We start from the raw sequence: 115343 nt of genomic DNA, 5'->3' as shown, positions 1-115343 counted from the left end.
GCAGCAGCCGATCACCACCGGCTGCTGCTGAGGCAGCAGCCCCCTCGCACCGCTCCTCCACGGTCACGGCCAAGGCAGAGCTGGCCCGGTTAGTGCACTTGGCATTGGAGGGCGGAGCGCGCAATGACCGTCAGCTCATGAGGGCGCGCAGGGCGCCCAGGAAATCTCGGTGGAACCCAAGACCTCTCTGCAGCGCGCCCCCGGCGCTCCGGTGCTCCCAAACACGCCCTTCCGGTTCATCATTCACTTCGTCGGTCGTTACCGCGCCTGGTATCTGGCGATGTTCGTGTTCGAGTCCGCCCACGCCTCGTGCGGGATCATGATCCCGTACGCCATCGGGCAGGTCATCCAGGGGGTGACGCAGGCGTCGGGCGCTGGCCGCGCCGCGCTGAGCGGACAGCTGCGCGACGCGCTGGCGCTGTTCGTCGCGCTCATCGCCGGCGAGTTCCTGTTCAGCCGGATCGCCGGCCTCTGCCAGATCCTCGTCGGGCCGTGGCAGCGCCAGAACGTGACCCGCAATCTGTACGCGTACCTCCAGCACCACTCCCATCGTTACTTCAGCAACAACTTCGCCGGGGCGCTCGCCCACCGGATCAGCGAGACGTCGATGGGGGTCTCGCAGACCCTGTGGGCCATCCTCTTCGACTTCTGGCCCATCGCCATCGTCTTCTCGGTCTCGATCGGGCTGCTCTACCGCGCTCACCCGGCGCTCGCCGCGGTCGTCTCGGCCTGGGCGGCGCTGTTCGTCGGCATCTCCTACTGGCTCGCGACCCGGTGTCAGCCCCACGCGGTGCGCGCCGCGTCCGCGCGGAGCGAGACCACGGGCAAGCTCGTCGACTCGGTCACGAACCTCACGAGCGCGCGACTCTTCGCCCGGTTCGGCTTCGAGCGCGAGTACCTGGACGAGCAGCTCAAACACGAGCTCCGCGCGGTGCGCAGATCGAACTGGTACTCCGAGCGCGTGCGCTGGTTCCAGTTCGCGTCCGCCGCGCTGCTCAAGGTGGCGACGCTCTACCAGTCGCTCAGGCTCTGGGAGCGCGGCGACATCGGCGTCGCCGAGTTCGTCATGGCGACGAGCCTGTCGCTCCTCATCATCAACGAGGCGCGCAACCTCAGCCGCCGCTTCCTCGAGTTCTTCGAGTTCGTCGGCAACGTCGCGAACGGGGTGAACACCATCGTCCGCTCCCACGAGCTCGTCGACCGCCCCGAGGCCGTCGCCCCGACGCTCGAGCGCGGCCGGATCGAGCTCCGGAACGTGACCTTCGGGTACACGCCCGATCAGCCGATCTTCGAGCGCCTCGACGTGACGATCCCGCGCGGCCAGCGCGTCGGGCTCGTCGGCTTCTCCGGCTCCGGCAAATCCACCTTCGTCAGCCTCATCCTGCGTCTCTACGACATCGACTCCGGTCACATCTTGATCGACGGCGTGGACATCCGAGACATGACGCAGGACGCGCTCCACGCGCAGCTCAGCCTGATCCCGCAGGACCCGAGCCTCTTCCACCGGACGCTCCTCGAGAACATCCGCTATGGCCGGCTGAACGCGACCGACGCAGAGGTGGTCGAGGCCGCGCGGAAGGCGCACGCGCACGATTTCATCGTGCAGATGAAGGACCAGTATCACTCCATGGTCGGCGAGCGCGGCGTCAAGCTCTCGGGCGGCCAGCGGCAGCGCATCGCCATCGCGCGGGTCATCCTGAAGGACGCGCCGATCCTCCTCCTCGACGAGGCGACATCGAGCCTCGACTCGATCACCGAGCAGGCCATCCAGGACACGCTGGACGACGTCATGAAGGGGAAGACGGTGCTCGTCGTCGCCCATCGCCTCTCGACGGTGGTCCACCTCGACCGCATCCTGGTGTTCGAGAACGGCCGGATCATCGAGGACGGCACGCACGCCGAGCTGCTCGCGCGAAACGGGGCCTACAAGCGGCTCTGGAGCAAACAGTCGGACGGATTTCTGCCGGAGAGCGCCGCCGAGGAGCCTCCGGCGATCGAGTCGCCACCGGTGCGCGTCCACGAAGCACCGCGGCTCCAGCCGGCGGCTGACCGCGCCGACGAGCTCCCGCGGGGTGCTCCGCTGAAAGCGTGGGAGGCACCGCTCGCCTGAGCGGCCGCCAGATCGAGCAGGCCGCGGGCACTCGTGCTCACCGAGCTCAGGCCGAGGCCGGCTCCTTGAGACCAGCTTCCCCCGACGCGAAGGCGCTCGGGACTGGAGCGCGCCAGCGCCGGAGAGGCGCGCTTACCGGAAGCTCCACGGCTGCGGCTGACCCATGCGGGCGCGGAGGCCCTCCTCCCAGCGGACGAGCCGCGGCGTGAGCCACGCCGTGCCCACGGCCAGGACCGCGCCGGCGACGACGTCGACCGCGTAGTGCCAGCGGAGGAGCATGGTGGAGACGATGATGTTCATGGAGAAGAACGCGGCCACCACGGCGAGCCAGAAGAGGCGCCGGTCGGTGCGGGCGCGGTGGAACGTGTACAGGGCGAACCAGAGCGGCGCGGCCGTGTGCAGGGAGGGAAAGACGTCCTTCATCGCGCCGCCGGCCTGCACGACGCTGCTCACGCAGCCCCAGAAGAAGCCGCCGTCCAGCGGCCCCTGATAGAGGTGGCTCAGCGCCTGGATGGGGCCGTACGCAGGGACCGCCATGTAACCGAGCTGGCCAACACAGTAGACGATCGTGGAGCCGACCGCGTACTCCGTCGTCCCCCGGCCTGGGCGGGCGACCCATACCGCCAGCACCATCGAGAGGAAACAGATCAAGAAGTAGCTGAAATAGAAGAAGGAGAACCACTCCACGATCGGGCGCGTGTTGAAGCGCTCCATCCAGAGCGCTGGCTCGACGCGGAAGAGGAGGAGATCGAGGTGGAGGAGCTCTGCGTCGACGCTGTCGCTCCGGACCGTCGGCAAGAGGGTCCGGAGCGACAGGTAGTTGAGGAGGAAGGCGCCGACGAGCGAGAGTCGGTAAAGGACGCTCCGCAGCGAGGGCGCCAGGAACGTGGCGCGGCGCACGAGCACGCAGACGGACACCAGGGCGGCGATGCCCGCCAGATTGCGGTTCATGCACTGCGCTCGCAGCTCCGTCGGCGGCGCGCCAAGCAGGAAGATCGTCGTCAAGGCGAGATAGCCGATGAGGATCGCGTCGTGGAGAGCGAACACGCCGACCAGGCCGCGCAGAGCGTCCTTCAACAGCGCGCCTTCGGGCTCGACGTCGACCAGCCCGCCGGAGCCGGCGACCTCATCGCAGTCCGTTGTGAGCCGCTCTTGCATTCGGGGACGTTCCAGGGATGGCATGGTGCGCATGGATTGATGACGCCGGGCCGCTCTGTATCACGTGTTCGCGCGTGGCGTCACCGTGACATCGGTGACGCTCCAGCGACCGGGAGGCAACAGGCGGAGCAACTCGGGGGCCACACGGATGTCGAGTTTTTGACGGGCCGCTTCGCGCCGCTTGACAGCGGTAGGGGCCTCCACGCCCCCGGTATGGCGCTCGTGCGACAGCCCAACCGCCGCCTCGGCGGACCGCTCGCATGCGAACGCGGCGACGCAGCGGCGCAGGGCCTACGCGTCACCACGACGCTGTCGCGTCCCAGGTTGAGCTGCCGGGCTCCCGGACGCGCAGAATCTGCGCGACTGCGGCGCCCTGGATCTGCCGGATGGCTGCGCCCGACAACGCCGGTCGGGGGATCGGCGATGGCGATCGAGAACGCGCGCCGTCAAGCACGCTGGGCACCGGAGCTCATCCTCGCGGCGGCCCGGCGGCCGTGACGTCGGCGACGTCGCGAGCGCTGGAGTCGTCCACACGAGAGGGCGCCGTGGGATTTCGACCGCGCGGCGCGGACGAGGCGCGATGGCCCGCGCGCTCACGACCGGTGGGGCAGTCTGCCGCGCGGCGGGGCGTCCGCTGGAACGCCGGTCTCGGCCGGGCTGAGCGGCGCTGGACGCAACGCGATCGGCGCTGCGCACTCGGCGCAGAAACCGCGTCTTCCCCGGGCGCGCGCGGAGGATCGCGGTCACCTCACCCTGCTGGAGCGCACCCTGGACGCTCCCGGGCGCTCACGAGAATCCGCGGAAGCCCCGTTGGATCCGCGCCGGTCACGTCGCGTGGCCATGGATCCCTCTTCATGGCACTCACGTTGCAGTCCCCCGGAGGAGCCGACATCGTTCAGCGACGATCCCACAGGGCACCACGCCTGGGTCGCCCCGTGAGGGCGCTGAAGCGATGCGCCCAGACACCAAGGAGACGACTCATGGCACAGCAACACGGTCAGAGCAGCAGTCGTGGGTTCGCGGCGATGGACCAGAAGCAGCAACGCGCGATCGCGAGCATGGGCGGCAAGGCCGCGCACGAGAAGGGCACGGCCCACGAGTTCAGCTCCGAGGAGGCCCGCGCGGCCGGCCGCAAGGGCGGCGCGAGCGTGAGCCAGAATCGCGAGCACATGGCCGCGATCGGCCGCAAGGGCGGCGCGGCCGTGAGCCAGAACCGCGGACACATGGCGCAGATCGGCCGCAAGGGCGGCGAGTCGCGCGGCGACGGACAGAGCGGCGCGCCGGAGGAGAGCGGGCGCGAGGGCGAGCAGGGCAGCAGCGCCGCACGGCACGCCGACGCCGTCGGGCCGCGCCACGAGACGAACTGAGCAGCGCTGCGGCACATCGCCGCCGGTGGTCGGGCGTGCGGGGGCGCCTGCGCGCCCGATCGTCCGTCACGGCGACAGGGTGACGAGGAAGACGTCGCCGTTGCTGCGATCGCCCACAGGCGCGCTGTGCTCGATGGCGGGGAGGCCGCCGCCGAGCTCGATCCGCTCGCCGTGGAAGAGGCCAGCCGCAACGGTGTTCCCGCTGCCGGTGACGGCCTGGGCCGTCGAGAAGCAGAAGACCCCATCGCGGTAGACGTCGGACCAGAGCTCCTCGGAGAAGTCCGGGCTGAGCTTCGCGACGAACGCATCGCCCGACTCGGGCGGCTCGATCTCCACGGGCGCCCCGCCGAGCTCGAGCGCCTCGGTGAAGTAACCGCTCAGCACGTGGTTGCCCCAGGGGTCCTGCGAGAAGCCCCAGACGAACTCGTCGCCCGCGGACGGGAGCCCACGGGCGGCGAGCGGCTCACCGGTCTCTGCGTCGAGCCGGGCCAGGTAGAGGTCGTAGTCCCCGACGGCGGCGCGCTCGATGTCCGTGGGCCCGACGCGGAACGGAGCGCTGTAGTTGCCGAGGACGACCGGATGGCCGCCGAGGCCGAGGCCGATGAACTTGGCAAACTGCTCGCCAGGGGCGCCCAGCGACCGACCCCAGACGAGGCTGCCCGATGCGAGATCGAACCGCAGGACGAGCCCATCGATGCCGTAGATCGGCTCGTCGTCGCGCGAGCCGTCGACGGCGCTCTCCACGACGTGGCCGTCGATCTCGAGCCTTCCGCCGAAGGCGCCGGCCGCGTAGAGGGCCGACTCGCCGACCGCGATGCTGCGGAAGCGCTGCCAGCTCTCCGCGGACCCGAACCGCCGGCTCCAGAGGTGGCCGCCGCCGGCGTCGAGCTTCGCCACGACGACGTTGGGACCGCCGCTCCCCTCGAGCGCGGTCCCGGGCGCCTCGCTGAAATTGATGCTGCCGTCGACCATGCCGAGGACGACGATCTCGCCCGCCTCGGTGATGGCCACGGCCGTGGCGCCCTGGTCGAGCTCGCCGCCAAAGCGCTTGCTGAAGAGGTGGTTGCCGTCGGCGTCGAGCTTGGCGACGAAGAGGTCCTTCCCACCGGCGCTCACGAGCTCCGTGCTCGCGTCCGCGCCGAAGTTGAGGGTTCCCTCGAACTCCCCGGCGACGACGACGTTGCCGATCGAATCCGTGGCCACCGCGAACGCGACCTGATCGGACTTGCCCCCGAAACGCCTGCTCCAGACGTGGCCTCCCGCCGCGTCGAGCTTCACGACGAAGAGGTCGAGACCACCGTCGCTCACGAGGGCGTCCGCCTCGCCACCGAAGTTGATCGCCGTCTCGAAGCCGCCGACCAGGACGACGTCGTCGTGCGGATCCGCCGCGATCGCCTCGATTCGCTCGTTCTTCGCCTCGCCGGCGCCGAGCCCCCACAGGGCATCTCCGAGGAACGCCGGAGGCTCGCCGCCGCCACTGCCGCCCGCGCCTCCGTCGCCGCCTGCGCCCCCCACCCCACCTGATGCACCGGCGCCCGTTTCGCCACCTTGCCCCCCCGCGCCGCCGACTCCACCGCTGCCGCCGGCGCCGCCGACTCCACCGCTGCCGCCGACTCCACCGCTGCCGCCGGCGCCGCCGACTCCACCGCTGCCACCGGCGCCGCCAACGCCACCGCTGCCGCCGGCGCCTCCGACCCCGCCTTGTCCCCCGGCACCCCCTTCACCGCCTTGCCCGCCGCCGCCTCCGGCCCCGCCCTGCCCGGCGACGCCGCCTTCGCCGCCTTGCCCGCCGGCGCCTCCGACGCCGCTCGCCGACGAGGTGACGCCGTCCTCAGGCTCCGAGTCGCAGCCGTTGCAGCCCAGGGGAAGTCCCATGCTCGTCAGAAGAGCAATCCGAGCCACGTTCGTCACGAAGTGCGCTTTCATCCATCCTCCATGTCTCGACGAAGAGCCCGAGCCGCGGGCGCTCGGTGGAGCCAAGGCCGGTTCGGCACCCCCTCGCTGTGGGCTGTCGAACGTCCTCAATCTGCTGTGTCGTGGACGTCAAGTACGCGTGCGCGCGGATCGAATCAAGCAGCTGTCGCGGCGAATTCGTGGCAACGATCGGCTACCCCTAAATCCGCCGGAACGACGCGTCCCGCCTGGACGGCGCGCCTCGCCTGGACGGGGCTCCCCGCTGACCAACCGTTCTCTTGCACGCGGCCCGCGATGGGCTCGGACGCGCGCCGCGCGTCGCAGGGTTGCCTCATCGTGGCAGAATGCCCCACCGCGAGCCCCGCGGCACGTCCAACATACAAGCCGCGCCGGGCGGCGGTGGGCGCGGTACGCGATCTGCATCGTTCCGCGAGTGATGTGGGTGGCTTGGCTCAGGAGCGCCACGGCTCTCTTTCCGCTCACGCTCTTCGCGTGCAGCGGCGACAGGGGCCGCGCGGGCGAGCGTCGGCACGGCGCTCGGCCGCTCACCCGCCTGTCGCCCGCTCGCTTCAACCACCTCTCCGCCGACCCGCGGGAGGGTACTGACGAGCTCACCCGAGCGCGCATTCGCGCGCGAACGAAGAACGCCGCCGGCGCGCGTCCCCCCGCGCGCGCCGGCGGCGCGGCGGCCATCGAGGCCGCATCCAGGGCATCTGGCGCGGCGGATCATCACGCCTCCCGGAGGGCGGACCCCACGACCGATCACCGAGACGAAGCGCCGGGCCAAAGCGCTCGGCGTCCAGACGCGGAGCGCCTATGACGGAGCGAGCCTACGATAAGAACACCGCCTGGACCCACGCCGTCATCCCTCCGATGACCCCCCTCGCGACCGACCACGAGGCGGACGTGTGCGTCGTCGGCGCGGGGATCGCCGGGCTGACGACGGCGTATCTCCTCGCGAAGGCCGGCAAACGCGTCGTCGTCCTCGACAACGGCGCCATCGGCGGGGGCGAGTCAGGGCTCACCACCGCGCACATCACGCACGCGCTCGACCGGCGTTGGGCCTCGCTCGCGAAGCTGCACAGCAAGAGCCGCCTGCGCCTCGCCGCACGGAGCCACACGGCGGCCATCGAGACGATCGAGCGGATCGTCGCGGAAGAGCAGATCGACTGCGACTTCCGGCGCGTCCACGGCTATCTCTTCACAGCCCCGGGATCGCCACCGGCCACCCTCCGGGACGAGATCGAGGCCGCGCACCGCGCCGGGCTCGGCTCGACCCATTACGTCGACCGCGCGCCGCTGCTCGATTTCGATACGGGGCCCGCGGTCCGCTTCCCCGATCAGGCGCAGTTTCATATTCGCAGGTACCTCGCGGGGCTCGCGCGGGCGATCGAGCGCGACGGCGGCAAGCTCTACACGCTCGCGCACGTGGTCGACGTCGACGAGGACACCGTGCCTCACGGGGTGGTCGTCAAGACGGCGCGCGGGCACCGGGTGATCGCCAGAGAGGCCGTGCTCGCCACGAACTCCCCGTTCCTTCCGCGCATCGCCGTGCACCTGAAGCAAGCCGGCTACCGGAGCTACGTCGTCGGCCTGCGCATCCCGCGGGGCGCCGTCCCACCGGGGCTCTACTGGGACACGGCCGAACCGTTCCATTACGTCCGCCTCGCCAACATCAACGGCGCGAACGACCCTGACGAGGTGCTCCTCGTGGGAGGAGAGGACCACAAGACCGGACAGGCCAGCGACGCGGACCAGCGCCACGCGCGGCTCGAAGCGTGGGCGAGAGAGCGCTTCACGCAGGCCGGCGAGGTGCTGCACCGCTGGTCCGGCGAGGTGATGGAGACGGCCGACGGCCTCGCGTACATCGGTCGCATCAAGAAGGGATCGAGGATCCTCATCTCCACGGGCGACTGTGGCAACGGCATGACGCACGGGACGATCGCGGGCCTCGTGATCTCCGACCTCGTGCAGGGCCGCGACAGCCGGATGGCGTCGCTCTTCGATCCCACCCGCGTCAACCTGAGCCTGGCCGCCGTCGCCGAGGTCGCGAAGGAGAACCTCAATGTCGCGTGCCAGTACGCCTCATGGCTCGGCAAGGGCGATGTCCCTGACGTGGCGCAGATCGCGCCCGGCGCCGGCGCCGTCGTGCGCAGGGGCCTGAAGAAGCTCGCCGTCTACCGCGATCCGCAAGGGCAGATCCACGAGATGTCGGCCATGTGTACCCACCTCGGCGGCGTGGTCTCGTGGAACTCCGCGGAGCGCAGCTGGGACTGCCGCTGTCACGGCGCCCGCTTCGACGCCATGGGCCGCGTCCTCCGAGGCCCGGCGACGGCCGATCTCACGCCGATCGCGCCGAGCGAGGCGCCTCTCAGCGCCGGAGGATCGGTTTCGCCGCCGAGGGAGCGGGAGGGGGTTGCCGGCCAGCCGGCGGCCGTGCCCCTGCCCCAGAGTCGCCCGGCCACGTGAACGGAGCGAGTCGCGAACGCCAACGTGCGGTGAGCGCAATGGGCGTGGCTCGACGTGATCGACGTGATCGACGTGATCAACACGATCGACGCCAAACGCGCTGCGCGCGCCATGGCCCGATGAGCACGATGCGCGCGCGCTGGCGTAGTTGACCCCCGCGCGAGCGGCGTGCGATCATGATCGAGTAGTCCGGGGCTGTCCCGGGCGGCTTGGTGATGAGATGAAATTGTTGCGCCCCCGTGCCTCCCGCGCCGCAGGCATAGCCCTGGCTGTCCTCTCGGTCGCCGGGGCGCTTCCGGCGCGGGCCGAGCCCTCGGCGGCCGATCGGCAAACCGCGCGGACGCTCCTCATCGAGGGGCGCAAGAAGCGCGACGCGGGGGACGTCGCCGGCGCCCGCGAGGATTTCCAGGCGGCCCATGCGCTCGTGCGCGCCCCCACGACGGGGCTCGATCTGGCGCGTGCCGACGAGGCGCTCGGTCGCCTGATCGAGGCCCGGGAGACGGCCTACGAGGTCGTCCACCTGCCCCTCGGGAGCGACGAGCCGCCGGTGTTCACGCAGGCGCGGGCGGCCGCCGCGGCGATGGTCGAGCAGCTCGAGGCGCGCATCCCGTCGCTCCAGCTGCGGGTCGAGGGTCCGGCGCTGGACCAGATCGAGGCGCGCGTGGACGGCCAGCCGATCCCCCGCGCGGCGCTCCCCTACCCGCGCAAGCTCAACCCCGGTCGCCACGAGGTGGTGGTGGCGGCGCCAGGCTTCCAGACGGCGCGGCGCGAGGTCACGCTGAAGCAGGCGGAGCGCGCGCCGGTGGAGGTCCGCATCCGCCTCGTACCGGGGCAGTCGACCGAGCCGAAGGCAGGTGCAGCCGCGGGTGGGAGTATGGGCGCAAACGTGGGCGGAGGGCAGCTGCCGCCCGTGGACGCGCCGACGGAGCCCCGCGCGCCGGTGCCGCTGTGGGCATGGACGGCGGGCGGCGTGGGGCTCGCGGCGCTCGCGGGGGGCGCGGTGTTCGCTGCCGACCACATGGCCGCGCGGGCTCGGGTCGAGGACGAGTGCCCCGGGTCCGTGTGTGATCGGGGCGTCCACGACTTCGAGAGCATGGAGGCGCTCCGGGCGCGGTGGAACCGCAGCCTGGGGCTGTCGGTGACGCTCGGCGCGGTCGGCCTCGCCGGCGTGGGCGCGGCGCTGGGCGGCATCCTCCTGCGGCCCGGGGCGGGCGGCGAGCGGGCCTCGTCGCTCGTGCCGATCGCGACGCCCACGGCGCAGGGTGTGGTGTGGCAGGGGGTGTTCTGATGAGGGTACGGCGGTTCTACCCGGCGACAGCCGGCGCGGCGCTTGGCGTCGTGATGGTGGGCGCTGCGGCGCTCGGCGCTGCGGTGCTCGGCTGCGCGCCCGAGCTCAGCCTGTCGACCCCTGCGGGGGCCGGCGGCGAAGGCGGCGGCGGCGCGCGGCCGTCGGGCGGTGAGGTGCAGTGGGCGCGCGCGCTCGGGGGCGACGGGGAGCGTGCAGGGGCGAGCGTGGCCGTCGCCGACGACCGCACCGCGGCGCTCCTTGGCAGGCTCACGAAGGCGGAGGACGTGGCCCTCGACGACGAGAGCGTGACCCCGATCGGCGAGGAGAACGTCTTCTGGGCGCGGCTCTCGGCGAGCGACGGGTCGGGGCTCGGGCTGAAGCGCTTCGGTGCGTTCGATCCGCAGACGGTGAACGCGCTCGTGCCGGACGGGAACGAGGGCCTCCTGGTCGCGGGGGAGTTCTCCGGCACGCTGGAGTTCGGCGGCGAGCCGCGGACGAGCGCCGGCGGGCGAGACGGTTACGTCGCGAGGCTCGACGCGGAGGGGCAGGAGCTGTGGCTGCAGCCGCTCGGGGGCATCGGCTTCCAGGCGGCGACGAGCGTCGCGGCGACGGCGATGGGGCGCCTCGTCGTGGCCGGCCGCTTCTCGGGCGCGCTGCACGTCGGCGAGGACCGGCTCGAGAGCGCCGGTGGCAGCGACGTGTTCCTGGCGAGCTTCGATGACAACGGCGCGCCGCTCTGGAGCGAGCGGTTCGGCGACGGCTTCGATCAGCAGGCCCGCGCCGTGGCGATGGACGAGCGCGGCAACGCGATCGTGATCGGAGATTTCGCCGGCACGCTCGATCTGGGCGGCGATCCGCTGGAGAGCGCCGGGGATTTCGATGTGTTCGTGGCGAGCTTCGACGCGCTCGGCGAGCACCGCTGGAGCAAGCGCTTCGGCGACGCGGGGCCGCAGCGGGCCAAGGCGGTCGCGGTGGACGGGGCGGGCAACGTGATCGTGGGCGGGGAGTTCGGCGCGACGATCGATCTCGGCGGGGGCCCTCGGGCGGCCGGAGAGCACCAGGCGGTGTTCGTGGCCAAGCTCGATTCGACGGGAGAGCACATCTATAGCCGGGTGATCGGCGAGGACGGCGCGTCGCTGGGGCAGCTCCTCGTCGACGGCGCGGGGGACGTGGTCGTCGCGGGGGGGTTCCGCGGAGACACGACGCTGGCGGACGGGTCGGTGACGAGCGCGGGGGACGACGACGTGTTCGTGGCCAAGCTCGATCCGGAGGGCGTCTACCGGTGGAGCCACCGCTTCGGCGGCGCCGGCGCGGACCGGGCGACGGGCGTGGCCATCGACCGCGACAGGCAGGTCTACGTGACCGGCGCGTTCACCGGGAAGGTGACGTTCGGGGAAAAGCGGATCGAGGGAGGCGAGGGCACGGACGTGTTCGTGACCAAGCTGTCGCCATGAAGGCCATGACGAATGGAGGCGCGATGAAACGTGCGGGGACGAGGGGCGTGCGGTCGCGCGGGCGACGGTTCTCGGTGGGGCTCGTGGCGGGCCTGTTCGGGCTGATCCTGCCAGCAACCGGCTGGGCGGAGGACCCTGATACCGATCTGGATGGGGTCGTGGATCCCCTGGACAACTGCGTGCAGACCCAGAATCCGGACCAGGCAGATGCCGACGGCGATGTTCTCGGCGATGCGTGCGACAACTGCCCGTCCGCTATCAATCGGGATCAGCGGGATTCGGATTCCGACGGCGTCGGCGACGCGTGCGACAACTGTCCTGTCGCGATGAACCCGGACCAGTCGGATGCGGAGGCGGACGGCACCGGCGACGCCTGCGACGACGATGACGACAACGACGGTGTCCTGGATGCCGATGACAACTGTCCTGGCACAGCGAACGCCGATCAGGTGGACTCCGATGGAGACGGCACCGGCGACGTTTGTGAGGCCGGTGACGACGACGGCGACGGCATCGACAACGACGTCGACAACTGTCGCGACGTCCCGAACTCGCTCCAGCAGGACAGAGACGACGACAAGATCGGCGATCTCTGCGACAACTGCCCTGCCACGCGCAATCCGAACCAGGAGGACAGCGACGGCAACGGCGTCGGCGACTTCTGCGAGCCCGACATCGACACCGACGGCGACGGGCTGCGCAACGCAGAGGACAACTGCCCTGTGGATCAGAACCCTGGCCAGGAGAACGCGGACGGGGACAGCCTCGGGGACGCCTGCGATCCCGACAGCGACGACGATGGCGTGGTCGACGTGGAGGACAACTGCGCCGTCGTGCCCAATCTGTTCCAGGAAGATACGGACGGCGACGGCACCGGCGATGCCTGCGAGGACGACGACGACAACGACGGCGTCGTGGACGCAGAGGACAATTGCCCGCACGTGCCCAACCAGGATCAGACCGACGGCGACGGCGACGGCCGCGGCGACGCCTGCGACCTCGGGGCCGACGTCGACGGCGACCGCGACGGCATACCGGACGAGACGGACAACTGCCCGCACGTGCCGAACCCCGATCAGACGGACGCCGACGACAACGGCGTGGGCAACGCTTGCGAGGACGTGGACGGAGATGGCCTGAGCGACGCGGCGGACAACTGCGACGAGGAGTACAACCCCGATCAGGCCGACAGCGACGGCGACGGCCAGGGCGACGCCTGCGAGGACGACGACGACAACGACGGCGTCCCGGACGAGCAGGACAACTGCACCTCCGTCCCCAACGCGGATCAGGCCGACAACGACGAGGACTATCAGGGCGACGCCTGCGACGTCGATGACGCGGACGACGACAACGACGGCGTCCCGGACGGCGACGACAACTGCCCGCTCGCGGCCAACGCGGATCAGGGGGATGGCGACGCCGACGGGGTCGGCGACGCCTGCGACGACAGCGGCGGTGCGGGCAGCAGCGGCGGCGGGTCCACGGAGCCGGAGGTCTCGTCCGGGCTGGTCTGCGCGATGCAGCGAGGCGAGCGCGGCGGCGCGCTCGTCGGCCTCGTGGCGCTCCTCGCGGGCGCGCTGGGCCTGGGCGCCCGAAGGCGGCGCGACCACGCGGCGTGACCGCCGCTGCGCGCGGCCCTGGCGCGCAGCGGGCACGCGACCCCATGAGAGCGACGAGCGTGCCCGCTCGGTTGCCACCTGGAAGACGAAGAGACAACTGCGAGCACAACGTGGGTTATCACCCCACGACCACACGCCGGTTTCGCGATGGCTCCGCGTTTTTTTCGCGATCGGTCATTTTTCTGAGCCGTGACCTGACCGCGGCGGAACTGCTCCGGATGAACGCGCCGGTAGTCCCGCTCCGCAGCTCGCGCTGCGGACGGGAGCGCCTGAGCCACCTCTGGAGACACCATGCGCCTAGCTCTCTCTCTCTCGTTGGTGACCGCCCTGTTTGGACTCACCCTCAGCGCCGGCTGTAGCGACAGCACCGTTGACGGCGCCGCCCCATCCGGCGGCGCGGGAGGAGGCGACACCGCGAGCGGCGGCGGCACCGCGAGCGGCGGCGGTAGCGCGAGCGGCGGCGGCATCGCGAGCGGCGGCGGCACCGCGAGCGGCGGAGGGGCCGGCACCGGCGCTGCGGGCGGAGGCATGGCGACCCCGACGAGCATCGTCGAGTGCCAGGGCAAGACGTACGCGTGCGGGGATCTCGTCGACAACGACGACGATGGGCTCGTCGACGCGCAGGATCCGGACTGCCTCGGCCCGTGCGACAACACCGAGGGCAGCTACTACGGCGGGATCCCCGGCCAGGCGGGGCCGGCGTGCACCGTCGACTGTTATTTCGACCAGGACTCCGGCTCCGGCAACGACGATTGCCACTGGAACCACAAGTGCGATGAGCACGAGGTCGCGCCCGGGTTTCACCCGGAGTCCATCAACGGGACGATGTGCGCCTATGACAGCGGGACCTCGACGCCGGGCGCCGATGGCAAGAGCTGCAGCGATCTCAACGACGAGCAGTCCGATATGTGCCATACGATCTGCGGTCCGCTCACGCCGAACGGCTGCGACTGCTTCGGCTGCTGCGAGCTGCCGGCGGGCGGCGGCAAGTACGTCTGGCTCGGCTCCGACGCCGATGGCACCGGTGAAGGCTCCTGCTCGCGCGGCCACGAGTCCGACCCGACCCGCTGCGAGCCCTGCACGCCCGTGGATGCTTGCCTGAACGAGTGCGGCCGCTGCGAGCTGTGCCTTGGCAAGGACACGCTGCCAGACGACTGCTTCGAGTCCGGCACCGGCGCCGGGGGCGGCGGAGCTGGAGGCGGAGCCGCGACAGGCGGCGGCGGAGACGCGACCGGCAGCGGCGGCGGGCCCACCGGCGAGCCCCAAGGCCAGTGCGCGGCGGAGGTCCAGCCGTGCGGGCTCTCCGGCCAGGAGCCTTGTGCCGCAGGCTACTACTGCATCACCGGCTGCTGCCAGGTCATCTTGAACTAGCCCTACGCTTGCCCGGGTTCTCCCTGGATTCGAGGACAGGGATTGAACCATGAAAGACACAGAAGAACCGGAGGGATGTGTTCCCCCTGCTCGGTGCCCGCCGCGCCTGCGTGATTCACTGTCCCTGCTCGGAGCGGCGACAGGATCGCAGGCCGCGGCGCTGGCCGCTCACGAGCTGAAAAGCTGAGCTTGCAGCGACAAGACGTGGTTTGAAAGGAGACGAGTCGATGGTGATGCGCTCGATGTCTGTTGGGATGCTGTGCGCCTTGATGGGGATGGGGTGCGGCGGCGACGACGAGGGTCAGCCGCAGAGCTGCTCGGTGGCCGCGCAGACGGGGTGCGCCGCCCCGCAGGTGTGCGAGGAGGTGGAGGGCGCCGAGCCCGCTTGCTTCGAGCCGGTGACGCTGAGGGGGCGCGTCTACGACTCGCTCGACGACAAGGCCATCGCGGGCGCGCGCGTGCTCGCCCGGGACCCGAGCGACGCGGTGATCTCCCGGGTGGCCGTCACCGGGGCCGACGGGACGTATGAGCTCGTCGTGCCCGCGCGGCGCGACGCGAGCGGCGCTCCGATCGAGGTCAACATCACGCTGCGCGCCGACGCGCAGACGTACGAGACGTTCCCGAAGGCGCCGCGGGTCGCGCTGCCCATCGACCTATCCACGGCGGCGGGCAAACCGCTCGCGATCGAGTCGGCGGCGACGGAGATCTCGCTGTTGCCGCTCTCGGACAGCGAGGAGCTCGGTTCCATCTCCGGGGTCGTCCACGCCGACCAGCCTGGCGGGACGCTGCTGGTCGCAGGCGGCGCCACCGGCGCGGCCGATCTCGACGGCAGCTACACCATCTACAACGTGGCTGCGGGCGACGTCACGGTGAAAGGTTATGCCGCCGACCTCGCGCTCGACACGGCGAGCGCGACGGTCAGCGCCGGCAAGGAGACGACGGGCGTGGATCTCCACGCGACCGGAGACGCGACGGCGGTGGTGAGCGGCAAGGTCGAGATCGTGAATGCTCCAGGGGGGAGCGAGACCTCGGTCATCCTCGTCGTGGCCGATACCTTTGACGAGGCGACCGCGCGCGGCGAGGCCCCGCGAGGGCTCCGGCAAGGCAACGTCACCGGCGACTTCTCGATCGCCGGGGTGCCCGATGGCGATTACGTGGTCCTCGCCGCGTTCGAGGACGACGCGCTCGTGCGGGATCCTGACACGTCGATTGGCGGGACCGAGATCGTGCGCATCACCGTCGCCGGCCAGGACCTGCCCGTCCAGGAGTCGTTCAAGGTGACGGGCGCGCTCGGCGTGGTCTCGCCCGGCGCGAGCACGCTGGAGGAGGTGAGCGGGACACCGACGTTCGTCTTCGCGGACGACTCCAGCGAAGATCTGTACGAGGTGAGATTGTTCGACGCGCTCGGCGCGAAGATCTGGGAGAACCTGGAGGTGCCCGGTGTGTCGGGGAGCAAGAACGTCTCTGTCGACTACGACGGTCCCGCGCTGATCCCGGGGATGATCTACCAGTTCAGGACCACCTCGAAGAAGGACGGCACGCCCATCTCACAGACCGAGGATCTGAAGGGGGTCTTCGTCTACAGGTGATCGCAGGGCGCGCAGGCGCCGCCGTCAGCAGCGACGGCGGCGGGCGCGGCGCGCGCTGCCGAGCGCCACGAAGACGCCGCACAGCGCGAGCGCGCGAGCCGCTCCTGACGCGTGCCCGGTCTCACCGCCGATGACGGCATACGCGCAGCTGACGCCCAAACAGCAGCAGTGGCCCGGGGGCGCTCCTCCCTCGGATTGGCCCCCTCCCCCTTCCCCACCCCCACCCGCCGCATCTCGGCCACCGCCGACCCCTGTGCCGCCCGCCCCGCCGGCATCGGTGGAGCAATCGCCGCCGGCGCCGTCGCCCCTGCCTCCGGCGCCCTGGGCCGGTCCTCCGGCGTCGCCGCCGCCGCCTGCGCCGCCGCCGCTTGCGCCGCTGCCGCCTGCGCCGCCGCCGCCCACTGCGCCGCCGCCGCTTGCGCCGCTGCCGCCCACTGCGCCGCCGCCGCCCACGCCTGCTGCAGTCCCTCCGTCGTCGCCGCCACCGCCCCCTCCCGCGGTGGCGCTGTTCGGCGTGTTCCGGCAGCCAAAGAAGGGATGGCATTCGTCCGTGGTCGTCGGATCCCCGTCGTCGCAGTAGAGCGGGATGTCGCTCAGACAGAGTCCCTGGAAGCAGACCTCGCTGCCATTGCAGACATCGAAATCATCGCAGCTGGCGCCGTCCGGCAGGCTCACGTCCGAGGGACAGCTCCCTGCGCCGTCGCAATACTCCCCGGGATCGCACAGCGAGGTCGCGATGCGACAGATCGTGGTCGGCGGCTCGGCGGTGCACAGAGCCGAGCAGCAATCCCCGTTGCGCAGGTTGCCGTCGTCGCACTGCTCGCCGAGCCCGAGCTCGCCATCGCCGCAGACGGCGGGCCTCACCGTGAGCACCGTCGGATCGGCCGCGCCGGCGAACAGGGGCTCGTCGGTCATCGCGCTCGACTCGTTGACGCCGTCGGAGTCCGCGTCGAAGAAGAGCGTGCCCTGGTTCGTGACGACGAGTCCATCGGTCAGGGGACGCAGGATCGCTTCCATCGTGAGCACCACCCACTCCCCCGGCTCGACCTCGCCATTCCAGCCCACCGTGTTGGTGGCGGGATCGGCCGAGACCGCGCCCTTGTCCGCGAACGCGCCTTCCAGCAGGAGCTCGGGCGGGAGCACGTCCACGAACTCGAACCCTGCATTGTCGGGCTGCACGCGCCCACCCGTGTTGCTGATGAGCGCCGTATAGGCGAGATCCTCGCCGGCGATGCGCTCGCCGAGGACCGTGAGATAGCCGATCAGGCGCGCTGGCACGGAGACGTCGATGCGCACGCCGCTCTCGTTGTTTTCCGGCGCCGGATCGTGCTCGCTCGAGCTCACCTTCGCCGTGCTCTCGATCTCCTCGTCGACCGTGGGCGGCGGGAGCGTGGGCGCGACCATGGTGACCGCGATGGACGAGCTCTCCCGTGCGGCGAGCGAGGCGCGCCGGCACACGAGCTCTCCGCCGGCCAGGTCGCACGTCCAGCCGGTCCCCGAGGCGCTGACGAGGCTCGCCCCGGCGGGCAGCACGGACGACACGACGACGTCGCTCGCATCGCCCGGCCCCTCGTTGGCGACGTCGATCGTCATCGTGAGCTGCGCGCCCGGCGATACAGGATCCGGCGCGGCCGTCTGGGTGATGGCCAGATCCGCCCCGCAGGCCCCGGACACGACCGGCACCGCCGCGAACACGATGTTGTCGACCGCGACGCCGCACGGCCCGGGGCGCCCGATATCCGTGCAGACCCGGCTGTCGTCCTGCGTGTAGTCGAAGCGGAGCCTCACGGTCCGCCCCCGCATCCCCGCGCCAGGGAAGCGGATCGACACGCGCTTGCTCCCGCTGGAGCTGCCGGACCATACCGCGTTATCCTCCAGGTAGTCCGGGTCGTCGCGGGCTGGAAGGTGCTTTGGGAAGTGGTGGCTCCCGCCGGTGACGATCCGCTCGGCGAACGCCTCCGCGAGCACCGCCCGGGGCACGGCGCCGGCCGTGAGATCCTCCACGCGCAGCGTCAGACCGTCGAACGCCTGGATGAGCTTTTGCGGATCGTCCTCCAGCTCGTAGGTGAGATCGAAGTCGAGCGTGACGTGGGAGTTCCCGGAGCTCTCCGGGATCGTCACGGCGGGCGACACCAGCGCGACGAGCGACGTCGCCGCCTCCTCGTCGTGAAATGCCACGTTGTTTCCGGGCGTCAGCGTCTGCGCGACGGTCCACGGCGAGGCGGAGGCCGTCCCGCCGGCGCGCACCGACTGCCAGCCGGAGGGCAGCGCTGGCGCGCTCGCTGCGTCGAAGTCCTCGCGGAGGAGGACCTCCGCGGCGCCCGGCGAGCCCGTCTCGAGCTGGATCGGCAGCTCGACCGTGCCCTGAGCCGAGCTCACCGTGAGCGTCAGATCGATCGGCGCGCCAGGAACGAAGTCCCGGCCCGTCCTGAGGACGAATGGCGCGTCGCTCGCGACCGTGCGGAGCGGCTCGATATCCGGGTAGAGCGCGCTCGCCCTCACGATGGTCACGGAGGGCGTCTCCGTGGACAGCGCGGCGGTGATCCGGGAGACGGTCGTCCTGCCGGAGATCGGGTTGGCGAGGTGGTTCTCGAGGTAGACGCCGACGTCGACGAGCTCCCCCGGATCGACGCGCTCGTTCGCGAGGGCGCCGCACGCGGTGTCCGCGATCCGGGCGCCGGCCGCGCGCAGCGGCGGGACGCTGGCGAGCTCGTCGAGGACGTCGAGGTGGACGTTGGGCGCGATCAGGGAGGTCGACGACGGCTGCCCCTCGTCGAACCGCGGCGGGGTGGCCGTCATGCTGAAGACGCTGTAGAGCTCACCGGCGAGCGCGACGCCGCCGATGCGGTCGCCGAGGTTCTGCCGGGAGGCGTCGTTACCGTGGCCCGCGTGAAAGGGGTGGTCCGAGATCGGCGCAGGCGGGCTGAAGGAGGCGCCTTGATCGCTCGACGCGGTGTGGACGATCTCGGTCAGGTCGCCCGAGCTGTCGACATCCTGGTCGTAGTAGACGACGTGCGCGGTGCCGGTCGTCCGGTCGACGGCCACGAAGGGGAAGAACTGGGCCCGATCGCGCCCTGGATTGCTGTTGAGGAGGACGGCGGGGCCTGCGGTGCACTGCTCTGTGAAGGAGCGCAGGGCGATGTCCCCTGTGCCGTGGGCGCCGCTCCGCTGGTAGACGACGTAGACCTGCCGCGTGGCCTGGTCGACGTCGATCGACGGGGCGCTCCTTCCGTCGTCGACGCCGAGGATCTGGTCTTCCGTGGGGTAGCTGGCCTCGTCGAGGAGGGTGAGCGGCTCCCAGGTGACGCCTCCGTCGATCGACCGGCGGCAACCGACGTTGCGCAGCGAGGTCCCCGGCTCGATGGCGCGAAAGACAGCATAGACGACCGAGTCCCTGTCGGTCGCCCCCGGGAGGATGCGCGCGCTCGGCCCGTCGAGATCGCCACCGGCGGGCGCCTGCGCGATCGTGGCCGCGGGCGACCAGGTCTGGCCGAGATCGTCGGAGTGGCTGTAGAGGATCCTCGGAGACGCTCCGCCGCGCTGAACCCAGGCAACGGAGAGGCGCCCGGTCGCCGCGTTGACGTCGATGGAGGCCTGCTCGGCGCTCTCCCCCGCGACGAAGGCGGGGGTCACCTCGACCGGTGCGGACCATGAGGAGCCGGCCGTGCTGCTGCCGGGGTTCGAGGCATGGAGGCAGAGGCCCTGGAGGCCATCGGCGGGGCGAACGTAGGTGGAGGAGCTGACGAACACGTCGCGGGTCGGATCGTGGACGACGCGCGGGGCGCCGAGCACCTGGCCGCCGGCGACCGAGAGCAGCGCCCCCGCGCCGCTTGGGCCGAGGACCTCGGCGAAGGATCTCCCGCCGTCGGCGGAGCGCGCAACGCCGGACAGGCTGATCGGATTCGCGCGGGCGCCGCGCGGATCGGTGTAGGTCGCGACGAGGATGCTCGCGTCGGCGTTGGCGGCGATCGCGGCCTGGTGCTGAGCGCCGAGCGCATCGACCGCGTGCACGGTGCGGTCGGCGCTCGCGACGGCCGCGAGCCGAGCTGCGCCGAGCGCCTCCGGTTCGTCGCTGCCACAACCGGCGCCGGCGGTGAGGAGCCCCCCGCTGAGCAACCAAGCGACCGTGCGTCGCGCGCGCATAACACCTCCGAAAGGAGATAGATGCCGCGAGTTCGCAGGACGTGCCGATTTCCCCGACATTGCGAGGCCTGTCCGGCGAACGGGCGCGATGTGCTGGGGTCGGTCTGGCACAACGCCAGCGCAAGCCCCGCGCCGCGCGAGGGATGCGCCCGGCGCGAAGGCGCGCGTCGACGCGCTTTCCCTTTCTTCGTGGCCGGCGAGCCGTGTGCCAGGAGCCGGTGCGTCGCGCGCGGAGCGTCCAGCGAGCGCCCTGGCACCGGCAGGCGCCTGGGCGGACGGCTCAGGCGCGGCGCCCGGGGCCGCCGCGGTCGCGGCTCGCCTGGGAGGCGGGCGGCTCGGGTGGACGGGCGGGGAGCACCAGGTCCGCCAGACGGCGTGCCGCGGCGAAGGCCACCTCCGCATCTCCGACGGGGCCCTCACCCAGGTTGGGATCCTCACCCGGGTTGAGTGGGGTACCTGGTGGGGTACCAGCCGGGGCTCCACCCAAGATAGAAAAAGCCAGGACGGAAGGAATTCTCCTGGACGAAACCTCACCCAGGTTGGCGCGCCCGCTCAGCGCGAGCATCGCGATGCCATGGAGGCCCGCGAAGAGCACGTACGTATCTTCCTCCGGCCGCCTGCTACCGTGATGACGCAAGAGCTCGACGAATGAGCTCCAAAGAGGGCGCGCGAGCCGCAGGCGCCCCTGTTCGCGCAGGCGGGCGCGGTCGAAGCGGCGCTCAGCCATCAGCCAGTACAGGTCCGGATGGCACAGCGCAAACTCGACGTAACCGACGGCAAGCGACCGCGCATCGGCGCCAGCGCGCGCCCGCGCGTCGAGGCGCTCCGCGAGCCGCCGCCACCCGAGGCCATCGACGCGAATGAGGAATCCGTCGAGCGAGCCGAAGTGGTGATACAGCACCATCGTCGTCTGGCCCAGGAATGCGGCGATCTTGCGGGCCGTCAGATCGTCCCGCGTCAGTCGTCCCTCGCAGAGCGCCATGAACACGCGTTCCACCGGCTCATCCGCATCCATCACACCCATGCCCACCATCCTGCCACGTCCGCGCCTCGCCCGTTGACGCCACCAGGATAACATTGTTATCCTTGGTCATGGGATGGCTGCTTCGCAACGCAACGTCGGTCTTCGGGGCGCAGCGCGGGGGCCGCTGGCTGGTAGGGTTGGCGCTTGCGGGGGCGTGCACGTCGCGACCGCCGACGGCGGACGACGCGCCTGCAGGGCCGTACGCGGTCGTGGACGGGTGGCCGCGTGTCCCTGACGGGATGGTGTTCGGCCCAGCGCTTGATGTGGCGGTTGACGCGCGAGGGCGCGTGCTGGTGAGCCATGCGGCCGGGCGCACGTCAGGGAACGACGCGCCGATCCGCGAACCCACGATCTTGGTGTTCGATCCAGAGACGGGCGAGCTGCTCGACGCGTGGGGAGAGGGGCTGTTCTTCTATCCACACGGGATCGAGGTGGATCGCAACGACTTCGTCTGGGTGACGGACTCCGAGCAGAACCGGGTGTTCAAGTTGACGGCGGAAGGGGATGTGGTCATGACCCTCGGCGAGGCGCCATGAAGGGCATCGGTGTGTGGATCCTCGTACTCCTCGCGGATATCGGGTGCGCGACGAGCCCCGAGCAGCTCGACCGGCCCACCAACGTGGCCTTCGGCCTGGACGGCGATATCTACGTGGCGGACGGCTACAACCATGCGCGGATCGCGCGCTTCTCCGAGGACGGCGGGTTCGTCATGGAGTGGGGCGAGAAGGGCTTCGGGCCGGGACAACTCGACACGCCTCACGGCATCGTCACCGACGACGAGGGGCGCGTCTACGTGGCGGACCGGGAGAACGCGCGTGTTCAGGTCTTCAGCGCGAACGGCCACTACCTGGCGCAGTGGAAGAGCGCCGCGTTGGGGCGACCGTGGGCGATCGCCTTCGGACCCGACCGGCACATCTACGTTGTAGACGGAGGCGATCAGGATCCAGAGCGGCCTCGGGGGCATGTGCTGCGGATGAGCCTCGACGGGAAGATCGTGGACCGGTGGAGCACATCGGGGGACGGTCCCGGGGAGATCGACTGGGGGCACGGGATCGCCGTTGGGCACGACGGCAGCGTCTACGTCACCAGCCTGAGGGGTCGCGGCGTGCAGAAGTTCCGGAGGACGAAGTGAGGAGGAGAGCGCGCGGGCTCGCGCTTACGATTACCGTGGTTGCCTCGGTCGAGGCGGCGCCGAGCTGGGCACAGACGACGGGGGACATTCCGTCGCGACCTGGCGGCCGCGGTCATATTGCGCTGTACGGCATTTTCACAGCCTCGCCGCAGAACCCGACGGTGGCTACGATTCATGTCGCGCCGCAGGTGGCGGCGGGCGTTCGCCTGAACAGCTGCCTGCACGCAACCACGGACGTCACCTCGGCCTGGACTACGTTTCGGATCGAGGGCGAGGCGCGGCGCTCGTCGTTTCGCTTCGGGAATCCGTTCGTGACCGTGCAGGCGGCGCTTCTCGAGGAGCGAAACCGCTCGATCTATGCCGGGGTCGGGGTTGCACCGCCGGTGACGACGTTCCCTGGCACCATCCCGAAGAATACGGAGGCCGAGTACAACTACGCGGTAGCTACAGCCGCGCGCGGGTTCGCGGATTACTGGATGTGGGCACCGAACGCGATCCCGATCGCGCTGTTGCTCCGCAGCCGGGCGGAGCTGTCCATGCCGGTGATCGTTGGCGCTGAGCTGGATCCAGCCGTGCTCGTTTCCGTGAACTCCAATCCGTCTCGGCTGGCGGTCGTGGCCGCCGCTCACGCGGGCTTGCGGATGGGTTTGCTGACACCCGGAGTGCGAGTGCAGATGCTCGCGCAGTCGGCACCGCTCGCAGGGCGAGATTTCTCACAATGGGCAGCAATCTTGTATGCGAATGTCGAATTCGAGCCGGTGTTCGTACGCTCCCAGGTTGCCGTCAACCTGGATGCGCCGTCCGGGCTGACCGGGCAGCGAGGGGCGACTACGTGGGGGGTATCGTTGGGAGGCGGGGTCCACCTTTAGAACTGTTGAGCGCTTTCTTTGGTTTTGTTGCCGGCCCGCGATGCATCGCCAGCATCCCCTCCATGGCCTTCGCAGCAGCCGCCGTTTACCGAGCCACATTGTGACGTCGCGGCGACGTCGCGCTCGACTGACGTTGCGCTCCGCACACGCCCTGCTCTGCCCCCCGACCTGACCATTGGGTGGCGCAGGTGGCGAAGAGGATGACGGCCGCCACCTCCTCGAACACCCAAATCCTCAAAAATCGGCCGATTTCGAGTCTGGCACGGCGTTTGATATACCCGTCAGGCATGAGTCAGCCTCGTGCGATCGTCCCCGGCGCTACGTATCTTCTCACCCGCCGTGTACTGCGAAGGCATTTTCTTTTCCGCCCCGATTCCGCGATCACACGGCTCGTGATCTATACCCTGGCCGTCTCGGCCCACCGCTATGGTATCCTCGTACACGCCCTCTGCGTGATGTCCACGCACATTCATATCGTTGTCACAGACACACGCGGCGAGCTCCCACGATTTTTGCAGAGATTCCATCGGCTTGTCGCTCTCGGGACCAAGATCTTGCGCGCGTGGGAGGGGCCGGTGTGGGACGATCGAGCAACGAGCGTGGTACGGCTAGCAACACGGGACGCTCTGGTGGAGAAGATCGCTTACACCCTCGCAAATCCAGTCGCTGCTGGTCTCGTACCGCATGCACATGAGTGGCCAGGAGCCAAGGTGCTCGTCGGCGACATCGGCTGCGGCGTGCTGCGCGCCCAACGCCCTGAAATATACTTCAATCCACAGAGCCCCGAATGGCCAACCGACGTAGCACTTGCGATCACGCTTCCACCATCGATCAGCGATTCCAATGCCGACAAATTTCGCCGGGAGATCACGGGAAGGATCGATCTGCACGAGAGACAGGCTCACGCTACCCTGAAGCGACAAAGGCTTGGCTTCCTCGGGGCTGCGCGCGCGAGGAATATTTCTCCTTACAAGCGAGCAACGAGCATCGACCCACTTCGCGATCTCAATCCAACGTTCGCAGTCGGCCGCCGGCAGGCAGACGCAAAGAACGCCGCCATCGCGGCCGTACAAGCATTTCGCATCGCATACCGACATTCGATCAATCAATGGCGTGCAGGTGTACGCAGCGTAACTTTCCCAGCGGGTACGTGGTGGATGCGCGTGTTCCACGGGGTCACCGTCAACGAGGGCGAGCCTGCGGCCGCATAGACGCAGGACCCGCACACGTTGACAAAATTATATTAAGACTGGAAACCAGGAGTCTCTGTTCACCCGTCGCACAACACGACCGACGCCTGGATGCGGCGTTGTTGCAAGCAAAGGACGGGACCAAGCATTCGATCTCCTTCAAGGCTCGATTCATGCGCAACAACGGACGATTCGGCTGGCCGGCAGGCGTACTGGCTCGCCAGCTCGGGTTCGCTCGGGGCTGCCAGGCTCGGCGTGAACAGAGTCCGAGCGGTCGAAAAGTCTGCGCGGAGTGGAGTCGAGAGTCGACATTACCATCGTGACGAGAGGCGATTCGGGGCCGGGACCGAGCTGGCGTGCGCGTCACGTAGCGCCCTGCACGGTGGGGTTGCGTTCCCGGCCGCAGCACGGTGGGGTTGTGCCCCGCGCGCGGCGCCAACCACGGTCGGGTCGAGACCGCGGGTCGAATCGCGCCGCCTATGCTAGACCGCGCTGCGCCGATGCCCCCCGAGCGCTCCCTCACTTCCACCTCGAGCTCCCCGCTCAGCGCCACGATCGCCGAGCTCTCAGGCCACGTCGACGACAGCGCCTCGAACGATACCGCTACCAGCGGCCCGCCGGCCGACTTCGAGCCGCTCCCGTCGTTCGATCTCCCGGCAGACCGCCGGGTCGTCACGCCCCGTGAGCTCGCCGCAGAGCTCGCCGCGGCGCCGCCTGGCACCCGTCATGTCACAGGCTCGGCGGGCTCGGCCGGCGCCCTCGTCATCCGTCGCCTCGTCGCGGCCGCCGCCGGGCGCCGGATCATCGCCCTGACTCCCGACGTCGACAGCGCCCGCGCTCTGGCGGCCGATACCTCGTTCCTGCTCGTCGATCGGGACGCCGATGACGCCGAGGCCGCCGGCTCGACCACGTTCGGCCGCGTCCTTCTCTACCTGCCGAACGAGGCCAGCCCTTACGCGGATGTCAACCCGGACCGCCGGGGCGCCCAGACCCGCCTCGCCACGCTCTTCCACCTCGGCATGGACCTTCCCTGGTCGGTCCTCGTCTGCCCCATCACCGCGCTCGCCCGCAGGGTCGTACCCAGGGACGAGATCACCGAACACGCCGAGCTCGTCATCGCCGAGCAGGAGATGGATCGCGACGCGCTCTCGGCCCGCCTCGGTGCATCGGGCTACGTCCGCAGCCCCCTCGTAGAAGACCCCGGCACCTTCGCCGTCCGCGGCGCCCTCCTCGATGTCTGGGCGCCTTCCGCCGAGCTGCCGGTGCGCATCGACTTTTACGGAGACATCGTCGCATCGATCAAGACCTTCAACCCCGACGACCAGCGCACGGTCACCGAGGTGAAGGAGGTCTGGATCCCGCCGGCGCGCGAGGCGATCCTCACGCCTGCCAATGTCGAGCGCGCCCGCCAGCGGGTACGCGCCGCGTGTGACGTCATCGACTTCCCCTCAACCAAGGCGCGCGCGCTGGTCGACGACGTCGCGAGCGGCCGCGCCTTCTTCGGGGCCGAAGGCTACTTGCCTGCCTTCATCGACCTCGCGTCGTTCACGTCGTACCTGCCCGACGACGCGCTCATCCTCCTTGAGGACCCGGCCTCCGTCACCGCCGCCGTGCGCAACGAGCTCGGTCGCGCTGCGGCCGACCGGAGCAACAAGGACCGTGAGCCGCACTTCCCGCTGGCCTCCTTCTACGAGGACGAGGCACACGTTGCCTCGTGGCTCGGCGCGCGTACCGTGCTTGCCCTGCACCGCACCGGGGTTGAGGGTGCTGCGGAAAACCGGAACTCGCTGGAGCGCTTCGAGGTCGTCCCTGAGGACGCCCCGTCGCTCGCGACGCGCGACCAGTCGGACCTCGAGCGCGCCATCAAGACGGCTCGCGCGTCACGCGGCAAGCACGGCGCTCTCGACCCGCTCGTTCGTCGCGTGGTCGCATGGCAAGAAGCAGGCCTACGAGTGCTTGTCGCTGCGCGCGCACAGACCCAGGTTGAGCGCCTCGTCGCCCTTCTCCGCCATCGCGACGTGCGGGTGAAGGCCAACCTCGGTCCGTTCGACCCCGCTTTCTTCGATGGCAGCAGCTCCGCCTCTCCGCGCGACACGGCCCTCGTCGTCACGGGCTCTCTTGCGCGCGGCGTCATCGCTCCTGCCGAGGGGCTCGCGCTGGTCACGGAGGAGGAAATCTTCGGTGCCCGCGCTCACCGCCGCGCCGCGCGCGCCGCCGCCTCCTCCACGAAGCCGTCGCAGGCCTTCCTCGAGGACCTCCGCAACCTCGGCGTCGGCGACTACGTCGTCCACGTAGAGCACGGCATCGGGCGGTACCTTGGCCTCGTCCACAAGCAGGTCGGCTCAACCACGGTCGATCTCATCGCCGTCGAGTACGCCGGCGGCGACAAGCTCTACCTCCCGGTCTACCGCCTGAACCAGATCCAGAAATTCAGCGGCGGCGAAGGCGCCCCCAAGCTCGACCGGCTCGGCGGGCAGACGTTCGCCAAGACAAAGGCGCGGGTCGAGAAGAGCGTCCGCAAGATGGCCGACGAGCTCCTCCGCCTCTACGCCGAGCGCCGCGCCGCCACGGCGGAGCCCGTTCCACCTCCGGACGACGATTACCGCGCCTTCGAAGCGACCTTCCCCTTCGACGAGACACCCGACCAGGCCCGGGCGATCACCGAGGTTACGGCCGACCTCGAGTCCGGCCGTCCGATGGACCGCCTCGTCTGCGGCGATGTCGGGTTCGGAAAGACCGAGGTTGCCATCCGCGCCGCCTTCCGCGCCGCGAACGCCGGCAGGCAGGTCGCCGTCCTCTGCCCAACCACGGTGCTCGCGCAGCAGCACTACCTCAGCTTCCGATCCCGGATGGCCTCCTACCCCATCGAGGTCCGCGTCATGTCCCGCTTCCAGACCAAGCAGGAGCAGGACGAGGTCTCCCGCGGCCTCCGCGACGGCAGCGTCGACGTCGTGATCGGCACCCACCGCCTCCTCTCCAAGGACGTCCACTTCAAGCGGCTCGGCCTCCTCGTCGTCGACGAGGAGCAGCGCTTCGGCGTCACCCACAAGGAGCGCATCAAGGCGCTCAAGACCAACGTCGACGTCCTCACGCTCTCGGCCACCCCCATCCCCCGCACCCTCCAGATGGCGGTCTCCGGCCTCCGCGACATGTCGATCATCACGACCCCCCCGGTCGATCGCCGCGCCATCCGCACCGTGGTGACCCGCCACGACGAGGCCGTCCTCCGCGACGCCGTCCTCCGCGAGCTCGGCCGCGGCGGCCAGGTGTTCTACGTCTACAACCGCGTCGAGGGCCTCTACGAGCGCGCCGCCCGCCTCGCCGAGCTCGTCCCGAGCGCCCGCGTCTGCGTCGCCCACGGCCAGATGAGCGAGCACAACCTCGAGCAGACGATGCTCGACTTCGTCGAGGGGCGCTACGACGTCCTCTGCGCCACCGCCATCATCGAGAGCGGCCTCGACATCCCCCGCGCCAACACGATCCTCATCGACCGCGCCGACATGTTCGGCCTCTCGCAGCTCTACCAGCTGCGCGGCCGTGTCGGCCGCTCCAAGGAGCGCGCTTACTGCTACCTCATCGTCCCGCCCCCGAACGCCATGACCGACGAGGCCCGTGCCCGCATCGAGGCCCTCGAGCGCCACACCGAGCTCGGCTCCGGTTTCCAGATCGCCTCGCTCGACCTGGAGCTTCGCGGCTCCGGTGACCTCCTCGGCGCCGAGCAGAGCGGCACCGTCGCCCAGGTTGGCTTCGAGCTCTTCTGCCAGATGCTCGACGAGGCCGTCCACGAGCTGCGCGGCGAACCCGTGGTCCACGACGTCGACACCGAGCTCTCCTTCGACGCCGACGCGCTTCTGCCAGAAGAGTATATTTCCGATGTAGGCGTACGCCTCTCCCTCTACAAGCGGCTCGCTGGTGCCGCCTCGACCGAGGACGTGCAGGACCTCGCGGTCGAGATGGAGGATCGCTTCGGCCCGCCTCCGCTCGAGGCGCGCCGGTTCGTGCACCTCATGCGGCTCAAGACCGAGCTGCGCCGGCTGAAGGCGCTCGCATGCGAGGCGAGCGCCAAGGGCGTCACGCTGCACTTGCGCGAGGACACCCCGCTCGATCATGCCAAGGTGCTCAAGCTGGTCCAGCCGAAGGCCTCACCCTACCGACTCTCGCCCGACATGCGCCTCACCCGCCGAGCCAAGGAGGGCGAAGCCTTCACGAGCGGTCTGGAGGCGACCGACAAGCTCCTCAGCGAGCTCGCCGGCTGTCTCAAGGATGGCAGTGATCTCGCGTAGCGTGAGTGCCCACGACGTCGTCGCGCCCCGCTGAAGCGCGCGGCCGAGGCGACGCGGCGCTCCGGCGGTGATAATCTCCCTTGAGCGGAGGGACGGATGATCGATCGCCCGGATCGCGAGCGGCTCGCGGCGCTCCAGCAGAGCGTCATGACGTGCTGGTACAGCCCCTTCCAGCTGGCCCGCTCCGCGCTCGACATGACCGTCTCCCGCCTGATGGGCGCGCGCGGCGATTTCCGCCTCATCGAGGCGATCGCGGGGCCGCAGCCGCCCTTCGACTATGCCGTCCGAAACGGCGTCATGCGCGACGAGCTCTGGATCGATTACGTGGCGGACACAGGCGATGGCTTCAACCCCACCTATGCGATCGCCAGCCTGCTCGCACGGCCGGTCCTCTCGCTGGGCGACCGGGAGACGAGGCGCGGAGAGGTGCTCATCATGGGCGGCGACCAGGTCTACCCCTCGGCCACGCGTCAGGCGTACTGGACGCGGCTCGTCGAGCCCTACGCGGCCGCGCTCCCGAAGGCCGATGTGACGGATCCGCCGCACCTGTTCGCCATCCCTGGCAACCACGACTGGTACGACGGGCTGATGAGCTTCATGCGCCTCTTCGGCCAGAAACGCACGCTCGGCGCCTGGAAGACGTTCCAGTCGCGGAGCTACTTCGCGCTGAAGCTGCCCCACGGCTTCTGGCTGCTCGGCGTCGACATCCAGCTCGAGTCCGACATCGACCAGCCGCAGATCGAGTATTTCTGCAAGCTGGCGACGCACGACATGCGCGACGGCGATCGCGTGATCCTCTGCACCGCCGAGCCCGACTGGGTGAAGGGCGCCATCTACAACCCAGAGCTCCAGAGCAACCTCGCCTTCTTCGAGAAGCAGCTCGCCGACGCGCGGCCCGGGGTCGAGATCGTCGCGCGCATCGCCGGAGATCTGCACCACTATCGCCGCCACGAGTCCGCGGACGGCCGGCAAAACGTCATCGCCGGCGGCGGCGGCGCGTTCCTCCACCCGACCCACGGCGAGCCGGTCACCGTGGTCCGCTCCGGCGCGGGCGCCGACCAGCGCCCTTATATGTTGCGTGCCTCGTTTCCGTCAGAGTCGGAGTCGCGCCGGCTCGCCTGGCGCAACCTCTCGTTCGCTCGGCACAACCTCGGCTTCTGGCCTGCCGCCGCCTTCGTCTACATGCTCTCCTCCCTGACGCTGCCCCGTCCCGGGCCGGGGGCCGTGGGGTGGGTCCTCGTCGTCGTGCTCGTGTTCATCGTCTTCACGGACACCTACAAGACCTGGTATCGCCGGTTCGCGGGCTCGCTCCACGCGCTCGCGCACCTCGGGGCGGCGCTGGGGCTCGCGCACCTCGGCGGCGCGTTGCTCGGCGTCGACGTCCGGGACCTCCCGTCCATGTGGAGCCTCCTCGGCGTGACGCTCTTCGTCGGCGCCACCGGCGCCGTGGTCGGGTCGACGATCATGGGCGTCTATCTCCTGATCTCGCTCAACGTCGCGCGGCGGCACGGCAACGAAGCGTTCTCGGCGCTCCGGATCCAGGACTACAAGAACTTCTTGCGGATTCACGTCCACCGCGACGGCCTCACCCTCTATCCCGTCGGGCTGAGGAGGGTGCCGCGCGCGTGGAAGGTGGCCGACGATCGCAAGCCCGGCGAGCCGCGCTTCATCCCCGCCCAGGGCGCCCTGGCGCCGGAGCTCATCGAGGAGCCCATCACCATCCCGACCGCGCGGCAGCCACGCCGGCCCGGCCAACTCAAGGTCGACGCGGCAAGCGCCGGGCACCGCGAGTGCCCCGCGGGCGAGCGGCGGAGTCGCCCCCCCGCAGCGGGCGCCGCGGCGGGAGCTGGCGCGCCCGAGCCGTAGAGGCAGACCGGAGCCCTGGCGATCGTTCCCTCCATGAGGCAGTTCGCCTCAGCCGGGACATTCTGCCTTCGCTCTAGCAGGCACAACCACATCCGGGCGGTCGAATCGTGGAAGCGGTCGACCGTAGAAGGACTCTTGCGTGCCGAGCTCGCCGCGCGCTCCTGCGCGCGCGAACGTGAGATCAGTGGGCGCAGCGAGGTTTCTGGCGCGAGCCGGCTGCGCTCAGGGCGACGCGGCGGCGTTGGGCAGCCTCGGCGGAGCGGCCTTGGGACAGATCTCGCGCAGCTCGCCGGGGGGCGAGAGCGGATCGGGGCCTTCCCTGGGGCAGGAGCCCGGGCCATTCGCGATGGCGTCCTGACCGCGGTCCTCCGGGGTCCATTCGCGGTTGATGCCGGGCGCGTTCGCGAGCCCCTCGGCGCAAGCCGCGGAGGCGGCGAGGAGCAGCGCGAGCGCGGCGCGCATCGAGGAGCGGCCAAGAGAGCGTTTCATAGGCACATTCCATCTCCCCGCGGCGCCGGCGCTGGCGGCGCCGGTCCACGGAAGCTGTCAGGGTTTCCCGTCACCCGTCTCCCGACTGACCTTCACGGTCCGTGCCAGGTCGAGGTTGCCGGACCGATCGGGATGCCGGGCCGCCCGCCGCGGCCGCCAGCGGCGGCCGAGCCGAGCGCGGCCACGGCGACCCCAATTTCCGGCTACGACGTGCGCATGGCTTGCGCCCCAACGCAAATGCCCCAGGTGGTGGGCGCGGGGGTCCGTGCGGGACGCGATCCCGGAAGGAGTGTCGATCATGGCGAGAGACGTCATCGAGGTGCTCAACGACCTCATCCAGCTCGATCGCGACGCGATCGCCGCTTATGACCAGGCCATCGAGGCGTGCGGGCACGCTCATACCAGGGAGAGGCTCGCGAGCTTCAGGGACGATCACGCGCGCCACGTCGTGGATCTGAGCGCGCATGTGACGTCGCTCGGCGGCATCGCGGCGCAGACCCGCGACCTCAAGGGCAAGTTCATCGAAGCGTTCACGGCCATCACGAGCAGGGGAGACCAGAGCGCGCTCCTCGCCATGCGCGGTAACGAGGAGCTCACGAACCGGCAATACCAGGCGGCGCTGGACGAGTCGCTCACGGCCGAGGCGCGCGCGATCGTCGAGCGCAACTACACTGATGAGCAGCGGCACCTCGCGTGGATCAAGGACGCGCTGTCAAGGAAGGTCTGGGAACAAGCCGCCTAGTGGGCGGTCGGCCCGCGGCGGTGGTGAGTACGATCGGAAGCAGATTCTACGGTTGGGGGTAATATGAAATCGAATCGGTCCATCCAACTCGCGCTCGCCATGGGAGCGCTCGCGGTCGTGCCGGCGCTCGCGGCAGCACAGACGGGCGGCACGGGCTCGCCGCAGCAACGCGAATCGGGCTCGCCGGGAGCGGCGCAGGGCGGCGCGCAGCATCAGGGCGACAAGCCCAGCCCGAGCGGCGCACAGCGCACGCAGCAGCAACAGGGGCAGAGTCAGAAGAAACAGGCGATGAATCTCAAGGAGCAGATCTCGTTCCCGGTCGAGGAAGGGTGCACCTACACGGCCTCCGTCAACGGTCGGATCGATCCCGTCGCGGCGGGCAAGTCGCAGCAGCCGTCGGGCGGCCAGACCGGCAGCGGCAACCTGGGACGGAGCGGCGGCTCGGGTGTGCAGGGCCAGACCGAGGGCAGCCAGGCCCATGCCGGCGGCGCTCAAGGCGGCAGCCAGCCCCACGAAGGCGCCCAGGCCGGCAGGGCTCAAGGGGGCGGTCAGGCCGGGCCAGGTGCCGACTACCGCGAAGGTCAGGAGAAGGTGAAGCCCAACCTCACCGTCGCCGCCAGCGTCAGCTGCCCGAACGCGGTCGATCTCAAGGTCTCGGACACGCTGAAGACGGACAAGGCCATCAGCCGCTCGGAGCTCGAGGAGATGATCTCGCGTCGAACGAGCATCGCGACCGAGAAGGGCGGCCGCTTCTGCATGTACGTGCCGCAGTTCGAGCTGACCCGCGAGAAGCTGAGCGGAAAGGGCATCGCCCAGCTCTGCCGCGTGCCCGCGGGGGCCGAGAAGGGCGGAACGCCGTAAACGCCGGAGGGGGGAGAGGGCGATCCTGAGAGCGCGCGCCCTCAGGATCGCCCGGCGAACACGCCGCTGCGCCGCGGGCGCGCCGGTTCAGGGGGTCAGGGCAGCGGGCAAGAGTTCAGCCTGCCGATGACGAAGGGCCGCTGCGCGACGGTCGTGCTCGTGATCGGGAAATAGGTGCCGCCCGAGGTGACGCTCCAGGTGTGACCCACGGGGACTCCCGAGGAATCGGTATAGATGCGCATGTAGCCCGTCCCCGGCCCTGCGACGAAGTCGCTGCACGTGTTCGTCCACCGGCTGTCACGCCAGATGGCGTCGCATCCGTGGACCGAACTGGTGGAGTCGGCGATCGGCAGCGCCCACTGGATCGTGTTCGTGTACTTCGGGTTGAGGGCCGTCGTGAGCTGCTGCGCCGGGCCCGTGATGATCACGGTGTGCCCGCCGTATGCGGTCTGTGGGCCGCCTGGCACCGCCACCGTCTTGTTGATGACGAGCACGTCACCCGCAGCGACGTTGGAGATGTTCGAAATCAGCGAGACGATGGCCAGGGGCTTGGTGAACTCGGTATAGTACTTCTCCGAGGTCGGGCTCGTCGAACCCCAGTAGGAGGACATCTTGGCCGAGTCGTTCACCGCGTCCACGATCGGGTCCGGGTCGAACCAGAACTCTTCTTTCTGAACGCCCGTGAGGAAGACGGCCCCGGCCCCGGACGGCGTACCGGCAGCGATAAAATCGAGCGCTCCGCTGGACAGCAGGGAGCACGCATCGGCCGGGGCAGCGCCGAGCGCGACGAAAGACGCAGCAGCAGACACCATCAGAAAGCGAACCGCATTGCTGAGCATGAAGTACCTCGGTTGACGGTTACCACGTTGCCGTTCCGCAGGCCGAGCAGATTCGGTTGAGGAGGTCGATCGTGTACAGCAAGAGAATCGCACCTGGTCGCGTCGAGCCTAGCATCCACTGTTTACTTCCAAAGCACGGCATTCGTCAACACACTTCGAGCACGTTATCCATCGATTCAATCACTTTTCTGTGTTCATGTAGGACACGAGAGTTCTTCAGACGGCACTGCCGGATACTGTCCACCGCGTGATGGTGACCTGTAGTCATCGAATCAGTCATCTCGCGGCTGACGCTGCGCGCCAGCGTCCGCGAAGGGCTACCTCGTAACACATCGCCCTGGAAACTGGCCTGAGTGGAATCCAGCAACACGCCAAGCGCTGAGCGCCGGGGGGCTCGATGGGGCCGCGACGGCGACCGCAGGAGGGGAATGTCGCCGACCGGGTGAGGCGAGGCATGCTGGGGACGCCGCGAGGCGGCTCGAGACAAGCCGCCTCGCCGCCCCCGCGCTCGTCCGGACGGACCGCCTCAGTACGGCATCTCATCCAGCGCAGGCACCTCCGGGGGCCGCCCCCGCGCGCCGTTCTTCCCGAGCCGCGCCGTGGTCGGCACGCCCGCCCCGGGCTGCGTCGGCTCGCCGTCGTCGTCCGGACCCGGCACGGGCTCCGTCAACGCGGCCCGCCGCCCCGCGAAGCGGAGATCCCGCGCGATCACCTCGGTGCGGTAGCGCTTGATCCCGTCCTTCTCGTAGCTCGACGTGCGCAGCCCGCCCTCGATGAGCACGCCGTCCCCCTTCGTCAGCACCTTGGCCAGCGCCTCGGCGCGCGGCCCCCAGAACACGATGCTGTGCCACTCGGTGCGCTCCTTGGGCTCCTTGTTCCTGTCCACGAACGACTCGTTCGTCGCCATGCGCAGGTGAAGCACCGGGGTGCCGTTGCCCGTGTAGCGCAGCTCCGGATCCGCGCCGAGATTGCCCATGAGGATCACCTTGTTCAGTCCTTCGTTCATGACATGCTCCAGTTCGCTTCTGTGTTGTCGTCTGCTGTCGTTCTCTTGTCCGTGTCGTCTCTGCCGTCGCTCACCATCCGCCGGCGCCCACCGCCCTGCGCCTCTCGCGAGGCGCGGCGTCGTCGCGCAGCGAGAGCGGCCGCGCCGGCGGCGGCGAGCCGCCGGGCGCGCCGACCGCCCCGAGATCAGGAATCCATCGCCGCGCTGCCGTTGCTACCGTTAGCTCGCGCCGGCGCCGCCGCGTCGACGGCGGCGCGGAGCGACGAGGCGAGCGTCGGCTTGCCGAGCAGCGCCTCGCGGGCGCGCTCCCTCCCCTGCCCGATGTGCTCACCCGCGAACGACAGGTGCGCGCCGCTCTTCTCCACGACCCCGAGCTGGCAGGCGAAGTCGATGAGATCCGCCGCGCCGTCGATGCCCGCTCCCCACCGGATGTCGAACTCGGCTTCTCTGAATGGAGGAGCCATCTTGTTCTTGACCACCTTGACGCGCGTCCTGCTTCCAATGGCCTCGTCGCTCACCTTCACCGGCCCCACCCGGCGCACGTCGAGCCGCACGCTCGCGTAGAACTTGAGCGCATTGCCGCCGGTCGTCACCTCGGGATTGCCGAAGACGACGCCGATCTTCTGCCGGAGCTGGTTGATGAAGATGAGCGTGGTGTCGGTGCGGTGGCATATGCCCGTGAGCTTCCGCAGCGCCTGGCTCATCAGCCGCGCCTGGAGGCCCATGTGCGAATCGCCCATGTCCCCCTCGATCTCGGCCTTGGGCGTGAGCGCAGCCACCGAGTCGACGACGATCACGTCAACGGCGCTCGAGCGCGCGAGCATCTCGACGATCTCGAGCGCCTGCTCGCCGTTGTCCGGCTGCGAGACGAGCAGCCTGTCGATGTCGACGCCGAGCGAGCGCGCGTACGTGACGTCGAACGCGTGCTCGGCGTCGATGAACGCGGCGACGCCGCCCGCGCGCTGCGCCTCCCGCATCGCGTGCAACGTGAGCGTGGTCTTCCCCGACGACTCCGGGCCATAGATCTCCACGATGCGCCCGCGCGGGTATCCCCCGATCCCCAGCGCCGCGTCGAGCGACAGGGATCCGGTCCGGATCAGGCCGATGTCCCGGGTCTCGCTCTCGTCGTTCAATGACATGATCGCCCCCTTCCCGAACTGCTTCTCGATGGTGCCTACGACGGTCTTCACGGTACGGAGCTTCTCAGCGATCTCGGTCATCATCTCGGTCTCTCCTTTTCGACGTGCGTTCGTTGCTTGTTGCGGTTCAATTGTTGCGTGTTGAACGTGCGCGCCCCCGAGCGCGCAGACAGACGATCCAGCGCGGCCGTCGGGGCGGCCGCGATCGCGCCCGCATCTCTGCGGGCGCGGTGGTCCTTGGCCTTGCGGCGAGCTCAGGCGCCCGCGGCGGTGGTGGCGGGCGCCGGCCCGCTGGCGGCCTCGCGATCGAACAGCCGCGCGCCGATCGCCTCGGCCACGTGCGCTGCCCGCACGGCAGAGCTCCTGTCCATGTCGGCGAGCGTGCGGGCGACCCGCAGCACCTTGGTATACGCCCGCGCCGAGAGGCCGAGCCGCTCCACGGCCGACGCGAGCACGCGCGCGCCGGTCGCGTCCGGCATGGCGACGCGCGCGAGATCGCGCGGGCCGAGCTCGGCGTTGTGCGTCGCCGCCACCTCCCCCGCCTCGAAGCGCGCGCGCTGCGCGGCCCGGGCCTCGACCACGCGCGCCCGCACCGCCGCGGAGCTCTCGGGCGCGTCGAGCGACGACCGGCCGTCGGCGAGCGGCGCGCACAGGTGAGCGACGTCGACGGGCGGCAAGGAGATGTGAAGATCGATGCGATCGAGCATCGGCCCGCTCAGCCGCGCGCGGTAGGCGCGGACACGATCGAGGGAGCAGGCGCAGCGATTGCCGCGGTCGCCATGGAAGCCGCACGGACAGGGGTTGATGGCGGCCACCAGGATCGGACGCGCCGGGAACACGACGCGGGCGCGGGCGCGGCAAAGGGCGACCGTGCCCTCTTCGAGCGGCTCGCGGAGCGCCTCGAGGACGCCGCGGCGGAACTCGAGCAGCTCGTCGAGGAACAGGCACCCGTGGTGGGCCAGGGAGACCTCGCCGGGGCGGATGGGATCCCCGCCGCCGACGAGGCCCGCGGCGCTCACGGTATGATGCGGGGCGCGGAACGGGCGAACCGCGACGAGGCCCCTGTCCGGGGAGAGCAGCCCGGCGACAGAATGGATCGCGGTGATATCGAGCGCCTCGTCGTAGGACATCGGCGGCAAGACCGTTGGCAGGCGCCGAGCAAGCATGGTCTTTCCGCTGCCTGGCGGGCCGACCATGATCAGGTTGTGTCCCCCGGAAGCGGCAATCTCGAGGGCGCGGCGCGCCCCGTGCTGGCCGCGGACCTCCGCGAGATCTGCCGCTGCAGCGCTCGGCTCCGCGTCGATCGCGGCCATTGTCCCCGCGCCCGGGAGGGGCTTGTTGCCGCGGAGGTGCGCGACGACCTGGCCGAGGTGCTCCGCGATGAGGACGTCGATACCAGCCACGCTCGCCGCTTCGCGCGCGTTTCCCTGGGGCACGATCGCGCGCGTGACCCCCTGCGCCGCCGCGCCGCGCAGCGCCGGCAGGACGCCGCGCACGGGGCGCACCGCGCCGCTCAACGACAGCTCGCCCAGCAGGCCAATCCGGTCGAGCCCCTCGGCGGGCACCTTGCCGAGCGCCGCGAGCGCGGCGATCGCGATGGCGAGGTCGTACGCGCCACCGCTCTTCTTGAGGTCTGCCGGGGCGAGGTTCACAGTGATCACATATTCGTCAAGCTCGATGCCCAGTTGCTGGAGCGCGGCGCGGACGCGCACGCGGCTCTCGCGGACGCTCGCCTCGGCGAGGCCCACCATCTGGAAGAACGACGGACCGCGGCCCGAGTCGACCTCCACCCGGATGGGGTGCGCGTCGAGCCCGAGCAGAGAGAACGTGAGCGCCGTGGCCTGCATGCCGGAGCCCTTTCGCGAAAGGCGTGCCAGACAGAGAGGGCGGCGAACTCAGGGAATTTCGCGGCGGGAGGGGTGGCGAACGCGGCGGACGGGGTGGCGGCCGCCAGAGGGAGCCGCCGGAATCGAGAGGATCACCGGCAGGTGCCTGGCGAGCCAGCGTCGCCACGGCGACAGGCCAAGGCAGTTGTCCGCAGTCCCTGTGCGTGTGGCCCCTGGCGCCCACCGCGCCTCATTAGACGCGCTCTGGCTATTTCATCATGAGCAGCAAGAATTGGTCGCTTCCACGTCGTCGGTCCGAGCGACGGCCCTCTCCGACGGAGGATCGAATTCGCGACATCGCGGCTCGCCAACCTCGCTCCCTTCGGGTAGAGACAGCCGGATGCCGGGAACTCCGCACGAGGTGCTCGTCGTCGCGCTGCGGGATCGTCCAGCGCTGCTCGCCGATCTCTTCCACCACCTCACCGGCTGCTCGCTCGGCGGGCCGACCGAGGTGGTCGATGCGACCGTGCGCTTCACCAGAGCCATCGAGGTTCGTCCGGATCTGCTCCTGCGCTCGCGACAGCGGGGCTGGCTGATGGTCGAGGTCCAGAATTCGATCGATGAGCGCAAGCGGAGGAGCTGGCCGCTTGCGGTCAGCGTGCTTGTCCATCAGGAGAAAGCGATGGGCGAGGTCCTCGTGATCACGGCCAGCCGCCGCGTGGCTTCCTGGGCGAAGCGGGTCGCGCACCTCCAGGGCGAGCTCGGCACGCGCTTCGAGCTGACGCCGCGGGTGCTGCTCCTGACAGGTCGACGCGTCGAGGCGCTGCTCGATCCGATGCACCCGGAACTCGCGCTCTTCGCCGCGTGGGCCGTACACCACCGCCGCGGGCCGGCCGCGCGCCGGATCGTGATACGCGCTCTGGAGCTGACCGAAAAGCACCTCACCGACGAGCCGTTGCGGGATGCGCAGGCGCGTGCGATCCTCGCGGTGCTGAGCGACGCCATGCTGGCCGCGCTCAGGGAGATGGCCATGGATCCAAGCAAAGTCCCTGAAACCCCGGCGTCTCGACGTTTCCGGCTCTTCTTCGAGAAGCGTGGTCGGGCCGAGGGCAAGATCGAAGGCAAGATCGAAGGCAAGATCGAAGGCAAGCGGGAGGCCCTGCTCGCGGTGCTCGAAGCGCGCGGCCTGTCACTGACGGCAGATGAGCGGGCTCACATTGGCGCCTGCACGGCTCCTGCGGAGCTCGACCGATGGATCGCCAGCGCGGCGACGGCGGCGTCGATGAGCGAGGTGTTCGCGTCGAAGCCAGCCAGCACGACCCGCCGATCCCCTGCCACGACGCGCTCGCGCGCGCCGGACCGTGGACCGCGGGCACAGAACGCGACAAGGCCCCCAAAACCAGGGCGCTCGCGGTAACTGCGCGCGGCCTTCTCCTTCGCCCTCTCGCCAGCAGAAGCACCGGCGGTGCTCCACGCAGCGAGGAGCTCCACCGGCGCGATGGGTCCACCACGAAGAACGAGCCCGGCCAGAGCGAGCGCCGCCCCGCCGCAGCTACTCGGGCGCGCGATACCTCGCCACCACGATCGTGATGTCGTCGTCCGGGCTCGGGCACCACCCCTCGACCGCATCGAGGATCCGGTCGCGAATCACGCCGACAGGCTCCGTCTGGACAGCCTCGATGACGGCGCAGAGCCGCTCCAGCCCGAACTGCTCGTGATGGGCGTTCCGCGCCTCGGTCACGCCATCGCTATAGAGCACGAGCACGTCCCCATCCCCAAGGTAGAGCTCGGCATCCCGCGTCAGCGCGCCGATCTCGGGCAGCGCGCCGATCCAGACACCTGAGCTCGGAATGCACCCGCAGCGCCGCGTCCGCGCCGAGCACACGACCAGGTCGTCGTGGGCGCCCGCGAACGTCACGCGCCCGTTGCGCTCGTACCGGAGCAAGAGGAGCGTCGCGTGCTCGTCGCGCTCCAGACGATCGCGGACGTTCTTGTAGATTGCCTTGTTGAGCGCCGTGATGACCTTCGCCGGGCTCGCCGCCGGGTCGTTGCACGTGAGCGCCGATACCATGCTCTGGATCATCAGCATGATGAGACCCGCCGCGAGCCCGTGCCCCGCGACGTCGCCGATCCCCAGCCACCCGCCCCCGTTCGCCGGAATCACATCGTAGTAATCACCGCCGACCTCGGCCGCCGGCTTCATGACCGCGCAGAGGTCGAGCCCCTCGATCGAGAGCTGCTTCGGCACCAGCGTGGTCTGGATGCGCGCCGCGACCTGGCTCTCCTGACGGACCCGCTCCTGCTCCAGCCGCTCGCGCAGCTCCACCTCCCGGACGACCTGCCGGTGCAGCGCCGCGGCCTTGACCGCAGAGCCGAGCTGGAGGCGCAGCACCTCGTACATCATGCCGCTGGCGCGGTGGTCGAGCACCGCGACGCCGAACCTCTCCTCGTCGCCGAACGCAACCGGGAGCACGATCCTGCTGATGCGCTCGTCGGCGTCCAGGAAGCCCGGGGGCGCGAGGAGGTGCGCCGGGAAGCTCACGGCCGGCACCTCCACCTCGCGGCCGTCCTCCATCACGAACAGCGGCTTCATGGTGGCGTGCTGAGCGTCGTCGTACAGCGACACGGCGACGTCCGAGAACCGCATCCTCGGCAGCTCCGACGCCAGCAACCCCTTGAGCACGGGCAGGCTCAAGCACGCGGAGAAGCCCCGCGCGCCGTAGGTGACATCGATCGCGGCGAGCTCGACGTTCAGCCGCTGCTCCCCCTCGACGTGCACGCACTCGCTCCCGATCAGGATGCGCGCAGCGTGCCAGAGCTGCTCCAGCGCCGCGTCGCCGCCCACGGGCGACCCCTGTACCCGCGAGCGCAAGAGCGATATCACCGCCTGGAACTCCTCGAGGAGCACGCCCTCGCGCCTCGCCCCGTCGAGGAGCGCCTGGAGCGCGCGCAGGAAGCGCCCCTCGTCGCCCGCGAGCTCCGCCTCCATCGCGGCGAGCAGGTCGCCCGCCCAGCCGTCGAGGGCGCCCCTCGGGATCGCCACGCTGCTGGCGAGCGCGCGCTCCAGCGACGCCCGCTGATCCGCGATGGCGCGCGGAAAGCCGCGCACCGAGGGGACCGGCTGCAGGAACGTGTCGCCCGCGCGGTACCCGCAGCCGCAGGACTCGCGCTGCGTGAGCTCCACACGCGCGAGCTGCAGCGGCTCGACGGCCTCGCCGTCGATCATGCGGAGGACCGTGCTCACGGCCATCCCCCCGAGCCGCTCGATCGGCTGGCGGACCGTCGTCAACGACGGCTTCGTGAAGCGCGCGATGCCGACGTCATCGAACCCGCAAACGAGGACGTCCTCCGGGATGCGGCGTCCCTCGGCCTTGAGCACCTCGATCGCCCCGAGCGCCATCCTGTCGTTGGCCGCCACCACGGCGTCGAACGCCACCCCGCGAGCCAGGAGCTCGCGCATCGCCGCGCGCCCCGTCGGGATCGTGAACCCACCGAACACGAGGAGGCGCTCGTCGCAAGGGAGCGCCCGCGCCGCAAGCGCCCTCCGGTACCCGCCGGCGCGCAGCGCGGCCTCCTCGCTGCTGCTCGGGCCGCCGATGTACGCGATGCGCCGGCACCCGTGCTCGTCCGCCATGTGCCCGACCGATATCTCGCTCCCGAGGGCGTTGTCGACCATCAGGCTCGGCACACCGTCGATCGCGGTCCCGATGCTGCACACCGGCAGCGGCGCGAAGGACCGGCAGAACGATCGCATGACCTCCATGCCGCCGTAAGGGGAGAGCGTCGACGAGGCGACGATGACGCCGTCGGCGGTCTCAGGGCCGATGAGGTGATAGAAGGTGCCCCGGTCGGCCACCTCCGGCCGGCGAGCCATGGCCGGGTCGCTGAACGCCGTCAGCAGGTTGACGTCGTGCGCCGCGGCGCCGCGCTCGATCCCGGCGCGCAGCTCGGACTGGTAGTCGCCAACGACATTGTCGATCAGAAACGCGAGCGTCCGACGCTTCCTCGTCATGGCCTCGGGCTCTCGATCATGCATCCGCGATCGAGACCAGCTCCGGGCATATGCGATCCAGGGGTTTCAGGCTCCGTCGCTGCCATGTCCGCTTCGCGTCCGTGACGAACCGTATCCTGCATTTGAGGCCATGGCCCATCAGGCCGCAGATGAAGCCGACGAACGCCTTGAGGCAGCTCGAGCTCATGAAGCGCAGGTCACGCACGTCGAACTCGACGGTGCTCACCGAGAGGCGCATCACCTCGCCCTCCAGCGCCTTGACGTACCTGCTGAGCGGCGGAGATGCCGCCATGTCCCCCGTGCCGGTGAGCTTGACGCTGAGGGTGTCGTCCCTCAAGGCTTGCTCGATCCCGAAGCTGTCGGTGACGACAGGATCCACGCTCAAGCAGCTCATCTCTTCTCCATCTCTCGACCGCGCGCGCGACGACCGCCGGATCGTTCCTCTGGATGCTGCAGCCGACGGCCGGTGCGATGGTCGATGCGAGCTCCCCACACTACGACGTAGTCGCGCCGGATCCAATCCCTTCCCGCAAGCCGCGCGGGTCGATCTCGGCACGCGCCACGCGCCACGCGCCACGCGCCACGCGTGAGTGCGGGTAGCAGGTGGAAGGCGCACACGATGCGGCGTCGCGCGGTGAGCACCGCAACATTTCGCGAACAAGCTTCTCGATGAGAGCGCGCCCGCTCGATCGCGGCTTCCCGGCTCGGAGCGCGGGATGCCTCCGAATTCGTGTGGATGTCGTCCGGGCGCGTGGCGCCTCGCAGGGCAAGCGCAGTGCAGCGCGTCGACAGTCGCGCCGGCGTCGCTTCAGAGCGCGCTGACGAGCGGCCCGGCGTCGCCTTCGAGCCATTGCTCGGAGATCATGACGCTCGTCGAGAGCCCGGTCTGGAAGCGGTATCCTTCCTCGATCGAGACGATCTCGATGACCCTCCTGTCGCCGATCCGGACGGGGAAGATCACCGAGACGCTCGACGGAAAGGGGCCGTCCTCGTCGGCCTTGTGCTCGCCGACCGAGACAGACTCGCCTCCGGCCCCGGCGCCGAGCGACCTCACGGCGACCACCGACGGAACGCTGCAATCGATCCGCAGCCACTCGCGCTGCCGGCGCGCCTTGCACGCGCCGCCCCTCGCGACGCGCGCGAGCGACACCTGCTCCGCGGCGTCCCACTCGGCCGCTGCCGGCCGCGCCGTCCGCTCGGGCGGCGGCGTCGTCGCCTCGAGCGCGCGCTTCTGCGGCGCCTCCGCGCCTCCTCCCGCGTCCGCCGGGCCTCCCGTGGCTCCCGCCTGCGGCCCGGCCGCCGCGCCTCCCGCCGGGGCGAGCACCGACTCCGCCGCCTCCGCCGGCGCGAGCGCGCCGAGCAGGACCATCCCGATCACCGCTCTCTTCTTCATAACGTCCTCAAGAAGGCGGCGAGCGCCGCCTTGTCATTCCTCGACATGTGGCTGGTGCGACCCATCCGGTCCTGGTTGGTGTCGATGAGCTCTTCGAGCGTCTTCGCGGATCCATCGTGGTAATAGGGCGCCGTCCCGCCGACGAAGCGCAGCGAGGGCGTCTTGAACACCTGGCCCGCCTTCTCCTCCGCGAACCCGGGCCGCGCCGCGAACCCGGGCATCGGGTAGCCCATGCGGTCGGTGTGCTCCGTCTCGGGCACGTGGCAGCGAGCGCACTGCGCCGTGTCGCTCATGAAGAGGGCGCGGCCGTGCTCCTCCTGCGGCGTGAGCTTCCGCGCCTCCCTGGGCGGCGGCACGAGGCCCGCGCGCAGGAACGCGGCCAGGTGGCGCGCCCTCAGGGCGAGCTCGCCGTTGCCCAGACCACCGGGCCCCCACCGGTGAAGGCCGAACCCCTCGCGGAGGCGCTCCGCCAGGTTCTCGCTCTGGGCGTTCCAGCCATAAGGCCCCTCGGCCGACACGCGGCCCGCGAGCATGGGAGTCTGCCGGGGCACGCCGCCGCGCGGCTCCACGTCGACCGGCTGATTCTCGGCGGCCCCGAGGAAATTGACGCTCTCGCCGCCGATGTCCATCACGTGGGCCTCGTGCCACACATGGCCGTCGTCGCGCCCGTCCGGGTGGCAGCCAGCGCACCCGAGGCCGCCGCTCGTGCCCCAGTCGACCGCGTTGTAGAAGAGCTTCCGGCCGAGGGCGGCCTGCTGCGGGACCGGCGCGTCGGCCAGCGCGATGTACGGCACGGGGCTCGGCTCGAACGGAGCGTCGTCGCGGTGCTCGTCGAGGCGGACGATCGCGAGGGCGTCCGTGGAACGGCAAAACACCCACGCCATGGACTCGTCCGCGGACAGCGCGACGCCGCTGGGCGCGCCGCACAGGGTCGCCACGTAGATGTCGGGGCCCGCATGGCGGCCGAGATCGTAGGTGCGGAGCGGCCGGAGCGCCGGATCGACCGCGAGCGCGTCGAGCTCCACCAAGGTGTCGGTGCCCTCGCTGGCGACGAGCAGGGTGCGGGTGCTCTTCCGGTACACGAGCGCGCGCGGCTGGACGAACGGGGCGAGCGAGGTGTTGGGGAGCTCCAGCTCCGCGTCGTCGAACGCGGCATCGTCGAGCGCGCTCGCCCGCCAGAGCGGCGCGCCCTGGCGGCGCCGGGGCGCGAGGGGCGCCTCGTCGCTCGTCATGAGGACGTCCACCGTGGAGGCGCCGAACCACGCCTGTTCACCGAGCGCGCCGAGCGCGTGGCGCGCGACGAAGAGGCGGCGGCCATCCGGCGAGAGCGCTGCCGCGTAGCCGAGCGACGCGGAGAGCGACTTGGCATGAGGAGCCCGGAAAGGCGACGGAGGAAGGACGACCGGCCGGGCCTCGGGAGCGCCACCCAGCGCGATCCGGGTGAGCGAGGCGGACGTGAGGTGCGTGACGTACGCGGCCGCGCCGTCCTCGCGGATCACGACGCCGCGGGGCTCGCGCGGGACATCGATGGCCCATGTCGCGGTCGCGGTCGCGAGGTCCACCGCGGAGACCTTGCCCGCCCATGCGCTGGTGACGAGCGCCGTGCGCTCATCCGGCGTGATCGCGAGCCCCCAGGCGTCGGCCGGCAGGGGCACGCGGGCCGCTTCCACGAGCCCCGCCGCCGGATCGGGCCGCAAGACAAGGAGGAGCCCGGGATCGCGGATCGTGACGAGCACGCGGTCCGCGAGCGCGAGCACCTGCGCCGGCCGCCCCGGCATGGCGATCTCGACAGGCGGCGTGCTCACGTCGACGGGAAGCGGGATGCGCCGGAGGACGGCGTGGTCCTCGTCGGCCAGATAGAGCGCGTCGTCCTGCGGCGCGCGCGCGAGCGCGCTGCCGACCCGCGTGACGGCCTGGAGCTTCTGCGGCGGCGGCGGAGAGGCTGGCGGAGCCGGCGCCGCCGTCCCGGCGACTTCGGCGCTTCGCTCGACGGCCGGCGTCTCTCTGGAAGGGCGCGAGCAAGCCGCGGCGAGGAGCGCGGCCAGGAGGAGGGTTGATGGTCGGTGCTTCATCGGTCGCCCGAGCCAACGACGGCGCCTGGCATTCGTATTCCTCGGCACCGTCGGTCCCGATCCTCCCCGCCCCGGCCACCCCTGCGCGGAGGCGTCGGGACACCTGCGACTCACGCGCTGCGCGCGAAGCGCGCGACTGACGAGCTGGCGAGAGAGGGCGCCAGAGCGCCTCCCGCGCCACACACGCGACCAGCCGCGATGACGCGCCGTGCGCGTCAAAGGCAAAGGCGCGTGCGCGTGCGTGCACGTGCGTGCGCGTCAACCACGCCCACATCAGCGGTCCTTATGGCAGATGAGGAATCGCGTACTTGGCGCGTACTTGGCGCGCACTTGGCAAAAATCGCATCACGCCTCAATGCACACTTGAACAATTATTTCGCGCTGCCTTACAGTCCTGGATCGTCGTCGCGTGGCTTGGGGCCACTCGACAGCATGGAGGCACCCATGAATCGATTGCCCGGCTCACGGTGGGCGACGTTAGGCGTTCTCGTCGCATCCCTGACTGCAGTATCGCTCTCAAGCGCGCCGGCCATGGGCGCGCCGTCGTTCACCGCCTTCGAGAGCGGGCAGGTCCGCCCGCTGGCCATCTCACCGGACGGGAAGCTGCTCTTCGCCGTCAACACGCCCGACAACCGCCTCGAGGTGTTCCGCATCCTGAGCGGAGGCGGCCTGGAGCGCCGCGCGTCGATCTCGGTCGGCCTGGAGCCGGTGGCCGTGGCCGCGCGCAGCAACAACGAGGTCTGGGTCGTCAACCACCTGTCGGACAGCGTGAGCGTCGTCAACGTGGGTCTCGGCGGCTACACCGGACGCGTCGTGCGCACGCTCCTCGTGGGCGACGAGCCGCGCGACATCGTGTTCGGCGGTACGGGGCGAGGGCGCGCCTTCATCACGACGGCCCACCGCGGCCAGAACAACCCCATCGACCCACAGCTCACGACGCCTGGCGTCGGCCGCGCCGACGTCTGGGTCTTCGACGCGAACCAGCTCGGCACGTCCCTCGGCGGCGCTCCGATCAACGTCATCACCCTCTTCAGCGACACCCCGCGCGCCCTGGCCGTGACGCCGGACGGCACGCGCGTGTACGCGGCGGCGTTCCACTCCGGCAACCGCACCGCCACGGTCAACGAGACGCTGGTCCCCGACGGCTTCGGGCCTGACGGCGTGCCCGGCCCGAGCACCAACTTCGAAGGCGTGCCGGCGCCCGAGGTCGCCCTCATCGTGAAATACGATGGCGGACACTGGTATGACGAGCTGGGCCGCACCTGGGACGACCAGATGAGGTTCTCGCTGCCCGACAAGGACGTCTTCGTCATCGACGCCACGGCGACCCCCCCCGCGTGGATCAGCGGCTCGCAGGGCGTCTTCTCCGGCGTCGGGACGGTCCTCTTCAACATGACCGTCAACCCGGTGAACGGGAAGGTCTACGTCGCGAACACCGAGGCGTTCAACGAGAAGAGCTTCGAGGGGCCCGGCATCTTCGCCGGAGAGACCGTGCGCGGCCACCTCCACGAGAGCCGGATCACCGTCCTCAGCCCGGGGAGCGTCGCGCCGAGGCACCTCAACAAACACATCGACTACAGCACCTGCTGCGCGCCGATCCCCAACGCGGAGAACGCGAAGAGCCTCGCCTTCCCGCAGGAGATGGTCGTGACGAGCAACGGCGCGACGCTGTACGTGGCCGCGCTCGGCTCGAGCAAGATCGGCGTCTTCAGCACCGCCGCGCTCGAGAACGACACCTTCGTGCCAGACACCGCGAACCAGATCCCGGTGAGCGGCGGCGGGCCGACGGGCATGGTCCTCGATGAGAGCAAGAATCGCCTCTACGTGCTGACGCGCTTCGACAACTCCATCTCGATCATCAACACCTCATCGAAGACGGAGGTGGGGCACGTCGCGATGTTCAACCCCGAGCCGCCCAGCATCGTGAACGGCCGCCGGTTCCTCTACGACGCGTCGTTCTCGTCGAGCCACGGGGACTCGGCCTGCGCGAGCTGCCACGTCTTCGGAGATCTCGATGACCTGGCCTGGAACCTCGGCAACCCGGACGCCCCCGTCGTGCCGGACCCGGGCCCCTTCCCGTTCGGCCTCTTCAACGTCATCACCCAGACGCCCATCACCGACCCCATCTTCCACCCCATGAAGGGGCCGATGGTGACGCAGAGCCTTCGCGGCCTCGCCAACCACGGCCCGATGCACTGGCGCGGCGACCGCACCGGGGGCAACGACGAGCCGTCCGCCCAGCCGGACGCGGGGGCGTTCGACGAGCGGGAGGCGTTCAGGCAGTTCCAGGCGGCGTACCCGGGCCTGCTCGGACGCAGCGACTTCATACCGGCCGAGGACATGGAGGCGTTCACCGACTTCATGCTCCAGGTCACCTATCCGCCCAACCCGATCAGGGCGCTCGACAACTCGCTCACGCCCGATCAGCAGGCAGGAAAGGACTTCTTCAATGGCCCCGTGGTCAACTCGATCTCGAGCTGCGGCGGGTGTCACGTGGTCGACCCCGACGCCAACCCGGGCGACGACTTCCCCGGCCTCTTCGGGACGAGCGGCGCCTCCGTCTTCGACTTCCAGACGCAGCTCTTCAAGATCCCCCAGCTCCGCAACGTCTACACCAAGGTCGGCGCCTTCGGCCTGCCGGACATCCCGTTCGTCTTCCTCGCGCGGGACAACGATCACATGGGCGACCAGATCCGCGGCATCGGCATCCTGAACAACGGCACGGTCGATACGATGTTCCGCTTCTTCTCCGCGTTCGGGTTCTCCGACCAGTTCACGAACAACCCCACGGGCATCCCCTTCACCCCGGCAGGCGACGTGGTTCGCCGGCAGCTCGAGTCCTACGTGCTCGCGATCGAGACCAACCAGGCCCCGATCGTGGGCCAGCAAGTGACGCTCAGCCACGCGAACGGCGCGATCGCCGCGCCGCGCATCGATCTCCTCATGGACCGCGCGGAGGCCGGGGAGTGCGACCTCGTGGCGAAGACCCAGGGGTTCCTGCACGAGATCGGGTTCCTCTACGTCGGCGGCGGCTTGTTCCTCACCGACCGGCAAGTCGTGCCGCCCATGAGCGACGCCGTGCTCCGGCTGCTGGCCACCCAGACCCACCACGATCTGACGTACACGTGCATGCCGCCCGGCTCCGGCGCCCGCGCCGGCATCGATCGCGACAGCGACGGTTACCTCGACGGGGACGAGCGCGACTCCGGCAGCGACCCCGCCGATCCGAGCAGCACGCCCTGACGCGGCCTCCCCGCCGCTGCGCGCGCGCCTCGCGGCCGCGCGCAGCGGCGCCGCGCGCGTCAGGCGAGCCGCGTCGCCCCTGCCCGCCGGGCGACCGACCCCGGCAGGCCGCGCGGCCCCAGCGCATACGCGATGCTGCTCTGAAGGGTCCCCATCGTCACGACCGATCCGAGGAAGACGTTCTGCTCCACCAGCGCGCGGGCCACCTCCGGCCGGACCCCGGAGAGCACCGTCTTGGCCCCGAGCAGCTGGAGCGCCTTGGCCGTCTTGATCAGCGCCTCCGCCACCGCGGCGTCGACGCGCGCCACGCCGGTGATGTCCAGGATCACCACCTTGGCTTGCCTCGACTGGAACCCTTCCAGCGCGGTCTCCAGCACCCGCTGGGCGCACTCGCCGTCCATCGCGCCGACGATCGGCATCACCAGCACGTCGTCCGTGATGGGGATGAGCGGCGTCTGCCGGCGCAGCATCTCCTGCTGCAGGAGCTCCCGCTCCGCCTCGGACGCCTCGCGCAGCTCGAGCTCGCGCTGCAGCTGCTCGTTCGAGCGCTGCAGCGCCTCGGTGCCCGCGCGGATGCTCGCGATGAGCAGCGCGTTCTCCAGCGCGATCGCCGCCTGCGAGGCCAGGAGCCCGCAGACCTCGACCCGCCCCGGCGTGAACGCCCTCGGGGCCACGTTGTTCTCCAGGTACAGGAGCCCCGCCGAGCGCCCCTGGTGCGCCATCGCCAGGCACAGGATCGAGCGCGGCCTCCGCTCCACGACGTACGGATCGGCCGCGAAGCGGCCGTCCTGCCGGGCGTCGTTCAGCACCACGGGCTCCCGCGTCCTCGCGACCAGCTGGACGACGCTCGTCGCGAGATCCTTGCTCTCGAGCGCCGGGATCGCCAGCCCCGTCTGCACCGCGTCGGGGTCGACGCGCATGGTCGCCACGATCGTGAGCTTCCCGTCGCGCTCCAGGATCAGCGCGCCGCGCTGCGCCCCCGCGTTCGCGACCAGGCTCCGCATCAGCCGGTCGAGGAGCCGGTCGAGCACCGTCTCGCTCGCGACCGCCTGCATGGCCTTGACCACGGTCGCGACGTCGAACGACTCGGTGCTCCCCCTGCGCGTCACCGTCGTGCCGACGACCCTGGGCTGCTGCGCGTCGCCGAAGGACGCCGCGTCGAGCAGCGGCTCGTGCTGCTTCGCGAGGTGCTCCGCCTTGCCCGTCGCGCCCCACCGCAGGTACGCCCTGTACGCGTCGGCCATGTACCACCGCGCGATCCTCTCGCGCCCCCGCTGCAGGTAGAACCGCGCGCACAGCTCGTTCGCGAGCGCCTCCTGGTGCGTGAACCCGGCCTGCCGCGCCCCCTCGATGGCCTGATCGTAGAGCTCCGCCGCCTCCGCGTCCTTCCCGAGGACGCGCGCCACCTCCGCCCCGATGAGCTTCTCCTTGTGCGCGTAGTTCTCCGGGGCGTGCTGCGCCCAGCCCGCGATCTTCGCCCGGTGCTCCGCCGCCGAGGCGAGGTGCCGCTCCCGCTCCTCCTCCGTCGCCGTCGCGCACAGCGCGAGCAGCGAGAGGCTCACGTAGAAGGGGATGTCGTTCGCCAGGAACAGGCCCATCGCGCTCGCGCTGTGCTTCTCCGCCCGCGCCGCCATCAGCAGCGCGCCCGCGTGATCGCCGTAGAGCACCGCGAGCACGAGCATGTTCACGAAGTACCAGCACCGCGGCAGCTCCTGCGCGGGCACGAGCCCCGAGAGGAACGCGCCCTCGTCGAACGACGCGTCGGTCAGGCTGCTCCGCCCGCTCGTCTTGCCCTCCAGGCACGCGATCATCTGCCGCGCGACGACGAGCACCGGCGTGGCGAGCGGATCCTTCGTCCGCTGCAGGAACCGCATGAACACGGCCAGCTCCTCCCGGAGCGCGCCGAGCTCGTGGCCCGAGGACAGCAGGATCGTCACGATGTTCAGGCAGGCGTACGCCCCGAAGCTGAAGTCGCCCGAGCTCAGCCCGGCCTGGTAGGCCTTCGTGAGGCACGTCACCGAGGCACGGACCGGCTCGAAGAGGTGGGACGGGGCGCCGCACACCAGGTACGCCTTGCACTGCAGCTCCACCCCCTCGGACCTCTCGCAGAGCGCGAGCGAGACGCGCTGGAACTGCCGCGCCTCCTCGTACCGCCCCATCCCCCCCGCGAGCAGCAAGCAGTAGAGGCCATAGGCGCACGCCGCCGCGGGCGAGTTGCCGTACCGGAGCGAGAGGTTCACCTGCGTCGCGGCGATGAGCGCGAGCAGCGCCGGGTTCAGCGTGTACGCCCCCGGGATCATCGCCGCCAGGAGCCGCAGGACGGCCAGCTGCTCCTCGCCGCCGACCCACGGCGCGTGCACGAGCTCCTCGATGCGGCGCTCCGCGAGGTGGCCGGGCATCTCCGCGAGCGCGGCCCCGAACGCCGCGTAGATGGCCTCCGTCGGCTCCGGCAGCTCGATCCCGAAGAGCGCCACGCCCTCCCGGCCGACCCGGAGCACCTCCGCGAACTCCCCGCGCATCGTGTGCACGAGGATCCGGAGGTTATGGACCTCCGCGCGCTCCCGGCGCGATCGCGCGTGCTCGAGGAGCTCGCGGATCAGGGCCTCGGCCTGCGCCTCGTTGCCGCTCAGCCAGTCGCACTCCGCCCGCTCCCGGTGCAGCGCGAAGCAGAGCTCGTACTCCTCCTCCCACGCCCGCGGCCCGAGCAGCGACAGCGCCGTCTTGAAGTGCTCGGCCGCCGCCGCGTGCGCCATGGAAGCCTTGGCCCGCCGCCCGACGGTCAGGTTGAGCCGCGCGAGATCCAGCTGCTCCGCCCGCTCCTCGATCAGCGCCGCGCCGACGTTCGCGTGGCTCACGACCTTGAACAGGTCCTCGTCGCGCGGCTCCCCGCTGAGCTGCGCCCGCATGAGCCGGCCGATCCGCAGGTGGACCTCCTGCTTCTGCGCGTCCTCGATCAGGCTGTAGGCCGCCTGCTGCCCGCGATCGTGGAGGAACCGGTACCTCACCGACAGGGGCTGCTCCGCGAGCGCGCCGTCGGACGCGTGGAGCAGCCGGTAGTCGGAGTCCAGCGGCAGCACGAGCCCCTCGCGCAGCGCCTCCCAGAGATCCGCGGCGACCTCCGCGGGCGGCCGCTCTCGAACGGTCGACAGCGTCTTCAGGTCGAACTGGTGACCGATGCACGCCGCGAGCTGGAGCACGCGCTGCGTCTCGGGCGAGAGCCGCTGCATCTTGTCCACGAGCAGATCGTGCACGCTCACCGCGCCCCAGCGCTGGCGGATGGACTCGAGGTCCCACGCCCACCGCCCGGCCCCCGGGTCGAACGACACGAGCCCCGCCGCGTACAGCTCCTTGAGCAGCTGGCTCAAGAAGAAGGGGTTGCCCTTGCTCATGGCGTAGAGCACCTCGGCGAGCGCCTCTGCCTGCTCCGCGCGCGCGCCGAGCGCGTCCGCGAGCAGCTGGCGCACGTCCGCGAGCGCGAGCGGCGGGAGCAGCAGCTCGCGCCGCGCGACGCCCGCCGCCCGCAGCTCCCCGAGCCAGATCGTGAGCGGCTGCCCCGCGATCGCCTCCTGGTCCCGGTACGCGCCGATGATGAGCAGGTAGGCCCCCGCCGGATCGGTCACGACGGGCTGCAGCAGCTTCAGCGACGCCGGGTCGGCCCACTGGAGATCGTCGAGGAAGAGCACCACCGGGCGCTCGGCCGTGGCGACGGCGCGCAGGAAGTCCTGGAACACGAGGTTGAAGCGGTTTTGCGACTCGCTCGGCCCGAGCTCCGGAACCGGCGGCTGCGGCCCCAGCACGAGCTCGAGCTCCGGGATGAGCTCCACCAGGATCCGCGCGTTCTTCCCCGCGGCCTGGAGCAGCTTGTCCTTCCAGTGCCGGAGCGACTCGGCCGGCTCGGTCAGGAGCTGGCGGACGCGCTGGCGAAGCGCGCCCGCCAGGGGCGCGAGCGGCATGTTCCGGCTCAGCTGATCGAACTTCCCCTCGACGAAGTGCCCGCGCCGTTGCGCGACCTCCTTCTGGATCTCGTTCACGAGCGCCGATTTCCCGATGCCCGGCCCCCCCGCGATGAGCAGGAGCTCGCCCCTGCCCCCGCGCGCCCGCTCGAAGGCGGCGAGCAGCTCGGCCATCTGCGGATCGCGGCCATAGAGCTTCTGCGGCAGCCTGAGCTCGCTCGATACGTCGCGAGACCCCAGCTCGAACGGCTCTATCCGCCCGGTCGCCTCGAGCGCCGACAGGCACGCATCGAGATCCGCCTTGAGGCCGGTGCCGCTCTGGTACCGCTCCTCGGCGACCTTGGACATCAGCTTCTGCACAATGTCCGACACCGCTCTCGGGATCTCCCGCGACCGCTCGCAGAGCGGCGTCGCGACCCGCGCGATGTGGCTGTGCATGAGATCCACGGGATCGGTCGCCTGGAACGGGAGCACCCCCGCGAAGAGCTCGTAGAGCGTCACTCCCAGGGAGTAGAGATCGGTCCGGTAGTCGATGACGCGGTTCATCCTGCCTGTCTGCTCAGGAGACATGTAGGCCAGCGTCCCCTCCAGGAGATCCGGGCTCTCCGCCGCCAGCGCCTCCTCGGAGAGCCGCGTCGAGCTCCCGAGGTCGGTCAGCTTGACCTGGCCTGTCTCCCTGTGGACGAGGATGTTCTGCGGCTTGACGTCCTTGTGGATGACCTGCTTTCCGTGGACCTCCGCCAGCGTCCCGGCCAGCGACGACGCGATACGCAGCTTCGCCTCGAGGTCGAGCGGGGTCGAGCGGGCGAGCTTGTCGAGCGACAGTCCCGCGAAGTACTCCATCACGAGCGCGGCCCCGCCCGGCACCTTCTCCAGGCGGTCGGCGCGAATGACGCTCTCGAGCTGGAGGTGACGTGAGATCTCGAGCTCGTGCCGGAGCTGCGCGACGTGCCGCTGGCCGGGGTGCTCACCCCTCAGCACCTTGATCGTCGCGGGGGCGCCGTCGGCATCCCGCTGCGCGCGGTAGAGGACGGTATCGCCCGTTTCGTACATCAGCTCAACCAGTGTGAAGGGCAGATCACCAATCCTGGTCTGGCGCATAGGTTTTCGATGGTTGCATGGGGAGAACGTCTGTGGCAAGTGCCTGGATGACCTCTCAGGATCAGCGCTTCAGGTGTGTGATGTGCGCCTTGCCACGGACATCGCGAGCCCCATGGGTGGAAATTAGCGGCTCGCGTGGAGCCTTGCGGAGCGTTGGTGGGGCGACTCGGCACATGGGAAGGTGCCGGCGCTGGCCGGCTGCGCGCGCGGCTACGCCCGCCGCGGCCGGCGCCCGGCGCCCCTCACCGCGCGATAGTCGGTGAGAAGCGACCCCAGGATCGTGACCGCCCCCGCGGCGACGTGGATCACCGCGGCGAGCGGGTCGCGCTTCGCGTAGCCGAGCGCGAACGGCGCCGCGATCGCCGACACGCCGAAGGCATGATCGATGACCTCGTGCGCCTCGATCGGTATCCGCTTTGCCAGGCTCATCCGGTAGTCGGTGAGCAGGGAGACAAAAATGACCGACGCGCCGAGCGCGACACCGGCGATCCTCGCGGCCTTCGTCCGCGCGGAGAGCCCGGCCAGCGCGACGATGAGCCCGTTCGAGTAATCGAGGGCGGAGTGCACGTCCTCGGGGATGATCCGCGCGAGGGGCGCGGCGCCGAGGAGCGGCCTCGAGGGGATCGTCGTCGTCCGCTGCGCCTCCCGCACGCCTGGGGCGAGCGAGGCGAGCTCCGCAGTCGGTACGTCGTCCGGCGGCAGGTAGGTCGTCGGCAGCTCGTATACGCCCAGCGAAACGTTGGATTGTGCCATGAGGTCCTCCCGCTCTGCGAAGAGGCAATCCGCAGACCGGGGACAGGCCTCCTGCGCGGCTCGGGGCCCAGCTCTCTTGAGCTCGGCCCCCCCCCGCCCGCGCCTCGCGCAGGTCGCTCCGCGCGCGCCGCGCGTCCCACGGAGGCCTCTGTTCGTGCGATCCGCGATGCTAGGCTGCGCCCATGGGAGTCCGGATTATTCCTCTCGGCGGCCTCGGCGAGGTCGGGATGAACGCGATGCTGATCGAGGAGGAAGGCCGCCGCGTGCTCGTCGACTGCGGCGTCATGTTCCCCAACGACCAGGTGCTCGGCGTCGAGGTCGCGATCCCCGACCTCAGCTACATCCGCGAGGCGGGCGGGGTCGACGCGGTGCTGCTCACGCACGGCCACGAGGATCACATCGGCGGGCTGCCGTCGCTGCTGCGCGAGTTCCCCGTCCCCGTGTACGGGACGCGCTTCACGCTCCGGCTGGTGCGCGAGCGCCTCGCCGAGCACGGCATCGACGTGCCGCTCCGCGAGGTCGAGCCGCAACAGCACTTCGCGGCCGGGCCGTTCCGCGCCGAGCCCCTCCGCGTGACCCACTCCATCCCCGACGCGGTCGGCTACGCCATCGAGACGGGCGAGGGGATCCTCATCCACACGGGCGACTACAAGATCGATCTCACCCCCGTGGCCGGCGAGCGGCTCGATCTCGGCCGCTTCGCCGAGTACGGCCGGGCCGGCGTGGCGGCGCTCCTCTCGGACTCGACCAACTCGGAGCGCGACGGCTGGTCGGTCAGCGAGACCGCGGTGGCCGAAGGGTTCACCCGGCGGTTTCGCGAGGCGAAGGGGCGCATCCTCGTCGCGCTGTTCGCCTCCAACGTCCACCGGGTCCAGAGCGTCCTCGACCTCGCCGCCCAGCTCGGCCGCAAGGTGGTGCTCGCCGGGCGCAGCCTCGCGACCAACACGCGGATCGCCCAGGAGATCGGCATCCTGAGCGTCCCGCCCGGCGTGCTCGTCGACGACGCCACGGCGGCCTCGCTCCCGCCCGAGCGCCTCATCGTGCTCGCTTCGGGCGCGCAGGGCGAGCCGAACAGCGCCCTCGCGCGCATGGCCATGGGCGATCACCACCGGCTCCGGGTCGATCCGGGGGACACGGTGATCTTCTCGTCCCGCGCGATCCCCGGCAACGAGATCGCCGTCAGCCAGCTCGCCAACCGCCTGGCGAAGCGCGGCGCCGTGGTGCTCGATCGCGGCCTCGATCCCATCCACGCGAGCGGCCACGCGCAGGCCGAGGAGCAGAAGGTCCTCCTCGACGCCGTCCGGCCGGAGCACTTCGTCCCCATCCACGGCGAGTACCGGATGCTGCTCGCCCACGCGCGCACGGCGCTCCGGATGGGCGTGCCGGCGTCGGGGGTCTTCGTCGTCGAGGACGGCGACTCGCTGATGCTCGAGAACGGCCGGATGCGCCTCGGCGAGACGGTGAAGAGCGGGCGGGTGTGGCTCGACGCGCGCGGCGGGCTCGACGTCTCCGAGCTGGTGCTCCGCGAGCGCGAGCAGATCTCGGATCAGGGGCTCGTGATGGTCCTGGTGGTGGCCGACCGCAAGACGGGCGAGATCTTGCGCGGCCCCGATCTCCTGGGGCGCGGCGTGGCGCACTTCGAGGAGGGCGGCCCGCTGTACGCCGCCGCGCTCGACAGCGCGCGCGACGCGCTCGCAGCGCTGTCACCCGCGGCGCGCACGCTGGCGCCGGCGCTGGAGGACGCGCTCAGCCGCGGCGTGCGGCGGGTGTTCCGGCGCGAGGCCTCGCGGCGCCCCGCCGTGCTCCCGCTGGCCGTGTTGCTGTGAGGTCTGGCGGCCGGCCAGGCGGCCCCGGCGCCGAACCGCGCTGACAGGCGATCTGGAGCGAGCGCGGCTGTCGCGCACTCTGGATCGCGCGGACCGCGGAGCCCCTTTGTTCTGTCGCGGCATGACCGGAGTCGCTTCATGGTCCATCCTGGGGGGTTGCCCTCAGGGCGCGTGTCCCGGAGAGCGCCCGAGCGGATCACCGCGCGACGCGGCACCATGGTGGAGCAGGCGAGATGAACGAGAGTCCCACGAGCTCGCGCCTTCTGGGCGAGGCGGAGACGACGATCATGGAGGGAGAGGGCGCTGTCGCCGAGGCGCGGGCCGAGGAGCAGAGCGGCCCCGACACCCGCCCTCCCCCGTCGTCGCGGCGGGGGGCGCCCGCCAGCCGGCGGGCTGCGCCGCCAGCGCGGCCGAGCGAGGACGTCGCCGCGGTCTATCTCCAGGAGATCTCGGAAAGCGCGCCGCTGAGCCGCGAGCTCGAGGTGGAGCTCGGCCGTCGTATCGAGTCGGCGGAGCGCGCGATGATCGAGGCCTGGGTCGCGTCGCCTGTCGCGCTGCGGGCGCTCGCGGCGCTGGCGGACGATGTGCGGGCGGGGCGGGTGGACATGAGCGATCTGCTGCTGAACGCGGACGGAGGCGACGCGCCGAGCGACGCGACATCCGTGAGGATGGCGCGGCTGCTCGGGCTCGCGCGGTCCCTGGCGGAGGCCGGGCGGGCGGAGGCGAGCGGGCAGCGAGCGCGCGCCGCGCTCTCGGCCGGGCTCTCCGACGTGCGCCTGGGCCCCCTGGTGGAGGCGCGGATCGAGCGCGCGCTGAGCGCGGCGATCCCCGCGGTCGACAGGCTCGGGCGCCAGGCGATCGAGGGGACGCTCTCGGCGACGCGCGCCGCCCGCCGGGCGGCGGCGGAGGCGAGGGCCGAGATGGTCCGCGCGAACCTGCGGCTCGTGGCGGCGGCAGCCCGGCAGCTCCGGCACCGCGGCGTGCCGCTGCTCGACCTCATCCAGGAGGGCAATCTCGGGCTGATCCGCGCGGCGGAGAAGTTCGATTACCGGCGCGGCTATCGGTTCAGCACATATGCGATGTGGTGGATCAAACAGGCGCTCTCTCGCGCGCTGCTCTATCAGGGCCAGGTCATCCGGGTGCCGGTCCACATCGCCGAGACCCGGCGCCGGGCGCTGCAGGCGCGGCGGGAGCTCGAGCAGGAGCACGCGCGCGAGGCGGCGCCCGAGGAGGTCGCCGAGCGGAGCGGGCTGTCGATGGAGAAGCTCCAGACGCTGCGGGAGATGGCGCTGCCGCCCGTGTACCTCGACGCGCCGGTCGGGGACGACGACGGCGCGCGCCAGGGCGACTTCTTCGCGAGCGAGGGCGCCGCGCCGGACGAGCTCCTGGTCCACCGCCGCCTGCACGAGCAGGTCTCTGCGCTGCTCGAGTCGCTGACGCCGCGCGAGCGCGACGTGCTGCGGCTCCGGTTCGGCCTCGACGGCGGGCAGCCGCACACGCTCGCCGAGATCGGGGGCATGTTCTCGGTGAGCCGCGAGCGCGTCCGGCAGATCGAGGAGAGCGCGCTGAGCAAGCTGCGGACGCTGTCGCGGCGGCAGGCGCTGGAGACGCCGCTCGGGGGTTGACGATCGGGTCGAGCGCGGCGCCGCGGCGGTGCTCCGCTGCACGAAGCCCTTGAGCAGGAGCTCCCCTGCGGGTGATGGTAGCGCTCGTTCACCCGAAGGACGCTCCTGAAGGAGATCCTCTCTGCTCGCCTGGAATCACGCGCTTTCTCCGCTGACGCATAGGGCACTGCAGCTGGAAGAGCCGCCAGCAGTTCGTTAACCACCTGGACGCGAGTTGGCGGGAGTACGACAGATCTACGCTCACCCGTTCAGATACTCCTGGACGCGGCAGAAGATGCACCGCTGGGTTGAGCGGCATGCCTCGTGATTATGTTAAAACCCTTATCGAACAGTCCACCAGGGAACCGAGTGGGAGCTTGAGCTCGATGAAAGCTCCTGTCGCGGCGCGCGAGCGGGCGGGGGGCGTGGGCAGCGCCAAGCCCCGGTGGTGCGGCCCAATCCCTGTGCCAAGTCTCCCCTCGCGCATATACTTGGTCGTGTGAGCTGCCTTTCACTGGCGAGCGAGCAGGGGTGTCGATGATCGTCGGGACAGGCTATGCCCTCCGCGAGAAGATCGAGGAGACCGCCGATTTCAGCCTAATCCGCGCATGCCGCGAGGGCGAGGACGTCCCGGTCTTGCTGAAGGTCCTGCGCGCGGAAAGAGCGACTCGCGCCGAGGTCGCGCGCTTCAAGCACCAGTGCGAGCGCATCGCGCAGCTCGCCTCACCCCGCCTCGTCGCGCTGCGTGGCGTCGAGGAGCTCACCGGCGCCCTGATTGTCGTTCTCGAGGACTTCCCGGGCCGCGATCTCGCGCGGATCCTCGCCGCGCGCCCGTCGTGCAGAATGCCGATCTGCGAGGCGCTCGATCTCGCGGCCGCGCTCGCCGAAGGCCTCGCCGCGGTGCACGCGGCGGGGCTCATCCACCGCGATCTGCGCCCGCACAACGTGCTCGTCGGCGCGTGCGGCGAGGTCAAGATCACGAGCTTCGGCGTCGACGCCGAGATCACCCGCGCGCACGAACGGCTCTACGCGCCGGCGGTGATCGTCGACGTGCTGCCCTATGTCTCCCCCGAGCAGACAGGCCGCATGAACCGCGGCGTCGACCACCGGACGGACCTCTACGCGCTCGGCGTCATCCTTTACCAGATGCTCACGGGTCAGCGCCCCTTCGAGGCCCTGGACCCGATGGAGCTCATCCACGCGCACCTCGCCCTCGCTCCCGCGCCGCCGTCCCGCGTCGACCCGTCGATCCCCGAGGCCATCTCCGGCATCGTGCTCAAGCTGCTCGCGAAGAGCGCCGAGGACCGTTACCAGAGCGCCGAGGGCCTGCTCGCCGACCTCGACCGCTGCCGCGAGGCCCTGCGCGGCACGGGGACTATCGAGCCCTTCGTCGCGGGCCAGCGCGATCGCCAGGACCTGTTCCGGATCCACCAGAAGCTCTACGGCCGCGAGCAGGACATCGAGGCGCTCACCGCCGCGTTCGAGCGCGCGCTCGAGGGCAACCGCGAAATCGTCCTCGTCTCCGGCTACTCGGGCATCGGCAAGACCTCGCTCGTGCAGGAGATCTTGAAGCCGCTCGCGCGGCAGAAGGGCTATTTCACGAGCGGCAAGTACGACCAGTACAACCGCAACACGCCCTACAGCGCGGTGATCCAGGCGTTCGATGGCCTGGTGCGGCAGATCCTCACCGAGAGCGAGGCGCGCATCCAACGCTGGCGGCGCGCGATCCTCGAGGCGCTCGGGCCGAACGCGCAGGTCGTCTGCGACGTCATCCCCTCGCTCTGCCATGTGATCGGCGCGCAGCCGCCCGCGCCGGCGCTCGGCCCGCTCGAGGCGCAGAAGCACCTGAACCGGTGCTTCTTGCTGTTCGTCTCGGTGTTCGCGCGCGGTGCGCACCCGCTCATCCTGTTCCTCGACGATCTGCAGTGGATCGACCCCGCGAGCCTGGGGCTGCTCCGCACGCTCGTCGCCGACGACTCGCTCGAGGCGCTCTTCTTCTGCGGCGCCTACCGCGACAACGAGGTGTCGCCCGGGCACCCGTTCGTCCGGGCCATCGAGGAGCTCAAGCACGCCGGGCTCGTCGTGCGCGACATCGTCCTCGCCCCGCTCGCGCGCCCGCACCTGCTCCAGATGCTCTCGGACAGCCTCAAGCGCGACGACTGCGGGCCGCTCGTCGATGCGGTGCAGAAGAAGACCGGCGGCAACCCGTTCTTCGTCAAGCAGTTCGTCCGGTCGCTGCACGACCACGGCGTGCTCACGTTCGCAGCCGGGTCAGGCTGGCGCTGGGACCTCGCCAGGATCGACGCGCTCGCGTACACGGACAATGTCGTCGACCTCATGGTGCGCACCATCGCGCGCCTGCCGCCTTCGACCGTGGAGGCGCTCAAGCTCGCCGCGGCGATCGGCAACCGGTTCGAGCTCGACATGCTCGCCACGGTGAGCGAGTGCTCGCCGGAAGAGGCGTACGGCCGCCTCGATCCCGCCGTCGGCGAGGGGCTCGTGCTCGCCGGGCGCGAGGGCTACCGCTTCGCCCATGACAAGGTCCAGGAGGGCGCCTACGCCATGATCCCGGAGGCGGACCGGCCCGCTTTTCACCTCCGCATCGGCCGGCTGCTCGCAGGCAAGCTGGACCTCTCCGAGAGCCAGAGCCTCTTCGACGTCGTCGGCCACCTGAACAGCGCGGGCGACCTCGTGTCGGACCCCGCGGAGCGCCTTTCCCTCGCCCGCATGAGCCTCGACGCCGCCTGCCGCGCCGAGGACTCGGCCGCCTTCGGCGCCGCCCTGCGCTACCTGAAGCTCGGCCTCCTGCGCTTTCCGGAGGACGCCTGGACGTCGCAGTACCCGCTTCGCCTCGAGTACGCGATGAAGACGGGCCTCATGCTCTCGCTCTCGGGCCAGCACGACGACGCCCTCGCGGTCCTCTCCGACTGCCTGGAGCGGGCCGCGAGCCGGCTCGATCGCACTGAGGTGTTGCGGCTCAAGATGAACGTGCAGGTGCTCAAGAATGATCTGCCCGCTGCGCTCGCGGAGGGACTCGCGGCCCTGCGCCCGTTCGGGCTCGACCTGCCCCTGTTCCCCGACGAAGCCATGGTCGACGCCCAAATCCGGGCGACGATGGCGCTCGTCCGGGAAAAGACGCTCGAAGCGCTGTCAGACCTGCCGCCGCTCGCGGACCCGGAGATCCGCGCCATGCAGGATGTGCTCGAGGAGCTCTTCCTCCCCTGCGGGTTCTTGAGCCCCAACAACCTCGGCATCACGGTCGCGAAGCTCGTCGAGAACACGCTCCGCCACGGGCTATCGAAGCACGCGATCTTCGGCTGCATCAACTTCGGGACGTTCCTCTGCGGCCGCGGCGACATCGAGCTCGGCTACCACTTCGGCCGCGCCGCCATCAACCTTTCGGAGCGCTACCCGGACAAGAAGTCCGAAGCGATACTCCGCAACATGTGGGGCTCCTACGTGCAGCACTGGAGGGAGGGTTACCCCGCCTGCCAGAAGTCGCTGCTCGCGGGGATGCACGTCGGGCTCGAGACGGGCCAGTACATCTGGGCGTTCTACACCACGGTCAACGCCATGATGAACAGCCTCCTGCGCGGCCTCCCGCTCTCCGACCTCCTCGCCGAGGCGCAGAGCTACCGGCCGATATGCAAACTCGACAGGGGCAACGCCATCACCTGGATGGTCGACGCGGTCGTACAGATGGCACACCAGCTCTCGGTCGAGACCGCGCACCCGGCCAAGCTCAAGGGCGCGTGGATCGACATCGACGAGGTGATCGAGGAGGCCCGCCGGATGGGCAACGTGCTCTCGCCTCCCTCCGCCCAGACGTACATCGTGATCCTCGGCGTCTTCCAGGGCGCGTTTGAGGAAGCGGCGCGCATCGCGCTCTCGCTGGAGATCGAGATCCCGACCGTGGCGGGCTGGCTCGGCATCCCCGCGTGCCATTTCTACGCCGGCGTCGCGCTCACGCAGGCGGCGGACGTGGTCTCCCCGGACGAGCGCGCGCTCTTCCTCGCCCGCGCGGAGCTCTTTGCTGAAAAACTCTCGCGCTGGGCGGACCTCTGCCCGGAGAACATGGCGCACCGCAGCGCCCTGCTCGGCGCCGAGCTCGAGCGCATCCGCGGCGACGCGCGCGCGGCGTGGGTTCGCTACGACGAGGCGATCGCCCTCGCGCAGCGCGGCGGCTACCTCCACGACGAGGCGCTCGCCAACGAGCTCGCCGGCCTTTCCTTCCGCGCGCTCGGCAAGACCACCATCGCCCGCACCTACCTGACGGAGGCGCACAGCGCCTACGGCCGATGGGGCGCGACCGAGGCGATGCGGCGCCTCGAGCGCGCGTACCCCGACCTCGTCCCCAGCGAGATCCTCCGCGGCGCGACGGGCCCGGAGGCGGCCGCGCCCGCCCGCACCGCGCTCGACCTCGGCTCGGTGCTCGAGGCCTCCCAGGCCATCTCGGGCGAGATCGTCCTCGACCGCCTGCTCGACGCGCTCATGCGCATCCTGGTCAAGAACGCCGGGGCGAGGCGGGGCTGCCTGCTCCTCGCCCGCGCCGAGACCCTGTTCTTGGCTGCCGAGGCGCGGGCGGAGGGGGCCCAGATCGAGGTGCGTATTCCCCACGAGCCCGAAGCCTCCCCTTCGGATCTGCCGGCGTCCCTCCTCAACTACGTCCGGCGCAGCCGGGAGAAGGTGATCCTGGACGACGGGACGGCACGGAATCCCATCATCGCCAGCGACGACCTCTATCCGTACCCCAGATCCGCCCTCTGCCTGCCCATCCTGCGGCAGGCGGAGCTCGTGGGGCTGCTCTACCTGGAAAACGACCTCGTCGCCGGCGCCTTCACCCCGGACCGGCTTTCGGTGCTGGAGCTGCTCTCGGCCCAGGCCGCCATATCGATCGCCAACGCCACGCTCTACGCCGACCTGCTCCAGGAGAACAGCGAACGTCGGCGAGCGGAGCAGGCCGTGCGGGACAGCAAAGAGCTGCTGCAGTCGATCGTCGACAACTCGACAGCGGTCATCTACCTCAAGGATCTCGAGGGTCGTTACCTGATGATCAACCGGCGCTACGCCGAGCTGTTCCACATCGGTGAGCAAGCGATCGTCGGCCGGACCGACTACGATGTCTTCCCCAGGGAGCGGGCCGATGCCTTCCGCGCCGTCGACGACGAGGTGCTGGCCACCAGAACGGCGCTGCAGGCCGAGGAAGAGGCTCCCCAGAGCGATGGGCTGCACACCTACATCTCTCTCAAGTACCCCCTGTGCAACGCGGCGGGGCAGCCCTATGCCGTCTGCGGCATTTCCACCGACATCACCGAGCGCAAGCAGGCTGAAGCGGAGCGCCAAGCCCGCAAGACGGCCGAAGCCGAGAGCCGTGCGAAGACCGAGTTCCTGAGGAACGTGAGCCACGAGCTGCGCACGCCACTGAACGCCATCCTCGGCTATGCCCAGATCCTCAAGCGCTCCCGGGGGCTCGAAGGCCGCGAGGCGACGGGGCTGAATACCATCCAGCAGAGCGGCCAGCACCTCTTGACCCTCATCAACGACCTCCTGGACCTGGCCAAGATCGAGGCGGGCAAGCTCGATCTCTGCCCCGAACCGATCCATCTCTCGACCTTCGTCACGGTCGTCGCCGCCATCATCCGCGTCAGGGCGGAGCAGAAGAGCCTTTACTTCGTCTTCGAGGTCACGCCCCACCTGCCCCAGGCGGTGCTGGCCGACGAGAAGCGCCTGCGCCAGGTGCTGCTCAACCTGCTGGGCAATGCGGTGAAATTCACCGACCGGGGGCGGGTGCGCTTCGGGGTGCAGGGCCTGGCCCAGGACGGGGCCACGGCGCGGCTGCGCTTCGAGGTGGAGGATACCGGGGTCGGAATGACGCCGGAGCAGCTGGCCAAGCTCTTCCAGCCCTTCGAACGGGTGGGGGATGTGCGGCGCCGCGCCGGGACCGGCCTTGGGCTGATGATAAGCCGCCAGCTGGTGCACCTCATGGGCAGTGAGATTCACGTGCAAAGCCGGCCCGGCGAAGGCAGCCGCTTCTGGTTCGAGGTGACCCTGCCAGTGGCCGAGATCGCAGCACCCCTCCGGCCCTCCGAGCGGGACGCCATCGGCTACGAGGGGCCGCGCCGGAAGGTGCTGGTTGCCGAGGACGTGGTGAGCAATCGGGCGGTGCTTCTGGACCTGCTGAGCGGCCTGGGCTTCGAGGTCTGCGAGGCGGCCAATGGCCAGGAGGCCATCGAGCAGGAGATGGCGGCGTCGCTGGATCTGGCGGTGATGGATCTGGTCATGCCGGTGATCGGCGGGCTGGAAGCCATGCAGTGCATTCGTCGCAATCGCCAGGCTCGGGGGCTCGCGCGGCTGCCGTTCATCGTCGTCTCCGCGAGCGCCAACGAGGAAGACCAGGCTGAGAGCATTGCCGCCGGTGCCGACGCCTTCCTCGCCAAGCCGATCGACCGGGAGAGCCTGCTGCGGATCATCGGCGCCCAGCTCGGGCTCACCTGGGTCTATGGCAGACCGGCCGAGGAGCGAGCCGGGGACGGGGAGGGCGCGGAGCTCCTGGCGCCGCCCCGAGAGGAGATGGAAGTCCTGCATACCCTGGCCCTGAAGGGCAACATGCGCGACATCCAAAAGCGGGCGGCCTACCTGACCACCCTCGACGAACGCTACCGCCCCTTCGCCGACCGCCTGCATCGCCTGGTGCAGGGCTGCCAGTCCAAGGCGATCCGTAGCCTGGTCGAGGAGCACCTGCAGGGGGTGGAGCCGAAGGCGAGGCTGGGGCTGGAGCCGCGGCGCATCGGGGGCGACCAGCGACCATGAGCAGCGCCACAGCGTCCGGTGCTCGCACCCGCACTATCCTGATCGTGGATGACATGCCAGCCAATCTCAACGTGCTGGTGGATAATCTGGAATCGGTGGGTCATGAGGTGCTCATCGCTGAGGACGGTGAAGAGGCTTTGGAGCGGGCCCGCCTCATGCAACCCGACCTGATCCTGCTGGACGTGGTGATGCCGGACATCGACGGTTTCGAGACGTGCCGGCGCCTGAAAGCGGCTGAAAGCACCCGAGACATCCCGGTGATCTTCATGACCTGTCTTACCGATGCGGCTGACAAGCTCGAGGGGTTCAAGGCGGGGGGCGTCGATTACATCGCCAAGCCATTCGAGATTGGAGAGGTGATCGCGCGGGTCACGACGCACCTCAGCTTGCGCGAGGCGCAAAAGGAGCTCGAAGAAAAGAACGCGGAGTTGCAGCGTACCCATCAAGAGCTGGAACAACGGGTGCGAGATCGCACGGCCGAACTGGCCAGCTCGAACGCCGCTCTCCGCGAGAGCCAGCATCTGCTTCAGGCCATCGTCGACAACACGACCGCCGTCGTCTTCGCCAAGGACATCGAGGGTCGCTACATGCTCGTCAACCGCGGGTTCGAAGAGCTCTTCCAGACGCGCCGCGAGCAGGTCATCGGCAAGACCGACCACGACGTCTTCCCACGCGAGCAGGCCGATGAGTATCGCGCCAACGATTTGCTCGTCCTGCAGCAGAATCGGGCCATCGAGCTCGACGAGCTGGCCCCCCAGAGCGACGGCGTGCGCACGTACATTTCCCTCAGGTTCCCGCTCCGCGGCCCCGCTGAAACACCTGAGGGCATTTGCGGTATCGCGACCGACATCACCTCCCGCAAGCACGCCGAGGACGTGCTGCGCCATTCCTACTCGCTCCTCGAGGCTACGATCGAATCGACGGCGGACGGCATCCTGGTCGTCGACGGCGCGAAGCGCATCGTGCGTCATAACCACAGGCTCGCGCAGATGTGGCGCATTCCCACCGATGTCCTCGCCAGCGGATCGGCCGATGTGTTCCTCGCGTTCGCCGGCGGCAAGCTCCGCGAGCCCGAGGTATTCCTGCAAAGCGTCCGTGACCTGTATGCCGATCCCGAGGCGAGCGCCTTCGATACGTTCCCGCTTCGGAACGGGCGGGTCTTCGAGTGTTATACGCAGCCCCAGCGCCTCGGAGGGCGCGTGGCCGGGCGGGTCTGGAGCTTCCGCGACATCACCGCGCGCGTGCGCGCCGAACAGCAACGCGATCGGCTCCTCCTGGACGAGCGGCGCGCGCGCGCGGCGGCGGAGGAGGCCATCCGCCTGCGGGACGAGTTCCTCCTCATCGCCTCGCACGAGCTCCGCACCCCGGTCACCACCCTGCAGCTCTCTATTCAATCGCTGGGGCAAAGGCTCTCGCGGGGCATGAACGGCGAGCGCGTGCGATCGGCGGTCGCCCTCTCCGGCCGCCAGATCAAACGCCTCGCCCACCTCATCGACATGCTCCTCGACGTCTCCCGGATCCAGGCGGGGAGGCTCGAGCTGAACCGGGCGCCCGTCGATCTGCGCGAGCTGGTCGCCGAGATCGTCACCCACCTTGGCGACCAGTTCGCGCAGTCGGGCAGCACGCTCGCTGTGCGCGCGGAGCAGCCGGTCACAGGCTGGTGGGACCGGTACCTGCTGGAACAGGTCGTGACCAACCTCCTGACCAATGCCATCAAGTTCGGGGAACGCGCGCCGATCGAGATCACCATCACCGCGGAAGGTGGGGTCGCACGGCTCTCGGTGACGGACCACGGGATCGGGATCCCGGCCGAGGTGCGGACGCAGCTGTTCGAGCGATTTCGCCGCGGCGTCTCGTCGCGGCATTATGGGGGGCTCGGGCTCGGCCTCTATATCACGCGCACCATCGTCGAGGCGCACGGCGGACGAATTAGCCTGTCGAGCGAGGTCGGCCTGGGCTCGACCTTCTGCGTCGAGCTGCCGCTGTCGACCGAGGGCGCGGGGCGCCACTACGCATAGCCAGGGCGGCCGGAGCCGGGCGGCTCGCGCGGCTGCTCGGGCTACGGCGAGCAGACGCACACGCTCGCCGAGATCGAGGGCATGTTCTCGGTGAGCCGGGAGCGGGTCCGGCAGATCGAGGAGAATGCCCTGAGCAAGCTCAGGACGCTGTCGCGCCGGCAGGCGCTCGACACGCCGCTCGGGGGTTGAGGCGGTCCGCTCTCGTACCGAGGGGGCTTCCGGCGCGGGCTCAGCGCGGCGCGTCGCCGCGGCGGAACTCCGCGGTCGCGTCGTCGAGCCGGGCCTTGAGCTGCGGATCGAGCGAGAGCTCGGCCGCGGAGAGCGTCGCGTCCAGCTGGTCTGGCCGGCTGGCGCCGATGATGGCCGACGTGACGGCCGGGTTGGCGAGCACCCACGCCACGGCGACGGTCGTGAGCGACTGGCCTGCTTCGGCGACGATGCTCGCGAGCTTCTCGACGGTCGCGAACGCGCGCTCGTTCCAGTAGCGCTGCTGGTAGTTGGACGCCGCCGCGCCGAGCGTGAAGCGGGTGCCCGGCGTGGGCTCGCCGCGGCGGTGCTTGCCCGTGAGGAACCCGCCGGCGAGCGGGTTGTACGGGATGACGCCGAGGCCCTCCTCCTGCGCGAGCGGGAGCAGCTCGCGCTCGATCTCCCGGAACAGCAGCGCATAACGCGGTTGCACGGACACGAACCGCGCGAGCCCGCGCACGTCGGCGCGGCCGAGCGCGCGCGCCAGCCGATATGCCAGGTAGTTGGATACGCCGATGTACCGCGCCTTGCCCGAGCGAACGACGATGTCGAGCGCCTCCAGCGTCTCGTCGATCGGCGTGTCACGATCGTCGGAGTGGAGCTGATAGAGATCCACGTAATCGGTGCCGAGCCGGCGCAGGGAGGCGTCGATCGCGTCCAGGATGTGCTTGCGGGAGGCGCCCTGATCCCACGGGTTCGGGCCGACGCGGCCGACGCACTTGGTGGCGAGGATGAAGCGGTCTCGCTTGCCCTTGAGCCAGCGGCCGACGATCTCCTCGGTGCGCCCGGCGGCCTCCAAACCGCCGCCCAGCGGATACACGTCGGCCGTATCGAGGAAGTTGACGCCGGCGCCAGCGGCCTTGTCGAGGATGGCGCGGGAGGTCTCCTCGTCCGTCTGGAAACCGAACGTCATCGTGCCCAGGCACAGGCGAGAAACGGTGAGGCCGGTACGGCCGAGTCGGGTCGTCGGGATGCTCATGATCTTCCGTTGGTGCTTTGGCTAGGTTGCTCGTGGCGTCGCGCTGGCGCGGTCGCCTCCCGCTCCCGCATGGAGCGCGGGCCCGTCGGTTCGGGGCTCAATAATAGATCGGCCCGACGCTTCCGCCGCCCGCAACGACGGCGTCGCCATTGATCGCGACGCTCCTCGGCGAGGCGAGGAACGCGACGACCCACGCGACCTCGCGGGCGTCGACGATCCGGCCGATGCTCACCGAGGCGGCGATATCCTTCTCCGGCTCGGGCCGGACGCGCTCGGTGCGGGTCGCGCCGGGGTGCACGACCGTGACGTTGATCCCCTTCGGGCCGAGCTCGTCCGCGAGGTTCTTCGTGATCGCCGCCACGCCGACGTTGCGCAGGGTGGCGACCGGGCGGCCGGCCTTGCGCACGGCGAGCCCGCCGATGTTGATGATGCGGCCCCAGCCGTTCGCGATGAGGTGCGGGGCGACGGCGCGCGCGGTCCGCAGGTAGCCCACGACCTTGATGTTGATGTCCTCGATCACCTGCGCGTCGACGATCTGGTCGAGGCGCGTCGCGGTCGAGATCCCGCCCGGCACGGCCGCGTTGTTGACGAGGATATCCACTCCGCCCAGCGCGGCGAGGGCGCGCTCGACGAGCGCGTTGACCGAGGTCTCGTTGCCGGTGTCGACCACCAGCGGGACGACGCGGCGGCCCGTCTCCGCCGAGAGCTCCGCGGCGGTCGCCTCCAGCTTGTCCTTGCCGCGCGCGGCGATCACGACGTCGGCGCCTTCCCGCGCGAGCTCCCGCGCGATCGCCTTGCCGATACCGCGGCTGCCGCCGGTGACGATGGCCCGCTTGCCGGTGAGTTCGAGATCCACGATCAGCTCCTTCCATCGGCAGACACGAGGTCGTGTGTCTTCTCGCGCCGAGGGAGCCGCGCCAGAGCACGTTTCATTCCACCCGGTGCTTGCCCCGTGTTCGCAGAGGGGATGGCGCGCGCCGGCGCCCGCCGGGCGCTGCTGGCGGTGCCGCGCGCGCCGGCACGCCGGGCGGCGTGTCTGCTTCGCAGGCAGCAGCCTGCTGGCGCCGTGCTGCGGGTGGAGCAGCTCGCCCATCGCCGAGGCGCGCGGAGCGAGCGCGCGGCGCGAGGGCGCCCTGCGCGAGCCCGCCGAGGCGGCGCAGGCTGCCGCTCAGCGCGGCGGCGAGCCGTCCGAGGGGGCGCGGGTCACCGTGACCGGAGCCGGTCGACGACAGCGAGCACGCCCGCCGCGATCGCGAGGATCGGCGCGAAGATCACGCCGCCGAACCACGCCAGCGCGTAGGCGACGCCGAGCAACGGATCGCCCCCACCGGCGGGCGGGAGCGTGCCGCTCAGCACCGACACATGCTCGCGCAGGCCGAGCATGTGGCAGGCAGCGAAGGCCGCGATGAGCATCGCGGCGCCGAGGGCCAGCTGTCGGCTCACGGGGCACCTCCCGCGCCGGCGATCCGTTCCCAGAGCGGGCCGAAGCTCAGCGCGTAGAGCAGCGCCGCGTCGCCGACCTGGTTGCTTGCGGCGTACCGCAGCCGGTCGCCCTCGCGGATCGGGAACGCCGCGAGGTCGAGCGAGGTGAGCAGCCCCCCGAGGTACGGCGCGTCGCCGAAGGCCGCGGCGCCGAGCAGCGCGAGGCCGCTCGATCCGGCGCTCGCCCCGACGAGCGGCACGATCGGACCCGAGTCCACGTCCTCCGGGCCAGCCCACGAGCGGGGCCACTCGCGCGCCCAGCCGAAGCCGAGGAGCTCCGCCCCGAGCTCGCGGCGCGCCCGCGCGTACTGATCGCGCGCGAAATCAGGGTCGATCAGGAGCAGCGCGTGCGCGACCAGCCAGAGGGACGACCCCTCCGGGCCGTCCAGGATCCTGCCGTCGTGGGTGTAGCTCGACACGAGCAGCCCCGTCTTCGGGTCCAGGAGCCGGGCGCGCGCCGCCGCGAGCCAGCGGCGGCCGAGATCGAGGCCGCGGCGCTCGCCGTGCAGCGCGTCGGCCATGCGCATCGCGGAGAGGGCGAGCGTGTTGCAGAAGGTCCAGCACTCGTCGGGGTAGCTCTCGGCCGACAGCACGGGGCTCCGTTCCATGCGGGACCGCATCTCGGCGACGCGCGCGTCGAGCTCGGCCTCGTGATCGGCGCGGCGCGCGACCAGGGCGCGCGCCCCCAGCATGAGCGCGATCTCGCCGTCCACGAAGAGGCTGCGCCCAGGCTGCTGCACGAACGGCCGCCGCGTGGCGTACGGCATCATGAAGTGCAGCATCCCCCGCTCGCGCTCGATCGCGAGGGTCTCGTCGACGATCCGGTCGATGACGGCGAGGTGGCGCGCCTGGGCGCCCGGATCCCGCAGCGCGGCGTTGGCCAGGCCGAGGACGAGGAAGGTCCGTCCCATGAAGTCCCACTCGGCGTTCGCGGCCCGCATCCGCGCGAGCGCCGCGTCCTGCGCGGCGCTGTCCTCCTCCCAGAGCGAGAGCTGATGCGCGAGCAGCGCCTGGCCACGCGGCGAGAGCGCGCCCGAGGCGCGGTGCTCGCCCGGCTCGCTCCGGAAGAAGAGGTGGAGGCACGGGAGCCATACGGCCGTGGCGACCAGCAGCGACAGCGCGGCGGCGCCGAGCCGGCGCAGGCGGCCCGCCGCCGCAGGGCGAACCACGACGCCGGCGGTGGAGGAGAGGTCGGTCATGGGACGGAGCGTGGCGCGGCGCCGTGGCCGGGCTGCGCGCGAGATGTGGCGGATCGGAGGAGGCTCCGGGGATTTTCTCACCGGATGGCCGATCTCGCATACGGCGCTGATGGGGAGCGCTCTGGCACGCCGCCGCCCTTCGAGGCGGGCGGCCAAGATCCTGAGGGGCGCTCGCTTCCAGGAATTCGAAGCGGAGGGGCGCGTGAGCCTCATCGTGAATCAGATGGAGGAGATTCTGACGAGCCTGGCTGCGGACGCCCGATAGGGCCGGGCGGATCCACGGGGGCGCCCCGGCGGAAGAGCCTCCGCATGACGGCGCGGGTCATGGCGAGGAGGTTATCGCTGGTGAAGCGGAACCAGAAGCCGGCGTAGCAGCCGTTCGTGCGGAAGCCGGGGTTGGCCGCGGCGTAGCGCCGCGCGGCCGGGCGCTCGAAGTAGCGCGGCGGATACCGGCTCACCGTCTCCTCGGTCATGAAGATGTTGACGCGGAAGAGGCCAGTCTCGTCGTCGACGTGGTAGTTGCTCTCCCTGGCGAGCCTGAAGAACGCCTCCCGCACCGCCTCGTCCTCCGCGGCGCCCCGGCGCTTCGGATCGAAGAGATCGTAGCGCGCGAGCGCCTCGGTGATGGAGACGAACCCGAAGAGGCTGGCGATCGAGAGCCGGTAGAGGCGGGTCCGCGGCGCGCGGCGCTTCGTCTCGAGCAAGAACAGGAGGCCGGAGACGAGGTGCAGCCCGCGGGTCCGGAAGTCCGGCGAGATCCTGAGCTTCCCGCCGACGATGGCCCGGCTGCGGGGCAAGGTGAGCGGCGCGGTCTTCCAGAACTGGAAGCCGACGATCGCCCCGGTGTCGGCGCGGCGGAAGACGTGCACGACATCGTTGGTCCTCGCGTGCACGCAGAAGTGCCCGAAGTCCTCGGCCATGAGCGCGTTCGAGAGGGCGTGGAGCTCGCGCAGGCGCGGCTCGGTGAAGTCGCGCCGCTCGACGGTCTCGAGGCGGACGGCGGGGCGCAGCGGGGAAAGTCGTAGAAGGAGGTTCAACATGGAGGGCTCCGATGGCTCCGGGATGACCCGACTCCGCGGCGGGCGACCGCCGCTCGCGTGGTCGCGGTATCACGCCGCGGCCCTGACCACGATCTCGGGGATACGCGGGTCGCGGAGGAGCAGCCATGCGTCCATCAGGCCGTCGACGAGCAGCGAGGTCATGAACGGCGAGCCCCCGTGAGGGCCGTCCCCGCACTCGCCGGGATCGCGGCGCACCCCGCGAGGAGAAGGACGGGCAGGCCGCGCAGAAGGAGCGCCAACGCGAAGGGACCGTGGCGCGTTCGCTTGCGGTCGTGTGGGATCGACATCGGCCGAGCGTCGCCTACGATAGCCGGGATGCCGCGAGAGCGTACGGAATTCGCTTTTCTCTGATCCTTCGCCAGGCTCGCGGTCGTCGGTCTCGTGGGCTGCGCCCCGACCCGGCCCCCCGCGGCGCCGCTCATGGACTCGCCGGGGATCAGCACGGCAGAGCGACTTCCCTTCCAGGCGCGGCCCGGCGAGTTCTTCGGCCGGCTCCACCACGGTGAGCGCGAGGAGCCGCGGCTCCCGTGCCGGATCACGGATCCTGGCGACGGCGGGCGGCGGCTCGCGAGCCTCGAGGAGCCGCGGCGCATCGAGGGGGCGCTGACCCCGATCGATCACCGCAGCTTCCGGTTCGAGGGCGCGTTCGCCCCGGAGCCGGGCGCCGCGGCCGAGGCCGTAACGGCCACGTTCGAGGCCGTGGATTACCACCTGTATCGCGGGGCGATACGCGCGGCGGGCAGCGAGACCTGGGTGACGCTCGAGCACCTGCCCACGCCGCAGGACCTCGCGGGCCAAGGAGCCGCAGCGAGGCCCGGGGGGCGGCCGGGGAGCGCAGAGCAGCGCTAGCTCGCTCGTTCCGACTGGCGCCTCTCCGCGAGCCCCGGCCGACCGGGCACCTCATCAGGACGGCAAGCGACAACGGGGGCGTGACCGCACCCAGGCTGCCGATACCAAGCCGAATGCAGCCCCTTGTGTGCAGGGCGCAAGACGTCCATCGCCTGAAGCTCGATCCATCATCTCCCATTTTCATCGAATCCCCAGTTGGCACGAACGGGAAACAACACCCACAAACGCCACGAGACCTTTGCCCTCGACGCCTGTCGCCGGCTCACGACCCGCACACGAGCAGCTCACCCGACGAAACGTTCATGGACTCTCTTACTTGCCCACGAAGGCATACAAACCACTTTTGGATTCGCAGTATGACGCGAAGACACCGAAAGGTCTTACCATGACGACACATCTCACCACGCTCTTGGTGCTCGTTGGAGCGACGGTCCCGCTCGGCGTGGCCGCGCTCGCCTGCAACTCAGCCGATCGGGGCGAGGGGGCAGAGCACGTCGCCTCCGCCGAGGACGAACTGCCCCGCCGCGCGCGATTCAGCAACTTCGACGCCACCATAGAACGAAATACGCGCAACTTGCTCCAGCGGGGACAGGAGATCTTCCGATTCGACACCTTCGGCGACGAGGAGTTCTGGGGCGGCGAGCTCCGGTTGCACCAGAGCATCGCCAACGTGACGCCGGCTCAGGCGCTGGGGCTCGGGCTGAAGGTGGACGCGGACGCGCTCCCGTCGCGGCTCCGAGAAAAGATCGCGCGCGGCCGGGTCAACCTCGACGATCCCGCCGTCACGCTGAGCCTCTTGCAGCTCGATGCGATCCTCGGGGTGACGGGCTTCTTCGACGACAGCGGCAACCTGATCTCTATCGGGCTCCAGTGCGCGCTCTGTCATTCCACGGTCAACGACTCCGTGCGTCCAGGCATCGGCACGCGCCTCGACGGCTGGGCCAACCGGGACCTGGACGTCGGCGCCATCATCGCTACGGCCCCGACGGTCCAGCCGATCGTCGACCTGCTGCCGAAGGTGCCCGAGGGCATCAACGAGGAAGGCGTGAGGAGAGTTCTGCGCAGCTGGGGGCCGGGCAAGTACGACGCCCAGTTGCTCCTCGACGGGAAGGCGTTCCGGCCTGACGGAAAGACCGCCGCGACCTTGCTCCCCAACGCGTTCGATGTGGGCGGAGTCAACGAGCACACCTGGACGGGCAACTGGGGCTCGGTGCCCTATTGGAACGCGTACGTCGCCGTGACCCAGCTCCATGGGAAGGGTAATTTCTTCGATCCCAGGCTCAACGATAAAGACAAGTACCCGAACGCCGCGGCCACCGGGATCTGGAATGTGATCGTGGATCCGAAGAAAGATCTCGTCACGTCGAAGCTCCCGGCGCTGCACTTCTATCAACTCGCGCTCCCGGCGCCGAAGCCGGAGCCCGGGCTCGATTTCGACAGGGAGGCCGCCGAGCGCGGCGCGAAGCTGTTCACCGGCGACGCGAAGTGCACCGACTGCCACAACAAGCCGCTCTGGACCGACGCTGGCTGGAACCTGCACACACCCGACGAGATGGGAATTGACGCCTTCCAGGCGAACCGCGCGCCCGGCAACTCGTACAAGACGATGAACCTGGCCGCCCTCTTCGTCCGAGAGCTAGGGCTGTTCATGAAGCCGAAGAACAAGGGTCGCTTCTACCACGATGGCCGCTTCGAGACGCTGCTGGACGTCGTGCGCAGCTATAACGAGCGCTTCGATCTGAGGCTCGACTCCAGCCAGAAGCGTGACCTCGTGGAATACCTGAAGTCGCTCTAGTCGGACAGGCCGGGGCGGGTCGGCCTCGGCGGTGCGCGCCTCGAACGGCTGCACATCGTCTATCCCCCGTCCACCCCGTACAGTGCGTGCAGCGCCCGCGTGGCCTCGTCCGCGACGACGTTCACCGGGTCGACCAGCGCCGCGTCCGCGCCGAACGTCGTGCGCAGCGGCCGTTGCCCGTGCGGCATCTCCAGCAGCCTGAGCAGCACGTCCGCGAGCTCTTCCGGGGATGGTCCCTTCATGGTCTTGACCATCTCGAGCGTGGCGCGCGCCACGCCGCCGAGCGCCCCGTACTCGGCGGCCCGCGCCGTGTCGTCGTCCAGCCACATGTTGTCGAAGATCTTCGTCTGGACCATTCCCGGCTCCAGGATCACGACGTCGATCCCGAAGGACGCGAGCTCGCGCTTGTAGCCCTCGGCCATCATCTCCATCGCAGCCTTGGCCGCGCAGTAGAGCACCGTGGTCGGTAGGACGACGCGCCCGGCCACGCTGGACGTGAAGGCGAGCACCCCGGTCTTTCGTCGGCGCATGTGCGGCAGCACGGCGCGACAGACGCGCTGCGTCCCGAAGACGTGCGTCTCGAAGAGCCGCCGCAGCTGATCGACGCTGCTGCACTCGGCCAGCCCCATCACACAGCCGCCCGCGTTGTTCAGGAGCACATCGATCTTCCCCGTCTTCTCCACCACCATCGCGACCGCCGCGGCCACGGAGGCGTCGTCCGTCACGTCGAGCGCGACCGCCTCGATGGGGATCCCCGCGGTCGCCAGGCCAGCCACCTCGTCGCGCGCCGCTCGGTTCCTGCCGTTGGGATCGCGCATGCCCGCGAAGGCCACATACCCGTTCCTCGCGAGCGTCTCCGCCACGCTCCGGCCGATCCCCGTGCTCGCGCCCGTCACCAGCGCCACCCGCTTCGCCGTCATCGGTCCTTCCCTCCTCGGGCGCCGAGGCCTCACCCGGCGCGCTGCCCCATCGACGGTAACACACGACCCGGTGAAAATTGAAATTCAGGCCGGCGGCGTGAGCTAACATCCATAAAGGATTGAAATTCAAACCGGATGCGCCTGCGGTCGCCGCCGACACGCCCTGCGCCACGGCGAACCCGGCGCAGAGCAGGTCCTATGGTCGGGACGACGAGCCGATGCTGAGGGGCTTCCGCGAGCTGTGTCGCGCGGCGACGCGGCGGTGCTCCGCTGCACGAACAGCTTGAAAGCGAGCTCGCCGGCGGGCGATGGTAGCGTCTCTTCACCCGAGGGACGCTCATGAAGGACATCCTCTCTGCTCGCCTGGAATCGCGTGCTTTCTCGGCCGACGCGGTCGAGCTCCACGACCTCACCGGGCGCGAGGTCATCTCGCAGCCGTTCGAGTTCCAGCTCCACGTCGTGTGCAAGAGCCCCGAGGGGCTCGACGAGGAGGCGCTCCTCGCCGAGCCCGCCGCGCTCGTGTTCCTGAGGGGCGACCGCGAGGAGCGGCGCCTCTTCGGCGTCATCTCCGTCGTGCGCGACGCGCTCCACACCGAGACGCTGCACATGGCGTACACGCTCACCTTCGTGCCCCGCGCCTTCCGGCTGACGCTCACGGAGACGTCGGAGATCTTCATGGATCTCTCGGTCCCGGAGATCATCAAGAAGAAGCTCGAGCGGGCCGGTCTCCACGAGGGCGACGACTTCGAGCTCCGCCTGGTCTCGACGTACCCGCCGCGCGAGTACGTCGTGCAGTACAAGGAGACCGACCTCCAGTTCGTCTCGCGCCTCGCCGAGCACCTCGGCATCTCGTTCTTCTTCGAGCACCGCGACGGCCGCGACGTCGTGGTCTTCTCCGACACGAACAGCGGCTTTCAGCCGGTCGCCGGCGACGGGCGCGCGCACTTCTACCCGCGCGGCGATCGCATCGGCGTCCACCGCCTGGAGGGCACGACGCGCACCGTCCCGAGCCGGTACGTGGTGAAGGACTACAATTACCGGACGCCGCACGTGCCGCTCATGGCGGCCGCGACCGTCTCGGAGGCGTCCGGCGGCGACATCGTCGAGTACGGCGCTCATTTCAAGACCCCCGATGAGGGCGAGCGCATCGCGGTCCTCCGCGCGGAGGAGCTGCGCGCCGGCCGCAGGGTGTTCGAGGGCGCCAGCGACGTGCAGGCCCTCGGCGCCGGCGCGAAGCTCACGCTCGAGGGACACCCGCGCGGCGACATCGAGTTGCTGCTCGTCGAGGTGCGCCACCGGCTCCAGCAGGCGACGCTCAACGCGGGCACGGGCGAGGAGCGCGCCTACGAGAACGACTTCCGCGCGATCCCCTATGCGACCACGTACCGCCCGCCGCGCGTGACGCCGAAGCCGAAGGTGCACGGCGTCATCACCGGCGTCATCGACGCCGCGGAGAAGGGCCAGTACGCCGAGGTCGACGAGAGCGGCCGCTACCGCGTGCGCTTTCTGTTCGACGCCGGCGGCGCCGAGGACGGCAAGGCATCGAGGCTCATCCGCATGGCCCAGCCCCATACCGGAGCGGGCTACGGGTTCCACTTCCCGCTCCGCAGCGGGGTGGAGGTGATCCTGACGTTCATCGACGGCGATCCGGACCGGCCGATCATCGCCGGCGCCGTGCCGAACCCGCAGACTCCCAGCACCGTCGACGCGAAGAACGCGCGCAGGAACGTCATCCGGACCGGCGGCGGGAACGAGATCAACATCGACGACAACGAAGGCGAGGAGCGGATCAAGCTCTCCACGCCGTACGGCGGGGCGACGCTCCAGCTTGGAGCGCCGAACACGCCGGAATCGGGCGCTGCCATGACGACCACGGAGGCTTATAGTGCGGTCGCCATTGGTGGCATCAACACCGCGACGAGCGTGATGAATTCCGTGGCCAGCACGATGTCCTGCTTTGCCGCGACCGATATCACGAACTTCGCTGGAGTTTCCAATACGCTGAGCAAGCTCGATAAAGTCGAGAAGCTCACAGAGAGCTATCTCGCGACCGCCAAATCGGCGCTCGACATCCCCAAGAAGTACGACGCCTGGCAACAGGCAAAGCTGGATGAGCGAACGGTGATCGCGGAAGAGGCGGCAAAGAGGATCGAGCAGGAGGCGATCCTGTCCGGTCCCCCGTTTCCGTCACCCCCTCCGATGGTCCGGGGCTCGGATGGGTTCGATCGCCCTATGACGCTAGAAGAATGGAACGAAAACGTTGCGGCCTCGTATCAAGGTGTCGCTGAAGCAAGGTCAGCGGCCCAGGAAGCAAAAAAGGCAGCGGAGGCCAGGAAGAAGGAGAGCGAAGCCAACGACACCAATGTGGCGCTAAAGGGGGTCGGTGCTGCGGTCGAGGGTGCCACCAGCATCCATGGAGCTCTCAAAGCGGGACGCCCTCTCTACAGCAAAGTGTCCAAGCTCATGAAAGACGCCGGGGACAAATCGGCTGCCGCAGTAGCCGGCCTGATGGCCGCCGCAGCGAACGTGGCAGCGTCCCCGGGGCGTATTTCAAGCCCAGGGATGGCCATCGCCTCGCCAAGCTGCATCAACGCCGCCGTGACGACATCCGCAGTCATCGGACAGGTGAATGCATTCGTGGGCGGCGGCGCGAACGCCGCGCTCGCGTCAGAGGGCACAGCCGTTGTCGCAGGACTCGCAGCCGCGGTTCTCAAGTCTCCGATTGCCGTTGAGATGGCGAGCAACGCCAAGGCGCTCATCACATCGGCGTTCGTAGACATTCTTGCACACAACACAACATCGATAAGATCGACATCGAAATTTTCCATCACCACAAGAGACTTCATAACCCACGCGATGGGCACACTGAAGACTCATGTTGCAGGAAGCACCGAATTCGACTCCGGCGGCTCAATCAGCCTCGACTCAAGAAGCAGTGTAAATATCCAGTCAGGAAGCAACATGGATATCAAGGCAAAATCCGGGCTTAGCGGCAGCGCAGCAAAAGTTTCATTCAAAGGCAGGAGCAGAGCAGCGATCGAGGTTGGGTCCTGGGGCGCAAGCATAGGCAAAGAGAAAGCGAGCATCGGCGGACCTGGCTCCAATTGCGCGCTCAGCGGTGACTCTGCCATCCTGAAATGTGGCTCAACGGTAACATGCAACAAGAGCAGTGTAACGGTGAAGGCGTCGACAGTTGAACTGAAGGGCAGCGGGCTGGTTCGTCTGAACGGTGCGCGAATCGATCTCGGATGAGCAGAGCTCACGTCTCTCGCAAACGGTTGCTCCGCGATGGAGGCGCAGGGCGGAGAAACCCCGTCCAAAGTAGCGCACCTCGACGCTCAGCCTTGCCCAGCACGCGTCAATTACGCAGCGACCGTGAATTGGTCAGTGGCAGGCCTCGGCGCAGCGAAGCCGGATGAAGTGCTGTTCGAGCTTGACCGAGCATCACGAGCTCACCCCCGCGCTCGGAACAAGAACAACCACAAATAGAACAACAGCATTACAGTCAGAAGCACCGCGCCGTACACACACCCAATCTTATCCCGACGATCCCTCTCCTCCTTTGCCGACCTTACCACATCTTCTGCCCTGCGCAGACTCAATGCGCGAAGCTCCTCTATCTGCGCGATGCGCGCCGCCGTGTCCACATCCATTTTCCCCCCGCCTGCTCCGGGCTCCTCTTTGCTGGCGAAGAGCAGCTTACCTTCTGGATCGAACTTCCAAGCGAACCCTATGACGCCGAACAGCCAGAATGACCCATCAGGACATACAGCAATACTCATCGTCAGCTGGGGCAGTGCGTCCCGGTAAGAGTGCAGCACGACACTCTGCTTGCCCGTAGCGTCAACCCGCAGGAGCTGGCTGTGGCGGAGCACATAGGCGTTACCGTGGAGATCGACACCCATGACGCGATTCTCCCCGCGCAGAGCCTCATCCGGGAGCTCCACGCAGTAGACCTTCCGCCCTTCGGCGTCAAAGCGCGCCAGCATTCCACACGTTGAGTCGTGAAGCATGTAGAGCGAACCGTCCGGGCCGCAATGGATAGCATCGACAGATCCATCCATCTTCAGCGGACGGTCGGTTGGCCGATGCCAGTCCCAGCCAGAGTCCTCGCCGTCGTCGATCCGTGGAGCACCTTCCGGCCATACGGGAAGCTCGGCTCCACTCGACGCCATGCGCCGGATCCTGTCGTACTTAAGCAGCAGCAGCGAACCATCGCGATCGCAGGTCAGACGGGCTTCACGCGGTAGGTGGAGAAGAATATTGGTCCCAGGCGCTGGCGCCGTGACGTCTGAGGGCTCGACGGGCATGCCCGTCGCCGATGAAAGCCAGAGCGGAGACGAGCTCTCCGCGTCAATCAATAGGAGTCTGTCCCCGACGCAGAACATGAAACGCACCGCGCCCGAGCGATCGCGCCGGATCCAGCGAATGTTCAACGAGTTGTCGAGCGACCACAAAGCATATTCTATCTTCGACGCCGGCTCCCTATTCTCATCTAGAAAGCCGTACAACTTGCTAGTTGCACAATATAGGTTTCCCTCCGCGTCGACGATCGCATCCGGCAGATCCATTTCCCAGTCAAACAGCCCCGCGGATGCGGCTTGCGCGTCGAGTGTACGCTCTGTGATTGACGAATGGAAACAGAGGTACCAGGGCGCCAAAACTCGCCGTTGCCCGCGATACACAAATTCATCAGGCACGTGCACGCTCGCGGTACAGAACCGGCACGTATACACTCGATTCACGCCATCGAATGCGGTGGGTGAGCCGCACTGCGGGCACGGAAACGTCGCCACCTCGGCCTGAGGTGAATGGACGACCGCGATCGGGTCAGGGCCCTCGCCAACCAGATGTGTGATGTTGGGGAGCGCACCCACGAGCTCCGCAGGCACTGCCCGCACCCACGTCTGCTTGGCGCAGCGATTACAGCGGAGCGTCGCCTGCCCTCGCACTTCCTGCACGCTCGCGATGGGAATCTCCTCGTCGCAGCCCTGGCAAGAGGGGCTGCGTCGCGTGTAGGCGACCGCGAGCTTGCCTGCCGAGCTACGACGATCCTCGTTCACGAGCAATCCTGGGCCGCGGTAGAGCGGCTCGCGGAACAACGCTTGCCAGAGCTCGCCTTCAATTACGTTCGGCCTTCCACAGCTCTGGCACCCCACCTCCCTGGCCAGCGTGTTGACCGGCATCGGCATCCGGCACGTGCCGCACTCCGTCTCGACCCTCACCGCAACGCTGATCATCGCTCTCCCCACCTCCCCCGCTCCCGCGCCCCTGCCACGGCCCCTCCCGGACAACTCCGACGAACCCCTGCCAGCGCGCACGCTACCTCAGTGACACCCCCCGCGCGATGGCCTAGCCTCGCCCGAACCATGCCCGCGGAGCGCAACCACGGCTCACCCCCGACGCCTGCCGAGCTCTTGCAGAAGAGCCAGCGCGGCGAGCTCGCCGGCAGCCGCATCTCGGGCGCCGTCGCCCCCGGCATCGATCTCCGCGGCGCCGATCTCTCGAAGGCCCTCTGGCAGGACGTCGATCTGCGCGGCGCCACCCTCGCCGGCGCCACGCTCTCCGGCGCCATCTTCCGCAACGTGAACCTCGAGGGCGCCGACCTCATCGACGCCGACCTCACCGGCGCCCTCCTCGGCGGCCCTCCCGGCGAGGCCTGCCGCCTCGCGGGCGCCGATCTCCGCGACGCTGTCCTCACCGGCGCTTCCCTCCACCAGGTCGACCTCACCGGCGCCAAGCTCTCCGGCGCCCTGCTCGAGCGAGCCGATCTCCGCGCCACGCGCCTCCACAAGGCCGAGCTCCTCGACGCGGTCCTCTCCGGCGCGCGCCTCCAGCGCTGCGACGCCCAGGGCGCCCGCCTCGACCGCGCCGCCGTCGACGGCGCCGATCTCTCCTCCGCCGACCTCACCGGCGCCTCGCTCCGCGACGTCGATCTCCGCGCCGCCGTCACGACAGGCCTCCTCCTCGGCGGCGCCGATCTCCTGCGCGCCGCCGCCACCGGACTCGACTTCTCCGCCTCGAGCCCCCCGGCGTCCCTCGCGGGCGCCGAGCTCCACGCCTCCCGGCTCACCGCGATCGATCTCCGCCGCACCGCCCTCGAGGGCGCGCGCCTCGTCCAGTGCGACCTCGCCCGGGCCGACCTCTCCGGCGCGAGCTGCGACGGGCTCGTCCTCGACGGCTCCTCGCTCCGGGGCGCCCAGCTCCAGCGCTGGCGGGCCCGCGGCGCCTCGCTCGCCGGGGCGGACCTCACCGGCGCCTCCCTCGACGGCGCCGATCTCCGCAACGCCAACCTCGCCGGCGCCACCTTCGACGAGGCGTCTCTCGCCGGCGCGAAGCTCGAGGGCTGCTCGCTCGAGGGCGTCCGCCTCGCGGGCGTCGACCTGCGCGGCCTCGACCTCGCCGGCGTGTCCCTCGGCAAGGCGGCTCTCCGCGGCCTCTCGTGGGCCGGCGTGAACCTCTCCGGCGCCGATCTCGCCGAGGCCGACCTGCGCGGCGCCTCCCTCGCGGGCGCCGACCTCTCGGACGCCGACCTCTCCGGCGCCTGCCTCGCCGGCGCGAAGCTCGGCGGCGCCACCTTCCGCGGGGCGCAGCTCGCCGACGTCGACCTCACCGAGGCCGATCTCTCCGACGCGGATCTCTCGGAAGCCGCCCTGTCCACCGCCGTCATCGCCGGGGCCGACCTCCGCCGGACACGGCTCTTCGCGGCCGACCTCTCCGGCGCCGATCTCCGCGCCATGCAGCTCGCCGGCGCGGTGATCGAACAATCGCTCCTCTGCGACGCGAACGGCGAGGGCGCCGATCTCCGCGGCTGCGTCCTGACGAATGCCACGCTGTCGGGCGCGAACCTCCGCGGCGCCAACCTCACCTCGGTGGAGGCCTCTCAGGTCAACCTCGAAGGCGCCGATCTGAAGGGCGCGAAGCTCGCGGGCCTGCGCGCCCCCGCCGCGAACCTCAGGAGGGCGATCCTCGACGGCGCCGATCTCTCCCGCGCCGACCTCTCCGACGCCGCGCTCAACGACGCCGTGCTGCGCCGCGCCCACCTGCGCGAGGCCAGCCTCGGCGCGGCGAGGCTCCCCGGCGCGGACCTGCGCGACGCGGTGATGGCGAACGCCGATCTCTCGCTGGCCGATCTCTCGCACGCGCGCCTCGAGCGCGCTCACCTCGTGAACGCCAACCTCGAGGGCGCCGACCTGCACCGGGCCAGGCTCGATGACGCCGAGCTGCTCGGGGCGCGCACCCGCAACATGAAGAACACCGACCCTGACCGCGCGCGCGCGGAAGATTTCCGGACGGAGCCCCGATGAACGCGAACGACGCTGTCGCCCTGGAACACGAGCCCTCCCCGGGCGGCGTGCTCGAGGCCACCCTCGTCGACCTGGAAGACGCCGCGCGCGCCGTCGTGCGCCTCGTCCGGCCCGGCGCCCCCGGCGTCGAGGGCGCCACGGCGCGCGCGCGGCTCGCCGTGCCCGGCTACCAGGCCACCCCCGGCGACCGGGTGCTCGTCTCGAAACACGCAACCACATCAGATTTTTACATCGTTGGCATCCTCCTCGCCGCCCGAGGGCCCGTGATCCACACGGCCGAGGGGGCCACGGCGTCGGCCGAGGGGAGCACGATCGCGATCCGGGACGCGTCGGGCGCTGTCGCCGTCACGTACGACGCCGCGACGGGCGCGGCGCGCGTCGCCGCCCCCGCGGGGGACCTGACGCTCGCGGCGCCGCGAGGGAAGGTCGTCGTGGAGGCGGCCACGGACGTGGAGCTCCGCGCGCGGCGCGATGTCCGGCACCGGGCGGGGCGGCGCGTGGCGAGCGAGGTCGGCGAGGGCGGCGAGCCGGCGCTCGTGATCGAGCGGGCGGCCGTGCGCGTGTCCGCGGCGGCGGTCGACGTCACCTCCGAGAGGGCGTCGCTCCACGCGACCGAGGCGACCGTGCTCGCCGAGCGGATCGCCACGACCGCCGCGCAGATCGCCGCCACCGCCGGCCGGATGGAGATCCAGGCCGAGCGGCTGATCGAGCGGGCAAGGGACGCTTACCGCGACGTCGACGGGCTGCTCCAGACCCGGGCGAGGCGCGCGCGCTCGCTCATCCGCGAGGCGTATCAGCTCGTCAGCGAGCGGACATCGATGGTCTCGAAGAAGGAGACATCGATCGACGGCGAGCGCGTGCTGCTCGGATGAGCCAGCGTGGAAGTGGAGGGATCTTGAGATGAAGATGCCCGCAGCGACGAAGGCCGGCGGCATGTGCTTCGCCATGCCGGACGTGTGCAAGGTGCCAGCGCCGCCGGCGCCCCCCGTGCCGACGCCGTTCCCGAACATCGGGACGCTGAACGGCTGCGAGTCGACCGTCTCCAAGGTGCTCGTCCAGAAGAAGGAGACCGTGACCGAGGCATCGAAGATGCCGAGCAGCAAGGGCGATGAGGCCGGCACGCTCGGCGGGATGGTCTCGAACGTGAACCGAGGGCAGGTGACCTTCAAGCGCGCGAGCTCGAAGGTCTACGCCAAGGGGAAGAAGATCGTCTATCACACCGCGATGTCGGCCCATAACGGCTCGAACGCGAACATGCCCGCTGGCGCCCACGTCGCGCCTTCGCAGGTGAAGGTGTTCGTGGCGGTGTGATCCGCGGCGCGCCGCGGAGGAGCCCACCCGCGAGCGGGTCCTCGGTGAGGTCGCGCCGCCCGGCGGTCTCGAGGCGGACGGCGGGGCGCAGCGGGGAGAGGCGCAGAAGGAGGTTCAGCATGGCTGTTCGGCTCATCGCTCCTCCAGCTTGGTCCCTGCCGTGAATGCCTCCGCGATGTGGAGTTCGGCCGTGCGCGCCTTCCAGGTCTCCGCCTGATACAGGTTGGCGCCGCGCAGGTCGGCCCCCTCGAGATCGGCGCTGTCGAAGGCGGCGCGCATCAGGTTCGCCTGGCGCAGGCGCGCGCCGCGGAGCCGCGCCTTGCGGAAGCGGGCGTCGACAAGGTCGGCGCCCTCGAAGGTGGCCCGGTCGAGCGTCGCCCGGGTGAAGCTCGCCTCCGGGAGCGCCGCGCCCGCGAAGACGCCCTCGGTGAGGTCGGCGCCCTCCCACACGGAACCCGGGCCCCGCGCGCGACGGAACGACCCGTTCCGGAGGACCACGTCGTCGGCGCGGAGGTCGGCGAGCGAGGCCCCGTCCAGGGTGACGCGCGCCCCGGTAGCACCGTAAATTTTCACATCATCGAGCGTCGCGTCGCGGAAGCTCGCCTCGTCGAGGGCGGCCTGCATCATCTCGGCGCCGGTGAGGTCCGCGCGATCGAAGCAGGCCCTCGTGAGCGTGGCCCCCGCGAAGCTGGCGCCGGGCGCCCGCGCCCCCTCGAAGACGGCGCCCTCGCAGCGCGCCTCCGCCGCGGCCGCGAGCTCCAGGACGGCGCCGGCGAAGCGCGCGGCCTTGACGTTCGCGCCGGTGAGGTCGGCCCGGGTGAGATCGGCTCCCTCGAAGCGCGCGCCCTCGGCGTCGGCCTCCGCGAGCACGGCCTCGACGAGCCGCGCGCCGTCCATGCGGGCGCCCCGGAGGTTCGCCCGCTTCAGGATGACGCCGCCCAGGTCGGCCCCGGCGAGGTCCGCGCCGGACAGGTCGATGCCGGTCAGGTCCATGCCGGCGAGCGGCTCGCCTAGGCGAAGGAGCTCGAGGATGGCGTCGCGGCCGGCGGTCGGCGGCGCCGCCACGGGATCGCTGGGAGCAGCCTCTTCTCGCGGGGGGACGCCGCCTTCCGCCTGCGCCGGCGCTGCGGCAGCCGCCGCCGCGGCGGCCCCCGCCGCCGCCGCGCCGCTCCCGGCCGCCGTGCGCCGCCGCGCGCGCGCCTGGGCGAGCGCCTCGGCGATGCGCGCCTCGAGGGCCGATTCGCCCTCCTCGGCCGCGGTGTCGTTCGCCGCCCCCTCCTCGCCTGCCGCCGGCGCCTCGGCCGCCTCGCGCGCCGCGAGCTCCGCGAAGAAGCGCGCCCGCGCGTCGCGCTTCGCCGCCGGCTCGCGCTTCGCCCCGCCCTGCGCCATCGGCTCGCTCAGGACGAACAGCGACGCGATCTCGGAAGCGTCCTCGTCGGCCACGTCGAGCAGGCCCCGCCAGACCAGCACGAGCCGGAGCGCGTCGGCGTCGAACCACACGGTGTCGAGCCGCATCGGGACCTCGGAGAACCCGCCGCCGGCCTCCTCCGTCGCCTGCTTGAACACGCGGACCCGCAGCTCGGGCAGCCGCCCCTGGACGACCTCGCCCTCCGGGCGCACGGACCAGAGCTCGAACGGCTCGTCCCCCCGGGGATAGGCGATCTGCTGCTCCGCGGGCGCGGCGTTGAAGAAGGTCCAGTCGAAGTCGTCGGGAAAGAACGGCCAGCGCGTCTTCCTCCAGCGCTCGCCGTAGGACCCGATCTTCTCGAGGCGATCGCTCCACGTCGCCGCGATCGGCGCGAAGCACGCCGGAGAGGGCCTGTCGCCCGCCGAGCGGATCACCCGATCCGGCAGCTCGAGCGACGGGAGCGCGCCGCCTGCCCGCGCGCCGTACCCGGTCCCGACGGGGTTCGGGCCGAACCCGGCGCCGCCGAAGGCGCTCTCGAAGCGGAGCGGGATGGGGTCCCACGGCCCGGGCGCGGTGGGCGCGCCGAGCGCGTCCCAGCGGCGCGGGCCGATGGCCGCGACGGCGCGGTCGAGCGCGTCGCCGAGGCGCAGCCGGACGAGCGCCGCGGCGTCGCCGTCGCTGGCGCGGTGCGCGTGCCCGACCAGCAGGACGTCGGCTCTCGGCTTGAAGATCGCGAAATCGGACGGGTAGCGGAGGCTCTTCTCGGGGTCGTCGTCGACGTGGACGTCGCCGCCGGGGAGCTCCTGATCGGCCGCGATCGCCGCCGGCGCCCCGGGCACGAGGTCAAAGGTGCCCTTGACCACGACGGTGAGCGAGTCCCTCGGCGGCCGGGCCTGCCAGGGGATGGTGAAGGCGGCGAACGGGGTGAGGTTCAGGATCGGGACGTGCTCGGTGGTCCTCGCGGGCGGCGGCAGGTCGGGCGAGCCGGCGAGATCCTCGCTGGTCGGCTTCGACGGCTCCGGCTCGGGCAGCGGCAGCGTGGCCGTGGGCAGCGGCGCGCCGGCGTGCGCCGCGATGTGCGCGGCCATGGCGGGGAATGCCTGCCGGAGGGCCTCCAGCGAGACCTGGGCAGGGGCCCGCGCGGGCTCGGCCTGCTCCGCGGGCCGGGGCGGCGCGATCGGGAACGGCGCGTCCTCCTGGCGCGCGCCGCGCAGCACGTCCTGGAGATTGAACTCGCGCGTGTCCGCGAGCACCGGCGGCTGCCCGGACACCGGCGGCTGCCCGGACACCGGCGGCGCGCCCGCGCCTCCGGCCGCCTCCCCGGCGCCGGGACCCGCCTGCGAGGCCTCCGCGGCGACGGCGCCGGGCGGCGCCGGGTCGAACGCGCGGAGGGCCTCGGCGAAGGCAGCGGGGTCGAGGGGGCGCGTCTGCGTCAGGTCGAGCGACGGGCGCAATGCCTCCGCGCCCGCGCCGCGCGCGGCCCACTCCTCGGCGCTCATGCCGCGGGCAACCGACGGATCCGGCTCGGGAATCGGGAGCGACGGCCGCGCGCCCGCGGGCGGCCTCACGCCCTCCGGCAGCGGCGCCGTCGTCGCGCCGACCGGCGGCGCGGCCGCGGCCGCGGGCTCCGGCGCAGGCCACGCCGCGCGCTCGTCGAGGGGCGCCAGCGTCACCAGGATCCTGCCGCGCTCGACGGCCTCCAGGGCGCGCTCGGCGACGGCCAGGGACGCGCGCCACGTCAGGGTGCACCGGAGCGCGTCGGCGTCGATCCAGAGCGTGTCGCAGCGCACGGTGAGCTCGACGCCGGCGGGGTCGGCGAGCCGCGGCGCGCGGAGGAGCACGCGCGCCGTCACGCCGGGCAGGCGAGAGCGTACCTGGGCGGCCGTGGGGTGGAGGCCTTCGAGCAGGATCCACTCGTCCCCGCGCAGGTAGCGTATCTGCTGGTCGCGCGGGGCCGCGTTGAAGTAGCCCCAGTCCATGGCGATCGGGAGCTCCGGGACAGGCAGCAGGAGCTTCGCGGGATCCCACGCGGCGAGCGCGCGCCGCCGCTGCGGCCACGCGCTCGAGATGGGCCCGAAGCCGTCGGGGGCGTCGGGCGCAGCGGGGTTGACGATGCTCGGCAGCCGGACGTCGGCGGGATCGGCCCCCCTTCCGACAGGGTTCTCGGGGCAGCGCGCGCCGCCGAAGGCAAGCTCGTAGCGCACGGGCAGCCTGGAGAACGGGGCCGGCGCCGTCGCCTGGCCGGTCGCGGGATCGCGCTGCCGCTCGCCCACGACCTGGAGCCGCTTGTCGACCGCGGGCGCCTGCCCGTGCGCGTGCGCGTGGAAGACGGCGAGGCGCACCCACCGGTGGCTCACGCGCTGGCCGGGCGGGGCGTACGCGCTGCCGGTGAGCAGCACGTCGGCGCGGGGCTTGTGGGGCACGGCATCCGAGGCCACATAGAGGCTCCGGCCCGCGTTCTGCTCGTGGAAGACGTCGTCGAAGAGCGGCAGCGGCGCGGCCAGCGCGGCGACGCCGTCGGGCGAGAGCTGGAAGGTCGCCTTCACGGCGACGGTCACACAGGGTCCGTTCGCCGTTCGCCAGAGCAACGCCGACGCGGCCAGGGGGGACAGGGAGATGAGCTGCATGAACGGCCCGGCACCCTAGCCGAGAGCGCCGGCGGATGCGCCCCCCTCGGCGACGCGGGGCCGCTCCGCGCTTCGACCTGCGTGCGGTGAGGGGCAGTGATCCTCAGAAGATACGTTGAGCCAGCGGAACGCCAAGCACGGCGAAGCCGGCGCTGAGCAGGTCCTGCGGCCGGGACGACGAGCCGATGTGGACACGGAAATCCCCCGGCTCCACCACGCGGCGCCCCTCCGCGTCGACCAGGGACAGCTCCGCCACGGGCAGGTCGAAGCGCACCTTGCGCGCCTCCCCCGCGGCCAGGCTCACGCGGTGGAAGGCCTTCAGCTCCTTCTGCGCCCACGTGGACGACGTCACCAGATCTTCGATGTACAGCTGGGCGATCTCGACGCCATCGCGCCCGCCAGCGTTGGTGATCGTCACCTCGAACGACGCCGTGCCGCCTCGCTCCACGCTCGGCGTCAGGACCTTCAGATCGCCGTAGGTGAAGCGCGTGTAGCTCAGGCCGAAGCCGAAGGCGAACGCCGGCTCTTGCGTGAGGTCGGCGTAGCGATTCCCGTGCTGACCGCGGGCCTGGTTGTAGAATATCGGCTGCTGGCCCACGTGGTAGGGGAACGAGATCGTCAGCTTGCCAGAGGGGTTGATCGTCCCGAACACCGCCTCGGCCACGGCCCGCCCGCCCATCATCCCCGGATTGAACGCCTCGAGGATCGCCGCCGCGCCGAGCGCCGAGCGCGGCAGGACCAGCGGCTTGCTGTTGACGAGGACAACGACCGTGGGCACGCCGGTCCTGGCGATCGCGTCCGAGAGGGCCCTCTGTCCGCCCATGAGCTCGAGGGTCGCCGTGCTCTTCGTCTCGCCGATGAGCTCGATCCTGTCCCCCAGGACCAGCACCACCGCGTCTGCGCCCCGGGCCAGCTCGACCGCGGCAGGAATGCCCGACTCGTCCTCGCCGAGAACGGAGCAGCCCGCGGCATGGACCACCTCACACCCCGGAGGCGCGAGCTCCCGTATCCCATCCACGATCGTGACGATGCTCGAGCGGGGGTGCTGCGGCCCGTTGCCGCCGCTCATCTGGCCCGAGCCGAGCGACCAGTCGCCCAGCTGGGCGATCGTGTCGTCTGCGTTGGGGCCGATCACCGCGATCCGCCGCAAGGGCCTCGACGCCGCCGCCTCCGCGAGCGGCAGCAGGCCGTCGTTCTTGAGCAGCACGAGAGACGCCCGCGCGACCTCCAGGTTCAGGTCCCGGTGGGCCGCACACCCGATGATCTCCTGGATGCGCTGCTCGCTGCTGTACCCGGGGTCCTCGAAGAGCCCCAGGGAGAACTTGAGCGACAGGACGCGCCGCACGACCGCGTCGATCTCGGCCTCGGCGAGGAGCCCGCGGCGCACCGCCTCCTGGGCGCCCTCATAGAACTGCGGTGTCGCCATCATCAGGTCGTTTCCGCTCCGGACCGCCACCGTGGCCGCCTCGGCCATGTCCTTGCAGACCTTCTGATCGAGCACGAGATTGCCCACGTTGTTCCAGTCGGTCACGAGGATCCCCTCGAACCCCCACTCCTCCTTGAGGACCTCCGTCAGGAGCCAGCGGTTGGCGGTGGCCGGGATCCCGTCCATGGACTGATATCCAGTCATGAAGGCCATGCAGCCGCTCCTCGCGGCCCGCTCGAAGGGCGGCAGGAAATACGAGCGCAGGTAGCGCCGCGAGATGTTCGCCTCCGAGGCGTCACGGCCGCCCAGCGTCTCCGAGTACCCCGCGTAGTGCTTGGCGGTCGCCAGCACCGCGTCCGGATCGTCCAGGCCCTTGCCCTGATAGCCCTTGATCATCGCGCAGGCGAACTCGCCGATCAGATAGGGATCCTCGCCGAAGGTCTCCCCGACCCTGCCCCATCGGAGATCGCGTGTGAGGCACAGGACGGGAGAGAACGTCCACTTGAGTCCCGTGGCCCGCATCTCGGCGGCGGTCACCCGCGCGACCTGCTCCAGGAGCCCCGTATCCCAGCTGCAGGCCATGGCGAGCTGCGTGGGGAAGATCGTGGCGCCCGCCCAGAAGGAATGGCCATGGATCCCGTCGTCGGCCATCAGCACCGGAATGCCAAGGCGGGTGTCCAGCGCGCGCCGGATCGCCGTGTCAGCGTCCTTCCCGTTGCAGTGCAGGAGGCTGCCGACCTTCATCCGCCCGATCGCGTCCTCCAGATCTCCCTGGGCGTCGAGCTGCATGAGCTGCCCCACCTTCTCGTCCAGGGTCATCCGACTCAGGAGGTCTTCCACCCGCTTTCCCACGGGTTGCTTGGCATCTTTGTAGAGAGGAGCGTCGTTCATGGGTTCTCCTGCACGATGGGGAGCGCACGGCGACAAGTCCACCGTCGCGCTCGTCGCCTTCGTCGCGAGCGTGGCGGTGGGGAAATCCCCCCACCCCGCCGCCGAGCGCAGCGCGCGTTCCCTCGAGGGCCGTGTGCCCGCCGGGCCGCCCGCCGCCCGAGACCCCGGCCCTCGTCGACTCAGACGCGGAGCACGGCGCTGCCCCACGTGAGGCCGCCGCCGAGCGCACACAGCAGCACGTGATTCCCGGGCACGATCCGGCCATCGCGGAGCGCCTCGTCGAGCGCCATGGCCACCGAGCCCGCGCAGGTCCCGGCCGCGCTGGCGCCGTCGACCGCGCCGAGGACACGCTCGGGCGAGCACCCGAGGCGCTCGGCGAGGAGGGCGACGAGGTGCGGGTCGGCGTGGTGCGGGATCACCCAGTCGACGTCCGCGGGCGCAAGCCCGGCGGCCGCGACCGCCGAGAGGGCGTGGGCCCCGAGGTGCTCCTCCGCGGCCTGCCGCAGCTCGTGCTGCTTCACGCGCAGGTAGTGCCGCCGGTCGGCGAGCCGCTCCACGGTGAGCGGCTCCGCGGATCCTCCGCCGGGCACCTGGAGCACATCGGCCCTCTTCCCGTCGGCGCGCAAGCCGACGCTCAGGATCCCCCGACCGTCGCCGGTCGCCGGCCCGATCACCGCCGCGCCGGCGCCATCGCCGAACAGCTGGGCCGAGACCCTGTCCCGCGGATCCAGGCGGCGGGAGAGCAGGTCCGCGCCGATGACGAGCACGTGCTTCATGGTCCCCGCCGTCACGAACTGGTTCGCCACCGACAGCCCGTAGAGGAAGCCCGTCAGCGACGCGGAGAGGTCGAACGACGGGATGTGCTCGGCGCCGAGCTTCTGCTGCACGTACACCGCGGTCGCCGGCATCGGCGCGTCGCCGCTCGATGTGGCGAGGATGATCATCTCGAGATCGCGCGGCCCGACGCCGGCCGCCTCGAGGGCCGCCTTCGCCGCCCGCGCCGCCAGGTCGCTCGTCCGCTCGCCGGGCGCGACGCGGCGCCGCTCGTCGCTCGCGCCCGGGTCGCCCGCCGCGCCGTCCGCCGGCGGCGCGCCCGCCTGCGCCTCGCTCGTCGGGACGGCGAGCGGCAGGGAGCGGCCCGTGCCGAGGATGCGCGCGCGTGGATTTCTGGCATCGAACGTCATCGCGGCCGCAGCCTACATCAAGGGCTGCTCGTTGGAACGGGCGATCGTGCCCTGCCGCTCGGTCCACGGAATGCTTGAGTCGCGGGCGCGCTCCGGTACATAAAGCGCCTCGATGGCTACGAGCTCCGAAGACAGAGACCGCCCCGACACGGACGAAGCGCCTCCCGGCGAGGCCGACGCGCAGGACACCCGCAGCGAGGAGGACGGCGAGGGCCGCGCCGACGGCGCCGCGCCGGCCAGAGCCTCGCGTCCTGCAAAGCAGGCTGGCGCAGCGCGGCGCCCGGCCGGCAAGAAGCCCGGCGCGCGGCCTCGCGCCGCCGCCCAACCGCAGGGCGGCTCGCTCGGCAAGAGCATGATCCTGTTCCTCATCATCATCGGCGGCCTCGCCGCGGCCTTCGCCTATTTCGGGCGTGAGCCTGCGGCCGGCACGGCCGGCCCCAAGTGGAAACCCGGGGACAAGTCCCAGGTCGAGGTCACCCTCGTGTCCACCGACATCAAGGATCTCGCCTGTTGGTCGGCCGAGGAAGTCAGCGGCCGGCACTGCGCGTTCGAGTCGCCCACCCAGGGTTGGTCCAAGGGCGATGCGGACGACAAAAAACTGCTCCGTCCTTACACGACCACGGACCGCGTCCAGTTCCTCGCCGCCGGCCTCTGGAGCGAGTCCGCGCTCACCGCAGGCAAGCTGCCGTCCGCACGGTTCGCGGTGAAATGCACCTACACCGTCGAAGGCAGGATGAAGCGGCCCGGCATCCGTTGGTCCAGCGAGGGCGCATGGCTCGACAGGACCGATGATTGGTACACGGGGCTCCTGTCAGACTGCAAGCTCATCACCCCCTGATGTCGCAGGCGCCGCTGCGTTCATCGTCGTGACGCGCGTGAAGCGGCGTACGACGCAGTGCATACAGCCGGCGCTTCGCCGTGTGCCATGCCCCCCTCGTGTGGCCGCGCCCCTCCGTGGTAGTGTGATTTTCGGCTTGGAGGTGCTCATGCCCTGTCATCGGGTGATCGCGTTGCTGTTGTGGGCCGCATTGTTCGCCGTCGCTGGATGTGAAGCTGACCCGGGCACCGTGAACGTTCTGCCGATCTATGTCACCGCATCGAGCTCCTCCAGCGGGGGCGCGGGCGGAGAAGGCGGAGCGACCTCCACCGTCGCGACGACGAGCACGGGGGGCGAGGGCGGCATGGGCGGCGAGGGCGGCACGATGTGCACGTGCGAGCCCGGGCTCTCGTGCTGTGGATCGGAGTGCGTCAACCTGGCCGGTGATCCGCGCAATTGCGGGTCGTGCGGCACGACCTGCACCGAGACTCAGGTCTGCATCCAGGGCGAGTGCGCGAATGCGTGCGCCCCCGGCTTCGGCTGCGAAGAAGGCCTCTGCTGCGGCGTGCGATGCTGCGACGCTGGCGAGATCTGCTGCGACTACGGCGACAGCGCCGGCGCGCCCGACCTTCACTGTCAGGCGACGGTGAACGGCACCTGCCCGCTCGCCTGCAGCGGCTGCGAGAACTGACGGACGTCGATGGCGGCGCGCGGCGCACCAGGCGGCGCCGCGCGTCGGCGCATTGCTCGCGCCGCGCCTCGTGTGCACGGCAGGCGGCGCATTGCTCGCGCCGCGCCTCGTGCGCGGGCTGCCGCTCGTGCGCGTCAGGCAGCTCCGCGCGCCGGCGCACTGCGCGCAGCGCGCCTCGTCCGCGCGCCGCGCCTCGTGTGCACCGCAGGCAGCGCGTCGCGCGCAGCGCGTCGCGCGCAGCGCGTCGCGCGCAGCGCGCCTCGCACGCGCGCCGGGCACGCCACGTCGGCTCACGCTTTGTCGAAGATCTTGCCCGGGTACTTTCTCTCGAAGTGCCCCACCACGCCCCGGCCGATCGCCTCGATGGTGAGCCCTGCGATGCCCATCTTGATGGCCGGCCCGATCAGGGGGACGAAGCCGACCGCCCGGGTGGCCAGGAATTTCAGGCCTTGCCCGAGGATCGCGAAGCTCCCGCCGGCGGCGGTCGTCACCACGGATCCCATGTTCTCGCCGTAGATCTCGCCGACCATCGCCATCATGTGCGTCTCGATCGCGACGAGCCCGGTGGAGGTCGAGATCGGGAGCGGAAGCGCGGCGAACGCCGCCCCGCCGATCGCGTAGCGGTGAACCCAGCGGAGAGCTTCATCCCTGCACGTCGTCATATCCCGAGGTTGCCGCAAGTCGCGCCGTCCGTCCATCGAGCACCGCGCTGACCGCGCTGACCGCGCGGGCGCGTCGATGGCCCGGCCACGCCCGGGCTTTCTGTGCGCTGCCTTCCCGCGCCGCGGGAACCGCGCGTGCATGGCCCTCGCTCGGCTCGACCTCCGCGATCGCGCCGGAGGGAGGCGCCCGAGGCAAAGCGACCCCGCGAGGGGATGTTGGACCGTCGGAACCCGTGGCGATCCGGGCTCCAGGGAGGTTGTCCATGACAGCTCGACGCGCGCTCTCCTGCCTGCCCCTGCTCTGCGCCTGCGCCGTCTTCGCGGCGTGCGGCGCGGAGCCACGCCCAGCCTCGCCCGGAGCGGAGCCGCCGACCGGCCCTGCGCCTACGGAGGCCCCCGACGCCGAGCGCATCCCTCTGTTCGAGGACATCGGCGCTCTCCATCACCCCGTGACGACGTCATCGCAGCTCGCGCAACGCTATTTCGATCAGGGGTTGCGGCTCGTCTACGCGTTCAACCACGACGAGGCGAGGAAGGCATTCCGGGAGGCCGCCCGCCTCGATCCCGGCCTCGCCATGGCCCGCTGGGGCATCGCGCTCACGCTCGGCCCCAACATCAACCAGCCGGCCGACGCGGCGCGGGAGCGGGCCGCCCTCGAGGCCGTGGAGGAGGCGCGCGCGCTCGCCGCGTCCGCCAGCGAGCGCGAGCGCGCGTACATCGACGCGCTGGCGGAGCGCCACGCTTCAACGTCGGGCCGCACGCCGGACCGCGACCGCGCGGACCTCGACCGCGCCTACGCGAGCGCGATGCGCGAGCTCGCCCGTCGCTTCCCCGACGACCTCGACGCGGGTGTCCTCTTCGCCGAGGCGCTCATGGATCTGCGCCCGTGGGATCTCTGGACGCAGGACGGCCGGCCGCAGCCGGGGACCGAGGAGATCGTCTCCACGCTGGAGGGCGTCCTCCGGCGAGATCCCGAGCACCTCGGCGCGAATCACTACTACATCCACGCGGTCGAAGCGTCGCGCGCGCCGGAGCGGGCGTTGCCGAGCGCCGAGCGGCTCGGCGGTCTGGCCCCTGGCGCTGGGCACCTCGTGCACATGGCGTCGCACATCTTCATGCGCGTCGGTCGCTACGCCGACGCCTCTGACGCGAACGAGCAGGCGGTGTTGGCCGATCGCCGGTACATCCGCGAGCGGCGCCCGGAGGGCATCTATCCGATGATGTACTTCCCGCACAACCTCCATTTCCTCTCGGTCTCGGCGAGCATGGAGGGGCGCAGCGCCGTCGCCGTGCGCGCCGCGCGAGAGCTGGCCGCGGCGGTGCCCGACCACAACGTCCGACACATGCCGATGCTCGAGATGTTCCGCCCTGCGCTGCTGTTCGCGCTCGTCCGGTTCGGACGGTGGGACGACGTCCTCGCAGAGCCGGCGCCGCCGCCCGAGCTGCGGTACACGGCGGGGATATGGCGCTATGCGCGCGGCCGCGCGCTCGCCGCGACGGGGCGCCATGACGATGCCGCGCGCGAGGCGACGGTGCTCCGGGCGATAGCGTCCGAGAGCCGGGAGGACGCGACGATCGGCAGGAACCGCGCGAAGGATCTGCTCGAGATCGCCTCGCTCGTGCTCGAGGGCCAGATCGCGTCCGAGCGCGGCGACACCGGCGCCGCTGCTCGCATGCTCGAGGACGCCGCGCGCATCGAGGACGAGCTGCGCTATTTCGAGCCGCCGGACTGGCCCGAGCCGGTCCGCCACACGCTCGGCGCGGTGCTCCTCACGGCGGGCCGCGCGCGCGACGCGGAGGCGACGTACCGGGAGGACCTGCTCCAGCACCCGCAGAACGGCTGGTCGCTGTGCGGGCTCGAGCGCAGCCTCCGCGCACAGGGCAGGGAAGAGGAAGCGGACGCCGCACACGCGCGCTTCAAGCGCGCCTGGGCGCGAGCCGACGTGCGGCTGTCCGGGTCACGCCCGTGAATGTCCGGTCTCGAGCAGCTAGAGACGGCGTGAGAGGCGCGCATTGCCGGCGTGCGCATCGGACCATCTGCTAGGTTGGTGGGGTGTTGCGCGCAAAGCTTGGACACTCGGCGCCCTGGTGTCTTTTTTCTCTCGCTTCCAGCCTGTACGCGGTCTCGCTCTTCGGCTGCGAGAGCACCGACCTGCCCCCGTATACCCACCTCCCGGGGGAAGGCGGCGGCGGCTCGGGGTGTGCGCCGGGGCAGATCAGCGGCGCCAGCGGATGTGCGCAGGTGGGCATTCGGGGCTGCGCCGACGCCTTCGTCGACGAGGACGGCTTCTGCCGCCCCGCGCTCGCGAAGTGCTCGCCCGGGACGATCCCGAAGCACGACGAGGGCTGCATCGAAGTCGGCATCCCCGGCTGTGCGGCGGAGTTCGTGGAGGGCGGTGCCTGCCATCCCACCATGGCCAGGTGCCCGGAGGGGACATTCGCGGTCCCGCAGAAGGGCTGTGTTTCCATCGACGGCCCGGACGGCTGCGGCTCGGCGCCGTGGGGCGAGATCGTCGAGGCGCCCGGCGATCTCCACGTCGATCCTGGCTACGAGGGCGGAGACGGCGACGGGTCGCGGGAGAGGCCGTTCACGACGCTGGCGGAGGCGCTGGCGGGCGTTCAGGCGGACGGGCGCGTCGTCCTGGCCGAGGGCGAGTACGACGAGCCCATCGAGATCGCAAAGCCCATCGAGATCGTCGGGCGGTGCGCCTCGCGGGTGGTGCTCCGGGGCGAGAAGAGCGATCCCGACGGCAACGTCAGCGCGGTCTGGATCCACGACGTCGACCACGCCGGCGTGCGCGGCGTGAGCCTGCTCAGCCCATCGATCGGGGTGTTGATCCAGTCAGCGGCGGTCTCGGTGCGCGACATCCGGGTGACGGGCGAGAGCGGCAAGGGGCTCGTGGTCGCGCTCCCTGGCGCGAGCCTCGATCTGTCGCGCAGCCTCGTCCAGTCGTCGTGGGCGGACGATGGAACGGGCGAGGGCTGGATCAGCGTGCTCGTCGTCTCCGGGGCCGAGGCGCGGCTCACCGAGAACGCGCTGGTCGGCGGCACGATCAACCTGCGGATCAGCTCCGAGGCGGCGGAGGTGGTCGCGGAGGGCAACCTGCTGGAGGCCGCGGCGCTGCCGTCGGCGACGAGAGACGGCGTCGGCGTGCACCTCGAGGACGGCACGCTCCGGCTCGACGCGAACGCGCTCGTCCACCATCACCTGGGCGCGCTGGTGACGGGCGCCGGCGCGGAGCTCGTGGCGGCGCGCAACCTCATCGCCGCCGCGGCGGACCCGGCGCCCGAAGCCGGCGGCCTGGCCGTGGAGCAGGGCGCGCGCGCGTCGCTCGCGTCCAGCGTGCTGTCCGGCGCGTGCGACGCGCTGCTCGCCGTCGCGGACGCCGGCACGGAGGTCGAGGCATCTGGCAACCTCTTCGATGGCGCGGCCGCCTCGGAGAGCGGCCACCTCGGAGTCGCCGTCGAGCAGCGCGGCGGAGCGCTCTCGCTGTCGTCGAGCCTCGTGCGCCAGGCCGGCGACGCCGGGCTGTTCGTCTCGGGCGGGACGCTCTCGGCGAGCGGCGTGGTCATCGAGGGCACGCGCGCGAACCCGCTGCACCGGGATCGCGCCGCCGGCGTGCTCGTGCAGGGTGGCCGCGCCACGCTTGCGTCGACGTATATCGTCGAGCCCCACGTCGCGGGCGTGTCCGCGTCCCGGGGCGCGACCCTCGAGATCGCGGACAGCCTCATCGAGCGCTCGCTGCCGGAGGAGCGCGACGGCACGGGCGGCGTCGGCCTGCTGAGCGCCGGAGCGGCGCATGTCCTCGTCCAGAGGTCGGCCGTGCTGGAGAGCCGCGTGGCGGGCCTGCTGCTGGCCTCGCCGAGCACGGTGGAGGACACGGTCATCCTCGGGGTCGAGGGCGGCACGTTCTCGGCCCTGAGCTCCGGTGGGCAGACGGAATCGGTGCCGGACCTGGGCGACGGCCTCGTGGTCCTGGGTTCGACGGCGCAGGTGAGCACGGTGCAGGTGCAGCGCTGCGCGCGCGCCGGTTTGCTGTTCAGCGACAGCGGCGGCGCGCTCGCGAGCTCGGAGTCCACCGGCAACCGGTTTGGCCTCGTCGTGCAGGGCGCGCAGGCGCCGTCGGTGTCGGAGGACAACAGCTTCGAGGGCAACCAGGAGAGCGATCAGCTCGCCGAAGGCGCGCTTCCCGTCCCGAGCAGCGCCACGCCCGCCCCGTGACGATCGCTCACCGAAAGGCCCGGCCCCGCCCGGCCCGGACGGACGTCGAGCCGTCGCGGCGACACGCGCACGACGCGCTCGCGGATGTCGTGTTGAGATCGCGAAGCGCGCGTCGAGGCGCCTCGCGCAGCGATGGTTTGCGTCGCCGAGAGCTTGCGTCGATGTCGCGAGAACGACGTCGGTCAGGGCTCACGATCGCGTCGATGACGACGATCGCGCACCTCACGGACTTCCATCTCCTCGAGGCGGATCACGACCGGCGCCGCGGCGCCGAGCGGTGGCGGCTTCGCTACCTGAGCTTCGGCCGCCCCATCGACGCAGCGCAACGGCGCCGTCGCACGCTGGCGGCGCTCATCGAGGCGTGGCGGACCGGGGCGGACCACCTGGTGCTCACCGGCGACCTCACGGAAGACGGGACCCATGCCCAGTTCGAGGTGCTCGCCGCCGTCCTGGCGGAGAGCGGCTGGGACCCGGCCCGCGTCACGTTGGTGCCTGGCAACCACGACGCGTATACCGAAGGCGCGTGGGAGCGCGCGCTGGAGGGCTGCCTCCGCCCCTTCGCGGCGACGAGCAGGCAGGGGACGGCCGTCGCGCTGCCTGGGGCTGTCGTGGCCGGGGTCTCGACGGCCATGATGCAACCGGTGACCCGCTCGGCGGGCGCGATCGCGGCCCGCGAGCTCTCGTGGATCGCCTCGCTCGCCGCCGAGGCGCGCCGCTCGGGCGACGCGCTCGTGCTCGCCCAGCACCACCCGCCGCTCCGCCATCCGATCGGAGCGATGCAATGGCTGGACGGGCTCATCAACAGCGCTGAGCTCATGGCATTGCTCCACGAGCATGATCACCTTCACGTGATCCACGGCCATACGCACCGAGCGCACGACGCGCCGGTGCGCTCAGGCGCGCCGCCTCGCATCTTCTGCGCTCAGGCGCTCGTGGACGGACCTTCACCGCTACGCCTCTACCGTGTGCGTTGCGGGCGCCTCCTGTCCGAGCGGGCCCGCGTTCGGAGCGGCGCGTCGGCGTTCGCGCTGGCGTAGAATCTCTCACACGCACTGCAGCGCGCGTTCCCCTCATCGCGCTCTTTTCGCCCAAGACGCGGCTCGTATAGAGTCCTCGTTCGATCATGAAATTCACGTGCTTACTCAGGGGTACGATCACCGTCGTTGCTCTCTCGACGTTCGCGGCCCAGCTGGGCTGCGGCGGCGCCGCGCCCACGTCCGTCGCGCCGGTGATGGTCGACGCCGAGCCTGTCGAGACGTCGAGCCCGAAGATGAACTCGCGTTCCGAGATCGGCGGCATGAACGAGGAGAAGGTGCAAGCGGCGTTCGAGCGCGCGTCGTCTCGGCTCTCGCGCTGCTACCAGAAAGGCGTCCAGCGGATCCCCTATCTCGGGGGCGAGATCCGCTTCAAGGTCCGGGTGACCGAGGAGGGCACGGCGCGCTGGGCGTTCGTGAAGGACTCGAACCTGGGCGATCGCGAGACCGAGGCGTGCATGCTGAGCGTCCTGAAGGCGACGAGGTGGCCGAAGCCGGTCGGCGGAGAGGGCCTGGCGGAGAACAGCTTCACCTTCGAGCCGAGCAGCGACGAGCGCCTGCCCGTGCCCTGGACGCCCGACCAGCTCGGGACGCCGTACAAGAAGGCGAGGCCGGCGCTCGCGTCGTGCCGGAGCCAGGCGGGCGCCAGCCAGCTCAAGGCCACGCTCTACATCGACACCGACGGCAAGCCGCTCAGCGTGGGCGTGTCCAGCAACGACGAACGGGGCGAGGAGGCGGCCGAGTGTGTCGCCGGCGCGCTGCGCGAGATCACCTTCCCCTCTCCTGGCAGCTATGCATCGAAGGTGAGCGTCGACATCGATTGACGTGACGCCGCGCACCGCCCGCAGCGATCGCCCGCACGCCGGGCTGGCCGCTGGCGGAGGTGTCCGGCAGGCGTGCCGCTGCGCGCTGCGTCCCGCCCTGTCCGACCCGGCGAGGGTCGCAGGGCTCGTCCATTGGCCGCGAATTCTACCGCCCTTGCTGGCAGCGCGCGCCGCGGGACTGCGCTACGCTCTCGTCGTGGGCAAGGTCCTCCGGCAGATCCTGGTGCTCTTGTGGAAGGTGGCTCGCCTCGTCCTGTGGAAGTGGCTGAAGCCGCGCCTCATGAGGTTCGCGATGATCACGGCGGCGCTCGTCGGGGTCATCCTGCTCGTGGTGGCCGTGCTCGGCAGGCTTTAGCGGCGAGCGCGGCTCCCCGGCTGGCAGCCGCGAGCGGCGCGGCTGTCGTTCGTTTGTCCGCGGTCGCATCCGGCAACTAGTCTCTCCCGCTTGCATGGCTAGCTCACCGCCTTCCTTCCTCCTCGCGGCCCTGACGTGCGCGATCGCGTCGGGGGGCGCCGCAGCTTGCTCCGAAGAGAGCCCCGCCGATGCGGCGCCTGCCTCGCTCGAGGCGGACTCCCCGCGGACGCCCCCCGAGGCGGACGCGCCGCGCGTGGCCTCGGGAGCGGCCGCGCCGCGCGCCGCGCTCGTCGAGGCGGCGCACGTCACGAAGACCCCGGCCCCGGCCCAGGCGGAGGCCGACGCGCCGCCCGCGGCGAGCGCGGCGGCAACGGCGCCGCCCGCCAGCGCGGCGGCGGAGGGAGCGCGCATCTACTCCAAGGCGCGGTTTGCGTGGATCAACCCTGGCCCTTACCCGACGCGGGGCTGGAGCGGCTACCTGGGGCTCGGCGGCTCCGTCGCGCTGCGCGGCGGCAGCGTCGAGGCCGCGCGGACGCCGGGCGAGGGGTGCGACGCGTGGTACGCCATCGAGCCGCGGGGCTACGTCTGCGCTGGCGCCAGCGCCGCGGTCGACCCGAACGACCCGGTCGTGGCCGCGCTGCGGCCGCACGCGCCCAGGGTCGACTCCCCGTGGCCCTATGACTACGCGGAGTCGACCGGCGCGCCGCGCTACCCGCAGCTCCCGAGCGCGAAGGAGCAGCGGCGCTCCGAGTGGGACCTCGAGGAGCACCTCGCGAACATCGCGAAGGTGCGCGCCGCCGAGGGTGCCGGCGAGGAAGCCATCCGCGAGCTCGACGAGGCCCTCGTAGGAGTCGACCTGAAGCCTGCGGGGGTGGCCGCCCCGGCGCTGTTTCCATTCGGCGGCCTCGTGCGCGAGGGGCGCGACCGGATCGTGAACGGCTCGACGGTGGCGTTCACCCGCGCGTTCGACGCGCAGGATCGGACCTGGGTGGTGACCTCGGACCAGGCGTACATGCCGAAGGATCGCCTGAAGCCCTACCCGCGCTCGAGCTTCCAGGGCGTCTGGCTGAAGGACGGGCGTTCGCTCCCGCTCGCGTTCTTCCGCAAGACCGATCGGCCGAAGTACCAGCGGGGCGCCGGCGGCCGCTTCGAGCCGACCGGCGCGTCGTTCGCGCGGCTCGCCTCGGTCGGGCTCACCGGTCGCGCCGAGAGCGAGGACGGCGAGCGGCTCCTCGAGACGCAGGAGCCGGGGGTCTACGTGCGCGCGGACGACGCCGTCGTGATCGAGGCGGCGAAGAGCTCGCCGCTCGAGGGCGACGGCGATCCGTCGTCGCCGCGCAAGTGGATCGAGGTGAGCGTGCTCGGCGGCTGGTTCGTCGCCTATGAAGAGCTCACCCCGGTCTTCGCGACGCTCATCTCACCGGGGCGCGGTGGTGTCCCGAGGCAGGGCATCCCCGCCATCGAGACCGCGGCGACGCCGACCGGGCGCTTCCGCATCGACGGGAAGTTCGTGACGGCGACGATGGTCTCGAGCACGAACGACAAGATCGTCCACTCCGAGGTGCAGTTCGTGCAGAACTTCAGCGGACCTCACGCGCTGCACGGCGCGTACTGGCACGACGCCTGGGGCGAGCCGAAGAGCGGCGGCTGCGTCAACCTATCCCCCATCGACGCGAAGCAGATGTTCGCCTGGACCGACCCGCCGGTGCCGGAGGGGTGGCACGGCCTGCGGGCCTCCCGTGACGCCGGCCGCTCCACGGTGGTCCTCATTCACCGCTGATCGCGCGCGCGATCCGGCCCACGAGCCGCAGCGCGGCTTCCGCGAACACGTCCGGATCGAGCAGCAGGCCGACCACGAGGAAGCCGTCGCGCGGCATATCGAAGAAGTAGCCGGGGTGGACGATGATCCCCTCGTCGCGCACGAGGAGCTCGACCCAGCCGTCCTCGTCGTGCACGCGCGGGACCTCCAGCGTCGCGTACCAGCCGCCGTCGATCGGGAGCCGCCGGACCGCACCCCCGGCGCGCGCGGCGATCGCCGCGTCGAGCGCCGCCAGGTTGGCCTGCACGCGCGACAGGATCGCGCGCTGGACGGGCGCCCGTGAGGCGAGGATCTCCGGCAGCGCGAGCTGCACCGGGGTGCCGACCGAGAGGTAGGTGTCCGCGATGACCTCGAGCCGCTCCAGCGCCGCCGCGGCGAGCTCCGGCGGCCCCGAGACCGCGATCCAGCCGAGCTTGAGCTGCGGCAGCGCCATCACCTTGGAGAGCCCGCTCAGCACGAACGTCAGCGCCTGCCGCGCGCCGGCGAAGCTCGGCAAGCGGTCCGGGGCGAGGTCTCCATGGGCGTAGTCCCCGAAGACCTCGTCGACGATCAGCGCGAGCCCGCGCTCCCTGGCGCACGCCTCGAGCGCGGCCGCGTCGTCGCGGCGCACGAAGGAGCCGGTCGGGTTGTTCGGATGGACGAGCACCACCGCGCGCGTCCGCTCGCCGGCCGCGCGCTCGAGCGCGCCGAGGTCGATGCGCCATCCTTCCTCCCTGAGGAGCGGGTAGGGCGTGAGCGCGACGTCCTCGAGGCAGGCCAGGTACTCGAGCAGCGGGTACGACGGCACGGGGACGAGCACGTCGTCGCCGCGCTCGGCGAGCAGCTTGAGCAGCCATCCGTACGCTTCGCTGGTGCTGGCCGTCAGCACGACGCTCGACGGATCCACGTCGAGCCCGCGCTCCTGGTAGTAGCGCGACACCGCGGCGCGCGCCGCCGGATCGCCGAGCGGCAGCGGCGCGTACCGCTCGCCGCGCGGCTCGCCGAGCGGCGCGATGAGGTGAGCCGCCTCGACGATCCCGCAGCGCGTCGGGTTCGACTCCGTGAAGTCGACGAGCGCGCGCCCCGCCCCGCGCGCCTCGGCGAGCACGGACGCGAGGCTGTTGCCCGAGAGATCCCAGCCTGTGCGCGCCGCGAACCGCAGCGGCCTGGGTGCGCGCGCGTGTCCCGCGTCCGCCTCTGCCGCGGGAGGTCGATCCAGGATCACCCGTTTCTCCATGCGTCCGTGCTCCATCGCCGTCGTGCTCTACCCCGCCCCGCCGGTCGGCCACCGTGACACGGACGGCGCCGGACGGCAGCCGCGCGTGCCCCCGGGCAACGCAAGGGCGCGCGGGCTGCCTGCGGGGGTGCTCAGCCGCGGCGCCGCCGGCGCGCCGCCGACGCCGCCACGAGGAGGCTCGCGAGGCCCCAGGCGGCGCGGCTCGACGGCGGCGTCCCGTCCGGGCGAGCCGCGGCCCAGGTGCACGCGCCGCTGGTCGCCTCGAGCTCTCCGTTCGCCATCCAGACGTCGCTCCCCACCGGGAGCTCGCGCGCGCCGAGCGAGGCGCCGTCGTAGAGCACGTCGACGGCCAGCGTCGCCCCTCCGGAGCCGCGCGGCGCGGCGACCGCGAACTGCCACAGCCCGCGGCGCACCTCCCGGAGCGGCGTGTGCATCACCCCGCCGCGGACGGCGACCGTGAGCTTCCCATCGACTCCCCTCACCGGGGCGCCGTCAGGGCGTCGCAGCTCGATCGTCCCCCAGACCGGCCACGACGGGTCGGGCCTCGCGTAGGTGCTCGACAGGACGTACCAGCTCTTGTCGAGCGCCGGCTCGTTGCCGCCGGTCTCGGCGGCCTCTAGCGCGAGGCGCGCGCCTTCGAGATCGAGCACGCCGGGACCGAGCTGCGCGTCGAGCGGCACGGCGCCCCTCGGGTACCGCGCGCCTGCCTGGAGCGCCTCCGTGACCTCCGCCTGGCTCAGGTTCGGGTTGACCTGGAAGAGGAGCGCGATCGCCCCTGCGACCTGCGGCGCCGCCATGGACGACCCTGACGCGATCGCGTGGTGGTCGTCGACGACGAAGCAAGGCTCGTCGCCGGGGCACCCGGGCGTATCGAACAGCCCTCCGGGATCGTCGCGCGGGTCGACGCCGCTGGCCATGGCGGCCGCGACCAGGCCGCCGGGCGCGCTGATCTCCGGTTTGGCCACGCCGAACGGCGTGGGACCAGCCGCGCTGAAGTAGCAGGCGCTGTCCTCTTCGATGTCCACGCCGTCGAGGCTCGTGAGGCGCACGCTCGTGGAGCTCCCCTGCGGCTGCCAGCGGACGCGGTTGATGGTGCACCCCACGGCGAGCAGCCCAGGGTGGCTCGCGGGCACGTTGATCGTCCCTTGCTTGATGGCGCGCGGGAACAGGAGCCCGAGATCATGCGACGGCGAGACGTCGCCGAGCCCCGTCACCCAGAGCTGCGCGTCCCCTTGGCCTCGCAGGCGGATCGCGAACTCGCCCGCCTTCCACGCCCCGCTGAAGGCCACGACGGCGCTGTTCGTCGCCGCGGTGATGGGCGACTTCCCGTTCGCGAGCCGGTTGATGACCGCGCCGGTCGTCTCGCCGTCGTCGCCGGTGTAGCCGGCGTCATCTCCGGGCTCGATCAGGCCGATCCACGCCTCGCCGCCTGGCCCGTCGAGGCCGACCGACACCTCGTCCCCGGGCCGGAAGGTGATCCAGACGTATCCTTCGCCGCGCTCCGCGCTCGGCGTCCGGATGGGCACGCGCGTCTCGGCGTGCGCCGACACGTGGGCCTCGGTGTGGATCCCGAGCGGCCCTTCGCCGTCGAGCTCGTACATCGCGCCGCTGTTGCCGGCGGCGACGACGATCGCCCGCCCCGGATGAGCGCTGCCGACCATCGCGGCGAGCCCCGCCTCGAGCGGGCTCGTCCCGTCGTGGGGCCCGAAATCGCTCCCGACGCTCAGGTTGACGACCGCCGGCATGTTCAGCTCCTCGGCGCGGTCGAAGATGAACTGCACCGCCTTGAGGATGTCCGGATCGTCGAAGCCCTCGCCGGGCCGCGCGGGCGCGGCGATGATCAGCGTCGCGGCGGGCGCCACGCCGACGTACCGCGGCCGCTCCGAGACCATCGGCCCGCCGTTGCCCGCGGCGATGGAGGCCACGTGCGTGCCGTGCCCCGCGATATCGCGGAGGATGCCGGGCTTGCTCTGCGCGAGCATGGCGTCGATGTCGGCGTCGGAGAAGATCGCGCACGCCGACTGGTCCGGATCATCGCACCCGTAGGTGTGCTCGAGCGCCGCGTGCAGCCCCTTCGGGCTTCCGGCCTGCAGCATCCATCGGATCCGTGTCTTGCCGTCCTTGTCTCGAAAATCCGGGTGGGTCACGTCGAGACCGGTATCGACGACGCCGACGACCACCCCCTTGCCGTCCGCGCCGGTCGCCTTCCTGTACGGCTCGACGCGGATCCACCCCTTGGAGCGATCGAGCAGGGGCCGCCGCGGCGGTCCTGTGAGCAGCCTGAGCTCCGGGTGCGCGGCGGAGAAGGCGCCGACGTCGCCGGGCGTGAGCCGGATGGCCCCGAAGCCCGGCGCGACCGGGAGCAGCCCGAGCGCTCGCGCGTCGGCGCCGGCGGGCAGCGGCACCGTCACGGGGATGCGCCCGCGCGGATCGGCAAGCGGGTGCCGACCCAGGCGCGAGCCGAGCAGGCGCGCCACCGCCGGGGCCGGGACGTCGGCGCGCGTTTCACCCGCCGCGAGAGCGAGGCCGAGCAGCGCGATGGAGAGCGGAAACCTGCGGGCGAGCACGCCGCGAGTCTACACCACGTCCGCGCGCGGCCGAGGTCACGAAGGGCGCTGCCCTCGCCGCGCGCTCTCCGGAGCGCGCCGCGCGCCGCTCACACGGGCGGCACGAGGTGCTTCTTTCGCGGCCTCTCCTCGACCTTGCCGGCGTACCGCTCGAAGCGGCGCGCCACCTCGCGGCGGAGGTTCGCCGTCGGGATGATCGCGTCGATCACGAGCTCGCTCGCGAGCTTCTCCAGATCGACGTCGGCCCGGTACTCGTCGCGCAGCTTCTGGACGAGCGCCTCGCGCTCGGGCCCCGCCGGGATCGCCTGGATCTTGTTGAAGTAGACGGCGTTCACCGCGGCGCTCGGCCCCATCACGGCGATCGAGGCCGAGGGCAGGGCGATGCACTCGTCGGGCGCGAACGCCGGCCCGCACATCGCGTAGAGCCCGGCCCCGTACGCCTTGCGCACGACGACGGACAGCTTCGGCACGCTCGCCTCGCTCACCGCGGCGATCATCTTCGCCCCGGCCCGGATGATCCCCTGCCTCTCGACGACGGTCCCGATCATGAAGCCGGGCACGTCGGCGAGGTACAGGAGCGGGATGTTGAACGCGTCGCACAGCCAGATGAACCGCGCCGCCTTGTCGGCCGAGTCCACGAACAGCACGCCACCCTTGTATTTCGGCTGGTTCGCGACGATGCCGACCGCGCGTCCCTCCACGCGCGCGAGCCCGGTGACGATCTCTCGGGCGTAGAGCTTCTTGATCTCGACGAAGCTGCCCTCGTCGATGATCGCGTCGATCACGGCCATGATGTCGAACGGTTTGTTCTCGTCGGCGGGGATCACGTCCTCGAGCGGCCGCTGCCCTGGCTTCTCCGGCCTCGGCTCGACGCGGGGCGCGGTCTCGGCGGAGCTCTGCGGCATCAGCGCGAGGTAGCGCTTCGCGAAGGCGATCGCCTCCTCCTCGGTCTTCACCAGGACGTCGCCGCACCCGGAAACCGAGCAGTGCATGCGCGCTCCGCCGAGCTCTTCGAGCGTGACCTTCTCGCCGATCACCATCTCCGCCATGCGCGGAGAGCCCAGGTACATGCTCGCGTTGCTCTCGACCATGCACACCACGTCGCAGAACGCCGGGATGTAGGCGCCCCCCGCCGCCGACGGGCCGAACAGCAGGCAGATCTGCGGGACGAGGCCGCTCAGCTCGACCTGGTTGTAGAAGATCCGGCCCGCGCCGCGCCGCCCGGGGAACATCTCGATCTGGTCGGTGATGCGCGCCCCCGCGGAGTCGACCAGGTAGAGCAGCGGGCACCGGAGGCGCCGCGCGGTCTCCTGCACGCGCAGGATCTTCTCGACGGTGCGGCGCCCCCACGAGCCGGCCTTCACCGTCGAGTCGTTCGCCATCACGCACACGGGGCGCCCGCCCACCGTCCCGGTGCCCGTGATGACGCCGTCGGCCGGCAGCTCGGGATCCAGCGCGTTGGCGAGCGCCGCGTCCTCGATGAAGCTGCCTTCATCGACGAGCAGCGCGACCCGTTGCCGCGCGAACAGCTTGCCCTGTTCCGCGTTCTTGTCGTGGTACTTCTGCGCGCCTCCCTTCTCGATGCGCGCCGTGAGATCCCGCAGCTTCTGATCGAGCGACATGGCGCGACCCATAGCCCTAAGCGCGCCGGGCGACCACCTCCCGCGCCGCCGATTCGAGCTCCCGCGCGGTCCGGGCGACCAGCACCTTCGTCGCCGCCGCGGCGTAGCGCGGCATCGCGCTGTCCCCCGTCCCCCAGGCGCCCGGCCCCTCGGGGCACAGCCACAGGAGCGCCCGCGCCCGGTCACGGAGCTTCCTCACGACCTCCGCCTCGTCCGCGAAGTAGTTCGTGCGCCCGTCGCCCAGGATCACGAGGGTCACCCGCCGGTCCACGTCACGCCCGTGTCGCTCTTCGAAGGCCAGCAGGGCGCGCCCGTAATTCGAGTTGTGCGCCCGGCTCACCACCTCGCCGCGCTGGATCCGCTCGAGCGCCGAGCTCGCCGGCAACGCCTCGAAGAGCTCGGTCGTCTCGGCGAGCTCGCTCACGAAGACGAACGATCGCGTCCGGTCGAAGAGCTCCTGCGCCGCGCAGACGAACTCGAGCATGAACCGCGCGGCGACGCGGACCGAGTCCGACACGTCGCACAGGATCATCAGGCGCGGCTTGTCGCGCCGCCGCGCTCGACGCGCCGGCAGGAACGGCACGCCGCCGGTCTGGAGGCTGCGCCTCAGCGTCCGGTGAGGATCGATCCTCCCGCGCCGCGCGCGGCGCCTCCGGAGCCGCTCCGCGCCCCGGAGCCGCACGGACAGCTCCTTCACGGCGCGGCGCACCTCCTCCATCTCGCCCTCGCCGAGCGAGGCGAACGGCACATCCATGCGGCCGTGGGCAGCTGGCTCTTCACCCTCGAAGCGCCGGAGCGACAGCGTCACGTGCTCGCGCACGCGGTGCCGCATCCGCTCCAGCTCGGCGGCGAGCGCCTCCGCCAGGGCCCTCCCCCGCTCCTCGCCGAGCGCCTCCTCGAGCGCGCTCCGGATCCGCCGCAGCGCGCTCGCGGCGGCCGGCACCCCGAGCTGATCCATCACCCGCTGCGCGAAGAACCCGACCTGGAGCGAGCTCGTCATCGGCGCGAGCACGCGCGCGATCCCGGCCGCCTGGAGCGCTCGGTCGAGCTCCCCCGCGGTCCCTGCGAGCGCCTGGAACGCGATCGCGTCGCCCGAGGCGCCGCTCCGCTCCGCCGCCGCGCTCAGCAGATCGCGCAGGGCGGAGAGCTCCCCATCCGAGAACCCTCGCTCCCGCAGGCGCCCCCACAGATCGCCGACGTGCGCGCCCGCGGGAGAGAAGAAGCGGTCGAAGCAGGCGCGGTACCGGCGGAGATCGGCGGCGCGCTCGACGACCACCGCGCCGATGGCGTCGCGCAGCGTCCCGCGGTCGCCGAACCCGACGAGGGCGCACGCGCGCGTGACATCGATGGCCTGCGCCGTCGAGACGGCGAAGCCATCGCGGCGCAGCGCCCAGAGGAACTCGTCGATGGATAGGAGCATGGAGAGCGTACCGGTCCAGCCGGCGCGACCCCGCGGCGGCTACGGCGCCGGCGCGGGCTCCGCGAGCAGCGCCTTGAGGAGCTTCTCGACCTCGGCGTGCCGGGTCGGGTCGTACCCGACCACCACGTCCCGGATGACGCCCTTCTTGTCGATCACGAACATCGTGGGGAGCGCCTTGACGCCGTAGGCCGCGGAGGTCGACTCCGACGCGTCCGCCGCGACCGCGTAGCGCATCGAGAGGGCCTGCGCTGTCTTCGTCGCGACGCTCACGTCGTCGGTCGTCACGCCCACGACCCGCAGCCCTTGCGCGGCGTACGCCGCGTGCCACGCCGAGAGCTGCGGGGCCATCAAGCGGCACGGCGCGCACCAGGTCGCCCAGAAATCGAGCAGCACCACGTTTCCGCGCAGGGTCCCGATGTTCGCCGGGACGGTCCCTCCGACGGTGGTGAGCGACTTCCAGGCTGGCGCGAACGTGCCGATCTTGTCGAGGCGAAGGATCTGATCGTGCCCGGGGAACGGCACCAGCGTCGGCGCGACGTCTCGCTCTCGTCCGCCGCGCCGGATCCGGAGGTTCACCACGTTTCCAGGCCCCGCGAGCGCGACACGCGCGACGAGCTGCTTTGGCTCGTCGATCTCGACGCCATCCGCCGCGATGACCTGATCCCCGTCCACGATGCCCGCCTTGGCCGCCGGCGAGCTGGTGACGACGTGCTTCGCGACCACCCCCCCGGCCGGCCCTGGCTCCAGCTCCACGCCCAGCCAGGCGCGGCGGGACGCCTCCTCGGCGGCTGCGTGCGGGGCGCCTCCCAGCAGCGCAGCGCCCGACAGCGACACCAGCGTGGCGGCCAAGAGGGCGCGCCATGCGCGGCCTCGCCTGGAAGAGGCCAGGTACATCCGGGCAGTGTAGCATCTCGACCGGTGCGGTCCCGAACCCGCCTCTCTGCGTGGTGCGCGCTCGCTGCGGCGTCGCTCGCCTCGATGACGCTCTCGACGGAGGCGCGGGTCCGCTCCGGGTGGGCCCCCCTGCCGCTGGGCTGTGCGCCGCCCCCGCCGTCTGCGTCCCCCGCTCACGTCGCGGAGACCACGGAATGGATCGGACGCGGCTCCAGCTCCATCCCCGAGGCGCGCGCGCCGGCCCCGGCGCCCGCTGCACCGCCGGCCGCGGCGCCCTCGGCGTGGGAGCTCGCCGGGCAGCTCGCGAGCTTCCAGCCCGTCACGGATCGAGCTCGCTCCCAGCACTTCACCGGCGAGATGGAGGCGGAGGTGAGGATCAACGCAGCGGCTGCGCCCTACCCGCAGCTCGGTCCGGATCGCGTTCTCCCCTCCGGCGCGGCCGTGGTCGAGTTCCACTACCGGGCGGGCGCATCGGAGCCGGACACGCTCCTGGCCATGGTGAAGCGACCGGCTGGCTACGACCCCGACGGCGGCAACTGGGAGTACCTCGTCCTCACGCCCCAGGGCACCTCCACCCACCGCGGCGCTCTGCCCCTCTGCAAGCGCTGCCATGCCGACGCCCCGCACGACCACCTCTTCGGCGGCCCCCGATAGGCGCTCGCGTGGCCCTCGCCAGCGCGACGCGTCACAGCGTCCATTGGCCGGGGCTCTTGGTCCGCAAAGATTGCGAAACACGGCATGGCACGCGACACCGCTGCCCGAGCACCTCGTCGGACACGGATCCACGACAGCCGAAGAAACCGCGGCGAAACGTGAGTATTCCGCTGGACGTACGCGCGCGCGCGGACGCAGCGACGAGGAGGCCACGAGATGGCACAGAGGCTGCTCCAGGCGGAATTGACCGTGTTCTGCGCTGTGGGCTGCAGCGTGTCTCGGTCCTCCTCCCCTCGTAACGGGCCTCACTAGCTTGTGCTTGGTCGTTCAGCGGGCGCCATCCCGCCTCTCCATGGCGCCGCTGCTGCTTGGCTTACGGCTTCTTCCCGTTTCGTCAGCTTGGCCTGCTCATCTCGTGGTGCGCTTCTAGAGCTTCGCTTGCCCTTCGAGAGCGTGTGAAAGCGCGCGGCCATTCCGTGACGGAGTCGCCGCGCGCCCTGTTTTTGTCCTGCGCTCGTTGCCCGCCGCCGGCTTCGTGTGCGTCGCCAGCATGGCCCGCGCCGCTCACCCGCTTCGCCCTGCCGCGGCTCAACCTGGCGGATGGGATCAGCCTTTGCGGGCGAGAAGGCTCGGCCATTCGGGGGAGTCGCCAGGGCGCGAGGCGTGAGGGCGACGAAGGAGCGAACTTCGCAACGACCTCGGCGGCAAACGCCGCGCATCCGAGCAGGCGCACTCAGGCATCGATCACTTTTCCTTTGACAGCTCGCTCGGGGGCGTATAAACGCCGGCACTCACTTCGCGCAACCGAGCGCGACGCGGGAGTGCGGTGGCGTAGCCACGTCTTGCACTTGTCTTCACCAGAGCGCCCATAGCTCAGCTGGATAGAGCATCGGCCTACGAAGCCGGGGGTCGGAAGTTCGAATCTTCCTGGGCGCGCCTGATCGGTCGTGTAAAAGGTCCTGAGCCTCTCATGGATGTCATGGATGACGGAGCGGATTTGCTCCTCTCCCCTGTGGCACAGCCGGAGGAACCAGCGAACGTCGACGTGCTGTGGATGCGCGAAGCGCTCGCGGAGGCCGAGGCTGCGGCATGTGCCGGTGACGTCCCCGTGGGGGCGCTCGTCGTCGACGCGGCGGGGGCGGTGCTGGCGCGCGGTCGAAACCGCCGCGAGATCGACCAGGATCCGACCGGTCACGCCGAGGTGGACGCGCTGCGGGCGGCGGCCAGGCGGCTTGGTCATTGGCGGCTCGAAGGGGCGACGGTCTACGCGACGCTGGAGCCGTGTCCCATGTGCGCCGGCGCGCTCGTCAATGCCAGGATTGCGCGGCTCGTCTACGGCTGCCCGGACCCGAAGGCGGGAGCGGTCGACACGCTCTTCGCGATCGGGCGCGACAGCCGGCTCAACCATCGCTTCGCGGTCACGTCGGGCGTGCTCGCAGACGAGTGCGCCGGCGTGCTCCGCGCGTTCTTCGCGAAGCTCCGGACCGCCGCGTCGAAGCGCTGACGGCCCGGCCCGCGCGTGCAGGCGTCAAGGCGCCGCCCAGGCGCCCCCCTCGTCCTCTCCCGATCTCTCCTCGCCGGCTTCACCGCCGTCCTCGGAGGGCTGACGGGGCGCCAGATGGGGCGCAGGGGAGCCTCGCACCACGACCTCCTGGAGCCCCTTCTCCAGCTCCTCGTCGGAGATCCGCCGGCGCCTGTGCGCGATCTGCATGAGCTTGCGCAGGTACCCGCTCCACGCAGCGGTGACCTCACCGTTCGCATCGAAGTGCTGCACGCTCGGGTTCGGCAGGATCGACGCGATGTACAGCGCCTGTCCGAGCGAGAGCTGCGCCGCCGACGCGTTGAAGTAGTGCCGCGCGGCGGCGCCGATGCCGTAGACCAGCGGTCCGAACTCCACCGCGTTCAGGTAGAGCTCCATGATCTGCTCCTTGGTGAGCTCCTGCTCGAGGTACATGGTGAGCAAGGTTTCCTGGAGCTTGCGCGCCACGCTCTTGGTCCGCTCGAGGTAGAGGTTCTTGGCGAGCTGCATGCTGACGGTGCTCGCCCCCCGCACGAACCTCCTCTTCCGGAGGTTCTCGCGGATCGAGTTCTTGATGGCTTCCTCGTCGAACCCGTGGTGCCGGTGGAAGGCGCCGTCCTCCGTGGTCAGCACGGCGACCTCCATGAAGCGGGAGATGTCCTCGTAGGGGACCCAATCGGCGGTCCCTGGGCCGGACTCGATGTCGACGCGCTTGCCCCCGGGCCCGTAAACCAGGCGCCGGAACGCGCGCTTGAAGCGATCGACGCTGAGCTCCGGCGGCATCTCCGTCACGCGGCAGGTGTTGGAGACGCCCCAGTCAAGCAAAAAATTCCGGTCGAGGTTCGCGGTATCGAACCGGAGCTTCCCTTCGATCCCGAACGAGCCGGCGAGCCTCATTCCGTGGAGCTTCGCCACGATCCCTTTGGGCACCGAATCCAGCATCGACTGGCAAGCCGTGAGAGGCACCTCGAAGGTGCCGCGGACCCGGTGTGAGTTCCCGGCGTGCTCGTACTCGCCGCGCGCGATCAGCCTCAGCGCACCGAGGTCGACCTCGGCGTCCTCGGCGACGAGCTTGGACCCGTCGAGCTTGCCGTTCGCCTTCGCTCGCCATGCCAGGTCGAGGCCTGCGATGGGCTCATCTGCCAGGGCCGCGCTCCGCAGGGAGAGGTTTTTCAGCCTTCCTTCGCCGTCGACGCCAAGCGTCTGGCCGTCGGCGGAGAGGACGACCCGCGCGCGGCTGACGATCGACGTCCGCGCCACATCAAACAGGCCCATGTCCCCTTCATGGACGCCGAGGGTGGAGAGCCAGATGGGTCCGCCCTGCACGTCGGCGACGATCTCCTGCGGGGTCTCCTTCGCGTCGCTGAGCGGCACGCGAAGGCGAAAGGTGAGCGCTTGCTGGGCATCGGCGCCGGCGGCCGCGATCGCGGCCTCTCCAGGCGAGAGCTCCACCACGAGCGAGCCTGCCTCGCGCCGCACGGCGAGGTGCCCCGGTCCCAGGTTGAGGTGATCGGCGTCGCGCCGGAGGCGCGCGGTGACGCCTGCGACGTCGACCTTGGCGTCCTTGCCGAGCGCCAGATCGATGCCCTGCGCCGCCCGCAGAAGGGCATCTCGAACCGCAGCCCCTCGATTCCGCCCCGCATCGGCCCCGTCGCTGCGCTCGGGCGTCCTCGTCAGCTGTGCCGGATGGGTGCGCCCGCTCTGCTCAGGCACGACCTGAGGTTCAGGGGTCCCCTCCGGGAGCGCCACGTTGGCGTCGATGGAGTCGGCCGAGAGCTCGCTCACCTGGTATCGCCCCTGTTCCAGGGCGAGCACCAGCCGGCCGTGCCGGACCGAGAAAGCCGCCCGTCCCAGGGACAGGATCGCTTCGCGCGCAGCGATGGCTGTCCGCCCTCCCGCGCGCGACAGGTGCACGTTGTCGGCCGACAGGCTCTCCGCGGGCGAGTCGGTCCGATCGGTCCAGACGAGCCGCAAGCCCTCCAGCTCGGTGCTACCGCCCCCCTCGCTCGTCGCGGTGCCGGTACGTCCTGCCGGCTGCCCTGCCCGCCAGGTCTCCAGTTCGTGAAGGATGGCCTCGCGCGGGCCGACGGCGGAGACCGTCCCCCCGCGCATCGTCACGCGCCGTCCCGAGACGCCCAGCGTGACCGCGACCTCCTCCAGGCGGATGGAGATGCTCGGCGCCCCGCGCAGCTGGACGTCCACACCCTTCAGGGAGACGCCGCTCCAGGTGGGCCGAACCTGGTCGATCGACAGCGATGCCCCGTACCGATCAGCCGCCTGCTCGGCCTGGTAGCGCACAAAAGGGGCGAACCCGACGACGAGCCCGCCACAGAGGGCCCCCCCGGCGACCGCAGCGATTCTCCTGCGCTTGAATCCCAAGGTTCCCCTAGGGTAGCAACGCCTGGCGGCCAGAAGAAACTCGCAGCGTCATCTCGATCTCGCGCCGCCGTCCCCTGCCGGCCCCCGCGCCGCTTCCTGCGCTGGCACTTCTTCTCACGCGGCGGGCGGCGCCGCACGCAGCGCGAACGCCCAGAGCTGGGACCAGCGAAAATTCAAGCCAGACAACAAAACGAACGCCCTCAACAGGCTCCTGGCGCACGTCGGGAAAACGATCGCGGGGGTCGTGACCGCGCCACGTTGACCAGAAGCAGCGCCAATGAAGCCTCGATGTGGCCTCGGCGCCGCGAAGACGCCGCAGAGCGCGTCCCGAGCTCCAACCAAAATGACAAAAAAAAACCTGCGCACGGCTTTCACCGTGCGCAGGTTCGAAGAAAATCCCGGCGGCGTCCTACTCTCCCACCAGGTTGCCCTGGCAGTACCATCGGCTCCAAGAAGCTTAACTTCCGAGTTCGGTATGGGATCGGGTGTGACCTTCTCGATATCACCACCGGAAACTTGTGGGTGCGTCCAATCGGAACCCTGCGGAGCCCGCTTCTCGCGGTGCTCTACGCCAGGCCAGCTGTGTCACGCTGCTCGTCACCCGAACTCCGGGCGCGACGCTTCGATGTTTGCCTTAGAAGTATGGTCAAGCCGCACGACCTATTAGTACCGGTTAGCTCCGCCGATTGCTCGGCTTCCACACCCGGCCTATCAACCTCGTGGTCTACGAGGGGTCTTTAGGGGCCTTGCGGCCCGGGACACCTAGTCTTGAGGCCGGCTTCCCGCTTAGATGCTTTCAGCGGTTATCCGTTCCGTACATGGCTACCCGGCTATGCCCTTGGCAGGACAACCGGAACACCAGAGGTACGTCCACCCAGGTCCTCTCGTACTATGGGCAGCTCCTCTCAAGTGTCCTACGCCCACGGCAGATAGGGACCAAACTGTCTCACGACGTTTTAAACCCAGCTCGCGTACCGCTTTAATCGGCGAACAGCCGAACCCTTGGGACCTGCTCCAGCCCCAGGATGCGATGGGCCGACATCGAGGTGCCAAACCGCGCCGCCGATATGAACTCTCAGGCGCGATCAGCCTGTTATCCCCAGAGTACCTTTTATCCGATGAGCGATGGCCCTTCCATACAGAACCACCGGATCACTAACGCCTGCTTTCGCACCTGTTCGACCTGTCGGTCTCACAGTTAAGCTCCCTTGTGCGTTTGCACTCTACGCCTGGTTTCCAATCAGGCTGAGGGAACCTTCGCACGCCTCCGTTACTTTTTAGGAGGCGACCGCCCCAGTCAAACTGCCCACCAGGCAGTGTCCCCGACCCAGTTCATGGGCCCAGGTTAGATTTCCAGAATACCCAGGGTGGTATTTCAACGTTGGCTCAGCCGAACCCAGAAGCCCGGCTTCATAGCCTCCCACCTA

71 protein-coding genes, 1 tRNA gene, 2 rRNA genes and 1 pseudogene (1 of these 75 only partly in view) are annotated in these 115343 nt (G+C 70.6%); 40 read left to right on the top strand and 35 right to left on the bottom strand.

The window, feature by feature from the left end; genetic code table 11:
* Positions 1-169: 169 nt before the first annotated feature.
* Positions 170-2110, top strand: a complete 1941-nt coding sequence (locus WMF39_RS14485; RefSeq protein ID WP_437746089.1) for an ABC transporter ATP-binding protein — start codon at positions 170-172, stop codon at positions 2108-2110.
* Between the two features lie 132 nt (positions 2111-2242).
* On the opposite strand, the gene WMF39_RS14480 is transcribed toward WMF39_RS14485, so the two are convergent.
* Entirely contained in the window at positions 2243-3268 is a 1026-nt protein-coding gene (locus tag WMF39_RS14480) for a phosphatase PAP2 family protein (protein WP_437746088.1), read from the bottom strand.
* 980 nt (positions 3269-4248) lie between these two features.
* On the opposite strand from WMF39_RS14480, the gene WMF39_RS14475 reads away from it, so the two are divergent.
* Complete coding sequence (locus WMF39_RS14475; protein WP_437746087.1) at positions 4249-4635, top strand: KGG domain-containing protein; 387 nt, start codon at positions 4249-4251, stop codon at positions 4633-4635.
* A gap of 66 nt (positions 4636-4701) precedes the next feature.
* On the opposite strand, the gene WMF39_RS14470 is transcribed toward WMF39_RS14475, so the two are convergent.
* Complete coding sequence (locus WMF39_RS14470; protein WP_437746086.1) at positions 4702-6561, bottom strand: PE-PGRS family protein; 1860 nt, start codon at positions 6559-6561, stop codon at positions 4702-4704.
* Positions 6562-7365: 804 nt separating this feature from the next.
* Here WMF39_RS14470 and WMF39_RS14465 point away from each other — a divergent pair.
* From WMF39_RS14465 to WMF39_RS14440, 6 genes are all read left to right on the top strand, one after another.
* Complete coding sequence (locus WMF39_RS14465; protein ID WP_437746085.1) at positions 7366-9018, top strand: FAD-dependent oxidoreductase; 1653 nt, start codon at positions 7366-7368, stop codon at positions 9016-9018.
* Between the two features lie 220 nt (positions 9019-9238).
* Positions 9239-10306, top strand: coding sequence for a PEGA domain-containing protein (locus WMF39_RS14460; RefSeq protein WP_437746084.1), 1068 nt, complete (start codon positions 9239-9241; stop codon positions 10304-10306).
* Positions 10306-11760, top strand: a complete 1455-nt coding sequence (locus WMF39_RS14455; RefSeq protein ID WP_437746083.1) for an SBBP repeat-containing protein — start codon at positions 10306-10308, stop codon at positions 11758-11760. The genes WMF39_RS14460 and WMF39_RS14455 overlap by 1 nt, the downstream gene beginning before the upstream one ends.
* 23 nt (positions 11761-11783) lie before the next feature.
* Entirely contained in the window at positions 11784-13382 is a 1599-nt protein-coding gene (locus WMF39_RS14450; protein ID WP_437746082.1) for a thrombospondin type 3 repeat-containing protein, read from the top strand.
* 291 nt (positions 13383-13673) lie between these two features.
* The gene (locus WMF39_RS14445; RefSeq protein ID WP_437746081.1) at positions 13674-14753 is read left to right on the top strand and encodes a hypothetical protein; all 1080 of its coding nucleotides are present in this window, start codon (positions 13674-13676) and stop codon (positions 14751-14753) included.
* Positions 14754-14986: 233 nt separating this feature from the next.
* Positions 14987-16342: a hypothetical protein gene (locus WMF39_RS14440; RefSeq protein WP_437746080.1), complete on the top strand. Its 1356-nt coding sequence runs from the start codon at positions 14987-14989 to the stop codon at positions 16340-16342.
* 24 nt (positions 16343-16366) lie between these two features.
* On the opposite strand, the gene WMF39_RS14435 is transcribed toward WMF39_RS14440, so the two are convergent.
* Together WMF39_RS14435 and WMF39_RS14430 are read right to left on the bottom strand one after the other, a co-directional pair.
* Positions 16367-20485, bottom strand: a complete 4119-nt coding sequence (locus WMF39_RS14435; protein ID WP_437746079.1) for a hypothetical protein — start codon at positions 20483-20485, stop codon at positions 16367-16369.
* A 280-nt stretch (positions 20486-20765) separates the two neighbouring features.
* Positions 20766-21509 carry a TetR/AcrR family transcriptional regulator gene (locus WMF39_RS14430; RefSeq protein WP_437746078.1) on the bottom strand — a complete coding sequence of 248 codons (744 nt, stop codon included), beginning with the start codon at positions 21507-21509 and terminating at the stop codon, positions 20766-20768.
* 287 nt (positions 21510-21796) lie between these two features.
* On the opposite strand from WMF39_RS14430, the gene WMF39_RS14425 reads away from it, so the two are divergent.
* The 6 genes from WMF39_RS14425 to WMF39_RS14400 all read left to right on the top strand — a co-directional run bounded on the left by WMF39_RS14425 (position 21797) and on the right by WMF39_RS14400 (position 30849).
* A complete protein-coding gene (locus WMF39_RS14425) occupies positions 21797-22045 on the top strand; it encodes a hypothetical protein (RefSeq protein ID WP_437746077.1) in 249 nt (82 codons plus the stop codon).
* Positions 22042-22641 (top strand): 6-bladed beta-propeller, encoded by a 600-nt coding sequence (locus tag WMF39_RS14420; protein ID WP_437746076.1) that lies wholly within the window; start codon positions 22042-22044, stop codon positions 22639-22641. Before WMF39_RS14425 ends, WMF39_RS14420 begins: the two co-directional genes overlap by 4 nt.
* A gap of 35 nt (positions 22642-22676) precedes the next feature.
* Positions 22677-23510 (top strand): hypothetical protein, encoded by an 834-nt coding sequence (locus WMF39_RS14415; RefSeq protein ID WP_437746075.1) that lies wholly within the window; start codon positions 22677-22679, stop codon positions 23508-23510.
* A gap of 287 nt (positions 23511-23797) precedes the next feature.
* A complete protein-coding gene (locus WMF39_RS14410) occupies positions 23798-24721 on the top strand; it encodes a transposase (RefSeq protein ID WP_437747978.1) in 924 nt (307 codons plus the stop codon).
* Positions 24722-25200: 479 nt separating this feature from the next.
* Positions 25201-28983 (top strand): transcription-repair coupling factor, encoded by a 3783-nt coding sequence (mfd, locus tag WMF39_RS14405; protein ID WP_437746074.1) that lies wholly within the window; start codon positions 25201-25203, stop codon positions 28981-28983.
* A gap of 96 nt (positions 28984-29079) precedes the next feature.
* Complete coding sequence (locus tag WMF39_RS14400; RefSeq protein ID WP_437746073.1) at positions 29080-30849, top strand: metallophosphoesterase; 1770 nt, start codon at positions 29080-29082, stop codon at positions 30847-30849.
* A gap of 222 nt (positions 30850-31071) precedes the next feature.
* On the opposite strand, the gene WMF39_RS14395 is transcribed toward WMF39_RS14400, so the two are convergent.
* Positions 31072-31338, bottom strand: a complete 267-nt coding sequence (locus tag WMF39_RS14395) for a hypothetical protein (RefSeq protein WP_437746072.1) — start codon at positions 31336-31338, stop codon at positions 31072-31074.
* Positions 31339-31636: 298 nt separating this feature from the next.
* Between WMF39_RS14395 and WMF39_RS14390 the strand changes: the two genes are divergently transcribed.
* Both WMF39_RS14390 and WMF39_RS14385 read left to right on the top strand, forming a co-directional pair.
* The gene (locus WMF39_RS14390) at positions 31637-32080 is read left to right on the top strand and encodes a ferritin-like domain-containing protein (protein WP_437746071.1); all 444 of its coding nucleotides are present in this window, start codon (positions 31637-31639) and stop codon (positions 32078-32080) included.
* 63 nt (positions 32081-32143) lie between these two features.
* The gene (locus WMF39_RS14385) at positions 32144-32941 is read left to right on the top strand and encodes a hypothetical protein (protein ID WP_437746070.1); all 798 of its coding nucleotides are present in this window, start codon (positions 32144-32146) and stop codon (positions 32939-32941) included.
* 95 nt (positions 32942-33036) lie between these two features.
* Here WMF39_RS14385 and WMF39_RS14380 read toward each other — a convergent pair whose 3' ends face one another.
* The 4 genes from WMF39_RS14380 to WMF39_RS14365 form a co-directional block, all read right to left on the bottom strand.
* Positions 33037-33780: a hypothetical protein gene (locus tag WMF39_RS14380; RefSeq protein WP_437746069.1), complete on the bottom strand. Its 744-nt coding sequence runs from the start codon at positions 33778-33780 to the stop codon at positions 33037-33039.
* Positions 33781-34306: 526 nt separating this feature from the next.
* Positions 34307-34786: a single-stranded DNA-binding protein gene (locus WMF39_RS14375; protein WP_437746068.1), complete on the bottom strand. Its 480-nt coding sequence runs from the start codon at positions 34784-34786 to the stop codon at positions 34307-34309.
* Positions 34787-34971: 185 nt separating this feature from the next.
* Complete coding sequence (recA, locus tag WMF39_RS14370; RefSeq protein ID WP_437746067.1) at positions 34972-36009, bottom strand: recombinase RecA; 1038 nt, start codon at positions 36007-36009, stop codon at positions 34972-34974.
* Positions 36010-36179: 170 nt separating this feature from the next.
* Positions 36180-37772 (bottom strand): YifB family Mg chelatase-like AAA ATPase, encoded by a 1593-nt coding sequence (locus WMF39_RS14365; RefSeq protein WP_437746066.1) that lies wholly within the window; start codon positions 37770-37772, stop codon positions 36180-36182.
* A 400-nt stretch (positions 37773-38172) separates the two neighbouring features.
* On the opposite strand from WMF39_RS14365, the gene WMF39_RS14360 reads away from it, so the two are divergent.
* On the top strand, positions 38173-39168 hold the full coding sequence (locus WMF39_RS14360) for a hypothetical protein (protein ID WP_437746065.1): 996 nt from the start codon (positions 38173-38175) through the stop codon (positions 39166-39168).
* Between the two features lie 135 nt (positions 39169-39303).
* Here the strand turns inward: WMF39_RS14360 and WMF39_RS14355 are convergent, their stop codons facing one another.
* From WMF39_RS14355 to WMF39_RS14340, 4 genes are all read right to left on the bottom strand, one after another.
* Positions 39304-41763, bottom strand: a complete 2460-nt coding sequence (locus tag WMF39_RS14355; RefSeq protein WP_437746064.1) for a SpoIIE family protein phosphatase — start codon at positions 41761-41763, stop codon at positions 39304-39306.
* A gap of 16 nt (positions 41764-41779) precedes the next feature.
* Complete coding sequence (locus tag WMF39_RS14350) at positions 41780-42157, bottom strand: hypothetical protein (protein ID WP_437746063.1); 378 nt, start codon at positions 42155-42157, stop codon at positions 41780-41782.
* A gap of 414 nt (positions 42158-42571) precedes the next feature.
* Positions 42572-43156, bottom strand: a complete 585-nt coding sequence (locus WMF39_RS14345) for a hypothetical protein (RefSeq protein WP_437746062.1) — start codon at positions 43154-43156, stop codon at positions 42572-42574.
* Positions 43153-45228, bottom strand: coding sequence for a hypothetical protein (locus WMF39_RS14340; RefSeq protein WP_437746061.1), 2076 nt, complete (start codon positions 45226-45228; stop codon positions 43153-43155). Before WMF39_RS14340 ends, WMF39_RS14345 begins: the two co-directional genes overlap by 4 nt.
* A gap of 531 nt (positions 45229-45759) precedes the next feature.
* Between WMF39_RS14340 and WMF39_RS14335 the strand changes: the two genes are divergently transcribed.
* Positions 45760-48471, top strand: coding sequence for a YncE family protein (locus WMF39_RS14335; RefSeq protein ID WP_437746060.1), 2712 nt, complete (start codon positions 45760-45762; stop codon positions 48469-48471).
* Positions 48472-48530: 59 nt separating this feature from the next.
* Here WMF39_RS14335 and WMF39_RS14330 read toward each other — a convergent pair whose 3' ends face one another.
* The gene (locus tag WMF39_RS14330) at positions 48531-53477 is read right to left on the bottom strand and encodes an AAA family ATPase (RefSeq protein ID WP_437746059.1); all 4947 of its coding nucleotides are present in this window, start codon (positions 53475-53477) and stop codon (positions 48531-48533) included.
* Between the two features lie 258 nt (positions 53478-53735).
* Positions 53736-54278: an SPW repeat domain-containing protein gene (locus WMF39_RS14325; RefSeq protein WP_437746058.1), complete on the bottom strand. Its 543-nt coding sequence runs from the start codon at positions 54276-54278 to the stop codon at positions 53736-53738.
* A gap of 182 nt (positions 54279-54460) precedes the next feature.
* On the opposite strand from WMF39_RS14325, the gene WMF39_RS14320 reads away from it, so the two are divergent.
* From WMF39_RS14320 to WMF39_RS14300, 5 genes and pseudogenes are all read left to right on the top strand, one after another.
* Positions 54461-56104 (top strand): ribonuclease J, encoded by a 1644-nt coding sequence (locus tag WMF39_RS14320; RefSeq protein ID WP_437746057.1) that lies wholly within the window; start codon positions 54461-54463, stop codon positions 56102-56104.
* A gap of 233 nt (positions 56105-56337) precedes the next feature.
* A complete protein-coding gene (locus tag WMF39_RS14315) occupies positions 56338-57729 on the top strand; it encodes a sigma-70 family RNA polymerase sigma factor (RefSeq protein ID WP_437746056.1) in 1392 nt (463 codons plus the stop codon).
* Positions 57730-58245: 516 nt separating this feature from the next.
* Positions 58246-64518: an AAA family ATPase gene (locus tag WMF39_RS14310; RefSeq protein WP_437746055.1), complete on the top strand. Its 6273-nt coding sequence runs from the start codon at positions 58246-58248 to the stop codon at positions 64516-64518.
* On the top strand, positions 64515-66536 hold the full coding sequence (locus WMF39_RS14305) for an ATP-binding protein (RefSeq protein ID WP_437746054.1): 2022 nt from the start codon (positions 64515-64517) through the stop codon (positions 66534-66536). Before WMF39_RS14310 ends, WMF39_RS14305 begins: the two co-directional genes overlap by 4 nt.
* Before the next feature lie 45 nt (positions 66537-66581).
* Positions 66582-66725, top strand: a pseudogene (locus tag WMF39_RS14300) (sigma factor-like helix-turn-helix DNA-binding protein); the annotation flags it as partial.
* A gap of 40 nt (positions 66726-66765) precedes the next feature.
* Here WMF39_RS14300 and WMF39_RS14295 read toward each other — a convergent pair.
* The 6 genes from WMF39_RS14295 to WMF39_RS14270 all read right to left on the bottom strand — a co-directional run bounded on the left by WMF39_RS14295 (position 66766) and on the right by WMF39_RS14270 (position 71698).
* Positions 66766-67761 carry an aldo/keto reductase gene (locus WMF39_RS14295; protein ID WP_437746053.1) on the bottom strand — a complete coding sequence of 332 codons (996 nt, stop codon included), beginning with the start codon at positions 67759-67761 and terminating at the stop codon, positions 66766-66768.
* 97 nt (positions 67762-67858) lie between these two features.
* Positions 67859-68617: an SDR family NAD(P)-dependent oxidoreductase gene (locus WMF39_RS14290; RefSeq protein ID WP_437746052.1), complete on the bottom strand. Its 759-nt coding sequence runs from the start codon at positions 68615-68617 to the stop codon at positions 67859-67861.
* Positions 68618-68964: 347 nt separating this feature from the next.
* Positions 68965-69204, bottom strand: coding sequence for a hypothetical protein (locus WMF39_RS14285; protein ID WP_437746051.1), 240 nt, complete (start codon positions 69202-69204; stop codon positions 68965-68967).
* Positions 69201-70442, bottom strand: coding sequence for a hypothetical protein (locus WMF39_RS14280; protein ID WP_437746050.1), 1242 nt, complete (start codon positions 70440-70442; stop codon positions 69201-69203). Before WMF39_RS14280 ends, WMF39_RS14285 begins: the two co-directional genes overlap by 4 nt.
* Positions 70443-70651: 209 nt before the next feature.
* Complete coding sequence (locus WMF39_RS14275; RefSeq protein WP_437746049.1) at positions 70652-71482, bottom strand: hypothetical protein; 831 nt, start codon at positions 71480-71482, stop codon at positions 70652-70654.
* A gap of 69 nt (positions 71483-71551) precedes the next feature.
* The gene (locus WMF39_RS14270) at positions 71552-71698 is read right to left on the bottom strand and encodes a hypothetical protein (protein WP_437746048.1); all 147 of its coding nucleotides are present in this window, start codon (positions 71696-71698) and stop codon (positions 71552-71554) included.
* 225 nt (positions 71699-71923) lie between these two features.
* Here WMF39_RS14270 and WMF39_RS14265 point away from each other — a divergent pair, with 225 nt between their 5' ends.
* Together WMF39_RS14265 and WMF39_RS14260 are read left to right on the top strand one after the other, a co-directional pair.
* On the top strand, positions 71924-72352 hold the full coding sequence (locus WMF39_RS14265) for a hypothetical protein (protein WP_437746047.1): 429 nt from the start codon (positions 71924-71926) through the stop codon (positions 72350-72352).
* Positions 72353-72737: 385 nt separating this feature from the next.
* A complete protein-coding gene (locus WMF39_RS14260) occupies positions 72738-74147 on the top strand; it encodes a hypothetical protein (RefSeq protein ID WP_437746046.1) in 1410 nt (469 codons plus the stop codon).
* A 59-nt stretch (positions 74148-74206) separates the two neighbouring features.
* On the opposite strand, the gene WMF39_RS14255 is transcribed toward WMF39_RS14260, so the two are convergent.
* Positions 74207-75067: an SDR family NAD(P)-dependent oxidoreductase gene (locus WMF39_RS14255; protein WP_437746045.1), complete on the bottom strand. Its 861-nt coding sequence runs from the start codon at positions 75065-75067 to the stop codon at positions 74207-74209.
* Positions 75068-75406: 339 nt separating this feature from the next.
* Here WMF39_RS14255 and WMF39_RS14250 point away from each other — a divergent pair, with 339 nt between their 5' ends.
* Entirely contained in the window at positions 75407-78319 is a 2913-nt protein-coding gene (locus WMF39_RS14250; protein WP_437746044.1) for a type VI secretion system Vgr family protein, read from the top strand.
* A gap of 200 nt (positions 78320-78519) precedes the next feature.
* Here the strand turns inward: WMF39_RS14250 and WMF39_RS14245 are convergent, their stop codons facing one another.
* Positions 78520-80307 carry a hypothetical protein gene (locus WMF39_RS14245; RefSeq protein WP_437746043.1) on the bottom strand — a complete coding sequence of 596 codons (1788 nt, stop codon included), beginning with the start codon at positions 80305-80307 and terminating at the stop codon, positions 78520-78522.
* Between the two features lie 129 nt (positions 80308-80436).
* Here WMF39_RS14245 and WMF39_RS14240 point away from each other — a divergent pair, with 129 nt between their 5' ends.
* From WMF39_RS14240 to WMF39_RS14230, 3 genes are read left to right on the top strand one after another with little or no spacing between them, the layout of a single operon-like run.
* Complete coding sequence (locus WMF39_RS14240) at positions 80437-82374, top strand: pentapeptide repeat-containing protein (protein WP_437746042.1); 1938 nt, start codon at positions 80437-80439, stop codon at positions 82372-82374.
* Entirely contained in the window at positions 82371-83246 is an 876-nt protein-coding gene (locus tag WMF39_RS14235) for a DUF3540 domain-containing protein (RefSeq protein ID WP_437746041.1), read from the top strand. The genes WMF39_RS14240 and WMF39_RS14235 overlap by 4 nt, the downstream gene beginning before the upstream one ends.
* Before the next feature lie 28 nt (positions 83247-83274).
* Positions 83275-83685 (top strand): PAAR-like domain-containing protein, encoded by a 411-nt coding sequence (locus tag WMF39_RS14230; RefSeq protein ID WP_437290455.1) that lies wholly within the window; start codon positions 83275-83277, stop codon positions 83683-83685.
* Between the two features lie 132 nt (positions 83686-83817).
* Here the strand turns inward: WMF39_RS14230 and WMF39_RS14225 are convergent, their stop codons facing one another.
* The 3 genes from WMF39_RS14225 to WMF39_RS14215 form a co-directional block, all read right to left on the bottom strand.
* A complete protein-coding gene (locus WMF39_RS14225; RefSeq protein WP_437746040.1) occupies positions 83818-87720 on the bottom strand; it encodes a DUF2169 domain-containing protein in 3903 nt (1300 codons plus the stop codon).
* Positions 87721-87823: 103 nt separating this feature from the next.
* Positions 87824-90037: a glycoside hydrolase family 3 N-terminal domain-containing protein gene (locus WMF39_RS14220; protein ID WP_437746039.1), complete on the bottom strand. Its 2214-nt coding sequence runs from the start codon at positions 90035-90037 to the stop codon at positions 87824-87826.
* A gap of 179 nt (positions 90038-90216) precedes the next feature.
* On the bottom strand, positions 90217-91221 hold the full coding sequence (locus WMF39_RS14215) for a 3-oxoacyl-ACP synthase III family protein (protein ID WP_437746038.1): 1005 nt from the start codon (positions 91219-91221) through the stop codon (positions 90217-90219).
* A gap of 112 nt (positions 91222-91333) precedes the next feature.
* On the opposite strand from WMF39_RS14215, the gene WMF39_RS14210 reads away from it, so the two are divergent.
* Positions 91334-92059: a hypothetical protein gene (locus tag WMF39_RS14210; RefSeq protein ID WP_437746037.1), complete on the top strand. Its 726-nt coding sequence runs from the start codon at positions 91334-91336 to the stop codon at positions 92057-92059.
* 229 nt (positions 92060-92288) lie between these two features.
* Complete coding sequence (locus WMF39_RS14205; RefSeq protein WP_437746036.1) at positions 92289-92729, top strand: hypothetical protein; 441 nt, start codon at positions 92289-92291, stop codon at positions 92727-92729.
* A gap of 290 nt (positions 92730-93019) precedes the next feature.
* Here WMF39_RS14205 and WMF39_RS14200 read toward each other — a convergent pair whose 3' ends face one another.
* A complete protein-coding gene (locus tag WMF39_RS14200; RefSeq protein WP_437746035.1) occupies positions 93020-93391 on the bottom strand; it encodes a hypothetical protein in 372 nt (123 codons plus the stop codon).
* Positions 93392-93654: 263 nt separating this feature from the next.
* Here WMF39_RS14200 and WMF39_RS14195 point away from each other — a divergent pair, with 263 nt between their 5' ends.
* The 6 genes from WMF39_RS14195 (at position 93655) to WMF39_RS14170 (ending at position 101606) form a co-directional block, all read left to right on the top strand.
* Positions 93655-95361, top strand: a complete 1707-nt coding sequence (locus WMF39_RS14195) for a hypothetical protein (protein ID WP_437746034.1) — start codon at positions 93655-93657, stop codon at positions 95359-95361.
* An 83-nt stretch (positions 95362-95444) separates the two neighbouring features.
* On the top strand, positions 95445-97613 hold the full coding sequence (locus tag WMF39_RS14190; RefSeq protein WP_437746033.1) for a DUF1565 domain-containing protein: 2169 nt from the start codon (positions 95445-95447) through the stop codon (positions 97611-97613).
* A gap of 203 nt (positions 97614-97816) precedes the next feature.
* Entirely contained in the window at positions 97817-98650 is an 834-nt protein-coding gene (locus WMF39_RS14185) for a metallophosphoesterase family protein (RefSeq protein ID WP_437746032.1), read from the top strand.
* 86 nt (positions 98651-98736) lie between these two features.
* Complete coding sequence (locus WMF39_RS14180) at positions 98737-99471, top strand: AgmX/PglI C-terminal domain-containing protein (protein WP_437746031.1); 735 nt, start codon at positions 98737-98739, stop codon at positions 99469-99471.
* 196 nt (positions 99472-99667) lie between these two features.
* Positions 99668-99826: a hypothetical protein gene (locus tag WMF39_RS14175; protein WP_157906653.1), complete on the top strand. Its 159-nt coding sequence runs from the start codon at positions 99668-99670 to the stop codon at positions 99824-99826.
* Positions 99827-99920: 94 nt separating this feature from the next.
* Positions 99921-101606, top strand: coding sequence for a L,D-transpeptidase (locus WMF39_RS14170; protein ID WP_437746030.1), 1686 nt, complete (start codon positions 99921-99923; stop codon positions 101604-101606).
* On the opposite strand, the gene WMF39_RS14165 is transcribed toward WMF39_RS14170, so the two are convergent.
* The 5 genes from WMF39_RS14165 to WMF39_RS14145 form a co-directional block, all read right to left on the bottom strand.
* Positions 101593-102861: a pyridoxal phosphate-dependent aminotransferase gene (locus tag WMF39_RS14165; RefSeq protein WP_012235223.1), complete on the bottom strand. Its 1269-nt coding sequence runs from the start codon at positions 102859-102861 to the stop codon at positions 101593-101595. The genes WMF39_RS14170 and WMF39_RS14165 overlap by 14 nt on opposite strands.
* Positions 102862-102992: 131 nt before the next feature.
* Complete coding sequence (locus WMF39_RS14160) at positions 102993-105428, bottom strand: S8 family serine peptidase (RefSeq protein WP_437746029.1); 2436 nt, start codon at positions 105426-105428, stop codon at positions 102993-102995.
* Between the two features lie 89 nt (positions 105429-105517).
* The gene (locus WMF39_RS14155) at positions 105518-107050 is read right to left on the bottom strand and encodes an acyl-CoA carboxylase subunit beta (RefSeq protein WP_437746028.1); all 1533 of its coding nucleotides are present in this window, start codon (positions 107048-107050) and stop codon (positions 105518-105520) included.
* Between the two features lie 16 nt (positions 107051-107066).
* Entirely contained in the window at positions 107067-108470 is a 1404-nt protein-coding gene (locus WMF39_RS14150; protein ID WP_437746027.1) for a VWA domain-containing protein, read from the bottom strand.
* 39 nt (positions 108471-108509) lie between these two features.
* Positions 108510-109364, bottom strand: a complete 855-nt coding sequence (locus WMF39_RS14145) for a redoxin domain-containing protein (protein WP_437746026.1) — start codon at positions 109362-109364, stop codon at positions 108510-108512.
* 24 nt (positions 109365-109388) lie between these two features.
* On the opposite strand from WMF39_RS14145, the gene WMF39_RS14140 reads away from it, so the two are divergent.
* From WMF39_RS14140 to tadA, 3 genes are all read left to right on the top strand, one after another.
* Complete coding sequence (locus WMF39_RS14140; RefSeq protein WP_437746025.1) at positions 109389-110018, top strand: hypothetical protein; 630 nt, start codon at positions 109389-109391, stop codon at positions 110016-110018.
* An 862-nt stretch (positions 110019-110880) separates the two neighbouring features.
* Positions 110881-110954, top strand: a tRNA-Arg gene (locus WMF39_RS14135).
* A gap of 34 nt (positions 110955-110988) precedes the next feature.
* The gene (tadA, locus tag WMF39_RS14130) at positions 110989-111522 is read left to right on the top strand and encodes a tRNA adenosine(34) deaminase TadA (RefSeq protein ID WP_437746024.1); all 534 of its coding nucleotides are present in this window, start codon (positions 110989-110991) and stop codon (positions 111520-111522) included.
* A 24-nt stretch (positions 111523-111546) separates the two neighbouring features.
* Here tadA and WMF39_RS14125 read toward each other — a convergent pair whose 3' ends face one another.
* From WMF39_RS14125 to WMF39_RS14115, 3 genes are all read right to left on the bottom strand, one after another.
* A complete protein-coding gene (locus WMF39_RS14125) occupies positions 111547-113916 on the bottom strand; it encodes a transglycosylase domain-containing protein (RefSeq protein WP_437746023.1) in 2370 nt (789 codons plus the stop codon).
* 396 nt (positions 113917-114312) lie between these two features.
* Positions 114313-114429: ribosomal RNA gene (rrf, locus tag WMF39_RS14120) — 5S ribosomal RNA — on the bottom strand.
* A gap of 129 nt (positions 114430-114558) precedes the next feature.
* Positions 114559-115343, bottom strand: a 23S ribosomal RNA gene (locus tag WMF39_RS14115); it runs 2222 nt beyond the window's last position.

The sequence above is a fragment of the Sorangium sp. So ce1504 genome, from assembly GCF_051521635.1.
Classification (GTDB): Bacteria; Myxococcota_A; Polyangia; order Polyangiales; family Polyangiaceae; genus Sorangium; species Sorangium cellulosum_B.
Note: the sequence above shows the minus strand (reverse complement) of the source record. Positions and strands in the feature narration are given on the sequence as shown.

Excerpts from the sequence above, each read along its gene's own strand:
- WMF39_RS14480 (WP_437746088.1), bottom strand. The coding sequence starts at position 3,268 with ATGCAAGAGCGGCTCACAACGGACTGCGATGAGGTCGCCGGCTCCGGC.
- WMF39_RS14475 (WP_437746087.1), top strand. The coding sequence starts at position 4,249 with ATGGCACAGCAACACGGTCAGAGCAGCAGTCGTGGGTTCGCGGCGATG.
- WMF39_RS14470 (WP_437746086.1), bottom strand. The coding sequence starts at position 6,561 with ATGAAAGCGCACTTCGTGACGAACGTGGCTCGGATTGCTCTTCTGACG.
- WMF39_RS14465 (WP_437746085.1), top strand. The coding sequence starts at position 7,366 with ATGACGGAGCGAGCCTACGATAAGAACACCGCCTGGACCCACGCCGTC.
- WMF39_RS14460 (WP_437746084.1), top strand. The coding sequence starts at position 9,239 with ATGAAATTGTTGCGCCCCCGTGCCTCCCGCGCCGCAGGCATAGCCCTG.
- WMF39_RS14455 (WP_437746083.1), top strand. The coding sequence starts at position 10,306 with ATGAGGGTACGGCGGTTCTACCCGGCGACAGCCGGCGCGGCGCTTGGC.
- WMF39_RS14450 (WP_437746082.1), top strand. The coding sequence starts at position 11,784 with ATGAAACGTGCGGGGACGAGGGGCGTGCGGTCGCGCGGGCGACGGTTC.
- WMF39_RS14445 (WP_437746081.1), top strand. The coding sequence starts at position 13,674 with ATGCGCCTAGCTCTCTCTCTCTCGTTGGTGACCGCCCTGTTTGGACTC.
- WMF39_RS14440 (WP_437746080.1), top strand. The coding sequence starts at position 14,987 with ATGCGCTCGATGTCTGTTGGGATGCTGTGCGCCTTGATGGGGATGGGG.
- WMF39_RS14435 (WP_437746079.1), bottom strand. The coding sequence starts at position 20,485 with ATGCGCGCGCGACGCACGGTCGCTTGGTTGCTCAGCGGGGGGCTCCTC.
- WMF39_RS14430 (WP_437746078.1), bottom strand. The coding sequence starts at position 21,509 with ATGGGTGTGATGGATGCGGATGAGCCGGTGGAACGCGTGTTCATGGCG.
- WMF39_RS14420 (WP_437746076.1), top strand. The coding sequence starts at position 22,042 with ATGAAGGGCATCGGTGTGTGGATCCTCGTACTCCTCGCGGATATCGGG.
- WMF39_RS14410 (WP_437747978.1), top strand. The coding sequence starts at position 23,798 with ATGAGTCAGCCTCGTGCGATCGTCCCCGGCGCTACGTATCTTCTCACC.
- mfd (WP_437746074.1), top strand. The coding sequence starts at position 25,201 with ATGCCCCCCGAGCGCTCCCTCACTTCCACCTCGAGCTCCCCGCTCAGC.
- WMF39_RS14400 (WP_437746073.1), top strand. The coding sequence starts at position 29,080 with ATGATCGATCGCCCGGATCGCGAGCGGCTCGCGGCGCTCCAGCAGAGC.
- WMF39_RS14395 (WP_437746072.1), bottom strand. The coding sequence starts at position 31,338 with ATGAAACGCTCTCTTGGCCGCTCCTCGATGCGCGCCGCGCTCGCGCTG.
- WMF39_RS14390 (WP_437746071.1), top strand. The coding sequence starts at position 31,637 with ATGGCGAGAGACGTCATCGAGGTGCTCAACGACCTCATCCAGCTCGAT.
- WMF39_RS14385 (WP_437746070.1), top strand. The coding sequence starts at position 32,144 with ATGAAATCGAATCGGTCCATCCAACTCGCGCTCGCCATGGGAGCGCTC.
- WMF39_RS14380 (WP_437746069.1), bottom strand. The coding sequence starts at position 33,780 with ATGCTCAGCAATGCGGTTCGCTTTCTGATGGTGTCTGCTGCTGCGTCT.
- WMF39_RS14375 (WP_437746068.1), bottom strand. The coding sequence starts at position 34,786 with ATGAACGAAGGACTGAACAAGGTGATCCTCATGGGCAATCTCGGCGCG.
- recA (WP_437746067.1), bottom strand. The coding sequence starts at position 36,009 with ATGATGACCGAGATCGCTGAGAAGCTCCGTACCGTGAAGACCGTCGTA.
- WMF39_RS14365 (WP_437746066.1), bottom strand. The coding sequence starts at position 37,772 with ATGCAGGCCACGGCGCTCACGTTCTCTCTGCTCGGGCTCGACGCGCAC.
- WMF39_RS14355 (WP_437746064.1), bottom strand. The coding sequence starts at position 41,763 with ATGACGAGGAAGCGTCGGACGCTCGCGTTTCTGATCGACAATGTCGTT.
- WMF39_RS14350 (WP_437746063.1), bottom strand. The coding sequence starts at position 42,157 with ATGAGCTGCTTGAGCGTGGATCCTGTCGTCACCGACAGCTTCGGGATC.
- WMF39_RS14345 (WP_437746062.1), bottom strand. The coding sequence starts at position 43,156 with ATGAAGAAGAGAGCGGTGATCGGGATGGTCCTGCTCGGCGCGCTCGCG.
- WMF39_RS14340 (WP_437746061.1), bottom strand. The coding sequence starts at position 45,228 with ATGAAGCACCGACCATCAACCCTCCTCCTGGCCGCGCTCCTCGCCGCG.
- WMF39_RS14335 (WP_437746060.1), top strand. The coding sequence starts at position 45,760 with ATGGGCGCGCCGTCGTTCACCGCCTTCGAGAGCGGGCAGGTCCGCCCG.
- WMF39_RS14330 (WP_437746059.1), bottom strand. The coding sequence starts at position 53,477 with ATGTACGAAACGGGCGATACCGTCCTCTACCGCGCGCAGCGGGATGCC.
- WMF39_RS14325 (WP_437746058.1), bottom strand. The coding sequence starts at position 54,278 with ATGGCACAATCCAACGTTTCGCTGGGCGTATACGAGCTGCCGACGACC.
- WMF39_RS14320 (WP_437746057.1), top strand. The coding sequence starts at position 54,461 with ATGGGAGTCCGGATTATTCCTCTCGGCGGCCTCGGCGAGGTCGGGATG.
- WMF39_RS14315 (WP_437746056.1), top strand. The coding sequence starts at position 56,338 with ATGAACGAGAGTCCCACGAGCTCGCGCCTTCTGGGCGAGGCGGAGACG.
- WMF39_RS14310 (WP_437746055.1), top strand. The coding sequence starts at position 58,246 with ATGATCGTCGGGACAGGCTATGCCCTCCGCGAGAAGATCGAGGAGACC.
- WMF39_RS14305 (WP_437746054.1), top strand. The coding sequence starts at position 64,515 with ATGAGCAGCGCCACAGCGTCCGGTGCTCGCACCCGCACTATCCTGATC.
- WMF39_RS14295 (WP_437746053.1), bottom strand. The coding sequence starts at position 67,761 with ATGAGCATCCCGACGACCCGACTCGGCCGTACCGGCCTCACCGTTTCT.
- WMF39_RS14280 (WP_437746050.1), bottom strand. The coding sequence starts at position 70,442 with ATGACCGACCTCTCCTCCACCGCCGGCGTCGTGGTTCGCCCTGCGGCG.
- WMF39_RS14275 (WP_437746049.1), bottom strand. The coding sequence starts at position 71,482 with ATGTTGAACCTCCTTCTACGACTTTCCCCGCTGCGCCCCGCCGTCCGC.
- WMF39_RS14265 (WP_437746047.1), top strand. The coding sequence starts at position 71,924 with ATGGACTCGCCGGGGATCAGCACGGCAGAGCGACTTCCCTTCCAGGCG.
- WMF39_RS14260 (WP_437746046.1), top strand. The coding sequence starts at position 72,738 with ATGACGACACATCTCACCACGCTCTTGGTGCTCGTTGGAGCGACGGTC.
- WMF39_RS14255 (WP_437746045.1), bottom strand. The coding sequence starts at position 75,067 with ATGACGGCGAAGCGGGTGGCGCTGGTGACGGGCGCGAGCACGGGGATC.
- WMF39_RS14250 (WP_437746044.1), top strand. The coding sequence starts at position 75,407 with ATGAAGGACATCCTCTCTGCTCGCCTGGAATCGCGTGCTTTCTCGGCC.
- WMF39_RS14245 (WP_437746043.1), bottom strand. The coding sequence starts at position 80,307 with ATGATCAGCGTTGCGGTGAGGGTCGAGACGGAGTGCGGCACGTGCCGG.
- WMF39_RS14240 (WP_437746042.1), top strand. The coding sequence starts at position 80,437 with ATGCCCGCGGAGCGCAACCACGGCTCACCCCCGACGCCTGCCGAGCTC.
- WMF39_RS14235 (WP_437746041.1), top strand. The coding sequence starts at position 82,371 with ATGAACGCGAACGACGCTGTCGCCCTGGAACACGAGCCCTCCCCGGGC.
- WMF39_RS14230 (WP_437290455.1), top strand. The coding sequence starts at position 83,275 with ATGAAGATGCCCGCAGCGACGAAGGCCGGCGGCATGTGCTTCGCCATG.
- WMF39_RS14225 (WP_437746040.1), bottom strand. The coding sequence starts at position 87,720 with ATGCAGCTCATCTCCCTGTCCCCCCTGGCCGCGTCGGCGTTGCTCTGG.
- WMF39_RS14220 (WP_437746039.1), bottom strand. The coding sequence starts at position 90,037 with ATGAACGACGCTCCTCTCTACAAAGATGCCAAGCAACCCGTGGGAAAG.
- WMF39_RS14215 (WP_437746038.1), bottom strand. The coding sequence starts at position 91,221 with ATGACGTTCGATGCCAGAAATCCACGCGCGCGCATCCTCGGCACGGGC.
- WMF39_RS14210 (WP_437746037.1), top strand. The coding sequence starts at position 91,334 with ATGGCTACGAGCTCCGAAGACAGAGACCGCCCCGACACGGACGAAGCG.
- WMF39_RS14200 (WP_437746035.1), bottom strand. The coding sequence starts at position 93,391 with ATGACGACGTGCAGGGATGAAGCTCTCCGCTGGGTTCACCGCTACGCG.
- WMF39_RS14195 (WP_437746034.1), top strand. The coding sequence starts at position 93,655 with ATGACAGCTCGACGCGCGCTCTCCTGCCTGCCCCTGCTCTGCGCCTGC.
- WMF39_RS14185 (WP_437746032.1), top strand. The coding sequence starts at position 97,817 with ATGACGACGATCGCGCACCTCACGGACTTCCATCTCCTCGAGGCGGAT.
- WMF39_RS14180 (WP_437746031.1), top strand. The coding sequence starts at position 98,737 with ATGAAATTCACGTGCTTACTCAGGGGTACGATCACCGTCGTTGCTCTC.
- WMF39_RS14170 (WP_437746030.1), top strand. The coding sequence starts at position 99,921 with ATGGCTAGCTCACCGCCTTCCTTCCTCCTCGCGGCCCTGACGTGCGCG.
- WMF39_RS14165 (WP_012235223.1), bottom strand. The coding sequence starts at position 102,861 with ATGGAGAAACGGGTGATCCTGGATCGACCTCCCGCGGCAGAGGCGGAC.
- WMF39_RS14155 (WP_437746028.1), bottom strand. The coding sequence starts at position 107,050 with ATGTCGCTCGATCAGAAGCTGCGGGATCTCACGGCGCGCATCGAGAAG.
- WMF39_RS14150 (WP_437746027.1), bottom strand. The coding sequence starts at position 108,470 with ATGCTCCTATCCATCGACGAGTTCCTCTGGGCGCTGCGCCGCGATGGC.
- WMF39_RS14145 (WP_437746026.1), bottom strand. The coding sequence starts at position 109,364 with ATGTACCTGGCCTCTTCCAGGCGAGGCCGCGCATGGCGCGCCCTCTTG.
- tadA (WP_437746024.1), top strand. The coding sequence starts at position 110,989 with ATGGATGTCATGGATGACGGAGCGGATTTGCTCCTCTCCCCTGTGGCA.